The following is an 87,571-nucleotide window of genomic DNA, read 5'->3' as shown; positions in this document are numbered from 1 at the left end:
AATAAGTGGTGGGTCGTGAAGGATTCGAACCTTCGACCAATTGGTTAAAAGCCAACTGCTCTACCGACTGAGCTAACGACCCATCTAGGTATTACGATAAAAATGTTCACTTATTTTGGCATCAACAATGCGAATAATAAGTGGTGGGTCGTGAAGGATTCGAACCTTCGACCAATTGGTTAAAAGCCAACTGCTCTACCGACTGAGCTAACGACCCATCGAGGTATAACGCTGATTTATGCACTTTCAGTAAAGTGGTGGGTCGTGAAGGATTCGAACCTTCGACCAATTGGTTAAAAGCCAACTGCTCTACCGACTGAGCTAACGACCCATCTAGGTATTACGATAAAAATGTTCACTTATTTTGGCATCAACAATGCGAATAATAAGTGGTGGGTCGTGAAGGATTCGAACCTTCGACCAATTGGTTAAAAGCCAACTGCTCTACCGACTGAGCTAACGACCCATCTGGTGTTGCGCTGATTTATGCACTTTCAGTAAAGTGGTGTGTCATTAAGGATTAGAACCATTCGACTGATTGGTTAAAAGCCAACTGCCCTAGCTTTATAAAAAGCGACTGAGCTAACGACCCATTGTACTACTGACTATCTCACTAAATACCACTAACTTATTCTATTCATTAGAGTAAGTGGTGGGTCGTGAAGGATTCGAACCTTCGACCAATTGGTTAAAAGCCAACTGCTCTACCGACTGAGCTAACGACCCATTTACTGGTATTTCACGCCCCGAACGACCTCGCCGCTCTGAGGGCGCCTATAATACCTTTTTCATCTTCTCATGCAAGCGCAAATTCCCAATTTTTTGTCGTTTGCATGAAAAACAGACTAAGAGTATGTTTTTTAGTTAATTACGCTTTAATTGCAGCCAGTTGCTGCTGTGCAATGCGTGCTGCGGCGCTGTTTGCGTAATCTTTGACAACTTGTTGGTAGTATTGCATCGCACCAGCTTTATCACCGGTTTTCTCGGCGATCATGCCAAGCTTCACTAAACTATCGCCACGTTTATTAGAATCACTAAAACGATCAACCACAGTTTTGAAGGCTTGTTTGGCTTCTGCAAATTCGCTCTTATTAAATAATAGCTGTCCTAACCAATAGTTCGCATTCGCAGCATACACAGAGTCTGGATATTGTTTGATAAAAGCACGGAAGGCAGGAATAGCATCGTCATACTTACGCTCTTTTAAGACTAAGTTAACGGCATTTTCATAACTTGCAGTTTCACTTAAACTACTTGCGGCAGCATTGGTCGATACCACAGAGGGGATTGATGTCGCTGCAGCTGCAGGTGCGGCAGATGCCTTTGAGGATAAATTAGCAAGCTCATCATATAACTGACGCTGACGCTCTTGCATCTGCTCAATCTGATAATTCTGTTGTTCGGTTAAACCGCGTAAATCGAGAACTTCCTGCTGCAGTGTATCAAGACGACGTTGCATCTCGAGCTCACTTTGTTGTCTCGATTTTACAATACGTTCGATACGAGCAAGTCTGTCATCACCCGAACCACCAGCAATATCTTCCACAGGAGCAGGCGCTGCAACTGCAGCGCCCGCACCAAGGAACATTGCCGTAATTAAGACGGCACGTTTCATTGTGTTACTCTCCGAGATTCAATCTTAGTAAACTAAAACTGCACGACGGTTTTTGCCAAAACCTTCATCAGTGCGAGAAAAATCAAGTGGTTTTTCTTCGCCATAGCTGACTACGCTCATTTGGCTTGGCTGTACGCCCATACCTTGTAGGTATTTAGCAACGGCTTTAGCACGACGTTCGCCCAGAGCAATGTTGTACTCAGGAGTGCCACGCTCGTCCGCATGACCTTCAATCAGTACGCGCACACTTGGGTGCTCAACTAAGTAAGTACCATGAGCTTCTAATACAGCGGCGAATTCAGTTTGAACTTCACTGCGGTCGAAATCGAAGTAAATGATGTGTTCTTTTCTCAACTCTTCTAACTGCTGACGTTGCTGCTCTTCAGATGACAACATAGCACCCACACCACCAGTTTGAATGCCACCATTCAGTTCGCTACCTGAACCGTTTGTTGAGCCCATTGCATCAGTTTCTGATTCTGAAGTTGAGCTACATGCACTAATAGCCATAATTGGAAGTGCTACCAACATAGCTTTTAACAACTTATTCAGATCCATTACGTGTTCCTTATAAAATTAAATGTGATTAAATCAAGGTATAACATTAGAGAAACGGAGACCAAGAAGGTGATTTCACCTCGCCTTGACCCACGGGTAATCTCGCTTTAAAGCGTCCATCCGTAGAAACAGCTGCCAATACTTGCTTACCTTGGTGTGTAGTGCCATATATGACCATAGTACCATTAGGCGCCACACTTGGGGATTCATCCAAGCGTGTAGAGGTTAGCACCTGCATAAAACGCGTATTTAAATCCATACGCGCAATATTAAACTTACCGTTAGTACGGTTAACAAAAATCATACTACGTCCATCTGGCGTAATTGAACCACCAAGGTTCCATTCACCTTCAAATGTTTCACGACTCACTTTACCTGAACTTAACTCTACGCGATAAATTTGCGGTCTACCACCACGTTCAGAGGTGAAAATCAACGACTTTCCATCAGGATACCATGATGGTTCAGTATCGATAGCATAGTGATTGGTAATACGTTTAATCGCTTTTGTCGCAATATCGATAACATAGATCTCAGGCTGACCATCCTTAGACAGCGTCACAGCCAAAGATTTGCCATCAGGAGAGAAAGCCGGCGCACCGTTAATACCAGGGAAAGAGCTCACTTTAGTGCGCACTTGGGTATAAAGGTCTTGTACGAAAATCTCTGCTTTTTTATTTTCAAAGCTAACATACGCCAAACGACGCCCATCAGGCGACCAAGTGGGTGACATTAATGGCTCAGGTGAGCGCAGTAACATTTGCTCGTTAAAACCATCATAGTCAGCAACCATCAACTGATAAGGTGCTTTTTGAGTATGATTGACCACGACGTAGGAGATCCGCGTTAAGAATGCACCGCGAATACCGGTTAACTTTTCATAGACGATATCGCTAATTCTATGACCATATTGACGAAATTGTGCTGCTGAAATCACAGTTTGGCGACTGTCCATCAAAAATTCTGTAGCACTGACTGAGCCTTTCAATGCTTGGTTTTGTGCTTTAACTAAATCGATTAAATCAAAGCTCACCAAATACTGATCGGTTCCGTAAGGTTTCACAGTACCTAACACCACAGCTTCTGCGCCAACGCTAGACCATGAACTAGGTTGAAACTGAGCCAAAGCACCAATATTGCGCTGAGGTAGTCCGAGCTCGTCTAAAGGTTTAAAGGTACCGCTACGAGCTAAGTCAGACATCACCACATCAGCAATCGCTTGTGGCGGTGCGCCAGGACCTTGCCATACAAAAGGCATCACAGCGATGGGACGCGCTGCGTCAACACCTTCTGTAATCACAATATCCAATGCCGCTTTCGCGGGGGTGGTGCACAGCAGAACTGCCAGTGCTAACCATTTTGCCAATATTTTCATGGTGCTCCTTTAATTAAACGTTGGTTCAACGATTAAGTTAATTTCTTTCATCAAGTTATAAACCGCAGGATCCGGAGACACAGGCAGTTTGCCCGCTTTCAAAATCGCCGCTTTTGCTGCACGACAAACGTTGGGATCACCACCTTTTGTTTGGCTGCTGATCACAAACCCATCATTCGCTAAACGCACAGAGACAGTACAAGTCTTTCCACGCATAGATTCATCCACTACCAAATTACGTTGAATAGTTGATTTTATCATTGCCTGATACTTACCGACTTCACTCTGCATCTGCTTATTCATGGTTTGCGACAGCGCCGCTTGCTCAGCCGCTAATGCATCAGCCATTTCCTGCTCTTGATCGGCAAGGGCTTTAGCATCCGCTTTAGCTTTAGCATCTGCTTTAGCTTTAGCATCTGCTTTAGCTTTAGCATCCGCTTTAGCTTTGGCATCTGCTTTAGCTTTAGCATCTGCTTTAGCTTTGGCATCTGCTTTAGCTTCCGCATCTGCTTTTTGCTTACGGTCAGTTTCAGCTTTCACTGCAGCAGCTTCTTCAACCTTACGTTTTTCAGCGGCTTTTTGTGCGGCGTCTTCAGCAACCTTACGCTCCTGCTCTTTCAGCTTACGGTCGGCTTCGGCTTTGACCGCCTTTTCCTTTTCCTGCTGCTGTTTCACCTGGGCTAGTTTGGTCGCTTCATTGACTTTTTGAATCTCAATTTCCTGCTGCTTACGTTCTTGCTCTAGCTGTTTAATCTGAGCTTGTTCGCGCTCGCGTGCCTGTTTCGCTTCTTGAGCTTTGCGTTCAAGCTCGGCTTGACGTTCTTGCTCACGGCGTTCGGCATCACGCTTTTCTTGCTTAAGTTTCTCAACTTGATTAGCCACTTTTTGCTGATCAACCATAACAGCTTTGATTGCTGGTGCGCTAACTTGTTGCATAGGCTCAGGTTTGTGAGAAAAATCTATTCCTAACGCCAGAATAATTATCACGCCAATATGAATACCCGCTGAAATTGACAGAGGTAATGTTACATTTGACTTATCTGCCACCTATTTCTCCTTGGGTGAATCCGTCATCAAACCGACTGATGGCACGCCAGCTTGCTGCAGTGTCACCATCAACTGAATCACTTTATCGTAAGGAATATTTCTATCGGCTTTAACCACAACAGGACGCTCAGGTTCAGTCACGATAAGTGCAGCCACTTCCGTTGCCAATTCTTCCAAATCCATAGGCACATTCGTTGAACCGCCTTTATTGAGGAAGTAATCACCATCACCATCGATTGAAGCAACAATGGGCGGTTTACTGTCATTGGGTAAAACTTCTGCCGCCCCTTGAGGCAGCTCAACTTTGACCCCTTGGGTCACTATGGGTGCTGTTACCATAAAAATAATTAACAGCACGAGCATGACGTCGATATAAGGCACCACGTTGATTTCAGCAACGGGGCGGCGACGTTTGCGCTGATAAGCTGGTTGCATTATGCCCCTTCCTTCTCACTGTATGCTTGGCGATGCAAAATGCTGGAGAACTCTTCCATAAAGTTTGCGTAAGCCATTTCTAATTTATCGACTTGAGTCGAGAAACGGTTGTACGCAATTACCGCTGGAATTGCAGCAAATAGACCCATAGCCGTTGCAATCAAAGCTTCAGCAATACCGGGGGCAACCATAGCTAAGGTCGCGTTTTCCATCGAACCAATAGCGATAAAAGAATTCATGATCCCCCATACAGTACCAAATAAACCGATATAAGGGCTAGTCGAACCAATCGTAGCTAATAACGGTAAGTTAGCTTCTAACTTTTCCATTTCGCGAGACAAGGTCACACGCATAGCTCGCGATGTACCATCCATGACGGCATCGGGCACTTTGCTATTTAATTTATTCAAGCGTGAATATTCCTTAAAGCCAGTCACAAATAATGACTCTAAACCGCTATTATCTGGACGAGATGATAATTCTTTATACAAACGGTTTAAATCAACACCTGACCAAAATTTGTCTTCAAACTTCGCCGATTTACTTTTTGCGGATGTCAGTAAGCTACGGCGTTGTAAAATCACCGTCCAAGACATCACCGACAAGCAAAGTAAAGTGAACATAACAAATTTCACTAATAAACTGGCTTGTAAAAATAACCCAACAATCGACATATCAGCTTGCACTGTCAAACTCCTGCACAATATTTAAGGGAATAGCTCGGGGACGCATACGTGATAGCGCAACACAAACAACCAGCACTGTGCCTTCACAATAACAGTCTCCCTGTTTATCGACCAAGCGTTGATGAAAGATCAACGAGGCCTTTTTCAACTCTATGACCTTAGTTTCAACAATAAGGTTCTGTTCAAAACGTGCTGCTTTGCGAAAATCGAGTTCCGCACGCTTTACGACAAAAGCAGTGTCGTCGGCTAATAACGCAGTCTGACTCACGCCAAGGGCTTTTAGCCACTCGGTTCGCGCGCGCTCAAAAAAGTTGAGGTAGTTCGAATGATAGACAACGCCACCAGCATCGGTGTCTTCGTAATAGACTGAAATTGGCCAATGAAACATCATTTGAAAATAAGCAAATTTTGGTTGAAAAATTGACGCTTACTATACCTAGGGAAACAAGACTTGTGAATGACCCGATGAAGATATAGATAGGAATAGCGCGGGTTTCAGATGAATAGGGGCAATTGTAAAAGAGAATGGGGTCAAACGACCCCATTTTATTAACATAGTTAGTTATTTTGCGATAGCTTGTGGCAAGGTTAAGCCAAAACTCTGCCACAAGAAACTGTAGATGTCGGCAAATTCGTCGATCTTCATCGCCGTGGGCTTACCCGCTCCATGACCAGCATTTGACTCGATACGCATAATGACTGGTTTATTGCCCAGCTGCTTCTCCTGCAGCATGGCCGCAAACTTGAAACTGTGTAATGGCACAACACGATCATCATGATCCGCTGTCATTACCATAGTCGCAGGATAAGCTTGCGCTTTTACATTGTGATAGGGCGAATAAGCCAATAGCGCAGGGAATTGCTCTGCTTTATCGGCACTGCCGTATTCACTCGTCCAAGCCCAACCAATAGTGAACTTGTGGAAACGCAGCATATCCAACACGCCCACGGCAGGTAATACGGCAGCAAAAAGTTCAGGACGTTGAGTCACAGCAGCGCCCATCAACAGACCACCATTACTGCGGCCATAGGCACCGAGTTTAGAGCTGTTGGTGTATTTTTCGCTTACCAGATATTCCGCAGCAGCATAATAGTCATCAAACACATTTTGCTTTTTGTCGAACATCCCCGCTTGATGCCAGCTTTCGCCATACTCAGCACCGCCACGTAAACTCGGCACAGCATAAATGCCGCCCATGTCTAACCAAGCGATATTGGCAGGGCTAAAACGTGGTGTCATCGAAATGGCAAAACCACCATAGGCATAAAGTAATGTCGGATTTTGACCGTTTTTCACTAAGCCCTTTTTATAGGAGAGCATCATAGGCACACGCGTACCGTCTTTGCTACTATAGAAAACCTGCTCAGAAACATAGTCATCGGGATTAAACGAGACTTTGGGTTTAGCAATGACAGTTGAACCACCAGTTTTAAAATCAAACTTATAGGTGGTTTCAGGCTGAATATAACTATTGAACACATAATAGAAATAATCTTTGCTGGCTTTACCAAAAGGCCCTGCCACATTGCCAAGACCAGGCAATGTCACATCTTGACGCTTCTGACCACCCATACTGTAAATCGATAATTGACCTAACACATCATGTAAATAACTCACCACTAAATGGTCATTAATAATGGCGACATTATTAATCGGATCTTTAGACTCAGGAATAATCGTTTGCCATTGCGATTTATCACTATTGCGGGTGTCAATCGCAATCACTTTACCATTAGGCGCCTCTAAATCGGTTTTGAAATAAAACACTGAACCATCATTACCGAGAAACTCATATTCAGCTTCTAATTTGAGGATCAATTCCACCACTTGGGATTTAGGCTCAAATAACGATTTATAGAAGAAACGATTACGCTTATCCGTACCTTGAGAAATCGACAGTAATAAGTATTCACCTTTCTCAGAGACATCAATACCAAAGCCCCAATCTTTATTCTGTGGACGCTCATAAATCAATAGATCTTGATGTTGGTCTGTACCTAATTTGTGATAATACACTTTTTGGTTAAAATTAACGTCAGCTAAGACATCACCCCCTGCTGGGGCATCATAACGGGCATAAAACACGCCTTGGTTTTCTTTATCCCACACTGCGCTAGAAAATTTAATCCATTTCAGTTCATCGGCCAGTTTCTTACCGGTTGCGATATCAACGAACTGCCATTGCTGCCAATCTGAGCCAGAATTTGAAACGCCATAAGCTAAAATTTTACCGTCATTACTCACAGCAACGCCGGATAAGGCAACAGTACCATCCGCAGACAGTTTATTTGGGTCAAGAACAGGCTTTTCAACACCATCTAAACCTTTAACGTACAAAACCGATTGCGCCTGTAGGCCATCATTACGGTAGTAAAATTGATTGTCGCCGTTTTCAAACGGAGCAGAGACTTTTTCGTAATTCCAAAGTTCTGTAATACGTTCGACCACAGCTTGTTTATTGGGGATCTTAGCGAGGTAGGCTTGACCAAAGTCTTGTTGTTCTTTTACCCACTCTTCAGTTTCAGGCGTATTGGCCTCCAGATGACGATAAGGGTCGGCCACTGCGACACCATGAATGGTTTCGACGAGGTCATCTTTTTCAGTAACAGGGTAAACGAGTTTAGTTGCGCTTGCCTGCTCAGTCGAATTTTGCTCAGGTGCATTGCCACTTTGGCAGGCACCGAGTGCCATCCCCAATGTGGCCACTAACAAACCTTGCTTTGCAAGGCGAAATCTTAATGCCATCGTGTTGTCGTCCTTCTTATGGTTTCGGGCTTAAGGCCTTTTCAGCAAGTACTATACAAGCAAAAAAAATCATGGCAATGGCGTAACTTAATATGAAGTTTTTTAAGCTGTATCGTGAATTTAACAAAATAGCAGCAAGGATAAGCTTATTGAAGTGTATTATTATGCATTAATAGTGAGTTATAAGTTATTAATCAAGGTAAATAGTGACTTAAGTGATATAAGTCACCTTTATAGCCATTAGAATTACTAATGTTTATGGGCAATTTTTCTCGTTTGTTTTACAACAGGTTTCCCAATAGAATGTGCTTGTTTTCAGGAGATAACTGCTTGCAGATATCGAAAACAAAGAACTTTTAAACTGGTGTGTTCCCAACACTTCAGTTTCTTTTCTGGTTCTTATGCTTGACTTCCTTCCTTCAATTTGTTGATTGCAAATGCATTATTTTTGCGGCCCGCTTAGTTTAAGCGGGCTTTTTTTTAGCATTTCAAACACTATCCTGATTATTGCAACGGCCAAGTTTTATACTTCATCTATATTACTCGTACTTATCCCACTCTCGCTTTCTGCAGTACTTGTTGAGGTAGATATGTCATATCTACAAATTAAAAAATCTCATTATTTTTACCCATACGCGCAAATTGAGCGAATCATTCGATTAAAGTGGCATACTGCCTGAACTCTCCTTCTTTTAAAAACGACAATGCCAAGTCATAAACTTGGCATTGAAAAATACTTAAAACCTAGGTAAAACAAACACTACAAAGGTTTACTGATCCGTATAACAACACGACGGTTACGCGCCCTTTCATCCATATCATCATTGGAGGCCACGTGACGACGCTCACCATGCCCGAATGTGACAATACGATCTTGAGGAATACCACTGGCAACAAAGAACTCTTTTACCGACGCAGCTCGTGTATCCGACACTTTCTGGTTTACTGAACGGCCACCATAACTGTCGGTATACGCATCCACCAGCACTAACTCTACCAAGGGATCATAGGCTAAATATTCTTGCACCCGAGACAGTTGTTGCTGGGAGAAACGAGTTAAATCGGTACCGCCTTCATCGTAATTTAATACAGTAAAAGCAATATCTTCAAAGCTATAGGGCAATAAATGCGCTAGACAAGCTTTAAACTCAGTATATTTACGGCCAAAATTAGCTGAAGACAAACCCACAGCTATCTTATTCGACTCATTATACCAATCAGCATAGTAGAACGTTGGTTCCATACCGCGACTCAACTCTGCTAACATAGACCAAGCTGCGCGCTTAGGCACTTCCCCGTTAAAGTACTTTTGATAATGTAATGAAGTGATCTCTTTCGATACCACACCAGGACGCCACTGTGGCGCACGGCTAATTAATTTCGCCTGCGTCACTTGATCAGGTTTTACCCACATATCTAAGGTAAAAGTCATATTCTGCTGTTTACCCGCTTCACTGGTAAAAATTGCTTTACCGTAAGAAGGAATATCATGCTCAAGGCGACAGACGATGGGAGTATTTTCACTCACTCGCCACTGAGAATCACTTAAAGAGGCGACATAATGGCGCAACTCTGCCATTGCAGTTGCTGGAACGCATAAAATTGATACTAATATCAGTTTTCGCCACATAGCCTTTACTCATGTTTAATCGGTTACATGGCTTTATCGGCAAACTATTTAGTTCCTTTAGCTCATAAAACCACCAATCAAGCATGACACACCCCAACACATTTAGCATAATAGCGCCCTGTGAATTTTCTTGAGTACTTTATGAGTGACATTTGCGACGCGAACAAATTGAAATACCGATTTCGAGGCTACTTTCCCGTAGTCATTGATGTCGAAACTGCGGGCTTCAACTCTCAAACCGATGCGTTGCTAGAAATTGCCGTCACCCTACTAAAAATGGACAATGAAGGTGTGATAGGAATCGATAAAACCCTACACTTCCACATTGAGCCCTTTGAAGGCGCAAATTTAGAACCCGAAGCGTTAGCGTTCAACGGTATTGATCCCACTAATCCGTTACGGGGAGCGGTGAGCGAAAAAGAAGCCTTTTTAGAAATATTTAAAGCCGTGAAGAAAGCCCAAAAAGCCTCCGACTGCCATCGCAGTATCATAGTGGCGCACAATGCGGCATTCGATCATGGTTTTGTGAGTAAGGCGATAGAACGTTGCGACTTAAAACGCTCGCCGTTTCATCCTTTTGCCACCTTTGACACAGCAACGCTCGCCGGACTCGCCATTGGTCATACCGTACTTGCCAAGGCATGCATTATGGCGGGTATTCCCTTCGATAATAAAGAAGCCCATTCGGCGCTATATGATACCGAACGTACCGCGGAGCTTTTTTGTCATATCGTGAATCGTTGGAAATCATTAGGTGGCTGGCCATTACTGGCTGTGGATGCGCAGGATGCAAGTGGTACTGAGGCATAAATTTAGCGGTTCTCACTAGATCTTAAGCCATTTAAAAACAAAAAAGCTGCCATTGGCAGCTTTTTTCATTTAACAGGCGACTGTGATTAGAAAAGTACTAATTACAGTGAGCTTGCGTTTTCAGACAGGTAAGCAGCAACACCTTCAGTGCTTGCATTCATACCTTTATCGCCTTTTTCCCAACCAGCAGGACAAACATCACCGTGCTCTTCATGGAATTGCAGTGCATCGATCATACGTAGCATTTCATCAACGTTACGGCCTAATGGCAGATCGTTAACGACTTGATGACGAACCATGCCTTCTTTGTCGATCAAGAATGAACCACGGAAAGCCACACCCGCTTCTGGATGCTCAACATCGTATGCTTTACAGATTTCATGTTTAACATCAGCCACTAGCGTGTATTTAACTTGGCCAATACCGCCTTTTTCAACTGGGGTGTTACGCCATGCATTGTGGGTAAACTGAGAATCGATAGACACACCAATCACTTCTACGCCACGCTTAGTGAACTCTTCCATACGGTGATCAAAAGCGATCAACTCTGATGGGCAAACGAAAGTGAAGTCAAGTGGATAGAAGAATACGACGGCTGGTTTGCCTTTGATGGCTGCAGTCAAGTTAAAGCTATCAACGATTTCGCCAGAACCTAATACAGCTGCAGCAGTAAAATCAGGAGCCTGACGGCCTACTAATACGCTCATTTTATATCTCCATCTATGAGTTGAACTAAGTGTAAGGCAAGATGCCTTCTAGCCAGTATGTTCTCAACCTAGGTCAAGTTAAATCCTTACTGATTAAAAGGTGTTCTTACCAATCAAATCCTTAGGCATTATAAGTCGTGTGCTGTGCCTTACAACCTATTTAAGACCAATATCACATTTTTCAAGGGTATTTCCGTTTTGCCTGACTAAGGATAGAGCAATCTGCGTATCCTGTGTGCGGAGCAATCCACATTCGGCTAACAGACAAAACCCAGCATGATCACATTTTCAGATATTTTTCAGATAAGCCCTCGGCAAACTGGACATCCACTGCCTTTGCAGTCGAAAATAGCTCCTTTGGCTTAAAGAATTAAGAAAATTGATAATGAATGCAGTCGTAATTGCAGTGTGCTTAATGTTAGCACTCAGTTTAGCTAGGGTGAATGTGGTTATTGCCCTGACCGTGAGCGCCCTCGTGGCGGGATTGGTAGGCGGAATGGATCTGCACCAAACTATAGATGCCTTTAATACAGGCTTAGGTGGCGGCGCACAAATTGCGCTCAGTTATGCATTATTAGGCGCCTTCGCTGTCGCACTATCGCATTCAGGCTTAACGACGCTGATTTCTAGAAGCATCATTAGTAGCCTTGGACAAGATCCTAATCCCACTAACACTAACTGGGTACGCTGGTTACTGCTGTTATCGCTACTCGTCATGTCGATGGCTTCACAGAATATTTTACCGATCCATATCGCCTTCATTCCGATTTTAGTGCCACCACTCTTACATGTGATGACCAAACTGAACATCGACCGTCGCCTTGTGGCTTGTGTTCTCACCTTCGGCCTAGTCACCACCTATATGATTTTACCGATTGGGTTTGGTGGCATTTTCTTAAATGATATTCTGCTTTCCAACTTAACCAGCAATGGCTTAGCCGCTGCTCGCGAGCAAATTCCGCCAGCCATGTTAATCCCTGCCGCGGGTATGGTCGTAGGGTTACTCACTGCAGTATTCATCAGTTACCGTAAACCTCGGACTTACGACGAGGCAAAAGTGTTGGTCGCTGAACCTGAAGAAAATCTCAACAAACGCAATATCATCATTGCTGCACTGGCAATATTAGCCACTCTCATCGTACAACTTGAAACTGACTCTATGATTTTTGGCGCCTTAGTCGGCTTCATGATTTTCAGTTTTTCGGGTGCCTTGAAGCATGTCGCCGACCAAGATATCTTCAACCAAGGTGTGCGAATGATGGCCAATATCGGCTTTATCATGATTTCAGCCGCAGGCTTTGCCGCTGTAGTGAAAGAAACCGGTGAAGTGGGTACGCTTGTGGCCTCGCTTAGCGACATCATTGGGGATAATAAAGCCCTCGCAGCCTTTTTGATGCTACTGGTTGGGCTACTGATCACTATGGGAATTGGGTCGTCTTTCTCCACCATTCCAATTATCGCGACGATATATGTACCATTGGCATTAAGTTTTGGTTTTTCAGTAGCGGCCACAATCGCGTTAGTTGGCACTGCCGCCGCGCTGGGTGATGCGGGCTCGCCAGCATCAGATTCCACCTTAGGTCCCACTGCAGGTTTGAATGCCGATGGTCAACACGATCACATTCGTGACAGCGTGATCCCAACATTTATCCACTACAATATTCCACTATTAGTGTTTGGTTGGATTGCAGCAATGGTGTTGTAAGTGTTATCGCAGATGTTTACATTACCGTATTAGAAAGTAACAACAGCGCGGCATTCTCCGCGCTGTTTTTTATCGCGGGTATTCACTTTTATTGCGGGCTGCTGGTTAACTCAGTGATTCACTCGATAACTAACGTAATAACTCACGTAATAATGAACGTGATAATCAAGGTGTCGGGTCAAGTTTGCGACTTCCTTGCTTATTCTTTTTATCCTCATACAGCGCTTTATCCGCCGCTTGCAGTACTGCTTCAAAGTTAGCATAGTCTTGCGAATCAGCTACACCGCAGGAGACTGTCAGCACATTTAAAAACTGCCGCTCTGCGACCGCCTGACGTAAATGTTCAGCCAACAATAAGGCCCGTTCAAAAGTACAATTAGCCAAGATGACGACAAACTCATCACCGCCGGTTCTGATTAACAAATCATTTTCTCGAAATACACTGCGCATCGCATCAACAATTTGCATGATCGCCATATCCCCGAGTTTATGCCCATAGGTATCATTAATGGTTTTGATTTTGTCGCCATCCACGCAGATCACCGCGTAATGCCCCTTAGTTGCGACATCAAACAGTGTGGTCTCATAGACTTTCTTATTATAGGTTCGAGTAAAAGCATCCAATAACATCGCTTCACTAAACCGTTGACGCTCAGTACGAAGTTTCCTAAAACGATTGATATTAATTTGAACGAAGAAGATCATGATAGATAACAAAAACCACAGGGGCAAATTCCACACAATGAAACGAAATATACTGATTTTATATGTCAGTGAAGTCATGTTATCTAAATGATTTGTCATCGAATAAAACAAGAACTCCGGCGTCAATTCAGCCCAAAGGCTATCTGTCGTGATCACCAACTCAGTACCATAATCCGTTTTCTGCAATTCAACATGTTTATTACGCATAAAAACCGACGTCATTAGAGCCGTGTCGGCAATAACATCACCGATGAAATGATTAGGATCATTAGATGATGAAATCGGTGATGCCATCGATAAAATGACTTTTCCACTGACTTCATCTTGATAAGGAATGGATAATACGATTCCATCGGCTAAGGACTCTGGGGTCGCGTCTTTCGCGCAATAGTGCAGACTCTGACAAAACTCATTCGTTGAAGTACGGTCTTTAATCAGCCGCGCTTTTACGTCCTCAGGAATTGGGGAGGCAAAATACATGGCATCACTGCGATAAAGTCCCACATACAGGAATATATCTTCGACATTGGTCTTTTTACTGGTTTTACTGGAATAGAGATAATCAAAATAGCGTAATACTTGCTCTTCTTCTGCGGAAAGCACTCCCCCTTGCGGCAGCATTAATCTAGAAGGGTCAAGCTGAAAAAGCGCTAAAGAGGATTTATTGAAATCAATAATATCGTGCAGAGATAAGCTTTTACCAAGCAGTTCAATATAACTCGGTGTAAGTTGCTCGTTTTTTACAAAAGACACAAAGGATTTATGCTCTCTATCGATTTTAAACGGTAATAGAATAAGTAGGAGTACGACAAACAAGAGGGTCGCAAATTCAAATGATCGACGCAATAATAACCAGTTGAGAGCCGAATTTCCCATAATTCCTCTTAATCCCTGTTCTACCGACAATGTACCTTGCACAAAACGTAAAGTGCGATCAATAACATTGCAAAATAAGCCAATAAAAACAACTTCAATAGATAATTATTATTTACCTTGTCCTAAACTTTAGCAGCTTAAGATAAAGTTGTTATTATTGTGTTGAACAAAAACAAAAAGGGAGCCTAGGCTCCCTTACTGACCACATCCGCTCAATTGAGCATCATCAACTCTGATTATTTAGCAACTTTGGCTATTTAGTACCAAAGATTTTATCGCCCGCATCACCCAGACCTGGCAGGATATAACCTTTCTCGTTTAAGCATCTATCGATAGCGGCAGTATATAATTCAATATCCGGATGCGCCGCTTCTAAGGCTTTAATGCCTTCAGGCGCAGCCACTAGCACTAAGGCCTTAATTGAAGTACAACCGCGCTTTTTCAATAAATCAACGGTCGCAATCATAGAACCACCAGTCGCGAGCATTGGGTCGACAACTAAGGCGATACGCTCGTTCATGTCGCTGGCCAGCTTCTCAAAATAAGGCACTGGCTCAAGGGTCTCTTCATCACGGTAAATACCGACAACTGAGATACGCGCACTTGGAATGTGCTCGAGTACGCCGTCCATCATGCCCAAACCCGCACGTAAAATTGGCACAACAGTGACTTTCTTACCTTTGATTTGATCGACTTCAACCGGACCATTCCAGCCTTCAATCGTCACCGTTTCAGTTTCGAAATCTGCGGTAGCTTCATAGGTTAATAAACTACCCACTTCGGCGGCTAGTTCACGGAAACGTTTAGTGCTAATGTCACCTTCGCGCATTAAACCGATTTTGTGACGCACTAAAGGATGTTTAACCTCGACAACTTTCATTTTTCTCTCCTGCTTATTTTTCGGCGTATTATTTTAGGCAAATTTTTCAGATTCTAGTTGATTTGTTTACTAGGTAAAACAGAAAGTTTTGCCATTCGGTCTAATCGTGAGCTATCTCCCAAGAATAATCCCCAATCGTCTAAGATACCTACTGTGATTTACTATTTTGTGACCAAACTCAAGACCTCTAAAAATAGAATATCTCGCATTCAGACCAAAAAAACTCCGCCGAGGGGCATAAATCCAAATCATGACTTTCGACCCCTAGCACAAGCTGGTAGAATACCGCCGCATAAAATCCAATAACGATGTACCCGAGAGGATCCCTCCGTGAGCACACCTACCCCACTGAGCTATAAAGATGCCGGCGTTGATATTGATGCAGGTAATGCACTGGTAAGTAACATTAAAGCAGCCGTTAAACGTACCCGTCGTCCAGAAGTTATGGGCAACTTAGGTGGTTTTGGCGCCTTGTGTGAAATCCCCACTAAATACAAACAACCGGTTTTAGTGTCTGGCACCGATGGTGTTGGGACTAAATTACGTTTAGCTATCGACTATAAAAAACATGACACTGTCGGCATAGACTTAGTCGCCATGTGTGTGAACGATCTGATCGTTCAAGGCGCTGAGCCACTGTTTTTCCTCGATTACTACGCAACAGGCAAGCTCGATGTTGAAACGGCAACGTCCGTTGTCAACGGCATCGGCGAAGGTTGTTTCCAATCTGGTTGTGCGTTAATTGGCGGTGAAACCGCTGAAATGCCAGGCATGTATGAAGGTGAAGATTACGACCTAGCGGGTTTCTGCGTGGGTGTAGTTGAAAAAGCCGACATTATTGACGGTAGCAAAGTGGCAGCGGGTGATGCGCTTATTGCATTAGCCTCAAGCGGCCCTCATTCAAATGGTTACTCTTTAGTACGTAAAGTATTAGAAGTGAGCCAAGCAGACCCTCAACAAGATCTCAACGGCAAACCGCTGATTGAACATCTACTTGAGCCAACCAAAATTTACGTAAAATCATTGCTCAAACTGATTGAAGCATCTGATGTCCATGCGATGGCGCACATTACTGGCGGCGGCTTCTGGGAAAACATCCCACGCGTACTGCCAGATAATTTAAAAGCGGTTATCCAAGGCGATTCATGGCAATGGCCCGCTGTTTTCAGTTGGTTAATGGAAAATGGCAACATTGCAGAATACGAAATGTATCGCACCTTCAACTGTGGCGTCGGCATGTTAGTCGCGCTGCCAGCCGATAAAGTGGATGCAGCACTTGCATTACTGGCTGTAGAAGGCGAACAAGCATGGCTTATCGGTGCTATCGCACATCGTGAAGGCAATGAAGAGCAAGTGGAGATCCTGTAATGCCCCAGAGCTGTCGTGTAGTTGTATTAATTTCCGGAAATGGCAGTAACCTGCAAGCGGTTATCGACGGTTGCGACGATAATCTGCAGGCCGAAGTTGTCGGAGTCATCAGTAATAAACCTGATGCCTATGGCCTAGTGCGCGCCCATCATGGCGAAATTGATACCAGCTGCGTGATAGCTCACCAAGGTGAATCTCGCTCTGAATACGATGCACGTTTAATGACAGTGATTGAAAAGTATCAGCCCGATTTAATCGTGCTGGCGGGATTTATGCGGATCTTAACCGATGATTTCGTGAATCATTACCTAGGTCGCATGATCAATATTCATCCTTCGCTGCTACCTAAATACACTGGCTTAAACACCCATCAACGTGCCATAGACGCAAACGATAGCGAACATGGTGCCAGCGTGCATTTTGTCACGCCAGAGCTGGATGCTGGCCCAGTGATATTACAGGCCAAAGTGCCTGTTTATGAAGACGATACGGCTGATATGCTCGCCGCCCGCGTGCATGAGCAAGAACATGCTATTTATCCGCTCGTGGTGAAATGGTTTAGTCAGCAACGTCTTAACATGCAAAATGGCCAAGCCTATCTCGATGGCAACCTTATCGGCCCAAGCGGTTACGCGCCTGATTAGTTTCGCTTTAAAGCAATGGTAGCGAGATCACAAATGGAGACCTTAGGGTCTCTATTTTTTTAACTATTTTCCACAAAAGCATTGTTTTCTTAGGCAATGTGGCATTAGATAACTTAACGAAAAAGTGATTTTTGATCGGCATGACAAGAGACTATTAGATGAAAAATATTATCTGCGATATCGATGGTGTACTACTGCACGACAATAAACTGATCCCCGGCAGCGACAAATTTATCCAGCGCATTTTAGAGCAAGGCAATCCGTTAGTGATATTGACTAACTATCCCGTACAAACGGGTAAGGATCTGCAAAACCGTTTAAGTGCCGCCGGTATTGATATTCCTGAAGAATGTTTTTACACCTCCGCCATGGCCACCGCCGACTTTTTAAAACACCAAGAAGGCAGCAAGGCCTATGTCATTGGCGAAGGCGCCCTCACCCACGAACTCTACAAAGCAGGCTTTACCATTACCGATATTAACCCCGATTTTGTGATTGTCGGTGAAACCCGCTCCTACAACTGGGAGATGATCCATAAAGCGGCAGGCTTCATCGCACGCGGCGCGCGCTTTATTGCCACCAATCCCGATACCCACGGTCCAGCCTACAGCCCAGCCTGTGGTGCACTCTGTTCACCTATTGAGCGTATTACCGGTAAAAAACCTTTCTACGTGGGCAAACCGAGCGCTTGGATTATTCGCTCTGCACTTAATCATATCGATGGGCACTCGGAAGACACTGTCATCATAGGCGACAATATGCGTACCGATATTTTGGCGGGCTTCCAAGCAGGGCTTGAAACCATTCTGGTCACCAGTGGCGTGAGTAAGCTCGAAGATATCGACAAAGAACCCTTCCGCCCGAACCATGTGTTTGCCTGCGCTGGCGATATCGACGTTGTTTAAACAGATGTCTAATCCTACGTCTAGCAATTCATCCTTGCCAGTCGTTTAAACATTACCTATGCAACACGCCTCGCCCAAAGGCGTATTGCATAGGGTAAAGCAACATTAAGTAACATATTCACCTTCTTCTCAACCTTGTGGCTCACCGCGGCTTGCTTCATGATAAGTCTCGCTTCTGATTGATTAACATAAATCTAAAATACCTTAATTAAAACAACAGTAGGATTAACCTATGCGACGTCTGTATCCACTCTGTGCGTTGGCCATGCTCAGTGCCTGTAGTCCAAATGTATCAGAGCCTGATGGCAACAGCACTTTGGCTGAACTCAAACCAGTGCAGTTTAATGAAGCGCGCTTTAGAAATGATATTAAAGCCCTATCATCCGATGAATTTGAAGGCCGTGCGCCCACCACTCACGGTGAAAAACTCACCTTGGATTATTTGACCAGAGCCTTTACAGAGATGGGACTCAAGGGCGCGTACCAAGGCAGCTTTTTACAACCAGTGCCTATGGTGAGCTATACAGCAGATGAAGCGCAGCAAGTTACGCTGGCAGGATTACCCTTTAAATACCGAAAAGATCTGGTGCTCAGCAGTCGCCACGATAACGGTGGTATTAGTATTGAGAACGCACCATTAGTCTTCGTCGGCTATGGGGTGAACGCCCCTGAATATGGTTGGAATGATTACCAAGATCTCGACATGAAAGGCAAAATCGCGGTGATCTTAGTGAACGATCCCGGCTTTGCTCGCCCTGACTCGGGTAAATTCAACGGCAAAGCCATGACCTATTACGGCCGTTGGAGCTACAAATTTGAAGAGGCCAGTCGTCAAGGCGCACTCGGCGCACTGATTATCCATGATACCGAGCCCGCCTCTTACCCTTGGTCCGTGATAGAAAATAGTTGGACTGGACCACAGCAAGATCTGGTCTTCAGTAAAGCAGAACAAGATAGCCGTATCCAAGTCGAAGGCTGGCTTACACTGGACGCGGCTACACAACTGTTCGATAAAGCCGGTTTATCACTGCCTAATTTAATGGCGCGCGCCGCCGACAGCTCAATCAATTTATCCCTTGAACAAACGGCCAACATCGCCTTTAAAAATAAAGCCGAATACGCGAATAGCTACAATGTGGTCGCCACACTCCCCGGCAGCACACAAGCCGACGAGCAAATCCTCTACACCGCCCATTGGGATCACATAGGTAAAGACGAGAGGAAAGAAGGCGATCAGATTTATAACGGCGCCATGGATAATGCCTCAGGCACTGCTGGCATTCTCGAAATCGCCAGACAATTAGCCGACAATGCCAAACAAGGCCATGGTTTAGCGCGCTCGGTTACCTTTATCGCTACCACAGGTGAAGAACAGGGCTTACTCGGTTCACGCTATTACGCCGCCAATCCACTTTATCCTATCGACAAAACCGTGGCAGTGTTAAACCTCGACAGCACCAATATCTACGGCAAAACCAATGACTTTACCATCGTCGGCAAAGGTAAGTCTGAGTTAGAAACTTATCTTATCGATGCGGCGAAACAACAAAACCGCATCGCCATGGGTGAGAAAAATCCCGCTTCGGGCGGTTTCTTCCGTTCAGATCATTTCAGCTTTGCCAAACTAGGCGTGCCAGCGGTCTTTGCTGGCGGCGGTAGCAACCCCGTTGATGAAGCCACGGGTGCTTATAAAACCCAGATGCAAGCGACAATGAAGGGCTGTTATCACAATGTCTGCGATGAATACCGTGAAGACTGGGATTTAAGCGGCGCGCTGCAAGACTTGCAAATCTACTACCAAGTCACACGCACATTGGGCAACAGTAAAGATTGGCCGGGATACTATCAAGGTACAGAATTCAATAGCCTGCGCCCAGCCAAAACGACGCTTGTAACGGACGCAAAATAACAGGCTAAGTCAGTGGCTTCTTGCGAGAGACAGTTGCGTTAGTCATCTCTTATTGACGTCTGCTTGAAATAAAGCGCCTCCTCCGCCAGCCAAAGCGCCAAACAAGACCTACAAGCACGTGAACCATTCACGTGCTTTTTTGTTTTCAGCTCATAAAAAATGCCGTTATCGCGAAATATCCATCCCACAACACCATTCTGAATAGGCTTATGCCATTGGTTGATGTCAAACTCAGCGCATTAATTGATTAAAAATAAAACACTTAAACGGGACAACTCATTATTTAAGGTCTTTTTAGCGGTTTTTCTATCATCGATACTTTTTTAAAACACATTGTGAATTCCCCAAAACCCCTCACACCAAATCAGACAATAAAAACGAATCATCAAAAATAACGCAAATTAAATGAATTATTCCCAAATAAAAGCACTAAACATAAACATCTAAATCAACAAAAATACCAATAAACAGATAAAACATCAAAAATAGTGTTTGGCAAAACGCTAAATAGCTGGCACATTAAACCTCAATTGAGACATCCTCAAATGACAGACAGTGTGGGAGTTGTACTATGTGTTCAATCTTTTCGATTTTAGATATCCAATCTGATGCCAAAGAACTGCGCCAAGTCGCGCTAGAAATGTCTAAGCTAATGCGCCACCGTGGCCCTGACTGGTCAGGTATTTATGCCAGTGATAAGGCAATTCTTGCCCACGAACGTTTAGCCATTGTTGACATTGAACACGGTGCTCAGCCACTGCTGACCGAAGATGGCAGTTTGATCCTTGCGGTCAACGGCGAAATCTATAACCACAAAGAATTGAAAGCCCAGCTAGGCGATAAGTACAGCTATCAAACCAACTCTGACTGTGAAGTCATTCTGGCGCTGTATCAAGAATATGGCACTGACTTCCTTGATAAATTAAACGGTATCTTCGCCTTTGTGTTATATGACAAAGCCCAAGACAGATACCTTATCGGCCGCGATCACATGGGTATCATCCCGCTATACACAGGCCGTGACGCTGCGGGTAACTTCTATGTGGCCTCTGAAATGAAAGCGCTGATGCCAGTGTGTAAAACGGTAGAAGAGTTCTTACCGGGCCAGTATCTGTATTCAAAAGATGGTGAAGCCGTTAAATACTATAGCCGCGATTGGCAAAGCTATGATGCGGTTAAAGATAACCCAGCCAGCCAAGAAGAATTGCGTGACGCATTAGAAGCAGCGGTTAAACGCCAATTAATGTCAGACGTGCCCTATGGTGTGTTGCTATCAGGCGGCTTAGATTCATCGATCATTTCCGCCGTGACGCAAACCTTTGCTAAACGCCGCATTGAAGACGATGGCGAAACCAACGCTTGGTGGCCACAGTTGCATTCTTTTGCTGTCGGCCTTGAAGGTGCGCCAGATTTAATCGCCGCCAAAAAGGTCGCCGAAGCGATTGGTACGATTCACCATGAGATCCATTTCACCTTCCAAGAAGGCTTAGATGCGATTAAAGAAGTGATCTATCACTTAGAAACCTACGATGTCACCACCATACGAGCTGCCACGCCAATGTATTTAATGGCGCGTAAAATCAAAGCGATGGGCATTAAGATGGTGTTATCGGGTGAAGGTGCTGACGAGCTATTTGGCGGCTATTTATACTTCCATAAAGCGCCAAACGCACAGGCATTCCACGAGGAATTAGTCCGCAAACTCGATAAACTGCATCTGTTCGATTGTCTGCGAGCCAACAAAGCCATGGCCGCTTGGGGATTAGAAGCCCGTGTCCCCTTCCTCGATAAAGAGTTTATGGATGTGGCGATGCGCATCAACCCTGAAGCGAAAATGTCTAAGGATGGCCGTATTGAGAAACACATTCTGCGTAAAGCCTTTGAGCACAAGTTGCCAAAAGAAGTGGCGTGGCGTCAAAAGGAACAATTCAGTGACGGCGTGGGCTACTCTTGGATTGACGGTTTGAAAGAACAAGCTGCAGCGCGGGTGGATGATTTACAATTGGCAAACGCGAAATTCCGTTTCCCATACAACACGCCAGAAACCAAAGAAGCCTATTTCTATCGCTGCTTCTTTGAGGAACATTATCCACTGAGCGGCGCTGCAGAAACGGTTCCAGGCGGTAAATCCGTCGCCTGTTCAACGCCAGAAGCATTAGCTTGGGACGAAAGCTTACGCGGCATTATCGACCCATCAGGCCGAGCAGTACGCTCTGTACACACCTCAAGTTATTAATAGCCTAACGTTGAAGGACTAAGTTCATAAATTAGGTTAATGAGCTAGATTGATGAACTGGTTAATACAGCCAACCACAAGCGCCACCCTAGGGTGGCGCTTGTATTTTAATGCTTTTTACTTTTATTGCTTACTCACGTACAAAATGGTGACTTAGCTAAAATACCAAACTAGGCCGACAGCGCACTGAATGGCTGGATTTGAGCCTGAGTATGAGCGTTAGTATGAATTTGAGTCTTGTCGTTGATTTGCACTTGAGTTTGAAAATGAACATTCATCTGCGTCAACGCCATCGGATCTAAGCTTAAAAACTGCTTTCCGGCACTCAGCCCCGCATGATAATCATGGCGTAAATCCGCATCGGTACTGCCCAGCAATTTACTTTGCAAATTTTCAGCTGCAAAAATCTGCACTATCTCCACATCCTCTGGCGGATTAGCGATAAAGTCCAATTCATCCTGATAGGCTTGTTCGTGCTGCACTAAATAATCTATGGTTTTCGGGCAAAAACCAGAAACACAAATCCAAGATTTAAGTTTATGCACCCAAGCCGATTGCGCCTGAAAATCCTCACTCACAGTGCGGATCACCACAATTTTGCGGGCACCACGACGATAGGCCTCACGTACAGGTAAAGGCGCGGCTAAGCCGCCGTCGAGATAAAAATCACTGTCGATACCTTCGCTTGATGCTGCACCGTGAACAGAGGCACTGTTATCAGAGGCGCCATGATCAGCCGCGCCGTTATTACAGGCCTTATCAGTTAGCCAAGGCGTGAGTTTCACCCCTTGTTTATACAAAAATGGCAATGCGCTGGAGGCTTTAAGCAATTCGCGCCACTGGCTTTTACTACTTGGACTTAAAAAATATCCCTTGCGATCACTGGCATTGGTAGTGGTGATCAGTAGCTGCCGATGACCGAGTGAGGCCGTCGCCGCATTAAGATCTAATTTGAACATCCCTTGTCTAGTCTGCTCAAAATACCAATCTAAATCGACCACATTGCCACCAACTAACCCGCGACCGAGTCGATAGAAGCGTTTATGGCGCGATAAACCGCGGATCAAACGTTTGGCATAACCTTTCTGACGGGCCAAAAAACTGCTGAGATTCTGTGAGCCAGCAGAAGTACCAATAAATAAATCAAAGGGATCGAAGCCGTCATCAAGCCAAGCATCGAGCACGCCTGCGGTGAAAATACCGCGCTGACCACCTCCTTCTGCAATCAGGGCCACCTGTGGGCTAGCGTTAGATTGAGCGTCTTGGGAGGCTAAGTGGCTGAAAGCGTGCATAGTAAAACCTTATCGAATAATTCATATAAGGCGAGTCTAAACAAGCTAAATGAGAAAGGATAACGGATAGAAGCTATCATCTTAATAGGAAAAAACTATTAAGATAGTGTGCAAGCATTAGCCGGTGATGATAACGACAGCAAATACTGGCAGAAATAACGGCAGTGATGAGCAAGGTTAGGCAGGTTAGCTTGTTCGTCATCCTTAACGAACAAGCTGTTTTCACATCAATGCATTAAAACTTATGACTGAGTTCTAACGTGATATTACGCGGCTCACCGGGGAAATGGCCATTACGTTCGCTAAACCCACTGACGGCATATTCTTTGTCGAAGATATTTTTAAGATTTAAGCGAACTTGAGTTTGATCCCACTGAGTCGTCCAGCTCATGTCAAAAATCGTATGGGGCTTCACTATTTGACCATCGAGGCTGAACTGCTCGCCCACATAATCCATACCAAAGGCAATCGCCGAATCGAGTGCATTGATATCGTAACGAGTCCATATCCCCGCTTGATGACGCGGCGCATTGGCAAAGTGCTTACTATCGAAGGTATTGGTTAAACTGTCGTTAGTGACTCCTTTAACCACTTCAGTCTCGTTATAGGCATAGTTTGCCGTGACGGTCAGGTTATCGGTTAAATCCCCCACCAGCGTCCATTCAAGGCCTTGACTGTGTACTTCACCCAAATTAAGTAAAGCGGGAATGCCATCGTCATCGCCAGTATTTAAAGGGTTAGCTTGAGCGACATTTTGTTTTTCAATGCGATATACGGCGAGCGTGGTCATAAACTGGCCATCAAGCCACTCATTTTTCATCCCAAGTTCAATTTGATTACCCGTTTCTGGATCGAGGAAACCGTCAGCAATATCTTGTGCTTGATCGGTTAAAGATGCTGGATTGAAGCTCTCTGAGTAATTCAAATAAAAGGACATTGAATCGATTGGGCGATAATTAAGCCCTGCCCTTGGCGTTATCGCGTTATCGCTGAAGGAGAAACCGGTCTTTTTATCATAATCGTCAAACTGGCTGAAACGCAGACCGGCAATCAATGACCACTGTTCATTAAAGTGCAAGTGTTCCTGCACATAAAGGCCAAAACGGTTAGCACGGGTACCGTCGGTATCCATGTCTTTTAATTGATAGGTACTAGGATCCGTCTCACCATAGTTAAGGTCAAAAATATTTAGGTTACCCACGCCTTCCTTGCTGGTCGCGAGCTTGTAATGGTACTCGGTTTCCACATAGTGATAATCGCCACCGAACAGGAACTCATGTTCAAAACCTAAGGCATCGAATGCATAAACAAAATCATTGGTTAAACTGATTTCATCATTTGCCCGTGCTTGCACTCGGTATTCACGCTTAATGGTGCCATCTGCACTATTGGCTTTACCATCACCATTTACATCGACCCAACCTCTCGATTCATGATATTGCTGCGTGGAATCATTATTCAGATAGCGGATCTGCGTCTTGACCGAGAAATTATCGGTAAATTGATGATCGAGAATCGATTGCAGCACCAGCGCATCCATCTTCTGGAAGTCACTCTTCTCATTGGCATTATAGGATGGCGCAACGAGGAAGTTACCGTCATTATCGACAGGCACGCCGCGCAATCGATTGCCGCCTAAATCCTGCTTAATAATATCGAAAGTGGTGGTGAGCTTAGTATCATCACTGATTTCGTAGAGTAACCCACCCGCCACTTCGGCATTTTGGCTATCTGCATTATTGCGAAAGCTATCTTCCTGCTGATAATAGGCGCCAAAACGATAGGCAAGATTTTGGGTTAAGCCGCCAGTGAAATCCAGCGAGCCCCCCATCATGTCCTCGCTGCCCGTGCTTAAGGTCAGCTCTTTGCTCTCGACAAAGGTTGGTTTTTTAGTGACATAGTTGATCATGCCGCCGGGTTCACCGCCGCCATAAAGTGCGGATGCAGGACCTTTTAACACTTCAACCCGCTGCACATTAAAGAGTTGCGGCACAGAAAATCCCGAATAGGGATCGCCCCTTACCCCATCATAAAAAACGTTGGCATCGTCGCGGAAACCGCGAAAGGTCACGCCGGAATAACTAAACTCACTCACACCCGCGATTGAGCGGTATAAATCGGTAATATTGCGTGCCGCTTGGTCAACGATTAACTGCTCGGTCAGCACTTGCACCGACTGCGGCAATTCCATCACATTAATCGCCGTCTTAGTGCCAACTGTCGTTTCTTTATCGACGTACATTTGCATTGCACGGCCATGGACAGCAATACGCTCAGGTGCTGCGAGTGTTATCTCCCCATCGGCTGCGGATTGAGTCGATGCAGGACTGGGGACTGGTGAGCTCGTAGACAAGGTCTGCTGTGGGGCCTCTTTATCGAGTACGGTTTCAGCGGCAAATGCCGACTGATGTTGAGCGAGTGCAAGTGCGATTAATGAGTAGGCGAAACGAGTCTTCACAGAATGTCCCCAGCGCGAGCGCATAAAAATGGCATAAACCAAAGGGTTTACAAATGTATTCAAACGAATTGGCCGTCATTATAAAGAATGATTTACGAATGACAATAATTATCATTTGAATTTACACAATTGTGAAACGCGCTTAATAAATCATCGACATCAACCCACATAGTCCTTGTTATGTTTGGTTATGACTCAAACAAAGGAACGTCAATAACACAGACCTTCGATGAAAGTTTTAATGTGGAATAAGAAAGAGACGCACAGCATCAAGCTGATGTATTTGTGTGTAACCTAATAAAAACAAAAAGTTAAAGATTTAAACGATATAAAAATAAAAACCAGCGACAGTGCGCTGGTTTTTGGCTATTGTTGAGCTGTTTTTAAGCAAGGGCTTAACTCAGCCTATAAGGTGAATGCTTAAAAGATAGCTTCATCCAATTGCGTGAGCATTTCACTCGCCTGCTCAATTTGCTTACGCAGACTGCGACCTTGCACCGCCCAGTAAGCCATGTAGAAATCGGCAGTTTTCAATTTAGCTTGGTAAAATGCGGTTTCTTCGGTGCCCTGCTCCAACGCCGCTAATGCCACCGCTGCACTTCTGGCCCACATCCATGCCAGTGCAGTCACCCCAAATAACTCCAGATAAGCCATTGAAGCTGCGCCAATAATGTCAGGATTGGTCGCAGCATGGGTCGCTAAATAACCGCTAGCCTTTTGCAAATCACCCGCACAATCCATTAAACCACTCACATAGGGTTGCATCGCCGCATTCGTGCTATGCGACTTAATAAACTCAGTCACTAATGCCGACCATTGCTGCATCGCCGCGCCGCGGTCGCTAAGCAGCTTACGCCCCACTAAATCCAATGCCTGAATACCGTTAGTGCCTTCATAAATCAGTGCAATACGGCTATCACGCACAAATTGCTCCATACCCCACTCATGAATATAACCATGTCCACCAAATACTTGCTGTGCATCGACACAGGCATTAAAACCACGGTTAGTGATAAAACCTTTCACAACGGGCGTAAACAGGGCGGCTAACTGGGATGCTGCTTTCGCTTTGGCGGGATCGCTATGACGCTCAGCTTCATCGAGCCACAAAGCTTGTTGCCCAACTAAGGCTCTTGCGCCTTCATTAAAGGCTTTTTGCGACAGCAACATACGGCGCACATCGCCATGAACCAAAATCGGATCGGCGGCTTTTTCTGGGGATTTTGCACCGCTTAAGGCGCGGCTCTGTAATCTGTCTTTGGCATAGGCCAGCGCATTTTGATAGGCGATTTCAGACACGCCTAGCCCTTGCACGCCAACCCCTAAACGCGCTTGGTTCATCATAGTAAACATGGCTCGCAGTCCTTGGTGCGGCTCGCCGACAAGCTCACCCAATGCACCTTCAAATACCATCACACAGGTTGAGTTACCGTGAATGCCCATCTTATGTTCAAGGCCACTGGCATATAAAGTGTTCGGTGCGCCTAAACTACCATCGTTATTCACTAATACTTTAGGCACGGCGAACAAAGATATGCCCTTCACGCCTTCAGGTGCATCCGGCAAACGAGCTAATACGAGGTGCACTATGTTGTCGGTGAGTTGATGATCACCTGAGGAGATAAAAATTTTCTCACCAGTAATGGCGAAAATGCCTTCGGATACTAGCACGGCTTTGGTGCGTAATAAGGCTAAATCAGTACCCGCGTGGGACTCGGTCAAGTTCATGGTCCCAGTCCATTCACCGCTAACCAGTTTACTCAAATATTTTTGCTTAAGCGCATCACTGCCGTGGGCATGGATGGCGGCATAAGCGCCATGGGTCAAACCAGGATACATGGCAAAGGCCATGTTAGTTGCCGTTTGTATCTCAGTGGCAAAAATCCCCACCACTTCGGGTAAACCTTGGCCGCCATATTCAGGATCGCAGGTCAGCGTCGGCCAGCCATTATCAACAAACTGCCGATAGGCATTATCAAATCCTTCCGGTGTAATCACCTTACCATCGACCAACTTACAGCCTTGCAAATCGCCGACACTATTGAGCGGTAACATAACTTCAGTACTAAAGTCGGCCATACCTTGCAGGATCGCATCGACAAGATCTGGATCGATTTCATCGAACCCCTTGAGTGCATCTTGCTGATAAATATGTAACATCTCATCGAGGATAAATTGATAGTCGCGCAGCGGCGCTTGATAAACTGGCATAATCGCTTCCCTTTTCTTGTTAGACTGCAACTCAACTAAGTGATCTGACCACTTTGGTGCTCTGACCACTTTAGCTAAATCTGCCGAAAAAGAAAGCACCTCAGTATCCGCCACAGACTTTTGTTTACACAAACGAACAGCGAAACCGTAAATTGATCGCAACAAAGCCTTATGTTATCGCGGAAAACTTTGTAAGCTAACTGCCTGTTTTTCTGATATGTCAGCAGAGTTAAGGATATTGTTACTATGGGTTCTGTCACTACTAAAAAGCACGCCAACGGGCTCGATTATGTCGAAGTGAATACGGCGTTATGTCAGGCAAGAATTTTTTTGCAGGGCGCGCAAATAGACTATTTTCAACCCGTAGGCAAACCACCTTTGCTGTGGGTTTCATCGGCTGACGATTATCAACCCGGTAATGGGATCCGTGGCGGTGTACCCGTATGCTGGCCTTGGTTTGGCATGAGTAGTGAAGCGAACTTTCCCCAACACGGTTTCGCCCGTACCCGTATTTGGGCGCTGGAATCGGTAGAAATGCGTAATCAGTTAGTGGATTTACGTTTTAGCTTAAAAATCAGTGAGCAAGATAAAATCTATTGGCCGCATAACACTGAAGTCAGCGTGTTATTCACCCTAGGCGACACCCTAAGCATTAGCCTTGTGAATACCAATTCAAGCGATGAAACCGTCACGCTTACCCAAGCGCTGCACAGCTATTTCCCGATTGAGGATATCCACCAACTCAAAGCCAGCGGTTTTAGTGGGTCAAAATACATCGAATTTGCCGAGGGGCCTTATCCGCAAACCACGGATGAAGTGCTGTTTGATCGCGAGACAGATCGTGTCTATACCGATCTCGGCCCAGTGCAGTTATTGCATACGCCGCAGGGGACAATCGAAGTCAGCCGTGAAAACAGCCAATCCGCCGTATTATGGAACCCATGGATTGAAAAGTCACAACGCCTGGGCCGATTTAATCCGGAGGATTATCTGACCATGGTCTGCCTAGAAGCGGCCAATGTATTAGAAGATAAAGTCGTGCTCGCACCAGGTGAAACCCACAGTTTAGTGACCCATATTCGCTGGAAAGACTAACGATTAAATATCCTAGCTCTTAATGTCCTAGTCAAAAAACGATACACACAAAAATGCCCAGTCCTATTTGCCAACGCAATCGGGACTGGGCATTTTTATCATTGCAAAACCTATCACTGCGAAACCAGAGTTTTATCACTACGAAACCTAAGTTTTTATAACGATGAAACTTAAGGTAAAACTTATTTCGCCGATTTCTCTAAGCGCGCCAGCAAGCTAGACGTATCCCAACGGTTACCGCCCATGCCCTGAACTTCTGAATAGAATTGATCCACCAAAGCGGTCAATGGCAAGTGTGAACCATTGCGGCGGGCTTCTTCTAAGGCTATGCCTAAGTCTTTACGCATCCAATCAACGGCAAAACCAAAATCATAGCTTTGGCCCCACATCGTCTTGTAGCGATTTTCCATCTGCCAGCTTTGCGCCGCGCCTTTGCTGATCACTTCAATGACTTTCTCGCCATCGAGTCCCGCTTTACGGGCAAATTGCAGCGCTTCCGCCAAACCTTGCACCACACCCGCGATACAAATTTGGTTCACCATCTTAGTTAACTGACCTGCACCAACCTCACCTAAACGTTCGGCGCAGCGGGCAAAGGCTTCAATAACGGGTTTAACACGCTCAAATACCGCTTCATCGCCGCCGACCATCACAGTCAAGGCGCCATTTTCGGCGCCCGCTTGTCCGCCCGACACGGGCGCATCGAGGAAATCAATGCCCTTTTCCGCTAACACTTGATGAAGCTCACGAGCGACATCGGCCGAAGCCGTAGTATGGTCAACCAGCACAGTGCCCTTTTCCATCCCATGAATAACGCCATCACTGCCTAATACCACTTCACGCAGGTCGTTGTCATTGCCCACGCAAGTAAACACTATATCTTGACCCTCTGCCGCTTCCTTTGGTGTTGGACAGCAGCGACCACCATAGGTGTCGACCCAAGTTTGCGCCTTGGTAAAAGTACGATTATAAACAGTGACCTCATGGCCTTTGTTCAGTAAATGCCTCGCCATGGGATATCCCATTACGCCTAAACCAATAAATGCGACTTTTGCCATGAGCTGATCCTTAAATAGATAAACAAAATGAATCGATCAAAATAGTGGCCGCAGTTTAACATCCATCAACGGTAACGTCAGAGTGAAATCGGAGCGAGTGATAAACGCACTTTTCGCTAAAAACAACAAAGGCGCCTTAAGCGCCTTTGTTGATTTAATTTATGGGGCTATTTCACCACATGGGCTTCCATTTCGGCGCCAATCTTTTTACGCATTTCCATCAAGCGCAGTGCAGAATCCCGCAAATGAATATCATGTTCCGTCTGTGGTATCCACTCAGGCACAGGCGTAGGTAGGCCATCTTCATCAACTGCTACCATGATCACAATACAATGGGTGGTGAGATGACGCTCAGAAACTTTAGGATCGCCCGCTCGCACATCGATACCGATATGCATAGAGGTTTTACCCGTATAAATCACTTTTGCGCTGACTTCAACGATATTGCCGACCAAAATGGGTTGCACAAAACGAATACCGCCCGCATAGGCAGTAATACAATATTTACCGCTCCAGCCCGCTGCACAGGCATAGGCCGCGAGATCGATCCACTTCATCACAGCGCCGCCGTGAACTTTACCACCAAAATTCACATCCGCAGGCTCTGACAAAAATCTCAGGGTACTTTGTCTATCTATACCAGCCATATAACCTCAACTTATTCAGCCACTGTGGCTCAATGTTTCGTGCAATAGGCTGAGTTTACGATAGAAAGCGCCATTAGCGTAAAAATAATTACGATTGACCTCGTCAAAAAATTCGATTTAACCAAAGTGGCTAATAAGCACGCAGCAAAGCAATAAACTCGGCAACGCTAAACGATAAATCCATAGCTGAAATTCACTACTGACGAAACGCGTACCCTTAGCAAAAGTGTAAACGCCTAAGCCAAACATAAAGAAACCAAGCACTTCGAGGCCCGAAGACATATTGCTATCGCCACCGACGTTAATCGCCGTCACCAATAAGGCAAACCAAACCACCACGTAAGCAGCGATTGCTAAGGTAAAAGTCTTGATCCCAATGTCCATGTTTGGATGCCATACTTTAAACTCACCACGGATCAATTCGGTCAGATTGGCAGTTAATGCGCCAATGAGGGGAACAAGCGGGATCACCGCGGGATTTAACATGACACACTCCATTAAGATTGAATATGCCTGTCATTATCTGTGGTCACTAGAATTAAACAAGCTTGATGAACAAATGTTAACACTATGGATATCATACAGTTAGAAAGTGACATCTATCACAATAAAGCCATAAGATAACGGAGTTCAACTCACATGAGCAATGAATTTGACCCATAAAAAATGCGCCCTCAGGCGCATTTTTTCACTGTTTTTTACACCATAAATGCGTGTTTTACACTTTCTTGAACAGTAATGAACCGTTAGTCCCACCAAAACCGAAGGAGTTACACAGAGCGTAATCCATCTTCACGTCACGGGCTGTATGGGCAACAAAATCTAAGTCACAACCTTCATCTGGATTATCCAAGTTGATGGTTGGCGGTACGGCTTGGTCGCGCAGTGCTAGCAAAGTGAAAATCGCTTCAACCGCACCCGCAGCACCTAACAGGTGACCCGTCATCGATTTAGTCGAGCTAACCAGTACTTTATAAGCGTGGTCGCCAAATACTGACTTAACCGCTGCCGCTTCCGCTTTATCACCAGCTGGCGTCGACGTACCGTGGGCATTGATATAACCAATTTGCTCCAGTGATAACTTAGCATCATTAATAGCATTGACCATAGCAGCTGCAGCGCCTGCTCCGTCACTTGGAGGCGATGTCATATGGAACGCATCACCGCTCATACCAAAACCGACTAATTCGCCGTAAATGGTTGCACCGCGCGCTTTTGCGTGTTCGTACTCTTCCATCACTATCACACCAGCGCCATCACCGATCACAAAACCATCACGGTCTTTATCCCATGGACGGCTCGCCGCAGTAGGATCGTCATTGCGTGTCGATAACGCTTTCGCTGCACCAAAACCTGCCACGCCTAAAGGAGAAGTGACATCCTCAGCACCGCCCGCAACCATCACGTCTGCATCACCATAGGCAATGGTACGCGCCGCGAAACCGATATTATGCACGCCCGTAGTACAAGCGGTCGTCACGGCGAAATTTGGCCCTTTCATGCCAAACATGATCGACAAGTGGCCCGAAATCATATTGATGATGGTACTAGGTACGAAAAAAGGAGAAACCTTACGCGGGCCACCATTCATCAATGCGCTGTGACCTTGTTCAATCAACCACATACCGCCCATACCCGCACCAATAGCAGTACCGACACGACCAGGGTTTTCTTTACTCATGTCCAGACCTGAGTCTTGGATAGCTTGGATGCCAGCCGCCATACCGTATTGAATAAAGAGGTCCATCTTACGGGCGTCTTTTTTCGTTACGTATTGCTCAACATCGAAATCTTTTACTGAACCACTGAAACGAGTGGTAAATTCACTGGCATCAAATTTGGTTATCGGTGCAATACCACTCTTACCCGAAAGCAAAGCCTTCCAAGTAGTATCGACAGTATTGCCCACTGGAGTTACTAACCCCAAACCGGTTACCACTACACGACGTTTAGACACGGCAGTCACCTTTAAATGCTAATTTGTTAATTCAGATAGAGGACACAGGGTTTTCTATCATTAGACAATTTCTTAAATAATTTTTATTTAGAAAAATTCGCCAATCTGCGGCGAGCATCTCGTGGATAACAATTAAAACACGATCCAGAGACGATTGAATGGCACGGAGGCAGAATTTGACGGGGGTAAAACAAAAACAGGCGGCAAAAATGCCGCCTGTCTTCAAGAATTCAGAATTACTGATTCTTAGAAACGTAGTCGATCGCTGCTTGAACAGTAGTGATCTTTTCAGCTTCTTCATCAGGGATCTCGGTATCAAACTCTTCTTCCAGAGCCATAACCAACTCAACAGTGTCCAGAGAATCTGCACCCAGATCGTCAACGAAAGATGCCGCTGGCTTAACGTCTTCTTCTTTAACGCCCAGTTGCTCTACAATGATTTTCTTTACACGTTCTTCGATGTTGCTCATTAGTTTTCTTTCCTATTCAAATTACGCACTTGCGTAAGATTGCGAGTAGTTTATTAGATTTGGCTGACAATGCAAGCTTAGTTTTCGTGGTCTAACCACGAAATTTCACTATCAATTGATACAGATCACTACTCAGTTGCGACAGAAATCCCTGCCATTCGCCCTTAAACCATGTACATGCCGCCATTCACATGCAAAGTTTCGCCTGTGATGTAAGCGGCTGAGTCCGAGGCCAAAAAGAGCACTGCATTGGCAATTTCTTGCGCTTGCCCTAATCGTTCCATCGGAACCTGTGACATGATAGCTTTTTGCTGCTCTTCGGTCAGCTCATCTGTCATATCGGTCTGGATAAATCCAGGAGCGATAGCATTAACTGTAATTTGACGAGATGCAACCTCTCTTGCAAGAGATTTTGTAAATCCAATCAAACCCGCTTTTGCTGCCGAGTAGTTAACTTGACCTGCATTGCCCATGGTGCCTACCACTGAACCGATATTGATGATTCGGCCAAAGCGCTTTTTCATCATGGTACGCATCACAGGTTTTGATAGTCTAAATAACGATGTCAGGTTGGTGTCGATAATATCCTGCCATTCATCATCTTTCATCCGCATCAGCAGATTATCACGGGTTATACCCGCGTTGTTGACTAGAATATCAACATCACCCGCTTTTTCTTTGATCGAGGCGAATAAATGTGTAACAGATTCACTATCTGTGACATTAAGCACTAAACCAAAACCTTTGTCACCCAGATATTCTTGGATCGCCGCAGCGCCCTTCTCACTGGTTGCGGTTCCAATAACCACTGCACCCGCTTCGACCAGTGTCTCAGCGATCGCACGGCCAATACCGCGGCTCGCACCTGTCACCAAAGCCACTTTGCCTGTTAAATTCAGGTTGAAACTCATATAAACTCCTTACTCAGTTAATGCTGCTAATGAAGCAACATCATTAACCGCTTGGGCTGATAGTGATTTATTAATTCGTTTTGCTAATCCTGTCAATACTTTACCAGGACCACATTCCACCAGTTGGGTAATGCCTTTTTGGGCCATTAGCTCAACAGTTTCGCTCCAGCGGACAGGACAATATAACTGACGCACTAACGCATCTTTAATGTCATCAGCAGAGGTCGGTGATGCCACATCAACGTTATTAATCACTGTAATTGTTGGGGTATTAAACTGTACATCGTTTAATGCCACGGCCAGTTTATCCGCCGCAGGTTTCATTAATGCACAGTGTGATGGCACGCTGACAGGTAAAGCCACCGCCATTTTTGCGCCCGCTGCTTTACAAGCTGCTGCAGCGCGCTCAACTGCGTCTTTTTGACCTGCAATGACCACTTGACCAGGACTGTTAAAGTTAACTGGACTCACCACGTCACCTTGAGCCACTTCGGCGCAGGCATTAGCGATACTCTCGTTGTCCAAACCGATAATCGCATACATAGCACCCGTGCCAGCTGGAACCGCTTGCTGCATCAGTTGACCACGTAATTCCACCAACTTAATCGCGTCTTTAAAATCCATCACACCGGCGCAAACTAAAGCAGAATACTCACCTAAGCTGTGACCCGCGAGTATAGCTGGCATAGGTTTGCCTGAAGCCACGTAGGTACGCCAAATCGCCACGCTCGCCGCTAATAGGGCTGGTTGAGTTTTATCGGTTTCATTTAAGCTTTCAACAGGACCTTGCTGAACCAATGCCCACAGATCATAACCTAAGACGTCACTCGCCTCAGCAAAGGTTTGTCCAACAACAGCATGAGATTCGGCAAGCTCGGCTAACATGCCTAGGGCTTGTGAACCTTGACCCGGAAATACAAAAGCAACATTTTCCATATTCAAATTACCTATGGCTAACTTAATTTATTGAAAAATCATGTGGAACACACATGTAGAACTTAGAAACGAATGAGCGCACTGCCCCACGCAAACCCAGCACCAAAGGCCTCAAGCAGCAGTAGTTGTCCGCGCTGAATACGGCCATCACGTACGGCTTCATCCAATGCAATGGGCACTGACGCGGCAGAAGTATTACCGTGTTTAGCTAAGGTCAATACGACTTTATCAAGACTCATATCGAGCTTTTTAGCGGTAGCATTGATAATTCGGAAGTTGGCTTGATGTGGCACTAACCAGTCAATTTCTGACTTATCGATATTGTTAATGCGTAACGTCTCAGTCACCACATGGGACAATTGAGTCACAGCCACTTTAAAGACATCGTTGCCTTTCATGGTCATAAAACCGACCGCTTCAGAGGTTTCGCCTTTACGTGGTGGGAAAGCGCATTTCAATAAGTCACCTTGGCGACCGTCGGCATAAATGTGGGTCGAAATGATCCCTGGCGTTTCGGATGCGCCTATCACAACCGCGCCCGCACCATCACCAAATAAAATAATCGTTGAACGATCTTCTGGCTCACATAAGCGAGACAGTACATCGGCACCAATCACTAATACTTTTTTAGCCGCGCCCGTTTTTACAAATTGATCGGCAACAGATAAAGCATAAACAAAGCCTGAACACGCCGCTGCGATATCAAAAGCTGGAATGGTATGCACGCCAAGCATGGCTTGAATTTCACAGGCCGCAGCAGGAAAAGCATTGGGAGCACTGGTGGTGCCGCAAACGATCATGTCTAAATCTGATGCTTCTATGCCAGCCATTTCTAGCGCTTTTAATGCCGCTTGGTAGCCCATAGTTGAAACGGTTTCATCGAAAGCCGCAATGCGACGTTCTGATATACCTGTACGTTCAACAATCCATTGGTCAGTGGTTTCCACCATTTTTTCCAAATCTTGATTGCTACGCACCTGCACCGGTAGATAACTACCAGTTCCGAGAATTTTTGTATGCATAAGGAGGGATCAGTTATTTATATCTAAAAGAATCGACTCCAAACGATCTTTTATCATTTCAGGGAGTCGACGTTGAGCTTCCGTTACTGCCAAACTAATTGCTTGTAAATAGGCAGTTTCATCCGCGTTTCCATGGCTTTTTACAACTATTCCGCGCAATCCTATCAGACTTGCACCGTTATAGTGGTCGGGGTTCATCTGACTAAGGACCGCCTGGATACGAGGGGCGATAAGTTTAGCCAGAAAACGAACGAATAAACCTTGGGTTAGTCCCCGTTTTAACTGATGTACTAATAACTTGGCAATACCTTCAGAGGTCTTGAGCGTGATGTTACCCACAAACCCATCACAAACAATCACATCCACATTACCGGAATAGATTTCATCCCCTTCGATAAAACCTGTGTAATTGATTTGTTCTGTGTGTTGCAGCAACTGCGCGGCTTGCTGAACTTGGTCATTACCTTTAATTTCTTCAACGCCCACATTGAGCAAGGCGACTTTTGGCCGAGATTTCTTATCTACCGCTTCGCACAGGACTGAGCCCATCACGGCAAATTGAAATAAGGTTTCCGAGTCACAGGAAATATTCGCGCCCAAATCCAACAAATAAACCGGTTTTTGAGTCACCGCAGGTAAACAACTGACTAATGCGGGTCGATCAACACCAGGCAAGGTCTTCAACAATACTTTCGCCATTGCCATCAGCGCCCCTGTGTTACCGGCACTCACACACGCTTGTGCGCGGTCGTCGCGCACTAACTCAATAGCCAATCGCATGGAACTGTTTTTACGTGTACGCAAGGCATGCACAGGCCTATCGGACATACTAACGACTTCATCGGTATGAATGATTTCTATGCGCGAAAGTAAACTCGCTTCGGCTTGACGTAGATAGACATCAATTTCAGTCTTGTCACCGACTAAAATGATTTTAAGAAAAGAATGTAATTGTAGTGCCCGCAAGGCTGCAGGCACCGTGACGTGGGGGCCATGATCACCACCCATTGCATCTAACGCAAGCGTCAGATTCGTCATTAGGAAACCAACAAATTACTTGTTGATTACCTTTTTACCGCGATAGAAGCCATCTGCAGTCACATTGTGACGCATATGGATTTCACCGCTGGTAGCGTCTACAGACAGCTGAGCAGTGCTCAGTGCGTCATGTGAACGGCGCATTCCGCGCTTTGAACGTGATTTTTTGTTCTGTTGTACAGCCATTGGCCTGTCTCCTCGATTACTTGCTCTTCAGTTTTTCTAACACTGCAAACGGATTTGGACGCTCCTCTTGAGCGGGTTCTATCTCGCCTACAACCATGTCTTTAGATCCTGCACTGCAATCAATTTCTTGATGCATTGGGATTATCGGCATAGCGACTATCAATTCATCTTCGATCAATTGATGTAGACGCACTTCGCCAATTTCATTGCACTCAATTGGGTCATACGCATCCGGGAGCTCATCGATTTCTGCCTTAGTCCGACATGGACCAAAACAAAACTCGACCGTAACCTCAGTGGTAAATAGTGTCATGCAACGTTGACATATCAGAGTGAGCTCCGTCACAGCCTTCCCTTTCAGGTAGACTATCCCCTGTAAATCTACGCCACATTCAAGCGACACTGCCACATCGGAACAGTCGCCGGCACATAACTCAGTTAATCTTTTCAGTTGCACACCAGGAACAACGCCCTGATAAACTAGGCGACTCGAGGCGGCGCGAAATGGATCAATTGAAACCGGTATCTTTACTGTTTGCATAAGGCGCGCATATTATAGTTTGAAAACGCTAGAGTCAAAGAAAAAATACTAACTTAAGTCCCAGTTTGCGACTTAAGCCTTTCCCCTGCCCCAACATTGAAATTGACGGAAGCGAAATAGTACCCAAGCATGGGGCCGCATACAAGCGCAAGCCGCCTAAAATAGTCGCATTCATTGAAAAGAAACCGTAAAAGACGAAACTCTTGCACTCTCGCGCATTGATTGGTCACAATATGAGTCACTCTTTTGCGGATATCTCATTATGCCAACCCCATTAATCTTAGCTTCGACGTCTGTATACCGACAATCTTTACTGCAAAAACTCGGGTTACCCTTCGAATGCTGCAATCCTAATATTGACGAAACGGCGTATCTCGAAGAATCGGCCCATGCTTTAGTGCTGCGATTAGCCAAAGCAAAAGCCGTCGCGGGAGCAGAACAATTCCCCGATGGTCTGATTATTGGCTCCGATCAAGTTGCCGTCATTGATGGCAAGATTATCGGTAAACCCCATCATTTTAATAATACCGTCGCGCAGCTCACTCAAGCCTCAGGCAAGGCCATCACCTTTTATACTGGTCTTGCACTTTACAACGCCGAAACGGGAGCCATGGCCGCCGAGGTTGAACCCTTTACGGTTCATTTTAGGCACCTTAGCCATGCGCAGATTGTGGCTTACATTGAAAAAGAAGAGCCCTATTATTGCGCGGGCAGTTTTAAGAGCGAAGGTTTAGGTATCGCGTTATTTACAGCGCTCGAAGGTCGCGATCCCAATACCTTAGTTGGCTTACCACTGATATTACTGACGGAAATGCTGTTAGCCCAAGGCGTAGACGTACTCGCTTAAACGTTTACCAAGGCTTTGCTCTATTTGCTCAGTTTCTTGAATCGATGACGCGCATCAAAAATACCGGGTTACTGAGTCGTTTCATCGACGAGAAGATGAGACGTAAATAAAAGTGATAAGGAAGTCTCATGCGCAGCGGCATGTATTGCCGCTCCAGCATTAAATAGCAGTGTTAGAGGTATTGCAGTAATTGCTTTGGTGAATCTATCAAGGCGATAGGTTTTGCCCGCAGCAACTTTTCGGCACTGTGGGCGCCATAGGTCACGCCAACGCTATCAATTCCAGCATTGGCCGCCATGGTCAAATCCAGCAGAGAATCACCCACCATTAGGGCTCGGTTAGGGGCAATATTCAATTCTTTCAGCAAACTTGAGATCATTTCAGGATGGGGTTTGCTGTGCACTTCATCGGCGCAGCGTGATGCAACAAAGTATCGACCTAAGCCCGTTTGCGCAAAAACGCGATCAAGTCCCGCACGGGCCTTACCGGTTGCAACGGCTAATTGATAACCTTGAGTATGTAACTCATCGATTAACACTGGTGCTTGTGCAAAGAGTGGCGTTGGCGTGGTGTCTAAATGCAAATATTGCGCTTTAAACTCGGCGCGCATCTGCTGATATGGATCATCTTCGCCTTGGCTAAATGCATTTTTAGGATGCTGCTGATGCTGAGAATTGGCAGAAGAAGCGCTGAGATTGAGCCCGTGTGGAAATAGGACTAGCAGCGCTTCTGTCATAGAAAGACCAATAATATCGCGAATGTCACTTTCAGTTGGGATAGGTAACTGCAATGCCTTAGCCATATTTTCAATACAAGTGATAATTTTACCGATGGAATCCATCAGAGTGCCATCCCAATCGAAAATCACTAAATCGTATTGCTTTATCTTCATCCTTGAAACCTATCCTCGTCGATTACGCACGCTTTAACTTATCGAGTAATTGCGACAAATTTTCATCTAAAGGCGCTGAAACCCGCATCACTTCATCATTTTCTGGATGAATGAACATCAATTCAGCAGCATGTAAAAAGAGTCGAGTTAAACCTAATGCACGCATGCTATCGTCAAACCCTTGCTCGCTGTACTTATCATCACAGGCGATAGGATGGCCAGCAAATTGGCAATGCACCCGAATTTGATGAGTACGTCCAGTGACAGGGCTTGCCTTCACTAAAGTACAACCTTGGTAACGCTGCATAATTTTAAAGCGCGTTTCTGAAGGTTTACCCTCCGCATTAACACGCACAATGCGCTCACCGGATTTGAGGGTGATTTTCAATAAAGGCTGTTTAACGGCTTTATCTTGAGCAGACCATTCCCCTTTAACTAAGGCCAAATAGTCTTTCTGCATCTTTTTATACCGAAGCTGATCATGCAGATGTTTAAGCGCGCTACGCTTTTTCGCCACCAACAACACGCCCGAAGTATCTTTATCGAGACGATGTACTAGCTCTAAAAACTTTTGTTGAGGACGCAGTGAACGCAATGCTTCAATCACACCGTAATCGACTCCACTACCACCATGCACGGCAATGCCAGCAGGTTTATTCAGCACGATCAAATGATTGTCTTCATGCAAAATACGATCTTCGAGTTGCGAGACTTTACTTAAGTTCGCCGATGGTGCGGTACGGTTATCCGGCTCTGCCACGCGGACTGGCGGAATACGTACTATGTCGCCAATCTGCAACTTGTACTCGGGTTTGATGCGTTTCTTATTCACTCGAACCTCGCCCTTGCGGACAATGCGATAGATCATGCTTTTCGGCACGCCCTTCAGCTTGGTCATTAAGTAGTTATCGATACGCTGTTCGAAGTGATCTTCATCAATCGTGATCAACTGAACCTGTTGTGGGGTGGATTCTATATTCATGATGCGCCATCTAATTATAACGGTCGCCATTGTACAACAACTGAGAAGAATTGTGCCTTTCCATTGCTGAATTTTTTGATTATTGCTATATTTCACCAGCGATTAGGGATAAGCCGTGAATAAAGTGTTCACAACGCCCTGATCCCAAGCGGAAAATTTAACGGATAAAAAAAGATTTTCTTGATAGCAAATCATTGATTTGCAAATCGTATACAGAGTAAAAATACCACAAATGCGTTTTTTACGATTAAATCGAGAAAGTCACCTTACTTTAATAAGGTTTACCCTAGATTTTCCTCCCCGATTTCGAAGGATATTTTAACTTGTCGTCAGACAAACCGATTCGACTTGGGCATTACCGGAACGAAACTAAAGAATTTATGGGGTTGGTTGATGTTTTACAACGAATTCCTTGTTTTTGTAATCATTAAAAAATAAGCCATAAATAGGATGCGACACGCAGCGACTGCGTCTAACAGTAATGCGCACCTCTTGCCTAGCCACCAGCCGTGAGGCTCAGTTGACCTACTGCTAGGCCCGTAATGCAGCGAAGCGCGATGTTTGATGACCTCTATTTAAAGAAGAATGACGTCATCATGAAACGTATGTTAATCAATGCAACTCAATCAGAAGAGTTGCGTGTTGCCCTTGTTGATGGGCAACAACTGTATGATCTAGATATTGAAAGTCCAGGTCATGAGCAAAAAAAATCAAACATTTACAAAGGTAAAATTACCCGCGTAGAACCGTCTTTAGAAGCCGCTTTCGTCGACTACGGTGCCGATCGTCACGGCTTTTTGCCACTGAAAGAAATCGCTAGAGAATATTTCCCGAAGGGATATTCGTTCCAAGGTCGCCCAAACATCAAAGAAGTGGTCAGTGAAGGACAGGAAGTTATTGTCCAAATTGACAAAGAAGAACGCGGCAATAAAGGTGCAGCCTTAACGACCTTCATCAGCCTTGCAGGCTCTTACTTAGTATTAATGCCAAACAACCCACGTGCTGGCGGGATTTCTCGTCGTATCGAAGGTGATGAACGCACTGAGCTAAAAGAAGCGATGGCTGACTTAGAAGTGCCTGCGGGCATGGGTCTTATCGTGCGTACTGCGGGTGTAGGCAAAGAATCTGCCGAGTTAAAGTGGGACTTAAAAGTTCTACAACACCACTGGGCGGCGATCACCGAAGCTTCACAAGTTAAAGGCGCACCTTTCTTAATTCACCAAGAAAGCAATGTGATAGTTCGCGCTATTCGTGACTATTTACGCCGTGACGTGGGCGAAATCCTCATCGATCATCCACGTATTTTTGAAGAAGCGAAGCAACATATTGCCTTAGTTCGCCCTGATTTCGTTGAGCGCGTAAAACTGTACGAAGCTGAAGTGCCATTATTCACTCACTTCCAAATCGAATCACAAATTGAATCCGCCTTCCAACGCGAAGTGCGTCTGCCATCTGGCGGTTCAATTGTTATCGACCCAACTGAAGCCTTAACCTCAATCGATATCAACTCTGCCCGTGCCACTAAAGGCGGCGATATTGAAGAAACAGCACTTAACACTAACCTCGAAGCCGCCGATGAAATTGCCCGCCAATTGCGCCTCCGCGACTTAGGTGGCTTAGTGGTTATCGACTTTATCGATATGACGCCTGTGCGCCATCAGCGTGAAGTTGAAAACCGCTTACGTGATGCTGTGCACCATGATCGTGCTCGCGTGCAGTTAGGTCGCATTTCTCGTTTCGGTTTGATGGAAATGTCGCGTCAACGTCTGCGCCCCTCTTTAGAAGAATCTGCAGCGCATATCTGCCCTCGCTGTCATGGCCAAGGCACGATTCGCAGTACCGAGTCTTTAGCACTGTCAATTTTACGTTTGATGGAAGAAGAAGCCATCAAAGAAAACACCTCACAAATCGAAGCGATTGTGCCTGTGGATGTTGCAGCTTTCTTGTTAAACGAGAAACGCAAAGCCATTCGCATCACAGAACAGCGTCACGATGTCGAAGTGTATGTGATACCTGACGCACACATGATGACGCCTGATTACCGCGTGATCCGTCACCGTAGTGATGATGAAATCAGTGAATCAAGCTATAAGCGTATAGAGCATCCTGAAGCCAAATTGTATGAGCCACGCAAACTGGAACGTACTGCGGCGCCTATTCCGGCATTAAAAGGTTTTGCAGCGCCACAAAAAGTAGAACAAGCCCCATCACCAACGGTGAAAGTTGAAGCGCCACAACCAGGCTTCTTCAGCAAGCTTGTGAGTGCAATCAGTGCCATGTTTGCGCCAAGTGAAAAAGCTGAACCCGTAAAAGTTGTTGAAACTAAATCAACGGATACCAGTGCGGCTAACGCAAATCGCCGTAACCGTCGTAATGACACTCGCCGCCCACGCAATGCCCAAGATGCCGACAAAGCAAAAGAAGGCACTCGTGAGCCGCGTAGCCGCAATCCAAAAAAGCCGACTGATGCAGTAGTCAGCACACAAGAACGTCCAGTACGCGAAAAAGAAGAAACGGCTAAACGTCCAGCTAAAGCTGAATCGAAGCCACGCGTACAAGCGCCAAAAGATGTTGTTGCCGACATTGAAGCAGATGATGCCCCTAAGCAAGAAGTCGCCCGCGAGCGTCGTCAGCGCCGTAACATGCGTCGTAAGGTGCGTATCGATAATGGCCATAATACGCCAGATAATGCGATCCCAATTGCACCTGAAGATGCAGCAGAAGTGTTAGCGGAAATTGCAGCCCTTAACGCCGCAGCGGCAAGTACTATCAGTGTTAATGCCAAAGCTGAAGTCATTGCCCAAACGCCAGTAGAAACTAAAGCGCCAAGAACACGTCGCCAGCCTCGTAAGGAAGCTGCACCTGCTCAAGAAGCGCAAGAAAATATTGTGCTAGAAGAGACAACTGTAATTTCTACTGTAGTAGAAACACCTGCTGTTGATGCTGTTAACGTAGCTGAAAACACCTTGGTTGACACAGCAGCTCATACTGTAGCAGCGGATGCTGTATCGCAAGATAGCGAAGTTGATGCAGACAACGAAAATGCTAATGCTGATGATCAATCAAAACGCGAGCAAAGAGATGGTCAACGTCGTAGCCGTCGTAGCCCTCGCCACCTTCGTGCAGCGGGTCAACGTCGTCGTCGCGACGAAGATGACCAAGGTACATCAACGCCAGCGCAATTCGTTCCTAATGACGAATTAGGTGCTGACCAAGAGTACCCAAGCGAAATCGTCAGTGTTCGAGTGGAAACACCTGTTGTTGCAACTCAAACAACAACGGTAACTGAACCGGCCGTTAAAACTGCTGACGTCGAAATAGCTGAAACAAGTTCAACTCCAGCTGTTGACGCTCCTGCTGTTGTTAAAGTAGAAGCAAAAGTTGAGCCTCAGCCTCAAGCAAATGACGTTGCAGCAGTTGAAACTCAGCAAGTTGAAACTAAACCTGTTGTGACTAAAACCACTGAAACGAAAGCGGAAGAGCCAAAGGCTGCTGACGTAAAAGTTGACCTTGCGTCAATCGTTGAAACTCAGGTGACCAGCGTTACTGCTGAAGCCGTAGTCGTTGCAGTCCCATCAGTTGAAAGCTCAGTGACTAAATCAGTAGCAGTACCCAAAGCTGAAGCAGCTAAAACCGAAACACTTGTCGAGCCAAGTGTTGCACCGAGCGCTGAAGCAAAAGAAGCCGTGAAAGCAACAGCCTCTGCGCCAATGGCCAGACCGGCTGCTATCGCTAAGCCTCAAGCCACAGTACAAACAGCTCCAACAACACCGCAAATCACGGATGCAGTTGTTGTCAGCAAGCCGAAAGCCGCTAGCCGCTTTGGCTCTATGGTGTCTTCGGATATGACCAAGCCTGTCGTTGAAGTGAGAGAACAAGTGGCAGTCCCTAAAGGACGAGAGTATGAGAATACTGCGAACGAAGAGTCTACAGCCAAAATCAAACTCGCTAATGGTGCAGAGTCGGATATGGCGCGTCCATAATCACTTAAGCTAAACCAGAAAAGCCATGCAATTGCATGGCTTTTTTATTTACACTGTAATACTCCACAATATTTAAATTTAGCTCTATCCATTTTCCGGCTTAATCGTAGTCCCTTGAATAACATAACCCATCAAAAGATCCTCGGTATATAGTTCTCAACTTTAAGTATTCTTGTGTTGTCACTAACGTCACATTAGAAGCAATAAACATGCTAACAAAATATCAGGCCAATACCCGCCAGTAGAAAGGGCTCTTAATCCATTTAGTTCTAACTGTAGACCCCTCCTTTATAAGTTAGGAAAACTAGTCGAGGGAAAGCATTATTCCGCTATAAAGTAGCCGATAATTAAGTTGGATTAGCAGCCTAAAGCTTCTGTCGGAAATACTTAAATGTACGAAATGCAAGGCATCTCAATAGCCATATTCGTTTTTTGGTCGGCTCCAAACTACATCATAAATAAGCTAGTGTTCTTTAATATCAAGCACTAAATGCTTTGCCAGCCTCAACTCTTTACTACAAGGCTTTCAGCCTTAGGTGCAGCTTAGTATATGTAGGATAACTAAGTGCAAGAAATACAAGTGCACCAATCATATTCGGCAATATCTGAAGTCACTGATTTACAACAAATGAATGATTAGACACATTCGCGTTCGACATTGAATATAAGATTACGCAAAAAATAAACTCGATAAGAGCAAGCGTTAAGAGTTAACATATAATGGAATTGAATGTTACAGGGGTAAAAATAAGGAGAGTGTATCAAATGGTTTTATTGAAAATCTTGGAGATATCAGAATTGGATTTTAACAGAGAAAGATTAGAGGATTAACTTCAGATTTAAGCATTAAATTAATGTGACATGTTAAGTGGATCTCGTCGCTTATACTGGATTCAACAATCTAAACTAAATGAAATCTTATTTTCGCACAAATAAAAAGAGCCACGGAATTAACCATAGCCCTTTAATCCATTGCTATTAGCTCTAGGCTAACAGCACTGAAAATTAACCAATGATAGTTACGTTTTCAGCTTGTGGACCTTTTTGACCTTGAGTCACAGTGAAAGACACTTTTTGGCCTTCATCAAGAGTTTTGAAACCGTCAGAGTTGATCGCACGGAAGTGTACGAATACATCTGGACCAGATTCTTGCTCAATGAATCCGAAACCTTTGTCAGAGTTGAACCACTTAACAACACCAGTAACTTGAGACATAATATAAATCCTGTAAATAAAAAATTAAAGCCTTAACGGCGGGTGGAGCTGGAAAATGCCGGTATTACTTATGTTTACAGGACGAACTGGTCGTATTGAACACATAAATATAAGCCCAACCTTCAAGCTGATAAGACTATAAACCATTCTAAAGATAAGTCAACACACTGCGACACTTTGGATTATTTATTTTGCCTAAATCTACTTTACGGTTTTGCAACCGGCTAGCAGAACACTAGGTTCATGCTGTTTAGCAAGTACAGTTAAGCATTTTAAATAATTTATTTCAATAGCTTAATCTTATCGCTTACTTTGAAATCCGATGCACTTCAATTTGGAAATCCAATTCACAGTTCAGTCCTTGCAACGCAAATGCTTGCTTTTGGGCATGAGTAAACTTCCAAGCATAGGGCGTCATTTCTAAAAAATGAGCGATATGTTCACTATTTGCCAGCTCTAACTGGGAGATTAAGCGTTCCTGATGAAGACACTCAAATCCAGCAATATGCGCTGTGGAAACGGGATGTAATCTTGGCTCAGCATAAATTTGTTGTTTCAACGCAAAATGGTGTGAAGGTCCCGGAGAAACCGTTATCAGTAAGCCTCCATCAGCCATAATTCGTTGTAACTCTTCTACTTTTGAAGGGGCATAAATACGAATGGCAAGATCGACACTTTGGGATGCGATTGGCATTTCATAGGCACTTGCGACACAAAATTGCAAATTAGGGTAACGTTTAGCTGCATATTTAATTGCAGACTTAGAAATATCTATACCTTGTAAATTGCAATCATGGTGCTGGCTCAACACATGGAATAAACGTTGACTGTAGTACCCTTCCCCACAGCCTATATCGAGGATTTGTTTTGCTTCGGCACTAAACTCAAGCGCGAGCTCATTCACTCTATCACTCAAACCTTGATAGTAACCCGCGTTTAAAAATTCACGCCGAGCAAACATCATCTGTTTATTATCACCAGGATCTTTTGAGTTTTTCTTCTGTACAGGTAATAAGTTGACATAGCCTTCTTTGGCCATATCAAACTTATGTTGCTGTGAACAACCCCAAGTTCGCTCCGTTAACGTCAGTGGGGCGGCACACAGGGGACATAAATAATGCATAATGGACTCTTATCATTTAGCTAAATTTGGGTAAAAAGTTTATGTTTCGTCTTCCATCAATCGATCTACCATCAGGGTCAATTCCGGTGAAGCGAGTAATTCATAACACTCTAATTTTCTTAATAGCTTATCAGTGTTATCGACATCATTAGCAGCGCGGCTGTAGTTTGGTCGCTCAAACATATGGGTATAGGTTCTAAATAACCATTGTTGTTTCTGCAGTAGCAAGGGATCGATCCTTAATACTTCATCAGCAAGGCTGGCGTGACATTGACCAAGCTCCCCGCGCATAAACGACTGCAATTCTAATCTAACCTGCTCGATTTCGGTCATGTAAATTGCAAGAGATTCAGATGATGCGGCATAGTCGTAGTGCCTTGCTAACAGTGCTTTAGCAACCATTAACGCTTTGGGCTCATGCAAAACCCGTAAATCCGCTTCTAAGGGAACTAACTCAAACTTTGAATTGGCTTGTAAGGCAAAAGTTAAGTCATTATCTGCACCTAAATGACGAGTCGTATCTAAGGTAAAAGATACACCTCGCCTCAATTCTGCCGCACAAAATTTCGCAGCTGTTCCCATCCGTGTATAAAGCCTAAAACCTTGCCCAAGGCTGCGGGTTATTGGTGTATTGAAAGCCTGAGGGCTTTGCGGTAACGATTCGACCTTAAGACCCATAAACGGCTGGAAGCGGATGACTATATTTTGCTGAATTCCGGCTTCAGCTATGACGATAATCTCTAGTAAAGGGGCATTGATCGCCTGTGACACAATAAAATCACTCACATCGCCGGGTAGCCGTAATGTGAGTATTGATGCCTTTTCAATATCAAGCACCATAGGTTCATTTAGAAATTGATGGTACATAAGACATTATTCTCCTATTTAACCGCAATTGTACCGTCCAATACCAATTAAAATCACTCCGTAAACCATTACCATCGCAAGATATGACTTAATCTTCATGATGCCGTAAATCGGCATTCGAGAAATAGTAGTGACATTGCGTGGTAGCATATTTATGCCTCCAGTGATCTATAACGTTAAGCACAGGAAGATGTAAGTGACGTATACAATGAACTTCACGTAACCATTCACCCAATGTAAAACTCACGATGCACCCTGCCCAGAAAGTGACGAGCCTAGTCAGCATTGTTAGACATCGCTCGGCTTAGCACCAGAAAACCATTCGGTATGCTGGTCACCTTGACGGCCAAAATAGGTTACACGTTTACCTCGCAAAAACACGAAATAACCTTGAACTCCAGCATTCATAGCGCGCTGGCAGAAAAGCCGAAATGTTTGCCCATGCTGCTGACTATCCAAGATGGCAGCTCTGAGTTCAATCACATTAAAATTTTCAGCAATTAATGGAAGTCCCTCAAATGATAAAGGTGATTGCACTGTAGAACCTGCTGCGCTATAGAAAGTAAATGACTTCAAGGCATAGTCTACATAGTAATACTCGACACCTTCAGCAATAAGATTGCCGACAATTTGAGGAAATGGTATTAATCCAGACAAGGTTGCTTGTGCAGATTCTAAAATTTTATCCGAGTTCATTGATGTCCTCTCTGGGTCTTGAGTGGTCAATTTATATGTTCAACATCAGCAGTAGAGCCAAAGTGATAGCACTGTAAAAACGTGGAGCATGCGCCAGCGCTGGTTAAACGCTCAAAGCACGTACTCATAAATGATTAACGCAATAAACACGACCTTCAAACTTCCCCAAAATCGTTGCCAGACTACAAACACGTTTATGCATATATAACGTAAAGCCATATTAAAAACACTATGGCCAAACAACATAAGAACTTTAAAATATTCTGCGAGCCACTCGCACCCAGTGCCAATACCGTTGGGCTGTCTAAATTGATTTACAACTCACATAAACCCAAACTAAAAAAATGTATCATTTACGCTTATCATCTGTTTCTTTATCCCGCAAGCCATCTAGGCTACTGCTAAAATAAGCACACCGAATCAATTTCAACCTCTAGCAATGAGTTTATTGATGGATAATTTACAGCGACTGGGCATTATTTTTTGTATTCTTTCCCTGTGGGTCTTGGCAAACATACCCGTCACTTATGCTAATGATCAATTCATTATCAATCAGTCAGAATCCAAGCTTGATCACAGATATCAGTATACTTATGACCTTTTACAATTAGTTATTGATGCAACCAAAGCCGATTTTGGTGAAGCATCACTGCAAGTCTCAGATCTAATAATGAGTCGAAATCGTATCTTCAGAGCATTACAAGAGGGTGAAACCATCAATGTTATTGCAGAAGCCTCTAACCTACAGTGGAATAAACAGCTTATTCCAATAAAAATTCCTATTAGAAAAGGCATTCAGGGATTTAGAATTTTTATTATTAAAAAGGAAAATGTATCTAGGTTAGCCCAAATCACCTCGCTAGCGCAGTTAACTGCTCTTGATACTGGTTCAGGTAGCCAATGGTCGACTAAAGTTGCCATGCAACAAGCAGGATTTAAAATTATAGAAAGCAATCAATATGACAGTTTATTTAATATGCTATCAAAAGGACGGTTTATAACATTTGGCCGCGGAGTGAATGAAGTATTTCAAGAGGTTGAGCAGTTTAATCAACAATATCCAGATCTCGTTGTTGATGAAAGCATCATGCTACATATTCCACTAGCGACATATTATTATGTTTCGCCTAACAAACCTCGCTTAGCTCAGCGAATACAAATTGGCCTCCAGAGAATTATCGACAATGGTCAATTTGACCAGTTATTTTATCAACGCCATTGCGATTTTTTGATAAAAAGTAAATTGAATCAACGATTAGTTTTTAAAATTGACAATCCTTTTATATCTGAATCAGAAATGACTTCCATTGTCGGTAAAGATTTCTTACTCAATCCAATGGATGACTTTTCCATATTATGTAAGAAATATCATTGAATAGGCTTCATCAGATAAACGCTTTGGGTCCGTCATGACTTAAAAACATCTCTCGGAAAATGGGATAAAAAACAGCAAGTCGCGGCTTGAATTGAAGACGGTTAGATTTTTGGCCTTGGGTATCTAGAAATCAAACGAAAACCTTCAAGGCTATTAGCCTTGAAGGAAACTTTTTTAGAATTGCACTCTGACACCAATAGCCGCTGAGCGACCTGGCATAGGGGATAAATGCCTTAGGAAACTGTTATGTGGGCGCGCATCTACATCGGTAAGATTATCTAAGCTTAGGTAGAATTGAGTCGGCACTTTCGAAATGACTTGATCTAAAGTGATATTTGCTCCGAGCAAAGCATAAGATTCAGAGGGCCTCTCAAATCTGCTAACGTCACCTTGTGAATGATAGCGAACATAATCGATGGACACAGTAAGCGCATCATACTGCCAATTTAGTGCAGTGCCTGTTTTGGATTGTGGTGTTCGAGGCATTGAAGTGCCTTCTAACCTGCGGCGAAAGTATTCGTCCCGCTCACCGGCGAGAGGTGGGCGAGTACTAAAGATGTCGTAACTACCATCGTATTGATATCGAGGAGTATTTCTCACTCTGTCAGTAAATGCGCTGAGCTCAAAAACTCCCCACCTTTGCCACGGGAAGGTATAGATAGCTTGTACCTCTAACCCTTGATTGTTTGTATCTGCTTGGCGCCATTCACGAACATAAGTACCATTACGTTCAAGGCCTGTACTACCAAGATAAATGAAATCATTGAATTGATTTTGATACCAACTTGCCATTAGCTGTAAATCGGCGATTTTAGCGGTGGTATTTATTTCAAAGGAGTGATTAATTTCCTTTTTAAGATTTGAGCTGCCCTGTTCTTCAATTAACAGAGCATAGTGTGGGTTACTGGCGTAAAGCTCATTCATTTCAGGAGCACGCTCGGCATGAACGTAATTGACTCGTGTTGACCAATTTTGCAATATGTCCCATTGCAGTGATCCTGAGTAGCTTTGGAGATAAAAATTTCTATCTTTAACATTCGCTCCTGAGCCTCGACCTACCTTGTACCCCTCTGCGTTTACTTGGTGCTTAATCGCATCATAACGACCTCCAAACTCAAAAGTAACCGGACCAAAGTGCAGGGTTTGTAGCGTATAGGCTGCATAGTTTTGACTATCGACATCAGGCATGTAATTGTCATAGCCCTCCCCTTTATAGGCTTTAGTGTCGTACTGTAATCCTAAGACACCATCGAAGTTTGATGTCCAACTATGATAGAGCTTAGGGCTAATGACCCAAGAGGTAAGTTCGAATTGGTTGACGGATACCTCTGCCATATGCTCATCATCGACTTGATTCGAATAGGCGCCATCGAGGCTAAATGAGTTTATCCAATTGTCATCCCAGTTTTCGACATACTTCATATCTACGCGATCACCACGGGAAAAAATTCGAATATTACCCCGTTGATCAAAATCCACTGGTGCGCTGCTGCCACGACGCATGAATCCCGGAATACCGCGATGAGTGTCCGTATAACCATAAGCCAAACCCAAAAGACGTTGTTGGCCAGTGTAGCTTCCGCCTGCCGAGAATGATGATGTGTGGTGGCTGCTGTTAAGCACATTACCATTACTGTCTATTGAGTAGTCGGTGATAATTTGTTGTTCTAGAGGTGTAGCATCTTCATAGCGTTTTAACTGATTGTTCATCTGCCACACAGGTTGCGCATATTTGATTTGGCATAGATCGGCAAACTGTGCAGCACCTACGACTTTTGACCACGTTTTACAATCGCTGTCTTTAGAATATCCAGGGATGTCGTAGTTACCACGGTCTTTGTTGATCATATTCAGCGCAAAGTTAAAAGATTCATTCCCTGCGGTAAGTTTTGCCAGTGCAGTACTTGTACTATTGAAGCCTGCTTTCACTTCAGCGCGACTGTTAAACCCATTGATTGGGCTTAATGGAATACGACCATCTTGGAGATCAACAATGCCTGCCATCGCTTGCCCACCATAGGCAATCACAGCTGTAGGACCTTTAATGACCAAGATACTGTCAGCAAGAAAGGGCTCGATGGGGATGTATTGATCCTCACTCACCGACGACATATCCTCAACTTGAGTTCCATTGAGCAACATTTTAACCCTGTTTCCACCAAATCCACGGATTTGTGGCCTACCCGATGAGCTACCAAAAAAACCACTGTCTACTCCCGGTAATTGGCTTAAAGTTTCTCCTAAGGTATCGGCTTTACGATTATTTAGTTCATCGCCGCTGAGTTCGATTTTACTGGCTTGTATTCTTTGGCTTAGTGGTTTTTCTAAAGCATGCCCAGTGACATTGATACGTTCAATAGGTTCTGCTGAAACAGCTAAAGTGCCAACACCTAATAACAGGAGGTATTTGTGGGAATTCATTTTGTGGATCGTCTCCATATGATTACTGCTGATACATAATGATATGTTATAACGTATCATTATGTATCAGTCGAGTTCAATATGAATGAAAGCAAATTAAGTTACTGATTGTAAATAACAATCAGAACGGCACTCGGTATGATGACTGATGATTGCTAACAAAGATTGTCATTAGAAGGGGTGGATCAGGTAAACTGTGCAAGTATGATCATTTCAAAAAAATTGGCAGTTCTATGACGGGAAAAAATCTTGATTTACTGCGTGAAGTAGTGAAAAAGTGTGAAGAAAAAGGCATCAATCTTACCAGTAAGCGCAAAAAAGTACTTATCGTATTACAGGAGCATGATGTTCCTTTGTCTGCCTATGAAATTGCCGATGTGTTAAAACAAAGTTTGGGCGAGAGTTTACCCATAATGTCTATCTATCGCATGTTGGATTTCTTAGTACAGGAACAATTAGTGCATAAGTTATTAACGGTGAATAAGTATATTGCCTGCCATCATGTATGCGATCATCACATTCACAATCAATTTTTAATTTGTAATACTTGTCAAAAAGTCACAGAGATAGCATTGCCCACTGCTCTTGTTGAACAGTTACAGTTGAATGTTAGCCAAGCGGAATTTACCTTATCGAGCCCACAGCTTGAATTAGCGGGTTGGTGTCATGAATGTCAGCAACAACATAATAGTTAAGTTAAGTTAAGTTAAGTTAAGTTAAGTTAAGTTAAGTACATTAACTAATTTGGAACGCTATTTATCATGGTTGCTGAACTTATCCCATACTCACAGTAACGCTATAAATCCCCCAGCCTCCGACATTTGGTCGATAATGTCCGTCTAAAATCGTGGATATGCCAGTCTTGGTTTAATATCGCGGACCAGCTCATTAATGAAAGCAACATTACCCGGTCGCTTGCCGTGGGAAAGCGCCATGGCGAGTCATATAAGTTCCACTGTTCTTATAATATCTCGAGTAAAGCAGAACTGATCGGCCTTCGAATGTGTTAAGCGGTTTCCAAAACGCATAGGGATCTATAATATTTACCCATGAATTTAGTCACACAGGAACCAGCTTACGTGCGTCAGTAAGTTCTAAATCCGGGTAACGACCAAAAGTTAAGCACCCTGATGGATTATCAATCCTAAATCGATACTGCCATGTTATAGTCCCTGCAGGGGTAATACGAACGCTTAAGCCGTCGCGGTCTGCAAGCTCTGGTTTCTCTAAATATGGTTTGCCGTTTATTGCACGTAACCAATTGTCAGATAAAGACATTTTAATTCCCCTGTGTACATGTGATTTTAGCTAATCTGACGCAGAACCCAATATATACAGATTATGTACTCACATCGAAGAGCTGCATACAAAATTGATGTGAATGACAACGAATCCAATTAAAGCAATTTAACTACTGATAACATGAAGTTACATGCTTTAGAGAACGAAAATAAATGAAGATGAAAGACGATAAAGCAGGGTCGATTTTTTGGCACGACTATGAAACATTTGGAGCGAACCCAGCGAAAGACAGACCCTCGCAATTTGCGGGTATTCGCACGGATTTAGATCTCAATATAATAGGCGAGCCTGAGACATTCTATTGTAAGCAAGCCACTGATTATTTGCCGTCTCCGGAAGCAATATTAATCACAGGGATCACTCCACAGTTAGCTAATTTAAAAGGCATCCCTGAAACTGAGTTTATGGGACGAATTCAAGCGCTATTTAGCCAACCAAACACTTGTGTTGCAGGTTATAACTCACTGCGTTTTGACGATGAAGTGACCCGTTATGGCTTTTATCGGAACTTTATCGATCCCTATGCCCGTGAATGGCAAAATGGCAACTCTCGTTGGGATATCATTGATTTAGTGCGCGCTTGTTACGCATTTAGGCCCGAAGGCATTAACTGGCCGACAAAGGAAGATGGCTCTCCGAGTTTTAAGCTAGAACATCTGACCCAAGCGAATGGTTTAAGCCATGAGAAAGCCCATGATGCGATGTCTGATGTGTATGCAACCATCGCCATGGCAAAACTCATTCGCGAGAAACAGCCTAAATTATATCAGTACTATTTTGACCTGCGCCGTAAGCAAGCGGTTAGCGACCAAATCGATGTGCTCAATATGCAGCCTTTGGTTCACGTGAGCTCTAAAATTAGTGCGCGCAATGGTTGTGCAACGTTGATTTCACCCGTAGCGCACCATCCAAGTAACAAAAATGCCGTTATTTGCGTTAATTTAGCCATGGATTTAACACCGCTATTCGAGCTAGATGTCGAGCAAATTAAAACGCGCATGTATACGTCAAGGGCTGATCTTGCCGAAGATGAATTACCTATCGCAGTAAAACAAATTCATCTTAATAAGTGCCCTTTTATCACCTCGGCAAAAATCCTCAGTGATGAGCATGCCGCTCGTTTAGGCATAGATAAAGAATTTGCCAGAGAGCAGTATAAACGCCTAAAACGTCACCCAGAATTACGCGAAAAACTGGCGCTATTATTTGAGCACGATGACAGCAGAGCGACCACAGATCCCGATTTGATGCTGTATTCTGGTGGGTTCTTTAGCCAAGCTGATAAAGCAAAAATGGAAATCATCCGTCATACCCTACCGCAAAATCTAGCGGCGTTAGATTTGCAGTTTGATGATCCACGTATTCCTGAGATGCTGTTTCGTTACCGCGCCCGTAATTACCCTGAACTACTCGATGATACAGAATCGCAGCGCTGGCGTGAATTCTGTCAAAATCGCTTAGCCGATCAAGACTACGTACTTAAATTAGAAAATTTGCTACAAGAAACACAAGCGGATGAGACTAAGCAAAAGCTACTTGCTGCCCTTTGTCATTATTTGCGTGAACTTTAAGTTGGGTAAATTCAAGCTTAAGTCTTTTGTTTTATAGTCTTAAGCTTATATTTGTGCACCAATAGACTTACTCTATACGTGAATAACATAAGTTTATCACTCTCGATAGCACTGACATTGACAGCGTATAAACGCGAGCTAACTCGCATTTATGCTGTAACAAAATTACTAGAATGTTCTTCCATGAACTTAACAAATAAGGAATAGGGAAATGCAAGATAGATTCATTCGTAGCATAACCCAACTGCCAACGCCGTTAGCCGATGCACTTATCCCAATGTTGCACCAGAATTTTGCTGGACACATTGATGCGCAGCAACTTGCTACGCTAACAAGTGCAAGCAAAATGACCGAAGCAGAAGTGTTATTAGCATTACTGCCGATAGCAGCGGCATTGGCCAAACCGCCTATCAGTGAGTTTTATGTCGGCGCGATAGCCAAAGGTAAAAGTGGCGATATCTACATGGGTGCCAACTTAGAATTACCCGGTGAAGCGCTATTTCATTCTGTTCATGCAGAACAAAGCGCTATCAGCCACGCATGGCTCAGTGGTGAAAGCCAAATTGTTGATATCATAGTTAATGCCAGTCCTTGCGGTCATTGTCGTCAGTTTATGAATGAACTGGTTGAAGGGAGCAAGATCAGCATTCATCTACCCGCACAGGAAAGCCATCCACTTGCTTATTATTTACCCTATGCCTTTGGCCCAAAAGATTTAAATGTCACTTCGCCCTTAATGGCCAAGCAACAAACTGAATTTGCACTAGACAGTGCCGATCCTATGATCATAGAAGGCTTAGATCATGCCGGTTTAAGCTATGCACCTTACACCCAAAGTTTTGCCGCCGTGGTATTAGAAACCCATGATGGCGCAACCTATTGTGGTCGCTACGCAGAAAATGCGGCATTCAATCCTTCTATGCTGCCCATGCAGATGGCCTTATCAAATCTGGCGCGCCACAATCGTGAGTTTAGCGATATCAGCCGTGCGGTTTTAATTGAGTCATCTCAAGGAAAAATCAGCTTAGTTGGCGCGACTATGGATGCGCTCCATACCGTTGCCGCCATCGAACTTGAGCACATAGTGGTAGATCCTGTGTAACGTCTGCTTCAAATGCCAAGGGGATTTCAAAATGCCAACGGCGAAATACGTTTATGCGTATTTCGCCGTTCGATTATCCACTTAAAGCTTAAAAATCAATTATCGTAAGTAATTCTGACGGCTAATCATGCTCCATCCTGTTTTCTACTAACCGCGTCATTGAACTTAGCCAGATACTCCCCCTTACGCTCCTCCATCCTGATAAAACAAGCTTGCCGCTCCACTTCCGACATAACGCGCCATGCTAAAATTTCATCAAGATGCCTGAAACAACCTAAACAAATATCTTGCTGATCTAAACAACAATTTCGAATACAAGGAGTGACATTAGGATCATTCTGACCAGACGGCATATTCATTGCCACAAGGTTCAACAAAATGGAATCGACGGCCACCGGGAAAACTAAAGATGTCAGCTGTGATAATGCCACCAGCAGTTACGACAGCCGTCAGAGTCAATTCTAAGTTCTGGCTGTAGATCACAATCAGCGGGCAACCTTTTGCGAGGGTGAAATTCACGTCGGCTTGATAGAATCCCCCAGTAATGCCGACATCCATAAAGCAACTGTATTCAGGGCCATAATCGACATAGGTCCATCCAAAAACCTGGCTAAAAAAGGCCTTGGAACTCGCAATGTCGCGACTTGGGATTTCCAAATAATTGATACTGTGGTGACGGTTCATAGACTTCCTTGCTATTTAATCAGGGCACAAAATGATGAACATAAAATGCGTAAGTAAAAATGGGAGCCAAAGCTCCCATTCTATTCGCGGCTTTAACTCAGGTTAACCTTGGATTAAGGCTGCGGCAAGTCCAATCAGACCGCCAAACACGCCGCCCCAAATCACTAACCAACCTAAGTGCGTTTGGATCATGTCCTGAACGATTTGTTTCACCATTTGTGGTGTTAACTCGTTTAATCTTTGTTCCACTATGTTAGCAATCTTAGTTTGCAGATCGGCCATCACATTTGGCTGTTCAATTTCTTGTTTCAGCAACTCGTGAAATGCATCGCTTTGTGCCATTTCAACTAAAGAAGCTTTCATCTTCACAATAAACGGCTCTTTTAACGGCAATAAGGCATCTGTGCCACCAAACATAGACAACATGCCGCCAAAGGAGGATTGGGCGACTGTGCTAATTAACGCATCAAAAGAAGGCGCTAAATCAACCTTTTCAATCACTGGCGCCAAGTCTATTTTACTCAGCCCTTCTTTTTCAGACAGGAATCGGTCGATATTTTCAGTGGTAAAAAACTGTTTCATCATCAAATGAGCAATGCCCGCCTTAAACTCTTCAAAACGAGAAGGCACGACTCCCGAACCATAGAGTCCGGGGACTTTCTCAAACAACATATAAACTGCAACCCAGTTGGTAATCGCACCCGATAAAGCAAATAATCCGACATTCAGGACAATTGCCGAATTCATCAGGTAACCCACAACGACCAAAGCAGCCGCCAATAAATTCGTCACTAAACTCTTATTCAATCTCGTATCCCCTAAGGTGGCATCGATAAGATGCAAAACTCGCCTATATTAACAAGTTAACGGGAGTCAGGTCTAACACTCAAACCACAGTAAACAAACCCGTTTTAAAATCTGTTTTCAGTGCTAAGTCTTGGCGCAAGGGGCAAGATGAAGCCCATCAACTAAGCCGCAGCGCCACTGAGCCACAAGAAGCTGATTAGCCAGCACTGAATAAAGTGAATCTCCTTGTAGAACATTAAGTTAATTTAATGTTTGCCGACCTAAAAAAGCAAAAAATTTAATTTACCGTCTGTGAATTATCAACTTACCTCAACTACACTCAATCAAGATAACGCACAAAAAATATGGCTCAAAATACAGCCGGCACTGAACACTGACAGTTAACCTCGGCTCAATACACAAAATTTACCCAAAATAGAATAAAGGATGCGCTTATGGAATCGGCTTTTAACACTGCAGGAGCGTTAAGTTGGCATGAATTGACAACCAATAATACTGAAGAGGCTATGCACTTCTATGCTGAGATTTTTGGCTGGCACTTTAAAACCGTCAAAATGCCGCACGGTAATTATCATATTATCGAAAATCAGGGCGTCAGCATTGGGGGGATCACCGATAGTTTGCTCCCAATGCTTCCCTCACATTGGACCGGCTACATTACCGTTAACGATGTCGATCAAGTCGCTATCAGCGCAAAAAAACTTGGCGGGGATATTCTGTTTGGTCCTGAAGATATACCCGAAGTAGGCCGTTTTTGTTGGATAAAAGATCCACAAGGCGCCATTATTGCAGCGATTAGTTATTTAAATCGCTGATCAAAAATAGCGTCCAACATAGCGAGTATTGACGACTCAAAACATTAGCCATAGGCTGAAACACATGTAGTTATCAATGTAGATGATAGGTTACCACTCAGGAACGTCTTAGATCAGAAGACGTTATTGTCTGTGTAATACCAAGATTTCATTGGTAAAAATATAAATAATTTCTGGAAACATTAGCATTATTCGCTAGAATGTCCGTACTTATGGAAGTTTTTCCCTGTCTTATGCATTGGAGCCTTGATATTAATGCTGACCCAGTTATCGCAATTCAGACACTCTTTTTTTGCCCTCCCAAGATACCTGCGAGTGATTATTTACCTCACAGCAGTCTACCTTAGCTATGTCTGCACATTAGGTTTAATCCTTCCCTATGCGATAACCACGCTGGCACCAGAAAAACTCTCAACTCTGCTCGGTCGTCCCGTCACCCTCGGTGATATACGCATTAACCCCTTTAACTTCAAAGTCGAAATCGACCAACTGGCCATTAAAGAAAAAGACGACAAACCTTTTGCTGGCATTGCACAAGTCCAATTCGAAATACACTTTTGGCGATCTGTTTTTAATCGCGCCGCCGTTATCGAAAACATACACATACAAGCGCCCTACGCACATATCATTCGCGTGGAGAAAAAAGGGAAAGCTGGATTCAACTTCGACGATATTCTGCAGACCTTGAACGAGCATTCATCCGCGAGCACAGAAACGACCCCCACAGAAGCCAGCTCACCCGTTCGTGTCCTGCTCAGCCAATTTGTGTTGGATGCGGGACAATTTAACTTCGATGACAAAATTACCCATGCTCAAGTGAACTACCCCAATATCAATCTAAAACTCAGTTCCCTTGATACTGAATATTTGATGGCGGCATCATCGGCATCGATAACTCCTGCCATAAAAGTAAACAAAGTTGATAATACAACACCAAACGCCCAATCAACGTCTGACTCACCCATTGTGCCTATCAAGCACAATCACTATGCGATACAACTCAGTGATGATCATGCTAGTGAAATCAGTTTGCAGGGGCAATTCCAATTGTTCCCGCTAAAAGTTGCGGGTGACATCCAAGTCGCCAAACTGAAACTGACACCACTATGGCGATTTATCGACGATCAATTTAATCCCGTCCTCACGGATGGCGAGCTCAGTATTAAAACTCAGTATCAAGTGGATCTTGCCGAGAATGGCGAGTTACAAGTCATCAGCAACAATGGCCAGTTTATTGTTGAAAAACTTAACCTTAACGACAAAGATCGCTCAGTGGTCAAGCTCCCCATGTTTGCCCTCGACGGCATTTCAGCCAACTTGAAGCAGCAGAAAGTGCATATCAACAAACTCCACAGCGATGGCCTAACAATGAGTGCCATTTTGAACCAAGACGGGCTCAATCTTGTTGGCTTATTCATGCCTAAATCGTTAAGTGTCTCCACAACGACTACGCAGCCGGTTGCTAAACCAATCGATGCTAAGCCAGCAGATGCTCAATCGCTTGAGCGCGTACAAGTTGCGCAAGTGGAAGAAAAACGTCAAATAGCAGAGACTGCCACTGATGCAAGCGATAGCGCAGACAAAGCAACGGAAAGCGAATTAGCCGCAACTAACGAGAATGATAAAACAGAACAAAAGACAGAAGCGACCGCAAATGTCACCACTGATGCTACTAAAGAAACCGCTGCAGACATCGCTTCAGAGGCAAATCCTCAACAGCCAGTCAAGCAAGCGCCTAAGACGCCTTCAAAAGACACTTGGTTAGTGCAACTCGATGCGCTCAATATTGAAAACTATGACCTTAATCTATCGGAACAAAAGCTAACGGCAACGCCGCAGCAATGGCGAGTGTATCCGCTTAATTTTTCAACTAAGGTCATAACAAGTACCTTAACCGCTCCGATTGAATATGAGCTACAACTCAGCCTCAATGATCAAGGTACTTTGAGCTCTCAAGGCCAAGTCGATGTGACGGGCGAAACCATAGATGCCAATATCCAACTCGATAAGCTAGCGTTAACCCAATTTCAGCCCTATTTAGCACCCTACGTGAATATCCAGCTCAAGAGCGGTCTATTAAGCTCAGCAGGCAAGCTGACCGCCGATGCTAAAGGCAAAGCCATTTACGGTGGTAGTGTTGAGCTCGATGATTTAGCTATTCATGACAAATTGCGTAATGCTCCGCTGGTCAAATGGCAAAAGATGAATATCAATCAACTGGATTTTGACCAACAGAAAAATCAAATCAAAATTGATCACTTAGCCTTTAATCAACCCTACGCCAAAGTGGTGATAGCCAAAGATAGAACCACTAATATCAGCGATCTTATCGTTGAGGCTCCGGCTGCAAATAGCAAGACAACTAAAAACACAACCACAGCCAGTGCTAAGCAAACCGAGCTGCAAACGGCAAGCAAGACAACGCCTGAGTTAAGCCTCGATATTCAAAAAATTAGCTTTAGCCAAGGCTCGGCTTACTTTGCCGATAACTCACTGACTCCGAATTTTGCTTCGGGAATTGAGCTGCTTGAAGGCAATATCACTCACCTGTCGTCCACGCCAGGGACTAAGGCCTCGGTTGATATCAAAGGTAAGATAGACAAGTATGCGCCTGTAACTCTAAAAGGCGATATTAACCCTTTGCTAGATATGCCATATTTAGATCTCGACTTAGTCTTTAAGAGCGTTGAGTTAACCTCAGTCAATCCTTACTCAGGCACCTATGCGGGTTACTACATAGATAAAGGGCAGCTATCACTATCGCTGAACTATCAACTCGATAAGAACAAGCTCAAGGGCAGTAACCATCTGGTCATAGACCAACTGAAACTTGGTAAACCCAGTGACAGTGACCTTGCCACTAGCTTACCCATCACGCTCGCGATTGCCCTGCTGCAGGACCGTAACGGCGTGATTGATTTAGGTATGGAGGTCTCAGGCGATTTAGACTCACCCAGCTTTAGTGTCGGCAGCATCATAATGACGGCGATTACCAATGTGATCACTAAAGCCGTCACTGCGCCCTTCACTTTCTTAGCAGGACTAATAGGTTCTGACGAAACCTTAGATAAGATCAGCTTTGCCGCAGGCAAATTCAGCCTAAGTGAAGATGAGCAAAAAAGTTTAGACAAACTCGCTAGCGCCTTACTCGACAGACCTATGCTCAAGCTCAGCGTTGAAGGGGAAGTCGATGCCATCAATGACAGCCAAGCCATTGCTGAGCGCATCATGAAGCGTAAATTGGCTAAATTAGCCAATATTGAATTTAGTGCGTTACCTGATGATTTAAGTCCGAGTCAATTCCCGACCCAAGGGCCGCTTGCCGATGCGCTAGTAAAGCTTTATGAACAAGAAGTTAAAGCCGATCCTGCCCAAATCAAAGACACTGTTATCGCAGAGGCCAAAGACGCGCAGCTTTCAGATGACGAAATCACCACCCGCTGGCATATCGCTTTATATAATCTGTCGGTAAAAGCACAGAATGTTAACGATGGCATGTTGGGTAATTTGGCCCAAGAAAGAGCCAAAGCCGTTAAAGCTTACCTTGTGGACGTGAAAGAAATAGCCCCAGAGCGGATCTTCTTGCTCGAAAGCCGAGTGAGTTTAACCCAGAATGCAGCCCAAGTGAGCCTCACCATTGATGCTCAATAACTCAGCCAATTAACTGCTTTTTATATAAAACTAAGCCCGCTAAAGTCCGACTTTAGCGGGCTTTTACCTTATGGCTAAGCGTCATCACCAATCAAAAAACCATTCTTCTACAATCAAATCATCTATCTGTTAATTCACTCTAAAATGTTGGCCGAGCTTGGTGCCATAGGTTACACTCTGCGGCCTTTATACAACTGAGATCACAGTTTTTAAACGACTGGACCCAGACTCGCCGCACGCTTTCTGTGGCGCCATGACGCACAAATGTTCTTCCACAAAAATTATCATTAAGGTCAATAACATGTTTATCATTCGCTGGATTTTAGGCAGGATTATTCTGTTTTTAAACTTCGTATTTAGCCCTAAGAAGCGCCAACGTCCACTGGCTGAGCAACAAAAAATTGATGCTCAAACTCAAGCCTTAGCCCTGTATCAATATCCTGCATGCCCATTTTGTGTAAAAGTCCGCCGTGCAATGCGTCGCCAAGGACTCAACATAGTGACCCACGACGCTAAAAAAGCGCCGCATAAAGATGAACTCATCGCTCAAGGCGGCAAACAGCAAGTGCCTTGTCTGCGGATTGAAGAAAACGGTCAAGTACAGTGGTTATATGAATCAAAAGAAATCATTAACTACTTAGACCAACGCTTCGCCTAAATCACGGCGCAACGGTCAGCGCAAATATACAAATAAGTGCGCCCAGTAAACTTTTCAATCGTCTGTTCAATGGGCTCCTTACAAAGGGCTTTACGTTGGAATGACGAGGTTTAGGGCGCAGTTCTTTTATTGCGTTGTTTTATCGCATTTACTTACGCCACAAATATTCACGGTCAGAATAATCAAATAACCACTGGGGCTGATACACCACCAATAGCGTCACTGCCATGCCATTAAGCAATGCCTCAGGGAATGCCAGCAAAGGGATTAGCATCAGGTAGTCGTCCACTAACACATTCCAATCGTAATCCGCTGCAGACCACAACCACATCGCCCAACTCAATTGATGAAACACAGTTGAGAGGCCCGCATTGATAAAACCACCGACGAAGATGAATACAAAAATATGCTTAGGAAATAAATGGTAACTGCGACTGTATAGGATAAAACACAGGAACAGCGGCACAGCCATAGCAAACAGACTAAAAGCACCAAAATCAGCGGGCTGCTTTAATACAAAAAGACTAAAAAAAGCGCTCGGCAACAGCAACACTAGGGTCGCAAGACGCCAGCCGAACATCAGCATACAAGTGACAACTCCCAGAAAATGCAGATGCAACCCTGTTTGAATACTGGCATTTAACGACCACAGCGCATTGATCCCCACCAACGTCAGCAACAAACGTAATTGGAGATGTTTATCCCGCCGGAGCAGCACTAACTCTTCTTTTGGCCATATGGCGTAGATCCATAACGCCAAGAACATAAGGCATATACCTTGAGTCAGGCTCATATCCCATTCGATTTGCGCCCATTTATTCGACCAAAACGCCAACATTACTCGCCCATCCTTAATCCATTACACCTATCGGCGCGTACTCAGCCTATGAGAATGCCATAAATCCATGAACTTTAGGGCCATATTAAGGTATTCTTCTGTCAGTTAATAACTAAGAGTTAAATTTGATTATGCCGTTTCGATATCTCAGCCTTGCCATCTTAAGTTGTTTCTCGCTCATCGCCTGCAGCAGTGCGCCAATTGACCCGAGTGAACTCGCCGGAAAATTACGGGATAAGTTGACGACAGATATTAAAAGCGATGGCCTTAAACTCTTCAGCTACAAAGCGCGTCTGGTCGATGAAAAGTCGACAATGAATGAGACAGAGCGCCCTTTTCCACACGAGGCACGCATACGTAATATGCAAGATCCCCGTGAGCAACGTCGCGCGATGCAAGATCTACAGGACTCATTAGAAATTTGGGGGAGACAGGTTGATTTAGGTTTAATCAAAACCCTTGAAATGACGGGTTATTGCCGCGAAGGTTATATTGAATTAAGCCGAATTATCGAGCCCGGTCGAGGAGAAATCCGCGGTGAGTGCCAAGAGGGTGCAACCAATGCTGATAAACAAAAATTTATGAGCTATTAACTAAACTCAAAGTAATGAAGAAACATGCACAGTTGCTAATACAAAAAACTGAAATCGGCTAAAAATAGCTAAAACGATAATAAGCAGAATAAAAAGCAAGCATGCGCGTATGAGACAATACGCGCATTCACATCACACTAGACTGATTCGGTCAGTGGCACAGCACGATTTTCCAATAACACAGGGATACCTTCAGTGATCGGATAAGCAAGCTTATCTGCCTTACAAATCAACTGCTGCGTCGTTTTATCGTACTCAAGTTTACCCTTACACACAGGGCAAGCCACTATATCTAACAATTTTTTATCAAATGCCATGGAAGTTTCCTTATTTAGCTGCAGCCACTTCACGAAGACGTGCGAGCAGCTGTTCATCAAATTGTGGGGATAGCTTGGCATCGACCGCCAAATACCACCAGTTTTCTTGTGCAAAATCGCGACATTTAACCGCATCTTTTTCAGTCATCAACAGTGGCAAGCCTTGGGCTAAATCACCTAACTGGGTTTTATCGTAGGCCTGATGGTCATCAAAACCATGGCAGAAGGCCAGTTGATAGCCTTGTGCGCGCAACGATTCAAAGAAGCGCGCTGGATTACCTATGCCCGCCATCGCAACGAGCGGCAGAGACTTATCGAAAGTATATTCACCAGACGTCGCATCACATTTAACAGGCTTCACTGCCGTAGGTGTCAGTTGCATTTCGAACTGCCCTTTTGCCGCTGGGCCGCCATTACTGACGATAAAATCCACGGTATCGAGACGCCACGCGCCTTCACGCAATGGACCTGCTGGCAATAGCAAGCCATTGCCTAAACCGCGCTGACCATCAATCACCACTAGCTCAATATCGCGTGCCAGAGCATAATGCTGTAGGCCATCATCACAGATGATGACATCAACACCAAACTCAGCAATAAGCGCATTAGCCGCATCGACCCGTTTAGCGCCAACCACCATAGGCACTTGAGTACGCGCCACTATCATGGCAGGTTCATCACCCACCTCTGCCGCACTTGCACCTAAGCAAACCGATTTAACGCCTTGAATATCAACACCGTAACCACGACTGATCACACCGGGGTGAAATCCATGTTGGCGCAGTAATTCAATCAGATAAATCACAGTTGGCGTCTTACCGCTGCCACCGACGGTAATATTACCGACGACGATGACAGGTACAGGCATTGCAGTTTGTGATTTCATCCCGAGGTGAAACAAAGCGCGGCGCACATAAGTGATAACCGCGAATAAGCCAGATAAAGGTAACAAGAGCCATCGCACTGGATGGCCCTGATACCAGATTTTATTCACTAAGGCCTGCATCTAACTACCAAATTGCATTTGGTATAATTTGGCGTACATGCCATCTAATTCCAATAGTGATTGGTGCGTCCCGCGCTCGACGATACGCCCCTGATCGACTACTAAAATCTGATCGGCACTCTCGATGGTCGACAACCTGTGGGCGATCACTACAGATGTGCGGTTTTGTCTGAGGTTATCTAACCCTTTTTGAATGGCTTTTTCTGACTCAGTATCCAGTGCAGAGGTCGCTTCATCGAGGATCAACACGGGCGCATCACGTAGCATAGCGCGCGCAATCGCAATCCGCTGTCTTTGCCCACCAGACAATAACACACCATTCTCACCCACTTGGGTATCAAGGCCTTGGGGCAGCTGATCAATAAACTCCATCGCATAGGCCAAGGTCGCAGCTTCAATGATCTGCTCACGAGTCGCCTCACCGGGATAGGCGTAAGCGATGTTATTGGCTATCGTGTCATTGAACAAGGTCACCTGTTGCGATACCAGTGCCACTTGATTGCGTAGCGATTTTAGCGAGTAATCGTAGATGCTGACGTCATCAAGCAGAATATCGCCGGATTCAAGGCCCGTGTAAAAACGGGTCACTAAACTCGCAATAGTCGACTTACCTGAGCCAGAACGTCCAACTAAGGCTAAGGTTTGCCCGGGTTTGACTTCAAAATCGACATTCTCAAGTGCACGACGATCTTGGCTGTCATAGGTAAAACACACATTATCAAAACGTAGATGACCCTTAGCACGCTCGACAGTATAAGTTCCCGTATCGGACTCTGGCAGCGTATCCAGTAATTCAAACACTGTGGTACAAGCCGCAATACCCCGTTGAAATTCGGCATTCACTCGGGTTAAGTTTTTAATTGGCTGTAACATGGCCATCATGGCGCCAAGAATCGTCGCGAAGGTACCCGCGGTAAGATCGGCTTTCATGCTGTCTAAGCTTGCCGCATAAAGTACAAAGGCTAAGGCGAATGAACCAATAATCATGATCAGAGGCTGACTAATGGCTTGTGCCACAGCTAACTTCATATTTTGATGGCGGTTTTGATCGTTTACTTTAGCAAAACGGGTTGCTTCTGTTTCCTGTCCACCAAAGGCCAATACGTTTTTATGGCCTTTAATCATTTGCTCCGTAGTCGCACTCACCCCGCCCATGGCTGTTTGAATTTGCTTAGAGACTTTGCGAAAACGACGACTAACCACCGCAATGACCATGCCCATGATAGGACCAATCACAAGAATACAGAGGGATAGTTTCCAAGAGTTATAGAACATCAGCACCAGCATACCAAACACGGTCACACTATCGCGGACGATGGAAATCAAAGCACTTCCCGATGCTCGAGCGATTTGCTCAGTATCAAAAGTCACTTTTGAGATCAAGTTACCGGTATTTTCCTTATCCATATAACTGACAGGCAGGCTCAGATAATGCTCAAACACTTGCTGACGCATGTCCATGATCAAACGTGCACTCATATATGAAATGCCGTAAGTCGAAACAAAGTTAGCAAAGCCACGTAGGGAAAACATAACGATAACCACAAGCGGCGCCATCATAAGCACGTCGTTGTTTGCGTGGAAACCTTCACTGGTTGGTAATGCTATGCCGTTGGTCACCGCAGCAGGTGCGCCGCCGGAGAAACCCTTATCAATAAAGGGGCCGATGAAAGCGATAAAGGCGGCATCGACGAGACCATAAATAATTAATCCCGCAACTGAAAGCATAAACATGCCTTTCATCTGTTTTATATAGCCCAGTAATCGTTTGAAAACTGTCCACATTTCGTCTTTAGGAGATGTTGTCATTGATAACACTAAATTATGGCAAAGTAGGCATTCTACTCTGGATTAATCAAGTCACCAAATCTAAACAGAGAGTTGTACCAAAATGGCGCTAAATCACCACGATAGGTCTTAACCTCTCGCTCAGACTGCTGAAAAATCACACTAATCTGCCCTTCTATACCTGTAGTTAGGCCCATAATCTCCCGTTGCTGATACCGTTCAACCACTGTGGATTTTGGAAACCCCCAGCGATTAGCAAAACCAGCAGGAAACAAGACTAACTTGGGGGCAACAGCATCAATAAAGGCTTCAGTTGACGAGGTTTTACTGCCGTGGTGGGGCGCAACGAGCACTTGACTTTGTAACTCATGCTCACCACTTAGGGCACGACTTAATAGCGAAGTTTCGATTTGCTTTTCGATATCCCCCGTAAGCAGTAGACTCTGCCTGTCATCATCAATGCGTATAACACAGGAACCATTATTACCCGCTAACGCTTGAGGCGGAGAAAGCAAATTCAAACTCAACCCTTGCCATTGAATTAGCCTTGGGCGGCAATCTTGGCCGCTAAAACCAGCCACGTCTGTGATCACTAAAGCCTTAGGGTAAGCCTCAATCAAAACAGGGGCACCACCTGCATGATCGTTATCGCTATGGCTGATAACAATATAATCAATCTCTTGAATGCCTTTAGCTTTTAGGAAAGGTAATATCACCCGCTCCGCATAACTAAAGTCATCACCAAAGGCGGCACCGGTGTCGTAGACCAGCCCTCTACCATTCTTTTCAATAACCACAGCTAAACCTTGGCCCACATCCAGTAAATGCATAGCCCATCGATTATTTTGAAAGGGTGACCACAGCGTAATACAGAAAAGCAAAGCGGGAATAAACAGTAAACTCAGCAGGCTTAACCAAGAAGTATAATTTTTATTTTTAGGCACATAGCGCCATAACACACCACCGATGAGCGCGTATAACCCAAAGGCTAATATCGTATCTGAAAGCGCTAACCAATGGGCTGGCAATTGCTGGCTTATGTCTAGCAACTGCGCATAGGGTGATAAACTCCAATCACTTAGGCGAAGCAGTCCCAACCAAGAGAACCCAAACGCAGTTCCAAACCACCAGCATATAAATCCCGCCATGGCTAATGGGATAACAACAAAACTAAACCATGGCACAGCTAGGATATTCATCCACAAGCTGTGTAAACTCACACCACCAAAGAGTGCTCCTTGCAGTAATCCAAGCCCAAGGCTCAGGCGCCATTGGATAGCCCAAAATTGCAAAAGCCCCGCGCCTACACGCGTCCTTCGAGTCGACACAGCCGTAAACTCTTTGGGCTGGATGACTAAGGTATATAAAATCACCCCTAAAGCACAAAACGACAGCCAAAAACCCGCACTTAAACAAGCAAGCGGGTCGAGTAACAATACGACAAACAATGCAAACAGCAAGCGCTCCCACGCAGTAGAAAATCGCTTTAATAAACTCAGTAGCATTAACAGTAAAATCATCACGAGTGCACGCTGAGTCGACACACCAAAGCCTGCAAGATAAGCATAAAATGCGGCGCCTATACCTGCCGCGACTAACGCAAAAGTCATATTCCGTCGACTCTGATGTGACACTAAACGACTCAATCCAAACAAAAGGCAAGCGTATACCCATGCCGCGACAACGGAGAGGTGCAAACCGGAAATCGCCACTAAATGGCCAGTGCCAGTCTGCCTTAGTGCTTGCCAACGAGCTTGTGAGATCAAATGCTTATCCCCCAAAAGCAAAGCGAGTAAAATGTCACCTTGAGGTAAAGAGGCTAATTCAGGTGTCAATGCGCTTATGAGGTCATTACGCAATGAAGGCGAAACCGCAAGTAACTGCGCCTCAATCACTCGTCCTTTACCGACAACATGTTGACTGATTAATTGTTTTTGTTCGTTGTAGCCGCCTTGATTTAGCACGCTAGCAATGCTCTTAGGTGTCAACGTAAACAGCCAAACCTGACCCACATCGACTTCTGGCGGATCTTTCCACGTGAGTCGCAATTTTGCGTTTGGCCCTAAGATTAAATTTGGTTTAATGAGCGATATATCCAAACTTAGCCAGTCGCTGTTTCGACTAACTAGTGATATGATTTCGCCCCTTACCTGTATAGGTTGTTGTAACACTGGCAAATCCTGCCTAGATAATCCTAAGCAAAAACCAGTTAGCCATGCTACCGCAAAGAGCCCACCTGCACAGACAGGGATTTTTCGGTGTAAGATTAACGCCCCAACAACAAGGTAGGGTATGTAACTGACTGGCGGCAGCGAAGGCCATAACATCGCTGATAATAAGATGGCACTAAAGCCAAACATGAATCGATTCATAGTGAATTAAGTTAAGACAGCAATTTCAGCATATGCCAAAAAAATTAATTAAAAGATTTATGCCTAAGCCTGAAACCTTGCGTGAGCATAAACACTTACGCATGTTCGGACGCTTGTTACATAATCCCAATCTATGGGCACTTAATCGAAAATCCGCCCCAGGCGCATTTGCCGTAGGGTTATTTGTCGCTTGGATCCCCATGCCATTTCAGATGGTTGTTGCAGCGGCTTTTGCCATTCTATTTAACGTTAATATTCCTGTTTCAGTTGCATTAGTATGGATAACCAATCCCTTAACTATGCCAGTGATGTTTTATGGGGCGTATTTACTCGGTGCTAAAATACTCGGCCATGCTCCGCAAGATTTTGCCTTCGAAGCAAGTTGGCAATGGATTGAAGCATCGCTTGCGACTATAGGTCCGGCATTCTTACTCGGGTGTCTCGTGCTAGGAGTGGTTTTTTCCGCTGTCGGTTATTTGCTGATTAATAATCTGTGGAAATATTCAATTATGTTTAAGTGGCAGAAACGCAAGAATAAATAATCTTTTATATTCAAACCGCTTATGTTGGTACAACGATTGAGTCGAGGTAACAGCATAAGCGGATTAACACATTCGCTCTCGCTTCCCTTTTGTTCATCATATAAATCACCTTCTACAATACAACCACATTAACTCCACTTTGCGCCGAATTTAAGATCGTACATATCTGTGAATTAAATCACACAGCGGCGCCTAGCTTTTCCCTAAAAACAGATTTTTGCTGTTACTATTTATAAAAACATCAAGTAGGGAATATCCATGCCTTTTTATCATCAATATGGTTCTAAAAGCCTTAAAGCCGTTGAACACTTAGTCCTATTTATTATTGCCATTGCCACCGTTGTCGCAATAGGCCAAGAAATTGTGCATATCATCTCTGTACGTATGGTCGCACTGGCCGATTTACTCTTGTTATTTATTTTCTTAGAAGTGTTAGCCATGGTGGCTAACTACTATGAATCCGGTAAGTTACCAGTACGTATGCCGCTTTATATTGCGATTGTCGCCTTGGCCCGTTACCTAATCTTAGATATGAAGAGCATGGAAGACTGGCGTATCGCAGCAATATCATTATCGACGCTAATTTTAGCGGCAACCGTGATTGTGATTCGTTGGGGCCAATTAAAAATGCCTTATCCAAAAAATCAAGAATACGACAATTAATCAAATACCTGAGTTGGTGCTATTGAAACCTAAATCAATGGCACCTGCTGTTCTCGTTTTAAAACTATTATCAAAGACCTAGCTTTCACATTGGTATTCTGCCAAAAAGCAATTATGCTAGTTTTACTGAGATCAATAATTTACGGGGCAATTGAGTTATGGGTGACCATACTACTGGTTTTGAAGAAAAACGCACATCACTGCGAGTCGACATGGAAGCAGAGCGCGTGGTCTTGAATTGGATCGACACTCAAGGCATGAAGCAAACAGATGAAGGTGTGTGTATCGACTTAGCAAGACGCGGCATTTTATTCGATTATAAAAATCCGTTTGCACTGGGCGAACTCATCGAAGTGACCTTTAATCCCAATTCAACCCAACAAAATACCGTTAAAGGACAAGTCTGCCGCTGCGCAAAATGCCACGACCAAAGCTACCACATTGCCATGCAACTGCTTTAATTTAACTTAAATTTCGCAGCTTTAATGGCTCTGTTCTACACTCAATGAATTGAACAATTCATTAAGGGGCGTCAGTATGATCTTGCTGGTAGGTGGTGAAAAAGGTGGTAGCGGAAAAAGTTGTCTCGCTCAAAATCTTGCCGTTTATATTAAGCAAAAATTTCAGGCAAACGTCCTCATGGTCGATTGTGATCCCCAACGCACGACTTCAGATTGGATCCAAGCAAGAAATAATGATCCAAGCCTCCCAAGTATTAATTGCATCCAACTTTACGGCAAGATTCGTAATGATTTACTCAGCCTCAATGAGCGTTTTGACTACGTAATTGTAGATTGTGGTGGCCAAGATAACTTAGCCATGCGCGCAGCTATGTCGGTAGCGACTTATGTTGTGATCCCCCTCAGACCCAAAAGACGCGATCTCAAAACATTACCCCACATGGAAGACATGCTAAGTACGTGTAAGATGGTGAATCCTAAAATGATCGCGACTATAGTGCTAACCCAATGTCCAGCGCTTCCTACACAGTTTAAACGCATTTTAGAAGCCAAAGATGTGGTGCAATCCTTTGGACTAAGAGTGCTAAATTCAGTTACATTTTGCCGAAATATTTATGATGACAGTGAAGAAAGAGGCTCTTCAGTCGTCGAAATAGAACCCGATGGGAAAGCAGCCGATGAGATCCGCGCCATAGCGGATGAGTTATTCGCAATGCCACCAGAAAATAGCTATGAGCTTAACTGATCTTAAACGTAAGAAACCTAAGCAAATCATCAAGCCGGTTTCTGTCGATGATTTCATTGAAGATGCCAATAACTACGCCTTAGGTAAGGCGAGTTTATTAGCTGCGCCCACCACACACACCATAGTTAAGGGCTTAGATAAAAAATCGACTAAGATTTATCGCCACGCGACCTTTACCCTCACTGAAAACAGTATTTCTCAGCTTGACGCCCTATCGAAATCCACCAATATTGCAAAATCTCGATTACTGCGTATTTTGATCAATGAATTTACCCAACTCACTCCCGCACAGCAGGAGCAAATTGCAAATAAGCGCCACGATGAAGCCTAAGCTTCAACAAAATAATTACACATCTAAGTGACTAAAAACTAACCAGCCAAATAAAATGAGTACGCTATGGTCACTGTGTATTATACCAATCACATTAAATAGTTAGTCAGTTCAGAGCCTCACTGGCATCTCAATCCAAGGCGCATTGATGCAGAAATGGTCATTCCCTTTTAAGTAATGCAACACCGGAGTGGAATGCCTGTGGCTCCCGAAGGGCGGCTGATATTCACTGCATGGCAACACGCTTATACAGCGTTTAATGCTTTGGACAGAGCACCGCTATGCCTTCAAGCCTTTGCCTTGTCTAAAGCGCTTTGAGCTCCCGCTGAATGAACAGATATTTAATACGATGGGTATTAATGCTCACACTTTCGCCCTGCTACAAGTTGTATACCTTGGGACGTTTCGTAAAACTTACCTTTACCTATGAGTAACTCAATTAATGCTTCGGCACTCAAATCAGTTGCACTACAAGTATGGTATCGAGCCGCCGAGCCAAACTTTTGCTCCATCATGGAAATTAATTCAGGCTTTATAATAGCGGCCCCTTGAGCTACCATCAGCGCCATAACATCATGACCGTGAACAGAATTGGACATATGTCCTCCTAAAGATGCAATATTATTGTTCTTTATATCCTAACGGTTAAATTCGAACCCTGATCTCGCGCACAAACTTTCAAATGGGGACGACTGCGCCGACATCTGTGACGATAATGTGAGCCATTATGTCTTTGATCCTATTACTGACCCAACAGATGTCGCTGTACTTAGTGATCGTTTACTTAGTCAGTAAAACACCGCTGTTTAAACTGTTTGCTGAAACGTCTCCTCGTCTGCCACATAAGATTTTTATGTATCTGATTTTTTCGAGTTTCTGCATCATGGCCACTTATTTTGGTGAGCAAACCTCAGGAGCGATTGCCAACACTCGTGCTATGGGCGCCGTTTTAGGCGGATTATTAGGAGGACCGGTTACTGGTTTTCTGGTGGGGCTGACTGGTGGGCTACACCGCTACAGTATGGGCGGCTTTACTGATATAGCCTGCGCCATCTCCACCACCTTAGAAGGCTTATCCGCAGGGATGATAAGCTTCTACTTAAGACGCGCAGATAAAAGTGAGCTCATCTACAATCCATTACTCGTTTGCCTAGTGACTTTTTATGCTGAAATGATGCAAATGAGCATCATACTTTTGGTCGCACGCCCCTTCGATGATGCATGGGAATTGGTACGTCAAATCGCGCCGCCCATGTTGTTAGTGAACTCCGTGGGAGCGGCACTCTTTATGAGCATGATCCGTGACCAAAAAACCATGTTTGATAAACTCTCATCGAGCTTTTCGACTAAGGCATTAAAAATTGCCGAACGCAGTGTCGGATTACTATCCAAAGGATTTAACGAAGAAAGTAGTAGTCACGTCGCCCAAATCGTCATCGAAGAAACCAATGTGGGTGCTGTGGCCATCACGGACAGGGAAAAACTGTTAGCCTTTATTGGCATAGGCGCCGATCACCATCTCCCTGGTACACCGATTTCATCTAAAATCACCTTAGAAGCCATCAATCAAAATAAGGTCATGTTCGCCGATGGCGTTGAAACGCCCTATGCATGCTCTATTTCTTCTCATTGCCGTCTAGGGTCAAGTCTAGTGATCCCGCTGCGCAGTGATACCGAGGTCATTGGCACGATTAAACTCTATGAGCCTAAGAATAAACTTTTTTTGAATATCAACCGTACTTTAGGTGAAGGTATTGCCCGTCTGTTATCAAACCAAATTCTTTATGGGCGTTTTGAGCAACAGCAAAATCTACTAACTCAAGCCGAACTTAAATTGCTGCAGGCTCAGGTCAATCCGCACTTTTTATTTAATGCACTGAATACCATTAGCGCGATTATCAAACGTGATCCTGATATGTCTAAGCAGCTACTGCAGCAGTTATCACAATTTTTACGGATCAATTTAAAGCGAACGACAGGCTTAGTGACGCTTGGGGATGAGCTAGATCACATAGCGTCCTATCTCACCATTGAAAAAGCGCGTTTTATTGATAAATTACAAGTCAGTATCGCGATACCTGAATCACTCTACCACTGTAAAGTCCCCGCCTTTACCCTGCAGCCAATTATTGAGAATGCCGTAAAGCACGGCACTTCGCACATGATTGAGCAAGGGCAGATTAAAGTGACTGGCAAGCTCGAAAATGATGTGCTGGAGCTAGAAGTCACAGACAATGCCGGGTTGTATCAGCCCATTGAGGGCTCAGAAGGCCTAGGGATGAACTTAGTGCATAAGCGAATTCAAAATATTTTTGGCGAACAATACGGCGTGACAGTGGAGTGCGAGCCCGATCAATTGACTCGTGTCACCATAAGGTTGCCCATAGAAAGCCCTGAAACATCAAATATGGATAACCGCACGTGATCACTTGTTTAATTGTCGATGATGAGCTGTTTGCTCGTGAAGAGTTAGCTGACCTTTTGGGGCAAGAACACGACATCCAAATCGTCGGTCAATGCGCCAATGCTATTGAGGCATTACAGAGCATAACCAAAGAAAAACCTCAGTTAATCTTTCTTGATATCCAAATGCCACGCATTTCGGGCATGGAACTTATTGCAATGCTCGACCCCGATGACATGCCGAAAATCGTGTTTGTCACCGCCTACGACGAGTTTGCCGTCAAAGCCTTCGACAATCATGCCTTCGATTATTTACTCAAACCCATAGATGCCGACAGACTCAGTAAAACCCTCACTCGTGTGCGTAAAAATCTAACGCCTCAGGCTATGGACTCCATTACCCCAAAGAGTCTTGAACATATTCCCTGCTACAGCGGCAATAAACTCAAAGTCATTGCAATCCAAGATGTGGAATATGTGTTCAGTGACTTAAGCGGCATCCATGTGGCCAGCACGAAAGGCAAAGTCCATACCCAGTTGACCTTGAAAGTGTTCGAAGAAAAAACCCCACTGGTGCGCTGCCATCGGCAGTATTTAATTTCACCTAAGGCGATTGCTGAAATTGAGCTGTTAGATACTGGGGCTGAAGTCACCACTCATTTAGGCGATAAAGTCCCCGTATCACGCCGCTATCTTAAAAGCCTTAAACAGCTATTTGGCTTTCAATAAACACAATCCAAAAGTCATCTTAGCGATGTATTTTTAGCCATAAGATAGCCAACAACACTCACCGTTAACATAAAATGGTAACCACTTAAGCTCGCCTATTGCCGCTCACACTGCATTTTCGACCACTCATTGAGATTATAAAGTTTTATATCAACAACTTGTTTACACTCGCCAGAACTCAAATGGGGAGATAACAAAAATGATGTGGTTCCTACTCTGTGTCGGTCTACTGATCGGCGGCTACTTTATCTACGGCGCCTTTGTCGAGAAAGTCTTCGGCATTAACGCTAATCGTCAAACACCCGCTTTCAGTCAAACTGATGGCGTCGACTTTGTGCCTATGTCTAAAGGCAAAGTCTATCTAATTCAATTATTAAACATTGCAGGCGTAGGCCCAATTTTTGGTCCTATCTTAGGTGCACTCTATGGTCCTGCAGCCATGTTGTGGATTGTGGTTGGCTGTATCTTTGCAGGTGCAGTACATGACTACTTCTCCGGTATGTTGTCAGTGCGCAATGGCGGTCAATCCGTGCCAAACCTTGCGGGTAAGTATTTAGGTAAGAGCGCCAAACACTTCATGAACGTGTTTGCTATTGTGCTGTTACTGCTAGTCGGTGTGGTCTTTATCTCTGCGCCTGCAGGCTTACTTGGCAAGCTTACTGGTTGGGATGTCAGTATCTTCGTTGGTATAATCTTCGTCTATTACCTGATTGCAACTGTGGTACCTGTCGATAAAATTATCGGTCGTCTGTACCCCTTCTTTGGCGCTTTATTGTTCTTCATGTCGTTTGGTTTAGCTTTCGCAATTATGCTATCAAGCGAGCATACCTTACTGCCTAACGTACAAGCGGGCGATTTCTTCCAAAACTTAAATCCGAACGACATGCCACTTTGGCCTGCCCTATTCATCACTATTGCCTGTGGCGCGGTATCGGGTTTCCATGCTACTCAATCACCGTTAATGGCCCGCTGCGTTGAAAACGAGACAAATGGTCGCTTCGTCTTCTTTGGTGCCATGATTGGCGAAGGCATAATCGCATTGCTTTGGTGTGCCATCGCGTTGTCTTACTTTGGCGGAATAGAAGGGTTGAGTGCGGGTATGTCAGGTAACCCTGCCAACGTCGTCTATGAGGCCTCTACCGGTCTGTTAGGCGCTATCGGTGGCTTTATGGCTATCCTAGGGGTGATTATTCTGCCGATTACCTCAGGCGATACGGCTTTCCGCTCTGCGCGTTTGATTCTGGCTGAATTTTTCAATATGCCACAAATCTCACTACCAAAGCGCTTAGTGTTAGCTCTCCCACTGTTTGTTATCGGCGGCATATTGACCCAAGTGGACTTTGGTGTGATTTGGCGCTACTTCGGTGTAGCAAACCAAGCCACTGCAGTATTAATGCTGTGGACGGCTTCGGCTTACCTGCTACGACATAACAAACTACATTGGATTGCGACAATTCCAGCGATGTTTATGACCACTGTGGTTATCACCTTCCTACTGAACTCGTCAACCTTAGGTGCCGGTTTACCTATGACGGTATCAACCATAGCGGGCATAGTCACAACCTTAGTGATTACAGCACTCTTGATTGTGAAAACCAAAGGTAAAGGCGAAATTGATTTACTGGTTGAAACAGAGCTTAAAGAGACAGTCAAAGACTAGTCAAACAATTCAAATGACCAACCTAAAACAGGCGCTTTATTGCGCCTGTTTTGATCATACTGCTCCACCAATAACAGCTATCACAGGTTTAAGCTAGCAAGGTATTCAAGCTTGACTCGATACCATTCCACACTGTATCAGGCATACAAAACTGCTATACTCCCGCCATAGCACACTGCAACATGCATAATATGAATCAATCGAATAACCCGCTCCACGGCATTAAACTGGAAACGATCATCACTTATTTAGTCGAGAAATACGGCTGGGAAGAATTAGGTGAAAGAATTAATATCCGCTGTTTTACCCACGATCCCAGCATCAAATCCAGTTTACGTTTTTTGAGAAAAACAGAGTGGGCGCGGGATAAAGTCGAATATCTTTATTTAAGAGCCAATAAATTACCCTTGCCGCCACCCAAAGCAGACTCTAGTCAAACGGCTAAGAAGCCTGCGGCAAAAATTGCGACGAAGAAAACCAATCAAACTCCCCCTGACAAGTCAGCTAAAAGCGATAAACCTAACACAGATGACAAAGTAAATAGCCATATTTGGGGTAACAGTTAATCTTCGCCCTCTGCAGCCATAAAACGTGAACAGCCCTCACTTGAGGGCTGTATTGTCATCAGCACTATCACGCTTTTTGCCAAAGAAGCCAAAAATTAGCTTCAGTTTTTCAATTAATGGCCGATAGCGATTTGAGTATCAACACAGTTTGCATCTAATGGAGTATAGAATGAGCATTAATGGAATAAACAGTGCCACAATCGGCTCAACTTTCACTCCGGTATCGAGCGCATATATCGCAGCAACTCCTGCCACAACAAAAACGGCGACTAATGAATCGACAGCAGATGCGCAGGATACTCAAGACACAGTCTCCATTTCTTCAGCCGGCCGCGCCGCATTGTCCGCAGATGTAGGTGCCCCTTTAAGAGACAATGCTGCAGCCAAAAAAGATGGAACAGAAAATGATGCGTCAGAAGAGCCTATGACGTTAATCGACCAACAGATCCAGAAAATAAAAGAGCAGATCAAAGCACTACAAAAAATGCTGGCCAAACTTAAAGGAGATGACTCTGAGGTTGCAGAGCAACAACGTAAGTTAATCCAAGAACAAATAATGCAGCTAAGTAGTCAAATAGCAACCTTGACTGATAAGAAGATGCGCGACGCGCAAAAGTCAGCTTAGACAAGATAACTGACCAATAGTCTTTGTAATACAGCCCGTAATGGATGATAACCTAGATAGGAAAGCTAAACATTAAACGCCAAACATTGAGCCCATCGCCACGACGATAACTGAATCCGATGCGATCAACACTCAATAATTCACCGCCTAACAGCTTAGAAAACGCGAGGGAAAAACCGGCCTCATAACTGCCTGAAACTATGGTATCTTGCTCTATCTCGCTAATAAATCTAAGTTCATTGAAATACCAATAGCCTACAGCAAAGATCCTTGGTTGCACCTGCAGATCCCACCATTGCCAGCGTGGTGCTAACCCTAAATCAACACCTGTTTGTAGTACTGCAAATTGATCCGAAAACTTACCATAGTGCTCGCTGTACCCTGCAAAGCGTAATCTCGATACCCACACAGCATCCTGCCCTGCTAAGGTAAAGTCATACAAGCTACTGATCCCTGAGGCGATAATAGCAACGTTATCGTTTTTATCGAAGTTAGTGCCAAAACCGATATCTAAATACCCTTCCATTCGAGTATTTTCGCTCGCCTGCCAATGATGCTCAAAACCTGGGGTAACTGTCATAGTACCTATCGACGACGGTAACTCGCCTTCAGTGATATCTTTGGCTAAATAATCAAAAAAGCCAAAGGAGATAGGTAAACGTAACCAAGTTTGGCTACCGCTATCTTTCTTCAAATCAAAAGTTAACGGAATACTAACGACGGTCGCATTTTGGTTTGCAGCGCGGTAAACGCCAGTGCCAAGATAACTACCAAAGGCGTAAACAGAATTTGGATTAGTGCTAGTTTCTATCGGATTACTACCATTAGCATTACTATTAGGTGCATGATTGATAGAAAAGCCGGAATCATCCGCTTGAGATGCAGATATGAATGTATTTGTAGCGGAGACACTATCGGCAAAGGTGGTAGGAATAACGCTCAGTAATGCCAAGCACATTAGCGACAAGCTTAATAGCAACCGACTGAAACAATGGCTCAATTGACTTAAACCTTCCTCATTTTTAACTCAATCGGTCGACTCATCATGATGACAAAACTACTTATTTTCATCCATAAAATGATATTCAGACATCATGTGTCCAAGCTCAGTGGATTTAGTTTTTAAGTACGCTTCGTTATAACGATTTTTACCAACTTGCAGTGGTACGCGCTCAACCACTTCGATGCCAAACTCCTTCATCGCTTTCACTTTACGCGGATTATTGGTCATCAAACGCACATGCTTCACCCCTATCTGTTCCAGCATAGGCTTGATCATGTCGTATTTACGCATATCCGCTTCGAAACCGAGTTGCTCGTTGGCTTCAACCGTGTTGGCGCCTTTATCTTGCAGCTCATAGGCGCGAATTTTATTCAGCAAACCAATGCCACGGCCTTCTTGGCGTAAATAGAGGATAAAGCCACTGCCCGTTTCCGCAATATTTTGCATGGCAGCTTGTAACTGAAAACCACAGTCACAACGCAAGCTAAATAAAGCATCGCCGGTTAAACACTCGGAATGAATACGGCCCAACACAGGTTCATCCGCACTGAGTGTACCGAATGTGAGCGCAACATGCTCTTTACCTGATTCGGTATCTTCAAAACCATGCATGGCAAACACGCCCCAAGGAGTGGGTAACTTTGACGTCGCGACATATTTTATCGACATACTTAACCTTAACGACAACTCTCATTCCATGAGACGAATAAGATCCCTAGAAACAAAACGAGGATTAGGCACTTAGCCAACTAAGCGCACTATTCTAAAGTGTTTTTGAACAATCCAGAAATACTTTAGTGTTTTAATCAACTAAACCAAACATGAATGTCTTTTCGATGGGCAGCACGAAGGAATGGATTAAAACGAAGCAGTGCATTAAATACAAGGAGCACAAACACGCGATCGACACTCGATCCCGTGCCAGTGACATCCAATCCCACATTAAAATTTTGCGGGAGCGTATCCAGTAACTTCCGTTAGCCCCATTTCACGGCCGATAGCCGTCATAGGGTGGATTACCACAAGCCCTTTGACAGACTTTTTCAGTTTGCCCATGTCCGCTTGTTCCGCTTTTGTCAAAGCACGATGGAAAGGCAAACCTTTGATATCTGACCCTTGCTTATTCAATAGGCGGGTTTGTTGCCCTTTCACACTGCCGATTTGCTTAGTGACCGCAGCGATTTCGCGTTTGAACTGGGCAATAATGACGTCATCGCCTCTTTGTTCAGCCGCAGCAAGTTTACGACGAAATTTATCTAATTTATCGTTAAGCTGCTGCAGTTCTTGCTTTAAATTCATTCTGTTACCTTAAATTACCTAAGTTAGCCACAGTAAAATCTTAGCCTGATTATGCTAGCGTCTGTGTCAAGGCCTGAGATTATAGCAGCAAGTTACAGATCCTCGTTACCGCTTTTATAACAAACGAATGATCTGATTGCTGCTACCGCGAAAGACGAGACTCGGATCGGCAAGACTTTGTTCAAATTTTCCGTCCACCAGCACATCAATATAGGCCAACACGGCGCGCTGTTCATCACTCAACTCATCGAGCACATAACCTGTCCACAGCCAAATATCCTTCCCCTTACACTCAGCCTTGACTCGTTTGACGAGCGTCAAAATGGCACTGAGATTGACAGGCAATAAAGGATCTCCGCCCGAAAGCGATAAACCACGGCGCACAATCCGCTGATCATTAAGATCGGCAATAATCCTATCTTCCATCGTCCTATCAAACACATGCCCAGAACGGGGATCCCAAGTACTTTGATTGTAACAACCGCGGCACTGGTGCTCACAGCCAGAGACAAATAAGGTCGCACGCGTACCTGGGCCATTGACCACATCGATAGGGAAATACTGATGGTAATTCATTGATGGTTACTCACAGTGCATTTCATCTTTTAACATTGGTACTTATCCCATGGCACCATTGATGCCACGGAATAAGTCTAACAGGCAGAATAAGGTAATAGTGTTACAAGTGTTTGATCCTGCGTTTTACTTCTTCTTGCTTGCCATAATTAAAAGGCCGCGCATCAGGACTGCCTAAGTAACCGCACACACGGCGCGTCACAGAAACCCGACTAGGTTCATGATTGCCACACTTAGGGCAAGTGAACCCTTTACTGGTACAACTAAATTCGCCGGTAAAGCCACAGTCATAGCATTCATCAATTGGTGTGTTAGTGCCATAGTAAGGCACGCGGCTGTAGCTATAATCCCAGACGTTTTCCAGCGCTTCGAGGTTATGCTGCATATTGGGATATTCGCCATAACAAATAAAGCCGCCGTTCGCGATAGCGGGATATGGCTGTTCAAAATCAATTTTATCGTAAGGATTTACGCTTTTTTCCACATCGAGGTGGAAACTATTAGTGTAATAGCCCTTGTCCGTCACCCCTGTGACTAAGCCAAATTGCTTCGCATCCAGTTTACAAAAACGGCTGCAAAGGCTCTCACTTGGCGTGCTATACAGACTAAAGCCATAACCTGTTTCGGCCTTCCACGCATCGGTAGCCGCTTTAAGATAAGCTACAATAGCAACGGCTTTTTCCCTTAATTGTGCATCATCAAATACATGGGTTTGGGTGCCATAGAGTGCATTCATGGTTTCATGCAAGCCAATGTAACCGAGTGAAATCGATGCGCGGCCATTTTTAAAGATTTGCGCCACATCATCATCGGCCCGTAAACGTACACCACAGGCGCCTTCCATATAAAGGATAGGTGCCACGCGGGCTTTAACACCGTTAAGTCGCTCAATTCGGGTATCTAGTGCTTTACGGGCTAATACCAGTCTGTCATCTAAAATACGATAAAATTCAGCTTCATCGCCATTGGCTTCTAAGGCAATCCGCGGCAGGTTTAAACTGACCACTCCCAAATTATTGCGCCCTTCATGCACAAGCTCGCCATTTTCTTCATAGGTGCCTAAAAAGCTACGGCAGCCCATTGGGGTTTTAAATGAACCGGTAACTTTCTCGACTTGCTCGTAGTTGAGGATGTCGGGATACATGCGCATTGTTGCGCATTTGAGCGCCATCTGTTTTACATCGTAATTGCAATCGCCCGCTTTATGATTAATACCATCGCGAATCGCAAACACTAGCTTAGGGAATACTGCAGTCTTGCGATTTTTACCCAATCCCGCCATCCGCACTTTGAGCATAGATTGCTGAATTAAGCGTGATTCCCACGACGTACCTAAACCAAACCCAAAGGTCACGAACGGTGTTTGGCCATTGGCAGTGTGTAAGGTATTGACCTCATATTCCAAAGACTGGAATGCATCGTGACATTCTTTTTCAGTTTGCGCCGTGGCAAAGGCTTTGGCGTCGGTGATCTTCCAATTCAGGGCAATTTGGTAATGCTTGTCGTAGCTCTTAGCGACAAATGGCGCTAACACTTCATCGATACGGTTGATAGTAGTTCCGCCATAGATATGGCTCGCCACTTGGGCAATGATCTGCGCGGTCACTGCTGTCGCTGTTGAAATAGACTTAGGGGTTTCAATTTCGGCATTACCCATTTTAAAGCCGTGGGTCAACATGCCAGCTAAATCAATCAACATGCAGTTAAACATCGGGAAAAACGGCGAGTAATCTAGGTCGTGGTAATGGATCTCGCCCGCCTCATGGGCAGCGACCACATCCTTTGGCAAAATATGACTCTTGGCGTAATGTTTGGCGACTATGCCCGCGAGTAAATCCCGCTGAGTAGGAATGACTTTTGAATCTTTATTAGCATTTTCATTGAGTAAAGCCGCATTGCTTTGCTCAACTAAACCACGGATTTCGAGGTTGAGTTTACTGGTCGCTTCACGGCACACATCTCTGTCGTGACGGTATTCGATATACACCCGCGCCAGGGACTTGTACGGCCCTTCCATCAGTAAATTCTCAACCGCATCTTGTAGATGGTGGATATCGACTTCTGCTAATGGCGCGACGCTCTGACTGATACACGCTGCCACTGTCGCTGCATAGTCGCCATCCTCTATTCCAACTGAGTTTGCAGCGGCATTCACTGCATCCCGTATCCTTGTTTCATCAAAAGGTGTGCGGCAACCATCACGCTTAATTACGACTGGCATTGTTCAGTTCCTCTCCATCTCGCCTAAAAATTAACACTACATCTAGTGATTTTAAAAGCATAAAACACAATATGTAGAGCATTAGGCTACAATGACGGTAAGGAGTCCATGATCCAGATCATAGTTTTTAGGATGAAATAAAAGAACAAACAAGAACTGCAGCTAGGCCCAATTATCTGAAAATTGCGCCTTGACCTGCTGATTAAACCCAGCTAGTTGAATGCGTGACAATTTGTGTTTATCACGCACTATGGATGTGAATTAACGTTTAGCAAGCGCAAGATAACTACTGAGTTGGCCCGATGCAGATTGATGTGCCCCCATAGATGAAGCGAGTTGCATCATAGATTTTAGCCCCTGCCACTGCTGCTTTTGAGCATCCGTAAGCGGAGGTTCGGAATTCAAATAATCCGTCAATTGGCTAAGGACTTTCGTGGCCTTCTGGGCTAGCACTGGCGACTGAGCATCATCCATATTGGTTAAGACGTTCTTAGCATCAACTAAGGTATTGATAAGAGGATTATTAGGTGATTTTTTAGCTAATGATTTTATTTCATCATCTAAAAAATCTTGCAACGATTGTTTAGTCGGCGTTGTTGTGCTCGGCACTGTAATACCGTTTTTCGATAAACGCTCGAGTTGCACATCCGATAAAATGCCATCTTTTTGTAAGCGCGACACCAATGCGGGAATATCGGCGACGCCAAATTGACCATCGGCAAAAAAATCCTTCGCCATCGATTGAATTTTCTGTGCGCGTTGCGCCCGTGGCGACAGCGCTATCTCATCGGTTTTACCTTTATCGGGTTTGGTAGCATCCGTCTGCGTTTTATTTGTTTCTGTCGTAGTATCGGTTTTAGCCGTGCTCGTCTTTTGGCTATTGGCACCATAAGCATCGGCGATACTGGCACTGCTGCGATTAAGATTAAAGGCATTTAAAATAGAATTCATCGTCAAAAATTCGGCGTCTAAGACTCAATGACGGTTTTAAAGCAAAAACTAAGCCAATCAAGTATTAATCAGTGCAACCCCTGAGTTAATAGCATCACTATGCATAAACTAACTTATATCTAGGACTGTATGTCTTCGATCAAGGCAAGACATTGCCGCCTTAGTAAATCGAGTGCCTCAGCGTCCATCTGCACTTTATCTAGTAAGGTTTGCTTCAAGGCAAGAGCTTCGTGCCTGATACCCTCTCCTTGACTTGTCAGAGTGATCAGCTTTTTACGCTCATCTTCAACGCAGGCTAATCGCGTAATCAACCCCTTCAACTCTAACCGCTTGACGATTGGCGTTAGGGTTCCCATATCGAGTTTAGTCGCCATTGATAGCTGGGTTTGGCTGCAGCCGTTTTGACGCCACAGGGTTTGCATCACTAAATATTGAGGGAAAGTTAACTCGTATGCCTCGAGTAGAGGCCGATAAGCACGCACTAATGCATTGCTCGCAGAATATAACGCGAAACAAACATTATCGGATAAACAGAGTGGATCGCTAGAAGCTTGGCTATGAGTCTGTTTTGTAGCGTCTAGCTCATGTTGAGGTAAGCAATTCTGCACGTTTAAGCGCCTGTCATTTAAACATAACGCTATCTTATCCGATCTGTCCCACCCCATCTAGTTTGCGCGCAAACTATTTGCATTCAATCTTAAAGCCACGTAGAGTTAACATCATTAGTTTGCGCACAAACAAAAGGTGAGTTTTTATGAAGAGTATGACTGAAACCCGTGAAATCCATCTAGCTAGTCGCCCAGAAGGCATGCCTACGGCACAGAACTTTACTTTAGTAAATAAAGCGTTAGCACCGCTCGCTGATGGACAAGTGCTGATTAAAAATCTATGGATGTCGGTTGACCCTTACATGCGCGGGCGCATGGTTGATCGCAAGAGTTATGTTCCGCCCTTCGCCTTAAATCAAGTCTTAGAAGGCGGTGCGATTGGTGAAGTTATCGCGTCAAAAAACACCGAGTTCCCGGTTGGTACTAAAGTCAGCAGCATGCTAGGTTGGCGTGAACACGCAGTCACAGATACCGCAGGACTGACAGCTTTACCACTAACTACGCTTGATAATTCACATTTCCTCGGCGTACTCGGAATGCCAGGCATGACAGCTTGGACAGGACTGACTCGCATTACAGATTTAAAAGCGGGTGAGACACTGTTCGTTTCCGCAGCCTCTGGCGCAGTAGGTAGCGTAGCCTGCCAAATTGGTAAACTAATAGGTGCTCGTGTAATAGCCTCTGTCGGTTCAGATGAAAAAGCTGAATTATTAAAAAGTTATGGTGTTGATGCGGTCATCAATTACAAAACTTGTGGCAATCTTACCCAAGCGTTGACAAAAGCCGCCCCAGAAGGAATTGACGTGTATTTTGAGAACGTCGGTGGCGAGCATTTATCCGCAGCGCTGAGCAATATGAAAGATCATGGACGTATCGCTGTTTGCGGTATGATTTCGCAATATAACAACACAACTCCAACACCTGGCCCTGACAACTTAGCCCTAATTGTAATGCGAAAACTCAAGTTAGAAGGTTTTATCGTATCCGAACATTGGGCGCATTATCCTGAGTTCACCGCAAAAATGGCTCAATGGTTAGCGGAAGGCAAAGTCAAAGCAGAACAAACAATTTATCAAGGACTTGAACAAGCACCTGATGCTTTTATCGGTCTATTTGAAGGTAAAAATCGCGGTAAAATGTTGGTAAAACTAGCCTAAGTCACCAGCAAAGCTGGTATAAACATCTCAATATGAGATAACAAATAGTCGGTATCCCGTAAGTGATACCGACTTTTGTTTATCTTGCAATCAAACGCTATCTATATGAAAGCTTTTGACTCTACATTTTGCCTCATCAGCCCTTCCAGAGCGCTGCTTCAATCAAGTGGGCGACTTTCTCCACCGCCGCTTCGCCGGCGGCAATCGCCTCATCAGCACGATGAAACTCCATAGTGCCGATATTTCCCACCTCTGGCACAATACAAATATCTGGTGGATCGCCCATCAACCGCGCCCGTTTATGCCTTTGCTCTAAAATACCCATAGATTGCGACATCACAGCAATCATCCCCGGATTCGATTTAGTGCCGAGTGAAAACTTATCGGTAAGGTTGCTGACATAATCTCGGCCACGGGCGAATAAATCCATAAAGCCCGTTTCTTGTCGCGCTGGCATATCCATTTCA

General features: G+C 44.5%; 80 protein-coding genes and 6 tRNA genes (1 of these 86 only partly in view). 29 read left to right on the top strand and 57 right to left on the bottom strand.

Annotated elements, in window-relative coordinates; all coding sequences use genetic code 11:
- Positions 1–6 precede the first annotated feature (6 nt).
- The 15 genes from KFE26_RS06370 to motY all read right to left on the bottom strand — a co-directional run bounded on the left by KFE26_RS06370 (position 7) and on the right by motY (position 10,092).
- Positions 7–82: transfer RNA gene (locus KFE26_RS06370), tRNA-Lys, on the bottom strand.
- A gap of 59 nt (positions 83–141) precedes the next feature.
- Positions 142–217, bottom strand: a tRNA-Lys gene (locus KFE26_RS06365).
- Positions 218–255: 38 nt separating this feature from the next.
- A tRNA-Lys gene (locus tag KFE26_RS06360) sits at positions 256–331 on the bottom strand.
- Positions 332–390: 59 nt separating this feature from the next.
- Positions 391–466: transfer RNA gene (locus tag KFE26_RS06355), tRNA-Lys, on the bottom strand.
- A 37-nt stretch (positions 467–503) separates the two neighbouring features.
- Positions 504–592 (bottom strand) — tRNA-Lys (locus tag KFE26_RS06350).
- 58 nt (positions 593–650) lie between these two features.
- A tRNA-Lys gene (locus KFE26_RS06345) sits at positions 651–726 on the bottom strand.
- A gap of 142 nt (positions 727–868) precedes the next feature.
- Complete coding sequence (gene ybgF, locus KFE26_RS06340) at positions 869–1,615, bottom strand: tol-pal system protein YbgF (protein ID WP_028760345.1); 747 nt, start codon at positions 1,613–1,615, stop codon at positions 869–871.
- Positions 1,616–1,639: 24 nt separating this feature from the next.
- Positions 1,640–2,173 (bottom strand): peptidoglycan-associated lipoprotein Pal, encoded by a 534-nt coding sequence (gene pal, locus KFE26_RS06335; protein WP_028760346.1) that lies wholly within the window; start codon positions 2,171–2,173, stop codon positions 1,640–1,642.
- Positions 2,174–2,219: 46 nt separating this feature from the next.
- A complete protein-coding gene (gene tolB / locus KFE26_RS06330) occupies positions 2,220–3,548 on the bottom strand; it encodes a Tol-Pal system beta propeller repeat protein TolB (protein WP_028760347.1) in 1,329 nt (442 codons plus the stop codon).
- 9 nt (positions 3,549–3,557) lie between these two features.
- Positions 3,558–4,595, bottom strand: coding sequence for a cell envelope integrity protein TolA (gene tolA / locus KFE26_RS06325; RefSeq protein ID WP_212599932.1), 1,038 nt, complete (start codon positions 4,593–4,595; stop codon positions 3,558–3,560).
- On the bottom strand, positions 4,596–5,030 hold the full coding sequence (tolR, locus tag KFE26_RS06320; protein WP_113938780.1) for a protein TolR: 435 nt from the start codon (positions 5,028–5,030) through the stop codon (positions 4,596–4,598).
- The gene (gene tolQ / locus KFE26_RS06315) at positions 5,030–5,716 is read right to left on the bottom strand and encodes a protein TolQ (protein ID WP_028760350.1); all 687 of its coding nucleotides are present in this window, start codon (positions 5,714–5,716) and stop codon (positions 5,030–5,032) included. Before tolQ ends, tolR begins: the two co-directional genes overlap by 1 nt.
- Positions 5,706–6,107: a tol-pal system-associated acyl-CoA thioesterase gene (gene ybgC / locus KFE26_RS06310; RefSeq protein WP_006081251.1), complete on the bottom strand. Its 402-nt coding sequence runs from the start codon at positions 6,105–6,107 to the stop codon at positions 5,706–5,708. Before ybgC ends, tolQ begins: the two co-directional genes overlap by 11 nt.
- Positions 6,108–6,278: 171 nt before the next feature.
- Positions 6,279–8,462, bottom strand: coding sequence for a prolyl oligopeptidase family protein (locus KFE26_RS06305; RefSeq protein ID WP_212599931.1), 2,184 nt, complete (start codon positions 8,460–8,462; stop codon positions 6,279–6,281).
- Positions 8,463–9,222: 760 nt separating this feature from the next.
- Positions 9,223–10,092, bottom strand: coding sequence for a flagellar protein MotY (motY, locus tag KFE26_RS06300; RefSeq protein WP_113938782.1), 870 nt, complete (start codon positions 10,090–10,092; stop codon positions 9,223–9,225).
- 141 nt (positions 10,093–10,233) lie between these two features.
- Here motY and rnt point away from each other — a divergent pair, with 141 nt between their 5' ends.
- Complete coding sequence (gene rnt / locus KFE26_RS06295) at positions 10,234–10,902, top strand: ribonuclease T (protein ID WP_113938783.1); 669 nt, start codon at positions 10,234–10,236, stop codon at positions 10,900–10,902.
- A 101-nt stretch (positions 10,903–11,003) separates the two neighbouring features.
- Here rnt and KFE26_RS06290 read toward each other — a convergent pair whose 3' ends face one another.
- On the bottom strand, positions 11,004–11,609 hold the full coding sequence (locus tag KFE26_RS06290) for a peroxiredoxin C (protein WP_006081247.1): 606 nt from the start codon (positions 11,607–11,609) through the stop codon (positions 11,004–11,006).
- A gap of 385 nt (positions 11,610–11,994) precedes the next feature.
- Here KFE26_RS06290 and KFE26_RS06285 point away from each other — a divergent pair, with 385 nt between their 5' ends.
- Complete coding sequence (locus KFE26_RS06285; RefSeq protein WP_168823896.1) at positions 11,995–13,314, top strand: Na+/H+ antiporter family protein; 1,320 nt, start codon at positions 11,995–11,997, stop codon at positions 13,312–13,314.
- Between the two features lie 165 nt (positions 13,315–13,479).
- Here KFE26_RS06285 and KFE26_RS06280 read toward each other — a convergent pair whose 3' ends face one another.
- Together KFE26_RS06280 and upp are read right to left on the bottom strand one after the other, a co-directional pair.
- Positions 13,480–14,895 (bottom strand): GGDEF domain-containing protein, encoded by a 1,416-nt coding sequence (locus KFE26_RS06280; protein ID WP_212599930.1) that lies wholly within the window; start codon positions 14,893–14,895, stop codon positions 13,480–13,482.
- Between the two features lie 253 nt (positions 14,896–15,148).
- The gene (upp, locus tag KFE26_RS06275; RefSeq protein ID WP_011789711.1) at positions 15,149–15,775 is read right to left on the bottom strand and encodes a uracil phosphoribosyltransferase; all 627 of its coding nucleotides are present in this window, start codon (positions 15,773–15,775) and stop codon (positions 15,149–15,151) included.
- Positions 15,776–16,105: 330 nt separating this feature from the next.
- Here upp and purM point away from each other — a divergent pair, with 330 nt between their 5' ends.
- The 5 genes from purM (at position 16,106) to asnB (ending at position 22,837) form a co-directional block, all read left to right on the top strand.
- Positions 16,106–17,143, top strand: a complete 1,038-nt coding sequence (purM, locus tag KFE26_RS06270; RefSeq protein WP_212599929.1) for a phosphoribosylformylglycinamidine cyclo-ligase — start codon at positions 16,106–16,108, stop codon at positions 17,141–17,143.
- On the top strand, positions 17,143–17,787 hold the full coding sequence (gene purN / locus KFE26_RS06265) for a phosphoribosylglycinamide formyltransferase (protein WP_028760357.1): 645 nt from the start codon (positions 17,143–17,145) through the stop codon (positions 17,785–17,787). Before purM ends, purN begins: the two co-directional genes overlap by 1 nt.
- A 158-nt stretch (positions 17,788–17,945) precedes the next feature.
- A complete protein-coding gene (locus KFE26_RS06260; RefSeq protein ID WP_028760358.1) occupies positions 17,946–18,692 on the top strand; it encodes an HAD-IIA family hydrolase in 747 nt (248 codons plus the stop codon).
- 232 nt (positions 18,693–18,924) lie between these two features.
- On the top strand, positions 18,925–20,601 hold the full coding sequence (locus KFE26_RS06255; RefSeq protein WP_212599928.1) for a M28 family metallopeptidase: 1,677 nt from the start codon (positions 18,925–18,927) through the stop codon (positions 20,599–20,601).
- A gap of 571 nt (positions 20,602–21,172) precedes the next feature.
- Positions 21,173–22,837 carry an asparagine synthase B gene (gene asnB / locus KFE26_RS06250; RefSeq protein ID WP_212599927.1) on the top strand — a complete coding sequence of 555 codons (1,665 nt, stop codon included), beginning with the start codon at positions 21,173–21,175 and terminating at the stop codon, positions 22,835–22,837.
- A gap of 170 nt (positions 22,838–23,007) precedes the next feature.
- Here asnB and KFE26_RS06245 read toward each other — a convergent pair whose 3' ends face one another.
- The 3 genes from KFE26_RS06245 to KFE26_RS06235 all read right to left on the bottom strand — a co-directional run bounded on the left by KFE26_RS06245 (position 23,008) and on the right by KFE26_RS06235 (position 28,798).
- Entirely contained in the window at positions 23,008–24,129 is a 1,122-nt protein-coding gene (locus KFE26_RS06245; RefSeq protein WP_212599926.1) for a patatin family protein, read from the bottom strand.
- A 235-nt stretch (positions 24,130–24,364) separates the two neighbouring features.
- Positions 24,365–26,611, bottom strand: a complete 2,247-nt coding sequence (locus tag KFE26_RS06240) for a TonB-dependent siderophore receptor (RefSeq protein ID WP_212599936.1) — start codon at positions 26,609–26,611, stop codon at positions 24,365–24,367.
- A 396-nt stretch (positions 26,612–27,007) separates the two neighbouring features.
- Positions 27,008–28,798, bottom strand: a complete 1,791-nt coding sequence (locus KFE26_RS06235; RefSeq protein WP_212599935.1) for an acyl-CoA dehydrogenase C-terminal domain-containing protein — start codon at positions 28,796–28,798, stop codon at positions 27,008–27,010.
- Between the two features lie 246 nt (positions 28,799–29,044).
- Here KFE26_RS06235 and KFE26_RS06230 point away from each other — a divergent pair, with 246 nt between their 5' ends.
- Positions 29,045–29,893, top strand: a complete 849-nt coding sequence (locus KFE26_RS06230) for a D-hexose-6-phosphate mutarotase (protein WP_212599925.1) — start codon at positions 29,045–29,047, stop codon at positions 29,891–29,893.
- A 182-nt stretch (positions 29,894–30,075) separates the two neighbouring features.
- On the opposite strand, the gene KFE26_RS06225 is transcribed toward KFE26_RS06230, so the two are convergent.
- The 11 genes from KFE26_RS06225 to yceD all read right to left on the bottom strand — a co-directional run bounded on the left by KFE26_RS06225 (position 30,076) and on the right by yceD (position 38,659).
- Positions 30,076–30,951 carry an NAD(P)-dependent oxidoreductase gene (locus KFE26_RS06225; protein WP_212599924.1) on the bottom strand — a complete coding sequence of 292 codons (876 nt, stop codon included), beginning with the start codon at positions 30,949–30,951 and terminating at the stop codon, positions 30,076–30,078.
- 167 nt (positions 30,952–31,118) lie between these two features.
- The gene (locus KFE26_RS06220; RefSeq protein WP_105252855.1) at positions 31,119–31,598 is read right to left on the bottom strand and encodes an acyl-CoA thioesterase; all 480 of its coding nucleotides are present in this window, start codon (positions 31,596–31,598) and stop codon (positions 31,119–31,121) included.
- A gap of 117 nt (positions 31,599–31,715) precedes the next feature.
- Entirely contained in the window at positions 31,716–32,084 is a 369-nt protein-coding gene (locus tag KFE26_RS06215) for a hypothetical protein (protein WP_028760367.1), read from the bottom strand.
- Between the two features lie 232 nt (positions 32,085–32,316).
- Complete coding sequence (fabF, locus tag KFE26_RS06210) at positions 32,317–33,555, bottom strand: beta-ketoacyl-ACP synthase II (protein ID WP_212599923.1); 1,239 nt, start codon at positions 33,553–33,555, stop codon at positions 32,317–32,319.
- A gap of 236 nt (positions 33,556–33,791) precedes the next feature.
- Positions 33,792–34,025, bottom strand: a complete 234-nt coding sequence (gene acpP / locus KFE26_RS06205; RefSeq protein WP_006081231.1) for an acyl carrier protein — start codon at positions 34,023–34,025, stop codon at positions 33,792–33,794.
- Between the two features lie 164 nt (positions 34,026–34,189).
- A complete protein-coding gene (fabG, locus tag KFE26_RS06200) occupies positions 34,190–34,936 on the bottom strand; it encodes a 3-oxoacyl-ACP reductase FabG (RefSeq protein ID WP_006081230.1) in 747 nt (248 codons plus the stop codon).
- 9 nt (positions 34,937–34,945) lie between these two features.
- Positions 34,946–35,872 carry an ACP S-malonyltransferase gene (gene fabD, locus KFE26_RS06195; RefSeq protein ID WP_113938794.1) on the bottom strand — a complete coding sequence of 309 codons (927 nt, stop codon included), beginning with the start codon at positions 35,870–35,872 and terminating at the stop codon, positions 34,946–34,948.
- Between the two features lie 62 nt (positions 35,873–35,934).
- Entirely contained in the window at positions 35,935–36,894 is a 960-nt protein-coding gene (locus KFE26_RS06190; RefSeq protein ID WP_028760369.1) for a beta-ketoacyl-ACP synthase III, read from the bottom strand.
- 9 nt (positions 36,895–36,903) lie between these two features.
- Positions 36,904–37,932 carry a phosphate acyltransferase PlsX gene (plsX, locus tag KFE26_RS06185; protein WP_028760370.1) on the bottom strand — a complete coding sequence of 343 codons (1,029 nt, stop codon included), beginning with the start codon at positions 37,930–37,932 and terminating at the stop codon, positions 36,904–36,906.
- 15 nt (positions 37,933–37,947) lie between these two features.
- The gene (gene rpmF / locus KFE26_RS06180) at positions 37,948–38,118 is read right to left on the bottom strand and encodes a 50S ribosomal protein L32 (RefSeq protein WP_006081226.1); all 171 of its coding nucleotides are present in this window, start codon (positions 38,116–38,118) and stop codon (positions 37,948–37,950) included.
- A 16-nt stretch (positions 38,119–38,134) separates the two neighbouring features.
- Positions 38,135–38,659: a 23S rRNA accumulation protein YceD gene (gene yceD / locus KFE26_RS06175; protein WP_028760371.1), complete on the bottom strand. Its 525-nt coding sequence runs from the start codon at positions 38,657–38,659 to the stop codon at positions 38,135–38,137.
- A 262-nt stretch (positions 38,660–38,921) separates the two neighbouring features.
- Between yceD and KFE26_RS06170 the strand changes: the two genes are divergently transcribed.
- Positions 38,922–39,506, top strand: coding sequence for a nucleoside triphosphate pyrophosphatase (locus tag KFE26_RS06170; protein WP_212599922.1), 585 nt, complete (start codon positions 38,922–38,924; stop codon positions 39,504–39,506).
- Between the two features lie 172 nt (positions 39,507–39,678).
- Here KFE26_RS06170 and KFE26_RS06165 read toward each other — a convergent pair whose 3' ends face one another.
- Complete coding sequence (locus tag KFE26_RS06165; protein ID WP_212599921.1) at positions 39,679–40,398, bottom strand: HAD family hydrolase; 720 nt, start codon at positions 40,396–40,398, stop codon at positions 39,679–39,681.
- Between the two features lie 22 nt (positions 40,399–40,420).
- Entirely contained in the window at positions 40,421–41,380 is a 960-nt protein-coding gene (gene rluC, locus KFE26_RS06160) for a 23S rRNA pseudouridine(955/2504/2580) synthase RluC (protein ID WP_105252860.1), read from the bottom strand.
- A 542-nt stretch (positions 41,381–41,922) separates the two neighbouring features.
- On the opposite strand from rluC, the gene rne reads away from it, so the two are divergent.
- Positions 41,923–45,363, top strand: coding sequence for a ribonuclease E (gene rne, locus KFE26_RS06155; RefSeq protein WP_212599920.1), 3,441 nt, complete (start codon positions 41,923–41,925; stop codon positions 45,361–45,363).
- A gap of 1,005 nt (positions 45,364–46,368) precedes the next feature.
- Here rne and KFE26_RS06150 read toward each other — a convergent pair.
- From KFE26_RS06150 to KFE26_RS06135, 4 genes are all read right to left on the bottom strand, one after another.
- On the bottom strand, positions 46,369–46,578 hold the full coding sequence (locus tag KFE26_RS06150) for a cold-shock protein (RefSeq protein ID WP_011789734.1): 210 nt from the start codon (positions 46,576–46,578) through the stop codon (positions 46,369–46,371).
- Positions 46,579–46,885: 307 nt separating this feature from the next.
- Positions 46,886–47,701: a 23S rRNA (guanine(745)-N(1))-methyltransferase gene (rlmA, locus tag KFE26_RS06145; protein WP_212599919.1), complete on the bottom strand. Its 816-nt coding sequence runs from the start codon at positions 47,699–47,701 to the stop codon at positions 46,886–46,888.
- Between the two features lie 39 nt (positions 47,702–47,740).
- Positions 47,741–48,568, bottom strand: a complete 828-nt coding sequence (locus KFE26_RS06140; protein ID WP_212599918.1) for a hypothetical protein — start codon at positions 48,566–48,568, stop codon at positions 47,741–47,743.
- A 288-nt stretch (positions 48,569–48,856) separates the two neighbouring features.
- A complete protein-coding gene (locus KFE26_RS06135; protein ID WP_212599917.1) occupies positions 48,857–49,264 on the bottom strand; it encodes a DUF1398 family protein in 408 nt (135 codons plus the stop codon).
- A 451-nt stretch (positions 49,265–49,715) separates the two neighbouring features.
- Here KFE26_RS06135 and KFE26_RS06130 point away from each other — a divergent pair, with 451 nt between their 5' ends.
- Positions 49,716–50,639 (top strand): hypothetical protein, encoded by a 924-nt coding sequence (locus KFE26_RS06130; protein ID WP_212599916.1) that lies wholly within the window; start codon positions 49,716–49,718, stop codon positions 50,637–50,639.
- 174 nt (positions 50,640–50,813) lie between these two features.
- Here the strand turns inward: KFE26_RS06130 and KFE26_RS06125 are convergent, their stop codons facing one another.
- Complete coding sequence (locus KFE26_RS06125) at positions 50,814–53,060, bottom strand: TonB-dependent receptor (RefSeq protein WP_212599915.1); 2,247 nt, start codon at positions 53,058–53,060, stop codon at positions 50,814–50,816.
- Between the two features lie 233 nt (positions 53,061–53,293).
- Between KFE26_RS06125 and KFE26_RS06120 the strand changes: the two genes are divergently transcribed.
- Positions 53,294–53,755 (top strand): Fur family transcriptional regulator, encoded by a 462-nt coding sequence (locus KFE26_RS06120; protein ID WP_049821724.1) that lies wholly within the window; start codon positions 53,294–53,296, stop codon positions 53,753–53,755.
- A 364-nt stretch (positions 53,756–54,119) separates the two neighbouring features.
- On the opposite strand, the gene KFE26_RS23975 is transcribed toward KFE26_RS06120, so the two are convergent.
- Entirely contained in the window at positions 54,120–54,338 is a 219-nt protein-coding gene (locus KFE26_RS23975) for an Arm DNA-binding domain-containing protein (RefSeq protein WP_081729045.1), read from the bottom strand.
- Between the two features lie 176 nt (positions 54,339–54,514).
- On the opposite strand from KFE26_RS23975, the gene sbcB reads away from it, so the two are divergent.
- Together sbcB and cdd are read left to right on the top strand one after the other, a co-directional pair.
- Positions 54,515–55,933 (top strand): exodeoxyribonuclease I, encoded by a 1,419-nt coding sequence (gene sbcB, locus KFE26_RS06110; protein WP_212599914.1) that lies wholly within the window; start codon positions 54,515–54,517, stop codon positions 55,931–55,933.
- A gap of 211 nt (positions 55,934–56,144) precedes the next feature.
- Positions 56,145–57,035 carry a cytidine deaminase gene (gene cdd / locus KFE26_RS06105; protein ID WP_212599913.1) on the top strand — a complete coding sequence of 297 codons (891 nt, stop codon included), beginning with the start codon at positions 56,145–56,147 and terminating at the stop codon, positions 57,033–57,035.
- Positions 57,036–57,160: 125 nt separating this feature from the next.
- Here the strand turns inward: cdd and KFE26_RS06100 are convergent, their stop codons facing one another.
- The 3 genes from KFE26_RS06100 to KFE26_RS06090 all read right to left on the bottom strand — a co-directional run bounded on the left by KFE26_RS06100 (position 57,161) and on the right by KFE26_RS06090 (position 58,526).
- On the bottom strand, positions 57,161–57,394 hold the full coding sequence (locus KFE26_RS06100) for a DUF1289 domain-containing protein (protein ID WP_212599912.1): 234 nt from the start codon (positions 57,392–57,394) through the stop codon (positions 57,161–57,163).
- Complete coding sequence (locus KFE26_RS06095) at positions 57,369–57,719, bottom strand: VOC family protein (RefSeq protein ID WP_105252887.1); 351 nt, start codon at positions 57,717–57,719, stop codon at positions 57,369–57,371. The genes KFE26_RS06100 and KFE26_RS06095 overlap by 26 nt, the downstream gene beginning before the upstream one ends.
- A gap of 102 nt (positions 57,720–57,821) precedes the next feature.
- A complete protein-coding gene (locus KFE26_RS06090) occupies positions 57,822–58,526 on the bottom strand; it encodes a DUF445 domain-containing protein (RefSeq protein WP_105253144.1) in 705 nt (234 codons plus the stop codon).
- 434 nt (positions 58,527–58,960) lie between these two features.
- On the opposite strand from KFE26_RS06090, the gene KFE26_RS06085 reads away from it, so the two are divergent.
- The 3 genes from KFE26_RS06085 to KFE26_RS06075 all read left to right on the top strand — a co-directional run bounded on the left by KFE26_RS06085 (position 58,961) and on the right by KFE26_RS06075 (position 63,650).
- Positions 58,961–59,341, top strand: a complete 381-nt coding sequence (locus tag KFE26_RS06085; RefSeq protein ID WP_028760394.1) for a VOC family protein — start codon at positions 58,961–58,963, stop codon at positions 59,339–59,341.
- Between the two features lie 255 nt (positions 59,342–59,596).
- The gene (locus KFE26_RS06080; protein WP_212599911.1) at positions 59,597–62,992 is read left to right on the top strand and encodes a DUF748 domain-containing protein; all 3,396 of its coding nucleotides are present in this window, start codon (positions 59,597–59,599) and stop codon (positions 62,990–62,992) included.
- Between the two features lie 301 nt (positions 62,993–63,293).
- Positions 63,294–63,650, top strand: a complete 357-nt coding sequence (locus tag KFE26_RS06075; protein WP_028760396.1) for a glutathione S-transferase N-terminal domain-containing protein — start codon at positions 63,294–63,296, stop codon at positions 63,648–63,650.
- 148 nt (positions 63,651–63,798) lie between these two features.
- On the opposite strand, the gene KFE26_RS06070 is transcribed toward KFE26_RS06075, so the two are convergent.
- Positions 63,799–64,488 carry an energy-coupling factor ABC transporter permease gene (locus KFE26_RS06070; RefSeq protein WP_212599910.1) on the bottom strand — a complete coding sequence of 230 codons (690 nt, stop codon included), beginning with the start codon at positions 64,486–64,488 and terminating at the stop codon, positions 63,799–63,801.
- 131 nt (positions 64,489–64,619) lie between these two features.
- Between KFE26_RS06070 and KFE26_RS06065 the strand changes: the two genes are divergently transcribed.
- Positions 64,620–65,081, top strand: a complete 462-nt coding sequence (locus KFE26_RS06065; protein WP_212599909.1) for a hypothetical protein — start codon at positions 64,620–64,622, stop codon at positions 65,079–65,081.
- Positions 65,082–65,218: 137 nt separating this feature from the next.
- On the opposite strand, the gene KFE26_RS06060 is transcribed toward KFE26_RS06065, so the two are convergent.
- From KFE26_RS06060 to KFE26_RS06045, 4 genes are read right to left on the bottom strand one after another with little or no spacing between them, the layout of a single operon-like run.
- Positions 65,219–65,398 carry a Trm112 family protein gene (locus KFE26_RS06060; protein WP_006081200.1) on the bottom strand — a complete coding sequence of 60 codons (180 nt, stop codon included), beginning with the start codon at positions 65,396–65,398 and terminating at the stop codon, positions 65,219–65,221.
- A 10-nt stretch (positions 65,399–65,408) separates the two neighbouring features.
- A complete protein-coding gene (gene lpxK, locus KFE26_RS06055; protein ID WP_212599908.1) occupies positions 65,409–66,404 on the bottom strand; it encodes a tetraacyldisaccharide 4'-kinase in 996 nt (331 codons plus the stop codon).
- Positions 66,405–68,213: a lipid A export permease/ATP-binding protein MsbA gene (msbA, locus tag KFE26_RS06050; RefSeq protein ID WP_105252892.1), complete on the bottom strand. Its 1,809-nt coding sequence runs from the start codon at positions 68,211–68,213 to the stop codon at positions 66,405–66,407. It abuts the gene before it with no gap.
- Between the two features lie 32 nt (positions 68,214–68,245).
- Positions 68,246–70,564: a DNA internalization-related competence protein ComEC/Rec2 gene (locus KFE26_RS06045; RefSeq protein WP_212599907.1), complete on the bottom strand. Its 2,319-nt coding sequence runs from the start codon at positions 70,562–70,564 to the stop codon at positions 68,246–68,248.
- 32 nt (positions 70,565–70,596) lie between these two features.
- Here KFE26_RS06045 and KFE26_RS06040 point away from each other — a divergent pair, with 32 nt between their 5' ends.
- The 5 genes from KFE26_RS06040 (at position 70,597) to KFE26_RS06020 (ending at position 73,306) form a co-directional block, all read left to right on the top strand.
- Complete coding sequence (locus KFE26_RS06040; protein WP_028760402.1) at positions 70,597–71,106, top strand: DUF2062 domain-containing protein; 510 nt, start codon at positions 70,597–70,599, stop codon at positions 71,104–71,106.
- Between the two features lie 258 nt (positions 71,107–71,364).
- Positions 71,365–71,769: a phosphate-starvation-inducible protein PsiE gene (locus tag KFE26_RS06035; protein WP_028760403.1), complete on the top strand. Its 405-nt coding sequence runs from the start codon at positions 71,365–71,367 to the stop codon at positions 71,767–71,769.
- 158 nt (positions 71,770–71,927) lie between these two features.
- Positions 71,928–72,230 carry a PilZ domain-containing protein gene (locus KFE26_RS06030; protein ID WP_212599906.1) on the top strand — a complete coding sequence of 101 codons (303 nt, stop codon included), beginning with the start codon at positions 71,928–71,930 and terminating at the stop codon, positions 72,228–72,230.
- Positions 72,231–72,306: 76 nt separating this feature from the next.
- Positions 72,307–72,975, top strand: coding sequence for an AAA family ATPase (locus tag KFE26_RS06025; RefSeq protein WP_028760405.1), 669 nt, complete (start codon positions 72,307–72,309; stop codon positions 72,973–72,975).
- Positions 72,962–73,306, top strand: a complete 345-nt coding sequence (locus KFE26_RS06020; protein WP_028760406.1) for a replication protein RepA — start codon at positions 72,962–72,964, stop codon at positions 73,304–73,306. Before KFE26_RS06025 ends, KFE26_RS06020 begins: the two co-directional genes overlap by 14 nt.
- 356 nt (positions 73,307–73,662) lie before the next feature.
- Here the strand turns inward: KFE26_RS06020 and KFE26_RS06015 are convergent, their stop codons facing one another.
- Complete coding sequence (locus tag KFE26_RS06015) at positions 73,663–73,905, bottom strand: YecH family metal-binding protein (RefSeq protein WP_028760407.1); 243 nt, start codon at positions 73,903–73,905, stop codon at positions 73,663–73,665.
- A 128-nt stretch (positions 73,906–74,033) separates the two neighbouring features.
- Here KFE26_RS06015 and KFE26_RS06010 point away from each other — a divergent pair, with 128 nt between their 5' ends.
- The 5 genes from KFE26_RS06010 (at position 74,034) to KFE26_RS05990 (ending at position 79,289) form a co-directional block, all read left to right on the top strand.
- Positions 74,034–75,731: a sensor histidine kinase gene (locus KFE26_RS06010; RefSeq protein WP_028760408.1), complete on the top strand. Its 1,698-nt coding sequence runs from the start codon at positions 74,034–74,036 to the stop codon at positions 75,729–75,731.
- Positions 75,728–76,438 carry a two-component system response regulator BtsR gene (gene btsR, locus KFE26_RS06005; protein ID WP_028760409.1) on the top strand — a complete coding sequence of 237 codons (711 nt, stop codon included), beginning with the start codon at positions 75,728–75,730 and terminating at the stop codon, positions 76,436–76,438. Before KFE26_RS06010 ends, btsR begins: the two co-directional genes overlap by 4 nt.
- A 199-nt stretch (positions 76,439–76,637) precedes the next feature.
- Positions 76,638–78,098, top strand: a complete 1,461-nt coding sequence (locus KFE26_RS06000) for a carbon starvation protein A (RefSeq protein WP_212599905.1) — start codon at positions 76,638–76,640, stop codon at positions 78,096–78,098.
- A 182-nt stretch (positions 78,099–78,280) separates the two neighbouring features.
- Positions 78,281–78,664, top strand: coding sequence for a VF530 family DNA-binding protein (locus tag KFE26_RS05995; protein ID WP_049821727.1), 384 nt, complete (start codon positions 78,281–78,283; stop codon positions 78,662–78,664).
- A gap of 169 nt (positions 78,665–78,833) precedes the next feature.
- On the top strand, positions 78,834–79,289 hold the full coding sequence (locus KFE26_RS05990; RefSeq protein WP_028760412.1) for a FlxA-like family protein: 456 nt from the start codon (positions 78,834–78,836) through the stop codon (positions 79,287–79,289).
- Positions 79,290–79,341: 52 nt separating this feature from the next.
- Here the strand turns inward: KFE26_RS05990 and KFE26_RS05985 are convergent, their stop codons facing one another.
- The 7 genes from KFE26_RS05985 to KFE26_RS05955 all read right to left on the bottom strand — a co-directional run bounded on the left by KFE26_RS05985 (position 79,342) and on the right by KFE26_RS05955 (position 85,947).
- Positions 79,342–80,289 (bottom strand): hypothetical protein, encoded by a 948-nt coding sequence (locus KFE26_RS05985; RefSeq protein WP_028760413.1) that lies wholly within the window; start codon positions 80,287–80,289, stop codon positions 79,342–79,344.
- A gap of 57 nt (positions 80,290–80,346) precedes the next feature.
- Positions 80,347–80,961 carry a GTP cyclohydrolase II gene (gene ribA, locus KFE26_RS05980; protein WP_006087423.1) on the bottom strand — a complete coding sequence of 205 codons (615 nt, stop codon included), beginning with the start codon at positions 80,959–80,961 and terminating at the stop codon, positions 80,347–80,349.
- A gap of 273 nt (positions 80,962–81,234) precedes the next feature.
- The gene (locus KFE26_RS05975) at positions 81,235–81,591 is read right to left on the bottom strand and encodes a YibL family ribosome-associated protein (protein ID WP_028760414.1); all 357 of its coding nucleotides are present in this window, start codon (positions 81,589–81,591) and stop codon (positions 81,235–81,237) included.
- A gap of 114 nt (positions 81,592–81,705) precedes the next feature.
- Positions 81,706–82,167, bottom strand: coding sequence for an anaerobic ribonucleoside-triphosphate reductase-activating protein (gene nrdG / locus KFE26_RS05970; protein ID WP_105252903.1), 462 nt, complete (start codon positions 82,165–82,167; stop codon positions 81,706–81,708).
- 103 nt (positions 82,168–82,270) lie between these two features.
- Positions 82,271–84,388, bottom strand: a complete 2,118-nt coding sequence (gene nrdD / locus KFE26_RS05965; protein ID WP_212599904.1) for an anaerobic ribonucleoside-triphosphate reductase — start codon at positions 84,386–84,388, stop codon at positions 82,271–82,273.
- Positions 84,389–84,649: 261 nt separating this feature from the next.
- Positions 84,650–85,339, bottom strand: coding sequence for a hypothetical protein (locus KFE26_RS05960; protein ID WP_173245565.1), 690 nt, complete (start codon positions 85,337–85,339; stop codon positions 84,650–84,652).
- A gap of 119 nt (positions 85,340–85,458) precedes the next feature.
- Complete coding sequence (locus KFE26_RS05955; RefSeq protein WP_212599903.1) at positions 85,459–85,947, bottom strand: MarR family winged helix-turn-helix transcriptional regulator; 489 nt, start codon at positions 85,945–85,947, stop codon at positions 85,459–85,461.
- Between the two features lie 146 nt (positions 85,948–86,093).
- Between KFE26_RS05955 and KFE26_RS05950 the strand changes: the two genes are divergently transcribed.
- Entirely contained in the window at positions 86,094–87,104 is a 1,011-nt protein-coding gene (locus KFE26_RS05950) for an NADP-dependent oxidoreductase (RefSeq protein ID WP_212599902.1), read from the top strand.
- 136 nt (positions 87,105–87,240) lie between these two features.
- Here the strand turns inward: KFE26_RS05950 and rssA are convergent, their stop codons facing one another.
- On the bottom strand, positions 87,241–87,571 hold the end of the coding sequence (gene rssA, locus KFE26_RS05945; RefSeq protein ID WP_105252908.1) for a patatin-like phospholipase RssA. Its footprint extends 617 nt past the window's final position; the window shows 331 of its 948 coding nt (coding positions 618–948); the start codon falls outside the window, past its right edge; the stop codon is at positions 87,241–87,243.

This window comes from Shewanella sp. M16, assembly GCF_018224605.1.
In the GTDB taxonomy this organism is placed as follows: Bacteria; Pseudomonadota; Gammaproteobacteria; order Enterobacterales; family Shewanellaceae; genus Shewanella; species Shewanella oncorhynchi.
The sequence above is the reverse complement of the archived record's forward strand: the minus strand, read 5'-3'. Positions and strand labels throughout refer to the sequence as shown.

Bases quoted from the DNA above. Each gene is read 5' to 3' on its own strand.
- KFE26_RS06015 (WP_028760407.1), bottom strand. From the start codon at position 73,905: ATGTCCAATTCTGTTCACGGTCATGATGTTATGGCGCTGATGGTAGCT.
- cdd (WP_212599913.1), top strand. From the start codon at position 56,145: ATGCAAGATAGATTCATTCGTAGCATAACCCAACTGCCAACGCCGTTA.
- KFE26_RS06045 (WP_212599907.1), bottom strand. From the start codon at position 70,564: ATGAATCGATTCATGTTTGGCTTTAGTGCCATCTTATTATCAGCGATG.
- tolR (WP_113938780.1), bottom strand. From the start codon at position 5,030: ATGCAACCAGCTTATCAGCGCAAACGTCGCCGCCCCGTTGCTGAAATC.
- KFE26_RS06170 (WP_212599922.1), top strand. From the start codon at position 38,922: ATGCCAACCCCATTAATCTTAGCTTCGACGTCTGTATACCGACAATCT.
- lpxK (WP_212599908.1), bottom strand. From the start codon at position 66,404: ATGCAGGCCTTAGTGAATAAAATCTGGTATCAGGGCCATCCAGTGCGA.
- fabG (WP_006081230.1), bottom strand. From the start codon at position 34,936: ATGAGTTTCAACCTGAATTTAACAGGCAAAGTGGCTTTGGTGACAGGT.
- KFE26_RS06240 (WP_212599936.1), bottom strand. From the start codon at position 26,611: ATGCGCTCGCGCTGGGGACATTCTGTGAAGACTCGTTTCGCCTACTCA.
- rnt (WP_113938783.1), top strand. From the start codon at position 10,234: ATGAGTGACATTTGCGACGCGAACAAATTGAAATACCGATTTCGAGGC.
- KFE26_RS06190 (WP_028760369.1), bottom strand. From the start codon at position 36,894: ATGCATACAAAAATTCTCGGAACTGGTAGTTATCTACCGGTGCAGGTG.
- KFE26_RS06140 (WP_212599918.1), bottom strand. From the start codon at position 48,568: ATGTACCATCAATTTCTAAATGAACCTATGGTGCTTGATATTGAAAAG.
- KFE26_RS06245 (WP_212599926.1), bottom strand. From the start codon at position 24,129: ATGCACGCTTTCAGCCACTTAGCCTCCCAAGACGCTCAATCTAACGCT.
- rluC (WP_105252860.1), bottom strand. From the start codon at position 41,380: ATGAATATAGAATCCACCCCACAACAGGTTCAGTTGATCACGATTGAT.
- KFE26_RS06290 (WP_006081247.1), bottom strand. From the start codon at position 11,609: ATGAGCGTATTAGTAGGCCGTCAGGCTCCTGATTTTACTGCTGCAGCT.
- plsX (WP_028760370.1), bottom strand. From the start codon at position 37,932: ATGACGAATCTGACGCTTGCGTTAGATGCAATGGGTGGTGATCATGGC.
- KFE26_RS06125 (WP_212599915.1), bottom strand. From the start codon at position 53,060: ATGAATTCCCACAAATACCTCCTGTTATTAGGTGTTGGCACTTTAGCT.
- asnB (WP_212599927.1), top strand. From the start codon at position 21,173: ATGTGTTCAATCTTTTCGATTTTAGATATCCAATCTGATGCCAAAGAA.
- fabD (WP_113938794.1), bottom strand. From the start codon at position 35,872: ATGGAAAATGTTGCTTTTGTATTTCCGGGTCAAGGTTCACAAGCCCTA.
- ybgC (WP_006081251.1), bottom strand. From the start codon at position 6,107: ATGATGTTTCATTGGCCAATTTCAGTCTATTACGAAGACACCGATGCT.
- purN (WP_028760357.1), top strand. From the start codon at position 17,143: ATGCCCCAGAGCTGTCGTGTAGTTGTATTAATTTCCGGAAATGGCAGT.
- rpmF (WP_006081226.1), bottom strand. From the start codon at position 38,118: ATGGCTGTACAACAGAACAAAAAATCACGTTCAAAGCGCGGAATGCGC.
- KFE26_RS06235 (WP_212599935.1), bottom strand. From the start codon at position 28,798: ATGCCAGTTTATCAAGCGCCGCTGCGCGACTATCAATTTATCCTCGAT.
- KFE26_RS05990 (WP_028760412.1), top strand. From the start codon at position 78,834: ATGAGCATTAATGGAATAAACAGTGCCACAATCGGCTCAACTTTCACT.
- rlmA (WP_212599919.1), bottom strand. From the start codon at position 47,701: ATGCATTATTTATGTCCCCTGTGTGCCGCCCCACTGACGTTAACGGAG.
- KFE26_RS06030 (WP_212599906.1), top strand. From the start codon at position 71,928: ATGGGTGACCATACTACTGGTTTTGAAGAAAAACGCACATCACTGCGA.
- KFE26_RS05960 (WP_173245565.1), bottom strand. From the start codon at position 85,339: ATGAATTCTATTTTAAATGCCTTTAATCTTAATCGCAGCAGTGCCAGT.
- KFE26_RS06060 (WP_006081200.1), bottom strand. From the start codon at position 65,398: ATGGCATTTGATAAAAAATTGTTAGATATAGTGGCTTGCCCTGTGTGT.
- KFE26_RS06305 (WP_212599931.1), bottom strand. From the start codon at position 8,462: ATGGCATTAAGATTTCGCCTTGCAAAGCAAGGTTTGTTAGTGGCCACA.
- KFE26_RS06080 (WP_212599911.1), top strand. From the start codon at position 59,597: ATGCTGACCCAGTTATCGCAATTCAGACACTCTTTTTTTGCCCTCCCA.
- nrdD (WP_212599904.1), bottom strand. From the start codon at position 84,388: ATGCCAGTCGTAATTAAGCGTGATGGTTGCCGCACACCTTTTGATGAA.
- sbcB (WP_212599914.1), top strand. From the start codon at position 54,515: ATGAAGATGAAAGACGATAAAGCAGGGTCGATTTTTTGGCACGACTAT.
- KFE26_RS06230 (WP_212599925.1), top strand. From the start codon at position 29,045: ATGGGTTCTGTCACTACTAAAAAGCACGCCAACGGGCTCGATTATGTC.
- KFE26_RS06255 (WP_212599928.1), top strand. From the start codon at position 18,925: ATGCGACGTCTGTATCCACTCTGTGCGTTGGCCATGCTCAGTGCCTGT.
- KFE26_RS06285 (WP_168823896.1), top strand. From the start codon at position 11,995: ATGAATGCAGTCGTAATTGCAGTGTGCTTAATGTTAGCACTCAGTTTA.
- acpP (WP_006081231.1), bottom strand. From the start codon at position 34,025: ATGAGCAACATCGAAGAACGTGTAAAGAAAATCATTGTAGAGCAACTG.
- KFE26_RS06165 (WP_212599921.1), bottom strand. From the start codon at position 40,398: ATGAAGATAAAGCAATACGATTTAGTGATTTTCGATTGGGATGGCACT.
- KFE26_RS23975 (WP_081729045.1), bottom strand. From the start codon at position 54,338: ATGTCTTTATCTGACAATTGGTTACGTGCAATAAACGGCAAACCATAT.
- KFE26_RS06075 (WP_028760396.1), top strand. From the start codon at position 63,294: ATGTTTATCATTCGCTGGATTTTAGGCAGGATTATTCTGTTTTTAAAC.
- KFE26_RS06095 (WP_105252887.1), bottom strand. From the start codon at position 57,719: ATGAACCGTCACCACAGTATCAATTATTTGGAAATCCCAAGTCGCGAC.
- nrdG (WP_105252903.1), bottom strand. From the start codon at position 82,167: ATGAATTACCATCAGTATTTCCCTATCGATGTGGTCAATGGCCCAGGT.
- KFE26_RS06130 (WP_212599916.1), top strand. From the start codon at position 49,716: ATGGATAATTTACAGCGACTGGGCATTATTTTTTGTATTCTTTCCCTG.
- ybgF (WP_028760345.1), bottom strand. From the start codon at position 1,615: ATGAAACGTGCCGTCTTAATTACGGCAATGTTCCTTGGTGCGGGCGCT.
- KFE26_RS06260 (WP_028760358.1), top strand. From the start codon at position 17,946: ATGAAAAATATTATCTGCGATATCGATGGTGTACTACTGCACGACAAT.
- KFE26_RS06025 (WP_028760405.1), top strand. From the start codon at position 72,307: ATGATCTTGCTGGTAGGTGGTGAAAAAGGTGGTAGCGGAAAAAGTTGT.
- KFE26_RS06070 (WP_212599910.1), bottom strand. From the start codon at position 64,488: ATGTTGGCGTTTTGGTCGAATAAATGGGCGCAAATCGAATGGGATATG.
- pal (WP_028760346.1), bottom strand. From the start codon at position 2,173: ATGGATCTGAATAAGTTGTTAAAAGCTATGTTGGTAGCACTTCCAATT.
- KFE26_RS06020 (WP_028760406.1), top strand. From the start codon at position 72,962: ATGAGCTTAACTGATCTTAAACGTAAGAAACCTAAGCAAATCATCAAG.
- yceD (WP_028760371.1), bottom strand. From the start codon at position 38,659: ATGCAAACAGTAAAGATACCGGTTTCAATTGATCCATTTCGCGCCGCC.
- KFE26_RS06035 (WP_028760403.1), top strand. From the start codon at position 71,365: ATGCCTTTTTATCATCAATATGGTTCTAAAAGCCTTAAAGCCGTTGAA.
- KFE26_RS05975 (WP_028760414.1), bottom strand. From the start codon at position 81,591: ATGAATTTAAAGCAAGAACTGCAGCAGCTTAACGATAAATTAGATAAA.
- KFE26_RS06010 (WP_028760408.1), top strand. From the start codon at position 74,034: ATGTCTTTGATCCTATTACTGACCCAACAGATGTCGCTGTACTTAGTG.
- KFE26_RS06000 (WP_212599905.1), top strand. From the start codon at position 76,638: ATGATGTGGTTCCTACTCTGTGTCGGTCTACTGATCGGCGGCTACTTT.
- KFE26_RS06225 (WP_212599924.1), bottom strand. From the start codon at position 30,951: ATGGCAAAAGTCGCATTTATTGGTTTAGGCGTAATGGGATATCCCATG.
- tolB (WP_028760347.1), bottom strand. From the start codon at position 3,548: ATGAAAATATTGGCAAAATGGTTAGCACTGGCAGTTCTGCTGTGCACC.
- KFE26_RS05995 (WP_049821727.1), top strand. From the start codon at position 78,281: ATGCATAATATGAATCAATCGAATAACCCGCTCCACGGCATTAAACTG.
- KFE26_RS06040 (WP_028760402.1), top strand. From the start codon at position 70,597: ATGCCAAAAAAATTAATTAAAAGATTTATGCCTAAGCCTGAAACCTTG.
- KFE26_RS06280 (WP_212599930.1), bottom strand. From the start codon at position 14,895: ATGGGAAATTCGGCTCTCAACTGGTTATTATTGCGTCGATCATTTGAA.
- KFE26_RS05950 (WP_212599902.1), top strand. From the start codon at position 86,094: ATGAAGAGTATGACTGAAACCCGTGAAATCCATCTAGCTAGTCGCCCA.
- upp (WP_011789711.1), bottom strand. From the start codon at position 15,775: ATGAAAGTTGTCGAGGTTAAACATCCTTTAGTGCGTCACAAAATCGGT.
- msbA (WP_105252892.1), bottom strand. From the start codon at position 68,213: ATGACAACATCTCCTAAAGACGAAATGTGGACAGTTTTCAAACGATTA.
- KFE26_RS06215 (WP_028760367.1), bottom strand. From the start codon at position 32,084: ATGTTAAATCCCGCGGTGATCCCGCTTGTTCCCCTCATTGGCGCATTA.
- KFE26_RS06065 (WP_212599909.1), top strand. From the start codon at position 64,620: ATGCCGTTTCGATATCTCAGCCTTGCCATCTTAAGTTGTTTCTCGCTC.
- ribA (WP_006087423.1), bottom strand. From the start codon at position 80,961: ATGTCGATAAAATATGTCGCGACGTCAAAGTTACCCACTCCTTGGGGC.
- motY (WP_113938782.1), bottom strand. From the start codon at position 10,092: ATGTGGCGAAAACTGATATTAGTATCAATTTTATGCGTTCCAGCAACT.
- KFE26_RS06100 (WP_212599912.1), bottom strand. From the start codon at position 57,394: ATGAATATGCCGTCTGGTCAGAATGATCCTAATGTCACTCCTTGTATT.
- KFE26_RS06135 (WP_212599917.1), bottom strand. From the start codon at position 49,264: ATGAACTCGGATAAAATTTTAGAATCTGCACAAGCAACCTTGTCTGGA.
- KFE26_RS06220 (WP_105252855.1), bottom strand. From the start codon at position 31,598: ATGGCTGGTATAGATAGACAAAGTACCCTGAGATTTTTGTCAGAGCCT.
- KFE26_RS06150 (WP_011789734.1), bottom strand. From the start codon at position 46,578: ATGTCTCAAGTTACTGGTGTTGTTAAGTGGTTCAACTCTGACAAAGGT.
- rne (WP_212599920.1), top strand. From the start codon at position 41,923: ATGCAGCGAAGCGCGATGTTTGATGACCTCTATTTAAAGAAGAATGAC.
- KFE26_RS06085 (WP_028760394.1), top strand. From the start codon at position 58,961: ATGGAATCGGCTTTTAACACTGCAGGAGCGTTAAGTTGGCATGAATTG.
- KFE26_RS06120 (WP_049821724.1), top strand. From the start codon at position 53,294: ATGACGGGAAAAAATCTTGATTTACTGCGTGAAGTAGTGAAAAAGTGT.